Genomic DNA, 114136 nt, shown 5'->3' with positions numbered 1-114136 from the left:
AACCACACCGTGATCGGCATGCGCATGATGATCACGTCGTTCGTGTTCTTTGCGATCGCGGGCATCCTCGGCATGCTGACGCGCGTGCAGCTCGCGAGCCCGCACGCTGCCTTCATGGACGCGGAGACCTACAACCAGGTCTTCACGATGCATGGCTCGATGATGCTGTTTCTGTTCGCGATTCCCATGGTGGAAAGCTTCGCGGTCTACATCACGCCGAAGATCCTCGGCACGCGCGACTTCGCCTTTCCGCGGCTCACCGCTTACGGCTACTGGTGCTACCTGTTCGGCGGCACGATCCTGACCGTGGCGCTCATCATGCATGTCGCCCCCGACGGCGGCTGGTTCATGTACACGCCGCTCAGCTCCAACGTGTATACGCCAGGCATCAACGCCGACGTCTGGCTGCTCGGCGTGACCTTCGTCGAAATCTCCGCGCTCTCGCTCGCGATGGAGATCGTCGTCTCGATCCTCAAGATGCGCGCGCCGGGCATGTCGCTGGACCGCATGCCGATCTTCGCGTGGTACATCCTCGTGACGGCCATGATGATGATCGTAGCCTTTCCCCCGCTGATCCTCGGCTCGATCATGCTCGAGGTCGAGCGGGCGTTCGGACTGCCGTTCTTCGACCCGCGCCGCGGCGGCGATCCGCTGCTCTGGCAGCACCTGTTCTGGCTGTTCGGCCACCCGGACGTCTACATCATTTTCCTGCCGATGGCGGGCGTGCTGTCGACGATCATTCCCGTGTTCGCGAGGCATCCGCTCGTCGGCTACCGGACCATTGTCGTTGCGATCATCGCGCTTGCTTTCCTGAGCTTCGGCATCTGGGTGCACCACATGTTCACCGTGGGCATTCCGCATCTGGCGCTGGCGTTCTTCTCGGCGGGCTCTGCGATCGTCGCGGTGCCGACCGCGATCCAGTTCTTCGCGTGGCTCGCCACGCTCTCACACGGCCGGCCGCGTTGGGATGTGCCAATGCTGTACATCTTCGGCTTTTTCTTCGTGTTCACGGCGGGCGGCCTCACCGGCGTGATGCTCGCCATCGTGCCGTTCGACTGGCAAGCGCACGACACCTATTTCGTCGTCGCTCACATGCACTACGTGGTGGCCGGCGCCCTCGCCTTTCCGATGCTGGCGGCGTTCTATTACTGGCTCCCGCTGCTGACCGGCCGCACTGCCGTGCACAGGCTCTCGCTGCCCGCCTTCTGGCTTGTCTTCATCGGCTTCAACATGACCTTCTTCCTGATGCACCTGACCGGTCTGCTCGGCATGCCGCGGCGCATCTTCACGTATAGCGGCGACGAAGGCTGGAACTGGCTCAACCTGCTGTCTTCGGTGGGTGGCTTCGTGATGACGATCGGCTTCGCGCTGGTGGCGATCGACATCATCGTGCAACTGCGCTTCGGCAAACGCGTGCGGCGCAATCCGTGGGACTCGACGACGCTCGAATGGGCCATGCAGATCCCGCCCGCGCCCTACGCGTTTGCTTCGCTGCCGCGCATTGGCGCGCAGACGGACGGTATCGGACCGGGCCAGCTTGCCGTATCGCTCGCGCGCGGTGAAGGCTATCTCGGCTTTACGCGCAACGGCTGGCAGGAAACGCTTGGCGTACACATGACGTCGGGTGAGCCTGAACAGCTGATCGTGTTGCCGAACGCGACGTATCTGCCGCTTTTCACCGCACTCGTCACTGGCGCCGCGGTGCTCGCGATGCTGTTCAAGTTCTACCTGCTATCGGCCGCCCTCGCCTTCGTCACGTTCGGCATGTTCGTCTTCGCCGGACAGCGCGCGGGATTGCCGCGCGATTATGGTCCGCTGCCCGTGGGCCATGGCGTGAGCGTGCCGCCGCATACGGAAGTGGCCAGCGCGCCACAATGGCTTGCGCTCGTCTGCGCACTGGTCGCGAACGGCACACTGTTCACGTCGCTGATCTTCGGCACGTTCTATCTCTGGATTGCCGCGCCGAACTGGCCCGCTGCCGTGACGCCGCAGCCGAGTCGTTTGCTCGCACTCCTCACGGTAGTCGGGCTCGCCGTTGCGGCGGCGGCAGCGCGCGGCTCGCTGCGCACCACCACGGCGGGTGGCAAACCGCACGGCTGGATCGTACTCGCCGCGCTGGCACTCCTGGTGGCGCTTGCCGCCGACGTCTCGCTGATCTCCGGTGTCACGCCCAATCCGCGCGAGCATGCGCTCGGAGCCACAGCCGCCGCGCTGCTCACCTACATCGCACTGCATGCCGGCATCGGTCTGCTCTTCCTCGTCAGCAACCTGCTGCGCTTCGGCGCGGGCTTCATCTCCCCGCGGCGGTTGACCGACCTGCGTTTGTCGCGCTTGTGGCTCGACTACACGGCGGCGACGGCGGTCATCGCGCTCGGCCTTGTGCTCGCATTGCCCGGACTCGTCGCAATGCTGGGAGCGCGGCCATGAACGCGCCCCCGCTCCCGCCGCGGCGTCTTTGGTGGCTCGCCGTCGGCTTCACGATCTGGTGTCTCGCGCTCGTGATCCTCTACGCGCTTCACGCAATCGGCTGTGCGTTCGGCTGGGCGGCGGGACCGCTGCGCCTGAGCCTCGCGATCGTGCTGCTCGCGCACCTCGTCGCGATCGGCTGGCTGTGGCGCTATCGTGCCGGCGCGAGGCGCGACCCCGGTCCCGAACGGATCAGCACATTCCTGCACACCGTTGTCATCTGGACCTTGATCGCGGCTCTCGCCGCCACCGTCATCACGTTTGGGCCCGCGCTGTTACTCACCACCTGTATCTGAGCAGCGCGTAGCGAGGCTGTGAAGGCAGGGCCCGGGGTAGAGGGGGTTTCATGAATTCTCGCGATCTCGTGCGCAAAGCCATCTGGTCGGCCATTTATCTGCTCTTCATTCTCGCCCCGCTTTTCGCGCTGCTCGCGGGCAACCTGCCGCCCGCACGCAATTTCGGCACCGAGTTCTCGGTTGCGCTCGGCTATTCCGGTCTTGCGATGATGGGGCTGCAATTCGGGCTCACGGCACGCTTTCGGCATGTGACCGAACCGTGGGGCGAGGACGTCATCTATCACTTTCACCGACGTGTCTCGCTGCTGGCCGTGGGTCTCGTCGTGGCGCATCCTCTGATCCTGATCGCCATCCGCTCGGAATCGCTCGCGATGCCGGACTCTATCTGGGATATCCCATGGGGCGCCCGCTTCGCGGTGCTGTCGATCGGCGCGCTCATCGTGCTCGTCGTAACCGCCCTGTGGCGCAAGCAACTGAAAATCCGCTACGAAACGTGGCATCTGTCACATATCGTGCTCGCGCTGACCGCAATCGGCGCGGGCATGCTGCATATGGTCGGCTGGGGCTTCTACCTCACCGATCCGCTCAAGCGGTTCCTGTGGATCGGCATGACGATTTTCTGGATCGCGTTGCTGCTCTATGTGCGCATCGTCAAGCCGCTCTACATGCTGCGCAGGCCGTATCGCGTCGTCGAGGTGCGCAGGGAGCGCGGCGATACCACGACGCTCGTCATGCAGCCCGAAGCTCACGCCGGATTTCGCTTCCAGCCGGGCCAGTTTGGCTGGCTAACGCTATGGGCGAGCCCCTTCCGCATCACCGGGCACCCGTTCTCGTTTTCGTCGAGCGCCCAGGCGCCAGACGGACGCGTCGAAATGACGATCCGCAATCTCGGCGACTTCACGAGCGCTGTCAAAACGGTCACGACCGGGCAGCGCGTGTACCTCGACGGCCCGTATGGCGCATTCACGATCGGCAACCCAACGGATATGCACGTGCTGATCGCAGGCGGCATCGGCATCACGCCGATGATGAGCATGATCCGCACGCTCGCCGACCGCGGCGACAAGCGTCCGCTGGTGCTGCTCTACGGTGGCAAGAACTGGGAATCGCTGACGTTCCGCGAAGAGCTGGATGCGCTGAAGACGCGGCTCGACCTGAAAATCGTCTATGTGCTCTCGGATGCTCACCCGGGCTGGACCGGCGAAACCGGCCGCATCGACGCGGACCTGTTCAGGCGTCACCTGCCTCCCGAGTACACGAACCACGAGTACTTCATTTGCGGGCCGGATGTCATGATGGACGCCATCGAAACCGCGCTGGGCGAGATGAAGGTACCGATCGCCCGGTATCATTCAGAGCGCTACAGCTTCGTGTAGGAGAACCAACATGCGCCGCTTGCTAGCCGATCGTCTGGTCGTTGCCACGGGCGTGATCGTCGTTGTGCTTGCCTTCGTGTTCGCGCTCGTGCGAGTGGCTTCGCTGCACTAGTATTTCGCTTCGTGTCCGGCTCCGTCCTGGCGTCGGTCATCGGAAACTTTGTAGTCCGAACATGTCAGCGCGGTGTGCGGGAATGGTTGATCGCTGTCGGCTGCGGTGGGACCGTGCCGACCGCGACGCGCGGTGCCGCGTTCGCCACCAGAATCAAGGCGGCGCCGGCCAGGCCGCTCGATGCGTGCTTCAGCGCATGCCCCGCGATCACATGATGAGTGAGTTCCCACACCTGCCAGTCAAGGCTCTCAAAGATCTTTGCCACGCCGTAGAAGACGATCACCATCGTCCAGCCGAATACGCTGTCCACCTTGCGCGTGAGCGTCAACCCGACGATGAACATGAGCCCGCCGAACTGCAGGATCGCGTACGGCCACAGGCTGTTGAGCGCGAGCCAGTACTCGATCGTGCCTAGCGACACGGCAACCATGATCAGCAACGGTACCCAGCCCACGCGCTGCCCGGTGTTCGAGGTCCAGAGCATCGCAAGTATGCCGGCGAAGACGATCGTCATCGGCAGGCGATCCCAGACGAGCGTCGCGTCGGAAGGCGCCCAGTGATAGTAGGCCGACCCGATTGCCGTTAGCACGAGCCCGAATCCGGCGACTACCATGCCGGGGAATTTTGGCGGCTGCGGCTGCCGCGCCGCATTTCGCTTCGCCCAGTCGAGGCACGCGACCCCGGCCGCCAGAATGACGAGATTCGACAGCACATCCGCGGCATGCGGTATGAAGCCCAGCGCGCGTTGATCCGCGAAGTGGTGATAGGACGCCGCCTGCGCAAGCGGCCATACCAGCTGCAACACCGTGCCCACCACGAATAGCATGATGCTGCCAAGCAGCAATCGGGGAATGTTCACGGTGCTCGTCTCCGGGTATGACGTAACACTCAGCAGGCGCTGGTGCTGGACGGGTGCGTCACCGGCCGGCCGGTGGGGCGCACCCTGCCGGTATCATCGGACAAACCGGGCTCGGTAACAAGGTTGGCCGGCCCGGTGTCTGGATGCTGTCGATCCTTGCAATCGACTTGCTGTTGCAGCCGTCGGCTTACGGCTCGCTGTAATCATCGCCGGTCTGCTCGAGTTCCTTCAACGCTTCTGCGGAATCCTCCGGCTTCCCGGCAGCGGTCTCATGCGTGCGCGTGGGTGAATTGACAACGGGAGGCGGCATCTCGCCGATGCCCTCGTCGATGCGTTGCAGGAGATACGGGAAGAATGGATTCGATGCAATCCGGAACATCGAGTCGAGCGTCAAAATCAACGTGCCGCGTTCTCCGCGCGGCGCGAGCGTACCCAGGTTGACATTGAAGTTTTCGTCGTCGCCCGGCTTGATACCGTAGAGCGCATCGGTCACGGGGAATGGAATCGCAACATGCGATAACGAAAAAATATCCGGCGGATAGTCAATGTCCAAAGGACGAACGCGAGTGACCACGCTGCCGGCATCGACACTGCGTTCGACCGTATGAGCCGAATCCTGTGACGCGTTGGCAATGACCGTGGTGCGATAGTTCTGCGGCCCAATGCGCAGCAGCCGCGTGAGCGCCGAATAGGACGCGACGCGCAGGAAGGTTCTGAAGCTCACGCTGCGGTTCACGTCGAACAACACGATTTCACTGCCGTTTTCGGGAAGCTTGTCATACAGCGACGACATGACAGCAGGGGTGCTGACCGTGAAATCAGTAACCGACTGGAACGTCAGTACGGGAGGGAGCGACTTCAACCGATTCTCACGCTCGAGCCTCGCCATCTGCTCCTGGATGGCGCTGGTCAGCAGCCAGGACTGACGCGCTGCGTTCACCGGGAACGAGTTGTATTTGAAGGGGTTGAATTCCGGCACGATGCCGAGCCAGGCGGCCCGCGCGAACGCAGGCAACACCGCGGGTAGTCCCACCAGGCCCGCAAACCGCGCGTAACGGGTGACGCCGATCATCGGCGAAATGAGCACGAGCCGGGTGGGACGCGTGAGCGCGGGGTTCTCGATGGCGTCCATCGCATATTGCAGGGCAAGTGCGCCGCCGTTCGAGAAGCCGATTAGTTCGAGCGGCTTGTCCGGGCCCACGCGCCGGCGCGCTTCGCGAACCGCGAGTCGCGTTGCCGCGGCCCATTCTTGCCATGTGACGTTGGTTAGTCCCGCAGGCACGGTACCGTGTCCAGGCAAACGGATGGCGATCGCGACAAAGCCCCGGTCACGATAATTGCGCGCGATGTGCCGCAAACTGTACGGCGAGTCCGTCATGCCATGCAGCAGCACCACGGCACCCACCGGAGGTCCTGAAGGCTCCAGGATGTATGAGCGGTTCCAGTCCTGAGCGAAGTGCTCTGGATAGATCGGTGCGCCTTCGTAGTATCGGTTCGACGGGACACGCTCGGATGCTTTGATCTTTTCGACGACGTTGACGCGCACATCCTCGAAAAGCCGCGACTCCTCCCGCATGTACGCATTCCAGTCGCCGGCGTCTATTTCTTCGACGGTCATCTCGCGCGGCACATAGGTGTGCCAGACCGAGAGTTCCGGGCCGCGCAGCGAAGACCACGCCCGCAAACCCAGTGCGAGCAACGCAAGCACGACCAGAATCGACACGCATATTTTTATTACCTTCAGCGAAGTGCGTAGCATTGGTTTTCTCTTGGAAGCAACTTCAAAACGCAGAGTGGCCTTGAACTTATTCCTCTCCCCTCTACCAGGTTAGCGCACCACATTGCTAACAGACGGACGGTTCACCAGCACGCCATCGGAGTATAGGCCGCCCGTGAAATCGTGATATTCAGTTGCCCCCCGTTAAGGAACGTTCGAACTTCTTTCGGTTAGTCGCCGTCCAGGGCGCTGGGCGGCGCTATGGCGCATTCGCCTTTTTGTCCGCCGGTATGGTTTCAGGTTGATCGACAATTCGCGCACCTGCAGCCTTGAGTGCAGCCTGGAATTCCGGGGACGCCAGGATGATCGTGCTCGCCGCGTTGCGCAAGCGATCGATTGCCTCATCCGGCAACGCAAGTGAAGTCGGCAATTGATTCAGGCCGTCCCGCTCGGCCTTGTCGGCCAGTGCGTCAAATGACACGTTGACGACATAGATATCGGTATCGGGCGCTTCCACGGCCCGCGCCAGCTTGGGATCCTTGTTATCCCTGAACGCCTCGGAGTTGCGGATCTGGCGCAACAGCGCCCATCGGGCCTTGATGTCCTGCAATAGCTCGACTGATTCGCTGGAAAACCGGTCGATCGGCACGCCAACTGCCTGGACAAGCGTCCTGATGGCGCCTGGAGGACGTTCCGAAAGGTTCCAGCTGGTCGAAGGAGACGACGCCGCGTTCACCACGAAGATAATGAGTCTGCGTACGTTGTCGAGCGGCGCGGGTTGCCCGGCTTCGTGGAGCGCCTCGAATGTTCCGATGAAATCCAGCACGCCCCTCAGCCCCAGATTGTCGGAGATGCCGCCATCGACGAGATGGAAATAGGGGTTTTGGGTCGCGTCGACGATTTCGCGCAAATCCTGCAGTCGATTGAGAATACGGCTCGCGGATCTCTGCACCCTGTCGGGTTGGGCAAGCGCTTGACTCCAGCTGGGTTCCTCGTAACCGCACGTGCCGCCATAGTTGTTGATCGTAATCGGAGCCAGCACTACCGGCACCGCCGAGGATGCCGCCGCCGCACGCGAAAGCTTGACTGGACCGAGTTCCGCACACAGGACGTCGAAGTTCTGCTGGAGAAACACGATGCGCGATCCCGTCGTCAGTTCCGTTGCGCTGACGGCGATCATCGGGCCGCCCTTGCGCTCGAGTTCGGCGAATGTCGCATTGTTGAACAGGACTTCGTCATACAGCTTCGCCGCAAGCTCGGAGCGGCTCCAGCGCGCGGAAGCCAGCGCGGGCCAGTTCACCGGATTCAGGATGCGGGCGATGAGTTCGCCCTGCACGTTGCGCTTGAGAAAGCGGTCCTCATAGAAGTCGAACAGATGCCTGCCGTAAAGCCCGTACGCCAGCGCGGTGAAGCTGCCGCCGGAGACTCCGGTGATCAGATCCACTTCATCGAGCAAGCGGATCTTCTTGCCCGTCGCGCCCGTCACTTCGATACGCTGCAGCGTCTCCAGCGTTCCGTATGAAAACGCGGCCGCACGCATTCCGCCACCGGAAAAGGCGAGAATGACCATGTCCTGCCTGCCGCCCCTGTTTCCTTCCAGCCGGTCGAACGGGCTCAGCTGCTGCGAGTCGTACTGAATGATTGGTGGGTTCACAGGCCGTGTCGCGCAGCCGCCGATCAATAGCAACGACGTGGCGGCAAGTAATACGGCGTAGTTCCACGAACGCACGACCATGTCTTTAAAGCCTGTGTCACTTGCTCTGCGGGGCATTGCCCTTTCGGTCGGCGCTCAGGGACACGGGCGTATGCGAATCGGCGATATCCACCCAGCCACCGCCCATGGCCTGATACACGCTGATCACCTGGTTATAGCGCGAGGCCTGCAGGTTGGCGAGGGCAAGCTCGGCCGAGAACAGGTCGTTTTCGGATATCAGCACTTCGAGATAGCCGACCAGGCCGTCTTCGAACTTGAGCCTTGAGAATCGCGCATATTCGCGCAGTGCATCGACACGCTGCTGCTGAAACCCGGTCTGCTCGATGGTCTTCTGCGAACTGACCAGCGCGTTGTTGGTGTCGTTGAACGCGCCCAGCACCGTCTGCCGGTAGACCAGTTCGGCCTGGCGCTTTTGTGCCTCGGCCGACTGCACCTGGCCTTCAATGGCGCCTGAGGTGAAGATCGGCCCGGTCAGTCCTGCCGCGATCGACCAGAGCGACGCGGGCCCAGAAAGGAAGTCGCCGAAGGCCGTGCTGACCGAACCCAGCGCCCCCGTCAGCGAAATGGTGGGGTAGTAAAGCGCGCGCGTGGCGCCGACATTCGCATTGGCGGAGACCAGATTCTGTTCGGCCTGCAGAATATCGGGCCGCCGCTCGAGCAATGTCGACGGCAGATCCGCCGGAATGACGGGAAGCACCAGCTCGCTCACCGACTTGCCGCGCGGAATCGGCCCAGGATTGCGACCTGACAGAATGGAGATGCCGTTTTCCACGATGGCGATCTGCTGCTCGATGGCCGGTATCGTGGATTGCGCCAGCTTGTACTGCGAGCGCACCTGGGAAAGCTCCGTCTGGGAAACGAGGCCGTCGCGGTAGCGCAACTCGAATATCCGCAGCGTTTCGCCGAAGTTACCCGCCGTGGCCCGCGCGACTTCGAGTTGCCGGTCGAGCCCGCGCAGCGTGATGTAGCTGGTCGCCACGCCTGTCACCAGCGAAAGCACGACGCCCCGCTGGGCCTGCTCGCTGGCATAGACCTGCGCCTGCGCGGCTTCGGTCAGGCGTCTCACGCGGCCGAACAGGTCGATTTGCCAGGAAGCGGACAGCATGCCCTGATAGAGATTGAATACGGGATCGAGCACCGGCGACAGCGGCGGCATGCCGACCTCGCTGGTCCGGTTGCGGCTCACGTTGGCGCCATAGCCGATCTGCGGGAGGCCCTGCGAGCGCGCAGCGCGCAACAAGCCGATGAACTGGTCGATACGCGCCGCGGCGATACGCACGTCCAGATTGCCCTGCAGTGCGGTTTGAATCAGGTCGTTCAACACCGGATCGTCGAACTGCTCCCACCACGCCGTGTCCACGACTTCTTCAGCCTCGGGCAAATCGACCCGCCACGTTGCCGGCACCGCCACCTCGGGGCGACTGTAATCGGGGCCCACGCTAATGCAGCCGGCTAGGCAACTGGTAGCGGCGGCAAATATCGCAGCACGCGTCAGCGTTCTCATGACGTACTCCAGGTTCTGCTGCAACCGCGTCCCGTATGCGCAGGCGGTGCGGTCGTTTGCGCCACACACATCACGCCGCCACCGCGAGCAGGCCACCGAACAGCAGCGCCGCGAGCAACAGCGTCAGACAGGACACGGCCCATCCGCGCACGAACGCATCGGTACAGACAGCGATTCGTGCGGCCCCCGCGCCGCCTCGTTGCAGTCCACGCAGGAGGCCACCTACATCGCCCACAGGCACGGACAGCACCGTCTTGCCCCATCGACTCCAGCCTACCGCGAGCGCCGCGCCAACGAGTACCGGCCAGAGTGCCGACCACAGCGCCGCAGGAGCCAGCGCCTCGGGTAGCGAGCCTACCGGGATACGCAGATACAACACCCACGGAACGGCCAGCGAGACCACGACCATCGCCAGCCATGCCCCCCTGAGCGGCCCGGGAGCGCGCGCGTTGGAATCGGTCGTGGCCACGGCCCCCAGACAGCGCACGAAATGAAGCATCAGCAACGTGGTCGCGGCTGAAGACGCCGCAGCCAGCGAGCTGGCCAGATCGCCGGACAGCAGGTCCTTGGCCGCGTATTTGGCCAGTGCGCCACCCGTCAACGGCAATCCGCCCAGTCCGAGCGCGATGACCGCCGTGGGCACCAGCACCCACCGCAACGATCCGGCACCCGTCAACGCGACCACGCCCACAGCCAGAAACAGCGTGCCTTTGACCAGCAGATGGTGCGCGGCATAGTACGCGGCTGCCACCACGGTCGCGGGGTCGCCTGCGGCTAGCCCCATGCCGATCACGGCCATCAGGAAGCCCATCTGGCTGACGCTCGAGTACGCCAGCACGACTTTCGGCCGGGACTGGGTGATACCGATCGCCACGCCGTAGAACGCGCCGAACATGCCCAGCGCCGCGAAAGGGATGCCAAAGTGCGGCCATGCGTCGTTGAAAGTCAGTGGCAGAAAACGAACCAATGCGATCACACTGGCCTTGACCACCGCGCCGCTGAGTACCGCCGCCGCCGGAACAGGTGCAGCGCGATAGGCGTGCGGCATCCAGAAATGCAGCGGCACCATCCCGGCCTTCATGCCGAGGCCAACCAGCAGCAATAGCAGCGTGGCGCTACGCGACGGCGAGCCCGGCAACGCCGCAGCCGCATCGCGAATTAGCAGGCTGCCGTGAGGCGTGGCCTGTGCCAGCAGGACCAATCCTCCCAGCACGAAAGCCTCGGCCAGCAATGCAATGCCGAGATAGAGCGCGCCCGCGTAGCGGGCTTCGGGCCCGTCGCCCTGGAGCACCAGCCCGCTGGCGCCGACACTCAACACCGCCAGCATCAGATAGAAGCCAATCAGATCGGCCGTCAGAAACACGCCGACGCTGCCGGTCAAGGCCATGAACCAGCAGACGACAAACCCATCGATATCTTCGCGACCGCGTACATAGCGTGCGGCATAGATTCCGGCGAAGAGCCACAGCAGCGCCGCCGTGCCGAGCAACAATGCGCCTGGCGTATCGAGAGCGAAACTCAGGGCGAACCTGCTGTGACCGAGCGTCAGGGTTTCGCACTGGCTGGCGCCGACGGCCGTGGCCAGCGCGGGCAGCGGAGCGATCGCGAACCATGAAGGCAGCCGCCTTCGAACAGGCGCCGACGCGCAAAGCAGCAGCATCAGCAACGGCAACCCGACCGCTGCGGCGAGCAGAGCTTGAGAGAGGTTCATGGCAGCCCCGCTGGCGGCATCACTGTGCGGCCGATCTGGGCCACGTCGACCGGCAGCAGCACAGCGAGGCCAAGCAGGAAGGAACACGTTGCGAGGCCCAGCACGGCGAGCTGCTGGTAACGAGGCACCTGCTTTTTCGGCGACCAGCCGGGCGCGGCCGGCTCCATCGCGCGCACCACCACCATGAAGACGTAGACGCTCGTGAGCAGGCCGCCGACCAGCATCACCAGCGCCCACCACCATTGCCCCGTTGCGAGCGCCGCCGACATCAGCAGCCACTTGGCCAGAAAGCCGCCGGAAGGCGGCAGGCCGATCAACGTGGCGCCGGCCAGCGCGAAAGCCGTCAGCGTCATGGGCAAGGCGCGCGCGGCACCACGCAGGTCGGCCAGACGGTCATGCCCCAGCGTGCTATAGATCAGACCGGCCGCGAGGAACATGGCCGCTTTTGCGCTGGCGTGCGATACGGCCTGCAACAGGCCGCCCGTGACGGCTCGGGCGCTTTCGTGCTGCACGGCAAGCGGGAACAGCAGGAACAGATAGCCGATCTGGGCGACCGTCGAGTAAGCGATCAAGAGCTTCAGCCGCACCTGGCGCAGCGCCACCACATTGCCGAAGACGATCGCGAGCGCCCCCAGGCCCGCAAGCAGTTGCGAGCAGGATCCGCTTACGATGCCGGCGAAGACGTCGATCCACAACCGCACCACCACGAACCACGATCCCTTGATGACCAGGGCCGACAAGAGCGCGCTCGCGGCGGCGGGCGCGCCCGCGTGCGCAGGCGGCAACCACAGATGCAGCGGAAACAGCGCGGTTTTGGCGAGCATGCCGGCCGTCATCAAGGCCAACGCGGTCCAGGCTAGCGGCTGCGCCCCGACCCTCGCGGCAAGCAGCGCGATGTCCAGCGTGCCATAGGCGCCATAGAGCAGAAAAACCCCCAGCAGATAAAGCATCGAGCCGATCAGCGCGTACAACAGATAGCGCAACGCGGCCTGTAACGTTTCGGCGCGGCCATCGAGGGACACCAGGGGAACACCGGCAAAAGTCAGCAGTTCGAGCGCGACGTAGAGCGTAAAGATGTCTCCGCTCACGAACACCAGATTGAGCGCTCCCCATACCGCCAGCAGCAGCAGCCAGAACGCCAGCGGCGCGCGTGTCTCGCTCGTGCCGGACGGCGTGCCGAAGTCGCCATTGGCGTAAATCGCCACCGCCCCCACCACCACGGCGACCACCAGCATCATGCACACCGAGAGGCCGTCGGCGCGGAGCATGACGCCCAGCGGCGGCGCCCAGCCGCCCAGCAGATAGCGCAATGCGTCGCCCGAGACCAGGAGTCTCGCCGCAATCTCCAGCACCATGCCGAAACCGAAGGCGATCGTCACCCAGGCCACGCGTTGTGCGTGGCGGCCTCCGAGCACCAACCCAGCGAGCATCCCGGCAAAAGGCAACAACACGGCGAGCGCCAGCAGCAGGCCGCCCGGCGTCGATTGCCCCGTGAGCGCCAGCGTTGTCACCTCGCCTCCGTATTGGCGCGCGCCCCGCCCGACGCCGCATCACCGTCCGCCGAAAGCGAATTCGAGCCCGTTTCCGCGAACCTGCGCAGCATGAGTCCGACTGCCAGCGCAGAAGCGGCGAACGACACGACAATCGCCGTGATCAATAGCGCCTGCGGCACTGGATCGCCGGACATGCCGGCGCCAGCGCCTCGATGCGCGATCACGGCACAGGCCAGAAAAACGCCGTTGCCCGTGAGGTTGAAGGCCAGCACCTTGCGCAAGGGCTGCGGGTTGACGATCAGGCCATACAGGCCAAGACCCACGAGGGCCGCAGCGGTCAAGCCGAACAACTGCGAGACGTTCATGCGTTCACCTCCGGCCGCTGGGGTGGACCGACCAGCAGGAGTACCAGGGTCACGGCAAGCGAAGGCAGCAGCGCGGCTTCAATGAGGATGATCCACACCTTCGCCCAGCCATCGGGGTACGCCAGAAACGCGCCCGCCATGACGGTACCGAGCAGGCCAAGCGCGATGAACACCGCCGGCCCGAGGATCAGCACGGCGCGCAGCCAGCGGCGGCTGACCGGCGGCGCATCGCGCAGACCGGACATCATGACGAGCAGCCACATGGCGGCAATCACCGTGGCGCCCTGAAATTTGCCGCCCGGATGATCGGCGCCGACCCAGAAAATGTAGATGCCGATCACGACGCCTATCGGCGGCAATACGCGCGCGAGATACACCAGAATGTCGTTGGGACTGACCATCTGCGCGAGTCCCGGCCTGCCGCCCCAGCAGCGGTCCGGCGCCAGCGACCAGACGCCGACCACGCCGAACAGCAACACGATGGCTTCCAGCAGCGTGTCGATCGCGCGGAACGACAGCAGGACGGCCGTGATCGGGTTGCCGACGCCAGTCGCCTCAATGTGTCGCGCCACCTCGGGCGCGAGCGTCGGAGCGGGGTCCGGCAAGCTCAACAGGCTAACGGCAATCACGACTGTGACGGCCGTGGCGGCCACGCCTGCCGCGACGCGTATCGCGAGGCCCGGCGTTTCGGCCTGGGCCGCCGCTTCGGTTGCCTCCAGCCGTGACGCCGCGCGAATCAGCAGCGCGCCGGTCAGGCCCGCACCGATGGCCGCTTCGGTCAACGCGACGTCGACAGCGCGCAGTACCAGCCAGGCCAGCGTGAGCAGCAGACCGTAAGGGATGAACCCGGCGACCGCGGCGAACGTATCGCGCACAACGACGGTCCAGAGCGCAAGCGCCAGCAGCAGAATCCCGATGCCGACGGAGATGGCGGAGATCATCTGCCCTCCTCCTGCCGACGCGCGGCGCGCGCGATGAGCTGCGACACATCGGACGACGTCAGCATCACCAGCAGCCAGACCACGATCAGCTTGAGGGCGATCACGATATGACCGGTCTGCGGCACCAGTCCCAGCACCACCATGCCCAAGCCTAGATTGTCGGCCTTGGTCAGCGCGTGGAGCCGCGTGTACGTGTCCGGGAACCGCAACAGCCCGGCCGTACCGGCCACAAAGAAGAAAATGCCGGCCAGCATGGCAATGATCGTGAAGACATCGGCTGCGGTTTTCATTTCCGGTCCTCTTTCGCGATATCGCCTTCTGCCTGGCGATCGGCTTTGACGAAGGCCACCGACGCGAATGCCGCAAGCACGGCGAGCGTCAACGCGACATCCACGACAGCCTCGACGCCGCTTGCCGTGCCGACCAGCAGCAAGGCCGCGATCCCTCCCGTACCGAACAGTTGCGCGGCCATCATACGGTCGGCGCGCGTGGGCCCGCGCAGCACCGTCAACAAGCCCACGGCCACCATCAGCAGCACCAGCGCGCAAACGGCAATGAGCACGTCAGCCATGACGTTCACCGCTGACCAGCGCGCCCGCGAGGCGCCGTTCTTCGTCCGCCAGTTGCTCGGCAACCCGCTGCGAGGTGTCGAGGCAGTGGTAGACGAGCCCGTCCGCGGTCTCGTCGACCGGAAGCGACCCCGGCAAGAGGCTCGTGATGATGGCAAAACCGTTGCGCGCCGTTCCCGGCGGAAAACCGACACGATAGACCACGATACCGGGCCGCAAAGGCAGGCGCGGGTCCAATGCGCGGCGCGCCACGTCGATGCCCGCGAGCAGCGACTGCAAGAGAAAATGCGGCACGAAGACGAGTAAAGCACCGAGGCGCACCTTTCCCGCGGCGGGCGGCAGGAGACGCAGGCTCATCTGCGTCGCGACGAGCGTCGCGATCAGGCCGCAGACGAGATCGGCCGGCTTCACGCTCGGCATCAGGATGATCCATAGCGCGAGAAAGCAAACCGCGCGTGCCAGCGCGACGCGCCAGTGCGAACGCCAGTCGAGCAGGAAAGCACGGAGCGTGGGTGAGCTCATGGAAGATGCGCCTCCTTGATGGAAAAACCGGTCAGCGCGAAAACGGCGGGCGTCTGCCGGATGGAATCAGGCCCCGGCGGCTCACGTCGCCCCGCTCGCCATCCCCGAAGACTGCGACGGCGGCCGGTCTTCCTTGCCGAACACCACCATGTACAGCGCCGGCAGGAACACCAGGGTCAGCAGCGTCGCCACCAGCAGGCCTCCCATGATCGCGAAGGCCATGGCGCCCCAGAACACCGTGGGCGCGATCGGGATCAGGCCGAGCACGGTCGAGATCGAGGTCAACATCATTGGCCGTATGCGCGAAGTGCCCGAAGCGACGACGGCCTCCAGCACGCCCATGCCTTCCTGGCGAAAGGTCTCGATCTGCACGATCAGGATCAGGCCGTTCTTGGCGATCATGCCGATCAACGCGAGAATGCCCAGAATGGCGACGAAACCAAGCGGCCGGTTGAAAGCCAGCAGCGCGAGCACCACGCCGATCAGGCCCAATGGCATCACCGATACCACCATCGCCAGGCGCTTGAAGCTCACCAGCAGCAGCATCATGCTTGTGAGCATCAGCACGATCATCACCGGGACCACGGCAAACACCGAGGCCTGCGAAATCGCGCTTTCCTCGAAGATGCCGCCGGTCGCGACGTGGTAGCCCTTGGGCAGCTTCGCATTGAACGCATCGATCTTCGGCGCGAGCGTTGCGACGACTTCGTCGGGCAACTTGCCGTGCATCACGTCGGCGCGCACCGTGAGCGTCGGTACGCGGTTTCGCCGCCATATCAGCGGCGACTCCTGTTCCTCCGTGAACGTCGCGAACTGACTGAGTGGCACCATGCGCCCGCTCGGCGTGGGCACCTGCAACGTACTCAATGACTGCACCGTCAGCGGCTGCTCTTCCTGCGCGCGCGCCACGACGTTGACCAGGTAGATGTCGTCGCGTATCTGCGTGAGTGGCGTGCCGGTAATGACGGTGTTCATGATGGCGGCCAGCGCGGCGGAACTCACGCCGAGTTGACGCGCTTCATCCTGGTTGATGTGGATGCGGATCTGCCGGGCCGGCTCCATCCAGTCGAAATTGATGTGGCGCGTTCGCTCGTCGGAACCCACGATACCGGCCAGATCGAGTGCGGCCCTACGTACCTGCGCCGGGTCGGGGCCGGAGACGCGATACTGGAGCGGCCACCCCACCGGCGGCCCGAGTTCCAGCGGCGACACGCGAGCGACGATGCCGGGGAACTGGTCGCTCAGTGTCTTCTCCAGTTTCAATTGCAGCCGGTCCCGCGCCTCGAGACTTTTTGCGACCACGATGACCTGTGCGAAAAACGGATTGGGCAACTGCACGTTGAGCGTGAGAATAAAACGCACGGCGCCGCGGCCCACATAGCTGCTGAAGTGATCGACATCGGGATCGCTTTTCAAAATCGCTTCGAGCCGCTTGACCTGGTCCTCGGTGGCGTGGATGGATGCGTTCTGGCGCAAGGTCAGATCCACCGTCAGCTCGGGCCGGTCCGAGGCGGGGAAGAACTGCCGCGGCACGAACCGCACGAGGAAGATCGACACCACGAATGCCACGAGCGTGATGGCAATCGTCAACCACCTCAGCCGCAGCGCGCCACGCAGAAAACGGTCGTAGCCCATGAGCATCTTGCCGGGCTTGCGCGGCTCCTTCTCTGGCTTGGGCGCTTTCAGGATCACCACACCGACCAGCGGCGAGAAAATCACCGCACCGAACCACGACGCGAGCAGTGCGATCGCGACCACCGCAAAAATGGAAAACGTATATTCGCCCGCCGAACTCTTCGCGAAGCCGATCGGCACGAAACTGGATATCGACACGAGCGTGCCGATCAGCATCGGCGCGGCCAGCGTGCGGTACGCGAAAGTCGCAGCCTGATCTTTGCTGTCACCGGCGGCGAGGCGGTTGATCATGGCGTCGACGGTGGTCATGGCGTCGTCCACCAGCAAGGTCAGTGCGATGATCAGCGCTCCTAACGATACCCGGTGCAGATCGATGTGCACGACATCCATGATGCCGAAGACGATCGCCAGCGTGAGCGGAATCGACAATGCCACCACCGTCCCCGGCCGTATGCCCAGACTCACGAAGCTGCACACCAGGATGATGATGATCGCCTGCCAGAGGGACGCCATGAAGTCGTTGATCGCGACGTCGACGGTATCCGACTGATTGGCGACCAGGAACGGCTCGATGCCAGCGGGCAGGTTCGCGGTGGCGTCGGCCATCTCGGCCTTCAGGTTGCGTCCGAGCGCCAGTATGTCGCCCGAATCGCGCATGGCGATCGCGAGGCCAATGGCCGGCTTGCCGTTGACGCGGAACATTGGCTGTGGAGGATCGGCGAAGCCGCGTCTCACGGTGGCGATGTCGCCGAGGCGTACGATGCGCCCTCCCAGCACCAGGTTGACATTCTCGATGTCGCGTTCGGAATCGAAGGCGCCCGTCACCCTGAAGAACACCCGCTCCTGTCCGGTTTGCAGGACGCCGGTCGGCCTGATGAGATTTTGCGCTCTCAATGCCGCGACGATGGTCGGGTAGTCCAGACGCAAGCCCGCTAGACGGGTGGTCGAGAATTCGATGTAGATCTGTTCGTCCTGCGCGCCCAGGACCTCGATCTTCGAGACGTCCGGCACCAGCAGCAGGCGCGAGCGAATCGCCTCGACGCGATCGCGCAACTCACGCATGTTGAAGCCGTCGGCGGTGAATCCGTAGATGATGCCGTAGGTGTCGCCGAAGTCATCGTTGAAGAACGGCCCGAGCGTTCCGGCCGGGAGCGTTTGCCGCATATCGCCCACGTTCTTGCGAACCTGGTACCAGATGTCCTGGACTTCGGAGGGTGGCGTGGATTGCAGAAGATCGACGAAGATCGTCGTCTGACCCGCTGTCGTATAGCTGCGTATGCGATCCAGGTGACGGGTCTCCTGCAACGTGCGTTCGAGCCGCTCGGTCACCTGCGAGAGCGTGTCGTCGACGGTGGCTCCCGGCCACGCGGCGGCCACCACCATGGTGCGGAATGTAAAGACCGGATCTTCTGCGCGCCCCAACCGCAAGAATGACAGTGTGCCCGCCACGAGTGCGGCGATCATCAGGAACACCACCAGGGGGCGCTTGGAAAGCGCCCACTCGGAAAGATTCGGGCCAATCACCTGGGGGCCTCGGTCCAGTTAATTTTCTGTCCCGGCCGCAATGCCTGCACGCCGGCAGTCACGACCACGTCGCCGGTATTGAGACCTTGCGATACCTGAACACGGTCTTCGCCATACGCCTGAAGCTCGACCTCACGCACCGAAACCGTCCCTGTCTTCGTATCGACCACCCAGACCGCCGGTTTTCCTCCTGGCTGGATCAGGGCGCTCGAAGGAATATCGATGGCCGCCGCGCGCGGGAGTTTCATGTGGCCAATGACCGTACTGCCAAGGCGCATGGCCGCCGGCGGATCGAGCACCTGAACCCGGACCGCGAAGGTTCCGGTCACCGGATCGGCGCGGGGCGATACTTCGCGCACCTTACCAACGGCGGTGACCTCGGGGTTGCTGGCAAGCGCGATGACAATGTCGGGATTGGCCGGCGCGACGTCCTTGATCGCGGCGGGCACGTCGAATACGGCATCCACAGCGCCCTCGCGAGCGATCTGCACGATCATGCGGCCAGCCGGCACCACCTCACCCGGCTCCGCCCCACGCGCCGTCACCACGCCGGCGACGTCGGAAACGAGATCGGTATAGCTCAGCCGATTCTGCGCGATGCTGACCAACGACTGCGCCGAATCGACTTGCGACTGGGTGATCTTTGCCATCGCTTCCGACTGTTCGAACGAAGCACGCGACACGGCATGCTCCGCAAGCAGATCGCGCATGCGGGTGAACATGGTGCGCGCTTCCAGGGCTTGTGCCTGAGCGGCGGCCAACTGTGCCCGAGCGGACTGCAGGCTGCTTTCCTCGTTCATCCGGTCGAGCCGCGCCAGCACCTGGCCCGCCCTGACGCGGTCTCCGACGTCGACGTTGCGGGATGTCATTCTTCCGTCGATACGGAACGATTGATTGATCTCGGCCTGCGCTTGCAACCTTCCGGTCAACGCGATGGTCGCACCCGCCTCCTGCTTTTCTATCCTGACGACGCGTACCGGGCGGACTTCCGTCACCTGCGCCTCTTCGCCCTTACGGCAGCCCGCCAACAGCCCCCCCGCCGCCGATACACACAGCGCACACAGCGTCACGGCCAAAGGCAGGGAAACCACTCGACCTGCAGCATGATTCGCAAACACTGGCGTATTCCTCTGGATCCTTGGACAGGCTGCCCGCGTCCACCCTGAAATGACTTCGCGCCCTGTTGCAGCCCCGCCGGGCGCGCCGGTGTATCCATCCGAAAACAACTACGATTCAAGCGCTAGAACTCGACCCCATCGCGAATGATCGGCCACGTCGTGTCATGGCCGCCGCCGCGCCCGCGGCTCAGGCCCGCACCCGCGACGGACATCGTTGCGCGGACCTGCTGGATGAGTCCGCCCTCATGCGCTGCGGACTGCATATTCAGATGGGGGGTCCCGTACTTGAATACGAACAGGAGAATGACGATGAACACCATGATCGGGATGACCTTGGCGAACGTCACGACGGTGTTGATGAACGCGGCCTGCTTCACGCCGCGAAGAATGAGGAAATGAAACAGCCAGATGTCAACCGACGCCACGACGATGGCCGCGCCGACCATGCCCCCGACGACCATCGCGGTCAGCTGCACGCGACTCATGTTTTGCTCGGTATCGGCCATCGGTTTCCTCCCTTTGTTCGGAACTTCGCTTTATCGAGAGACCAGCCACACCTGCGTTCACTTCATCGGGTCACGCGCACTGAGTTATTGCCGAGCAGTACGCGCACACGGTCGCCCGGAACGAACTGCTGATCCGCATCCTGAACCACCGACATCAGTTGCCCCGAATCCAGACGCACGACGATTTCAAGGCCCGCGCGCCGCGTGACGCGCTGCTCCACGGCATTGCCTGCCGCGCCACCCAGCACTGCGCCGCCGATGCCGGCTGCTACGGAGCCCGTGCCGCGGCCGATGTTGCTGCCTGCCGCGATGCCGCCAAGCGCGCCGCCCGTTATTGCGCCAATGCCCGTTGGACCGGGCTGGATGGTGACGGGCCGCACGGCTTCGACCGCACCGAGTTCGACCACCATCACCTGCTGCGCCTGGGCCGGCGTAAAGGTGGAGCCCGAAGTTGGGGCCTCGCACGCGGAAAGCGCGAGCGACGCAATAAGCGAAGGGACAAACGCACCGCCAACACCTCGCATGCCAGTCTCCTTGTTGAAGTCACCGGAGCGGATCCTGTGACAGCATTCAAAAGACAGTCCTTGTCTCGAGGCATCGTGCGTATCCGATTTCCCAAAGTCCGCACGATCTCGATGGAGACCTGATGACGCACCAGGATTCAAAACTTGCGCGCACGGATAAAGACTAGCCGGTTTTACACGGGAACGCTCGTTGAGTGGAAAAACGCGCGTTCACCATTTCGTCAGCTCCATCCTATGTCTCTTTTCGACAAATCAACCGTCTTCGTCGGCAGCAGAATACAGATGCATGGTTTGCCAACATTTATGCTGAATACGGGCCCGCGACTCAGTCCCCTGAGGCCAATTGCAGGATCCCTGTTAGAAAGTTGAAGCCACTCAAGGTCTTCCCGTTTTGGTCGTTATTGGACAGGCATGAACAAATCATGTTTCTTTTTTGGGAATTCACGATGACCAATTACAAAGTGACCGTGTTGAGGGACCGAAACAACCCGAGTAGCAAGATGGTTGTGAACATTCTGGCAAATAGCCCGAGTGAAGCTCGGGAACAAGCGCTGTCGATGTATGGCGTTAACGGCACAGTTATTTCTGTTATGTAATGCCGTAGTTTCTTGCATGAGCGTCTGGCTGGCAGACGCTCACCGACTGTCATGCCGTATGCATCAGCTTAAGCGCCACCAAGCGCTCGTAAAGACCCTGTCGGCAACACATGCCTTTATATAGTTTCAGTCAGAAACGAGCCGGAATGGTCCTTCACTGTGAAACCTGCGAGTCATACGCATACCTGCGTTGAGTTCGTTGCAACAGTTAACCGCTCAGCGCCCGGGAACTTCACGCGCATCGACAACGCGCGCGGCGCCGACAACTGCACCATCATCGGCTTCGAGAAGTACCGCCAGACGCTCGCCTGCCACGGCGTCGGCGCGTAACGTCAGCGCTGTGCCGGACCACTGGCCGATGGTTGCGAGGCTACGCACGACGTTCGATTCAGTGAGTGTGTGGCCCGCGTTCTCGCCGCGCCCGATCGCCGTAACGTGACGCGCATCGTAGCCGACCAGCAGCACGCGCGCCCGTCCGGTGCCCGGGCCGATGGACACCGAGACGCTGCCGCCTGCGCGTGTGGCGCTAACCGTAGCGGCCGCGACACCGGTGGACTTCGCGTAATCGATGGCAGCGCTGGCCGCAATGCGATTTGAGCCCACCGCCTCGGCCGTGCCGTCGATCACCATTTCCGGCGTGTACGCGAAGTCGTGAAACCGCTGGGCGTACCGGGCCTGACGCGCATCGGCGGCATCCAACGAAAACGGATCCTTCCATCCGAGCTCATTCCAGTATGTGACGTGAAATGCAAGGGGCAGCACATCGGTGCGCGTGTCGCCCAGCTCGGACAGAAAGCGGTCGGCGGGCGGGCACGACGAACAGCCCTGGGACGTGAACAGTTCGACGACGACCGGACGCGGCGCGGCGGCAAACACATGTGAAGCGAGCAGCGCCGCGGCACTGGCGCAGACGGCAATGAGAGAACGGGGCAGCATGTCGTGACTCCGGATGACGACGTTACCGCTAATTCGCCCGCCGGCACCGCCGGGTTACAGTTGCCCTCGCCCCATGCCCCTCCGGGATACGCAGTCTGAAGCGGCAGGCGCATTTTTCGGTGATCCGGCGGGATGTCGCCGGGGGCGCCAGCAGGCTTGCTTGCCACGACCAGCGAGAGCTCCTGCTTCCTCACGAGCTTGCAATCTTTCGGCCGACCGGCCCGCTCCGATGCAAGCCGGTCGGCCTCATTCGCCCGATAACCCTCACTTCCATCGTTGCGCCCGAGCTCGCGGCTAATGGCAGGCAATCCGTACTGTCCAGCGTCTTCGCAACTGTATCGGTACTGTACCGCATACAGTCGATAAACTGGTTCCTGTCGAATCAGTCCTTTCTTTCCGGAGCCCCTCGCACCATGCTGCCCGAAATGCTCAGCGCGCTGCCCGCCGGCATGCTCTTCGTCGTGGTCACGACCATCACGCCCGGCCCCAATAACACCATGTTGCTCGCTTCCGGCGTCAATTTCGGTTTTCGCCGCACGGTGCCGCACATTCTCGGCATTAGCGCGGGCGTGGTCGTGCTCATGCTTTCGGTGGGTTTCGGGCTTGGTCAGTTGTTCCGGCACATTCCATCGCTCTATGTCGTGCTGGAAGTCGCGAGCATTGCGTATCTGCTGTATCTCGCATGGAAGATCGGCACCTCGGGCGACCTCAAGGTAAAGAGCGGCGAACACCGGCCCATGCGCTTTCACGAAGCCATCGCGTTCCAGTGGGTCAATCCCAAGGCGTGGATGATGGTGCTCACGGCCGCCACCACGATCCGCCTTTCCGCGAACTTCGGCACCAATACGATGGCGATGGCCGTCCTGTTCTATGTGATCGGCCTGCCCTGCATCTGCGTCTGGGCCGCGTTCGGCACCAGCATGCGGCGTTTTCTGTCGAATACGCGGCGGCTGCGTCTGTTCAACATCGCCATGGCGCTTTCGCTGATGGTTTCGCTGTATCCGATGTTCGCACACCTGCTTCAGCGCTAAAACGACGCGCCGCCTTGCTTCGGTTCGAACGCCGGTTCAACCGCTACAATCGCAACCGGGAAACATGGGCGGCGGAGTCACACTTTGTCTGAGTTTGAAGCGGGTTTTATTCTCACCCGCCATTGGCGCGATACGGGCGAACACACCGAGGTCGACTTCTGGCTCGCGACCGACGCGGGGCCGCGCCAGTTGCGCCTGCGTCGCCAGCCCTCTGTCGCATTCGTGCCGGCCGCGCAGGAAGCCCCGGCCCGCGCCGCGCTAAAGGGCGACGCGCGCGCCGAGCTGCGTCCGCTCAATCTGTGCGACTTCCAGCGCCGCCCGGTGCTTGGGCTCTACTCGCCGCAATATCGCGCCCTGGCGGGGCATGCAAAACGCCTCGCCAAAGCGGGCGTGGACGTCTACGAAGCCGATATCCAGCCGCCGGACCGCTACATGATGGAGCGGTTCATCACGGCGCCTGTGCTGTTTCGCGGCGATGCCGTTGAGTCGAACAGAAGCGGCGTGCTGCTCGACAGCGAGATGAAACCCGCCAACGGCTATCGCCCGCACCTGAAACTCGTGTCACTCGACATCGAAACGAGCGCACAGGGCGAGCTGTATTCCATTGCGCTCGAAGGCTGTGGACAACGCCAGGTCTACATGCTCGGCCCCGCAAATGGCGACGCGAGCCAGATCGACTTCGACTTCGAATACTGCGAAAGCCGCGCGCAGATGCTCGAACGCCTCAACGCGTGGATGGCGCTGCACGACCCCGACGCGATCATCGGCTGGAATCTCGTGCAGTTCGATTTGCGCGTGTTGCATGCGCACGCCCAGCAAACCGGCGTGCCCCTGCGCCTTGGGCGCGGCGGCGAGGTCATGGAGTGGCGCGAGCACGGCATGCGGGAGAATCATTTCTTCGCGGGCGCAGCGGGCCGTCTCATCATCGACGGCATCGAGGCGCTGCGCTCGGCCACCTGGAGCTTTCCGTCCTTCAGCCTCGAATACGTCGCACAGGCGTTGCTCGGTGAAGGCAAGTCCATCGACAATCCGTATCAGCGCATGGACGAGATCCAGCGCCGCTTCGACGAAGACAAACCCGCGCTGGCTCGCTACAACCTCAAGGACTGCGAACTGGTCACACGTGTGTTCGAGAAAACCGAACTGATCGCCTTTCTGCTCGAACGCGCGTCCGTCACGGGGCTACCCGTGGATCGCAGCGGCGGTTCGGTCGCCGCGTTCACGCACCTGTATCTGCCGAAGATGCACAGGCTGGGCTACGTCGCCCCGAATCTCGGCGACGTGGTGGGCGAAAACAGCCCCGGCGGCTTCGTCATGGACTCGCGCCCCGGCATCTACGACTCGGTGCTCGTGCTCGACTACAAGAGCCTCTACCCCTCGATCATCCGCACGTTTCTGATCGATCCCGTTGGGCTCATCGAAGGTCTGAGCGATCCCGGCGACGATGCGTCCGTGCCCGGCTTTCTCGGTGCGCGCTTTTCCCGTGAGAAGCACTGTCTGCCGGAAATCGTGCGCCAGGTGTGGGACGAGCGCGAAAATGCGAAGCGGCACCACAACGCCCCACTTTCGCAGGCGCTCAAGATCATCATGAACGCGTTTTACGGCGTACTCGGCTCGACCGGTTGCCGTTTCTTCGACCCGCGCCTCGCCTCTTCGATCACGATGCGCGGGCACGAGATCATGCGCAGAACACGTCAGCTCATCGAGTCGCAAGGCTACGACGTGATATACGGCGATACCGACTCGACCTTCGTCTGGCTCAAACACGCGCACAGCGAGGCCGACGCCACGCGAACCGGCAAGCAACTCGTCGAGCACGTCAACGCATGGTGGAAGGCCGAACTGCAAGAACGCTTCGGTCTCCAAAGCGCCCTGGAATTGCAGTTCGAACGCCATTACTCGCGCTTTCTCATGCCCACGGTGCGCGGCGCGGAAGAAGGCAGTAAAAAGCGCTACGCCGGCCTCACACTCGCGAAGAACGGCGGCGAAGAAGTCGTGTTCAAGGGCCTCGAGACCGTGCGTACCGACTGGACGCCGCTCGCGCAGGAGTTCCAGCGCGAGCTATACCGGCGTATTTTCCAGCGCGAGCCCTACGTGGAGTACATCCGCGACTATGTGCGGCGCACGCTCAATGGCGAACTGGACGACCAGCTCGTCTACCGCAAGCGCTTGCGCCGGCCGCTCGTCGAATATCAGCGCAACGTGCCGCCGCACGTGCGGGCCGCGCGGGTCGCGGACGAGTTCAATCGCGCGAAAGGCCGTCCGCTCCAGTATCAGAACGGCGGCTGGATCAGCTACGTCATGACGACAGCCGGGCCCGAGCCGCTCGAAACGCTGAGTTCGCCGCTCGATTACGCGTTCTATGTAAGCCGCCAACTACAGCCCGTTGCGGACGCGATTCTGCCTTTCCTGCGCGAGGATTTCGATACGCTGATGTCGGGGCAGCAGAGTTTGTTCTGAACGCGAGCCATAGCGCACGCTCTAACGCGCACGCTCGATAAACCGCCACAGCGCATCGTCCGTCGAATACGGCGCGTTGAAGCGAAACCACGCGCTCGGTTCGTCGTCTGGCCGGAAATAGGAGCCGGGCGCGAGCCAGATGCCGTCGCGCAGCGCCGCAGTGGCAATCGCGCCGGCCCGTTCGGGTTCGATCGCAAGGCGCGCCCATACGAAGAGCCCCGCGCGCGGCCGATGGAATATCTCGAGTCCCAGCGCATCCAGCCGCTCCTCCACGCACGCATGCGCGGCCTTCAGCCGTTCGTTCACCAGTTCGACGTGCCGTGCGTGGCGCCCTTCGAGCAACACCTTGTCGACCATGCGCTCGATGGTCGCCGACGATGTGAGCCCCACCGCCATCTTCGCGCGCGCCAGCTCGCGCAGCACATCGCGCTCGGCGACCACATAGCCGCAACGCAGCGAAGGCGTGACCGTCTTCGAAAAGCCGCTGACATACAGCACGCGCTGCAAACCCTCCATCGCTGCGAGCAGCGGCGCGCCAGGCGGCGCAAGTTCGCGGCTCACATCGTCCTCGACGACCCACATGCGCTGGCGTTCGGCGATCTGCAGCAAGCGGAACGCGTTGGACATCGCATACGTCGCGCCGGTGGGATTCTGCAGCGTCGTGTTCACGAAGATCGCCTTGGGCTGATGCGCGGCCACCTGACGCTCGAGCGCCTCGATGTCGAGCCCGGCCGGCGTGCGCGGCACACCGTGGACCGTGAGCCCCGCGAGCTTGAGGATCTGCAGCAGATTGCAGTAGCCGGGGTCTTCCACGAGCACCGTGTCGCCGGGCCGCAGCAGCGTGCGAACGATGAGGTCGAGCCCCTGCGTCGCGCCCTGCGTAAGCAGGACGTTCGACACGTCGACAGGCAGCCCCAGGCGGTCCAGTTGCGCCGCAATCCGCTCGCGCAGCGGCGCGTAGCCGTAAGGGTGCCCGTAGTCGCCAAGACGCACGGCCGGCACCCGGCTCATGGCGCGCAGGGCGTGCTGCAGGCCGCTTTCATTGATCCACTCGCCCGGCACCCAGCCGCAGCCTGCCTTGATCGGCACCGAATGATCGGCGAACACGTCGGAGAGCAGCCACGTGGCCGTGAGCGTGGGCGGCTGCCACCCCGTCGCGCTCGCCCGTGCCGACTCGTTGCGCTGCGCCACGCGGTAGCCCGAGCCGCGCCGCGCGACCACGAAGCCCATCGAAACGAGGCGGTTATACGCCTCGGTCACTGTATAGGTGGATAGCTCGTGCGTTTGCGCGAGCTGCCGCACCGAGGGCAGCAGCGCCCCGGCGCGCAGCGATTGCGCTTCGATAGCGCGCGTGAAGCCCTGTACGAGCTGCTCGACGAGCGTAGTCGCTGCGCCGCGGCCGCGCTCCAGTTCGAGTTCGATCATGGGGAAAGCAAGCGTATAGTGCGAGGGAAAACCCGAACGATTCAGGCGCCGACCAATACAGTTGGCGAGAATTGTCCAGCACGGTTTGCAGATCAGTATAGAGACTGTCTATGCCGCGGTTCAAGCCCCGGCGCTACAGTTGAGCCAAACCCACCTGAGGAGAAGCACGCATGACTTCGCGCCCTGTCATCGACGATCTCTCGTCGTTCTGGATGCCCTTCACCGCCAACCGCCAGTTCAAGGCCGCGCCGCGCCTGCTCGAATCGGCCAAGGGCATGTACTACCGCACGACCGATGGCCGTGAAGTGCTCGACGGCAGCGCGGGCCTCTGGTGTGTGAACGCGGGCCATGGGCGCGAGGAAATTGTCGCAGCGATCGCCCAGCAGGCCGCTACGCTCGACTTCGCTCCCACGTTCCAGATGGGCCACCCGCTCGCGTTCGAAGCAGCCCAGAAGATCGCGGAGATCATGCCGGCAGGGCTCGACCGTGTGTTCTTCACGAATTCCGGCTCGGAGTCGGTCGACACCGCGCTGAAGATCGCGCTCGCTTACCATCGCGCACGCGGCGAAGGCCAGCGCACCAAGCTGATCGGGCGCGAGCGCGGCTATCACGGCGTGGGCTTCGGCGGCATCTCGGTGGGCGGCATCGCGCCGAATCGCAAGGCGTTTTCGGGCCAGTTGCTGCCGGCCGTCGATCACTTGCCGCACACGCACGATCTCGAACACAACGCGTTCTCGAAGGGCCAGCCGGGCTGGGGCGCGCACCTCGCCGACGACCTCGAGCGCATCGTCGCACTGCACGACGCCTCGACCATCGCGGCCGTGATCGTGGAGCCTGTGGCGGGTTCGACGGGCGTGCTGATTCCGCCGCAAGGCTATCTGCAGCGCCTGCGCGAGATCTGCACGAAGCACGGCATCCTGCTGATTTTCGACGAGGTCATCACGGGCTTCGGGCGCCTCGGCAAGGCCACGGCCAGCGAGTATTTCGGCGTCACGCCCGACATCATCACCATGGCCAAGGCGATCAACAACGCCGCCGTGCCGATGGGCGGCGTGGCCGCGAGCCGCACGGTTCACGACACGATCGTGAACAGCGGCGCGCAAGGCGCAATCGAGCTGTTCCACGGCTACACGTATTCGGCGCACCCGCTCGCCGCCGCAGCCGCGATCGCGACGCAGGACCTGTATCGCCGTGAGGGCCTGTTCGAGCGCGCCGACGCACTCGCGCCGAAGTTCGAGGCCGCAGTGCATGCGCTGCGCGGCGAGAAGCACGTGAAGGACGTGCGCAACCTCGGCCTCGTTGCCGGCGTCGAACTCGATTCGCGCGACGGCGCGCCGGGCGCGCGCGCTTACGAGGTTTTCGTGAAGTGCTTCGAGGCAGGCGTGCTGATCCGCTTCACGGGCGACATTCTCGCGTTCTCGCCGCCGCTCATCGTGACCGAAGAGGAAATCGCGCGCCTGTTCGGCACGGTGCGCGACGTGCTCGCCACGGTGCAGTAACACGCAAAGCGCGAGTTCTCGCTCGCGCCTGCTTTCATTTGGTAATACGCCGTCCAGGCGGCCCGGGTTCGGGCCGCCTTTTCTTTTTCCGGCCGTTGGATGCCGGCCATACGCAAGCAGTCGTATTGAGCAGCCGTACCCGCGCGGGCCGGGTTTAAGCACGGAACACGTCATCGGCGTATCGTTGCCCTATCCGCCATGGCAAACGCGATTGCGGCGAGCGCGCATCGACCGACGTGCGCTGCGCCAGGAGGGAATCTCATGAAGATGCCAGTCCGTATCGGCACGCATATCGAGGGCATCCACTGGATCGCCGAATATGTGGAAGCGACGCATCAAATCCGTGTGTTCCGCGACGGCCGCGTGGTCGATACCATCCCCGCGCCCGCGGCCATGTTTGGTGAAGAGCGTGACGCGGGCTCGGCCAGCGACGCCGCGAGCCGTGCCGAGGAAGCCGCGCTGCTCGCCTGTCTGCGCCGCTATGTAGCCGACGTGCAGCCAGAAGAATAGGACTCTTGATCATTGTCCCGACCGAATCCACCTCTCGCAAGGAGAGCGCGCCGATGAACGAGCGCAACGATCACTTCCCGCCCCAGCTCATCGAAACCGACGCGCTCATCATCGGCGCTGGGCCCGTTGGACTCTTCCAGGTGTTCGAACTCGGTCTGATGGAAATACACGCGCACGTAGTGGATTCGCTGCCCGTGGTCGGTGGCCAGTGCGCCGAGCTTTACCCCGACAAACCGATCTACGACATTCCGGCGGTGCTAATGTGCACCGGGCAACAACTCGTGGATGTGCTGATGAAGCAGATCGAGCCTTTCGGCGCGACGTTCCATCTCGGCCAGGAGGTGCAAATCGTCGAGCCGCGCGCAGACGGCCGCTTCTTCGTGCAAACAAGCAAGGGTACGCAGTTTCTTGCGAAGACGGTGTTCATCGCGGCAGGCGTGGGCTCGTTTCAGCCGCGCACGCTCAAGTTGAGCGGCATCGAGCGATACCGCGACACACAGCTTTTCTATCGCATACGCGATCTCGAAAGCTTTCGCGACAAGGACATCGTGGTGTGCGGCGGCGGCGATTCGGCGCTCGACTGGGCGCTGCAACTCGTGGACGTCGCGCAGAGCGTGATCCTGCTTCATCGGCGTGAGGCATATCGCGCGGCGCCGGCAACGGTCGCGAAAATGCACGCGCTATGCGAGGAATGGCGCATGCAGTCGATCGTCGGCCAACTAAGCGGCTTCGACGACGAAGGCGGCAAGCTCACGCGCATCAAGGTGACGGGCGGCGACGGCGTCACGCGCTCGCTGGAACTCGACTACCTGCTCGTGTTTTACGGCTTGTCGCCGCAACTCGGGCCGATCGCGCAATGGGGCCTGGAAATCGAACGCAAACAGCTACCAGTGGATACGGCGCGCTTCGAAACGAGCGTGCCGGGTATCTTTGCCGTCGGCGATATCAACACGTATCCGGGCAAGAAGAAGCTGATTCTCTCAGGCTTTCACGAAGCCGCACTCGCCGCATTCGGTGCGGCGCATCATGTGTTTCCCGAGAAGAAAATTCATCTGCAGTACACAACGACCAGCACGCGCCTGCACAAGGTGCTCGGCGTGGAGTCGCCGGTGTTCGACTGAACGCGGGGATGCTCGCCCGCGTTCAGTCGCCACACGATCAGGCCTGCTCGGCGTCCTGCTCGCGAAAAATGCGGTCGGCGAGATGGAACGCGGAGTTCGCCGCCGGCACGCCGCAATAGATCGCGGTTTGCAGCAGCACTTCCTTGATTTCGTCGCGCGTGACGCCATTGTTACGCGCGGCGCGCAGATGCAGCGCGAGTTCCTCGCTGCGGTTGAGCGCGACCATCATCGCGATCGTCAGCAAGCTGCGCGTGTGGCGCGGCAAGCCATCGCGCGTCCAGATCTCGCCCCATGCATAGCGCGAAATGAAATTCTGGAATTCCTCGGTCACTTCCGTGCGGTTGGCGAGCGAGCGATCGACGTGCGCGTCGCCCAGCACCGCGCGGCGCACCTTCATGCCCGCTTCGTAGCGTTCTTCGTCGTTCATTACGCCCCCAGCAGGAAGTCGACCACGATCTTGTTGTACTCGTCCGCCAGCTCGACGTTCGAGATGTGCGCGGCATTCAGCTCGACATAGCGTGCGCCGGGCATCGATTCGGCCAGTTCGCGTCCTTGTGCGGGCGTCGCGGCCAGATCGTGCGTGCCCGAGATCACGAGCGTGCGCGCCTTGATCGACGGCGCCTCGCCGCGCAGGTCAGCGGCGTTGATCGCTTCGCAGTTCGAAGCGTAGCCGTCCTTGTCGGTATGCACGAAGACGTCGCGTACTTGCGACATGACGAGCGCATTGTTCGCGATGAATTCGGGCGTGTACCAGCGCGGCAGCACCGCGTCGGCGAGCGCCAGCATGCCTTCGCTGCGAGCCTTTGCCGCGCGCGGCACCCACACTTCCGGCGAGCCGATCTTGGCGGCCGTATTGCACAGCACGAGGCGATCGATGCGGTTGGCGTAACGCGCGCCGAGACCGACGCCGGTCAGCCCGCCCATCGAAACGCCCGCGAAATGCGCGCGCTCGATGCCGAGCTGGTCCATCAGGCCGATCACGTCGCCGGTCAGTTGCTCGATGGTGTACGGGCCCTGCGGCGCCGCCGAGTGGCCATGACCGCGCGTGTCGTAGCGCAGCACGCGGAAGTGCTTCGTGAACTCGGCGATTTGCGGCGTCCACATCGACACGTCGCTACCGAGTGAATTCGACAGAACTACCCATGGCGCCGAGCGGTTCTGCGCACCGTCGATGCGGTAGAACAAATGCGTGTCGTTGACGGCTGCGTAAGGCATGCGTGTTACTCCTCGTGTGTCTTCTATGGTCAATGGGACGTGCGTTGTATTGCACTCGCTTCGTGCGACGCGAGCACCGCGTCGACGAAAGCGTGCGCCTGCCCCACGTAATTGGCCGGATCGAGCAGCGCCTTGAGGCGCGCTTCGTCCAGGTGTCGGGTCACGGCGGGATCCGCCGCGAGGACTTCGTACAGCGTGCGGCCGCTCTGTACTGCCGATTTCGATGCGTGCTCAACGAGATGATGCGCGTCCAGACGCCCGATCTGGTCGCCGAGCGCGAGCATCACGGCTTCGCCGAGAATGAGCCCGTGCGTGATGTCGAGATTCGCCGCGAGGCGTTCGGGCCGCACTTCGAGTCCAGCGGTGATCTGTTCGATCTGCGCGAGCGCGCCGCCAGCGAGGCGCGCGAGATCGGGCAGCGCATCCCACTCCGCTTGCCAGCCGCCGAGCGCGCGCTCATGTTCCTGAACCATGCCCGCGAACACCGTCGCGACGAGGCCAGGCGCGCGTGTGGCAGCCGTCAGGACGGCTGCGCAACCCACGGGATTGCGCTTGTGCGGCATGGTCGAGGAACCGCCCTTGCCCGCCGCCGCCGGTTCGCCCAGCTCGCCGATTTCGGTCTGCATCTGCAGCGAGATGTCACGCGCGATCTTGCCGAGCGTGCCGATGAGCATGCCGAAAAACGACGCGGCTTCGGCAATGCGGTCGCGCTGCGTGTGCCACGGCAAGGCAGGCAACGCGAGGCCGAGCGCTTGCGCGAGCGCGGCGCTCACGTTCGGCGCAGCGTCGCGCAAGCTTGCGAGCGTGCCGGCCGCGCCGCCGAACTGCAGCACGAGCGCGCGCTCGCGCAGCGCGGCGAGGCGTTCGCGATGGCGTAGCATGGCGTCGAGCCATTGCGCGAACTTCAAGCCGAGCGTGATGGGCAGCGCCTGCTGGAGCCACGTGCGCCCCACCGCCGGCGTCGCGCGGTGCGTGCGCGCGAGGTCCGCGAGCGTCGCGCAGAGCGCATCGATACCACGCTCGATCAGCGCAAGCGCGTCGCGCAACTGCAGCACGGTGGCCGTATCGATGATGTCCTGACTCGTGGCGCCCCAGTGAACGTACTTCGCGGCTTCGGCGTCGGCGGACTTCACACGCGCCGTGAGCTGCTTGACGAGCGGGATCGCCAGATTGCCGCCCAGCGCGGCGTCGCGCGCGAGCGCCGGCGCGTCGAGCTGATCCGCCGCGCAGGCCGCGACGATCGCGGCCACGGCCGACTGCGGAATCACGCCATGCATGGCAGAGGCGCGCGCAAGCGCCGCCTCGACGTCCAGCATGCGTTGCAGCGTGGCTTCGGGAGACCAGACCGCATTCATCGGCTCGGTCCCGCAGATCAGGCTCGTGAGGCGTTCAATCATGGAGTGTGGCGCGTAGAAAAATGCAGGCGTTCAGATAGTACAGATGGAACGAAGCGGGCGCGGCAACCGTCGACGAATGCCGACGGCTGCCGCGCCACGCACGTGCGAACGATGCGCACTTCGACAAACAGTTTACGCTGCGCGACGGTTCTGCGTCGCGTCGATCAACGGCACGCCGGCAAGCTTCTGCAGCGCGTCGAAATCGATGTCCGAATAGATCTCGCGCACGGCGAGGCCTTCGGGCGTGACGTCGAACGCAGCGAGGTCCGTATAGATGCGGCCGACGCAGCCCACGCCCGTGACCGGGTACGAGCATTCGCTCACGAGCTTGCTTTCGCCTTGCTTGGTCAGCAGTTCCATCATGACGAACACCTGCTTCGCGCCGAGTGCGAGGTCCATCGCGCCGCCCACGGCCGGAATCGCGTCGGGCGCGCCGGTGTGCCAGTTCGCGAGGTCGCCATTCACCGACACCTGGAATGCGCCGAGCACGCAGTAGTCCAGGTGGCCGCCGCGCATCATCGCGAACGAGTCGGCGTGGTGGAAGTAGGCGCCGCCGGTGAGCAGCGTGACATGCTGCTTGCCTGCGTTGATGAGTTCGTCGTCTTCCTGGCCGGGTGCGGGCGCCGGGCCCATGCCGAGCAGGCCGTTCTCGCTGTGCAGGAAGATTTCCTTGCTCGGATCGAGGTGGTTGGCCACCAGCGTCGGGACGCCGATGCCGAGATTCACATACGCGCCTTCGGGAATGTCCGCGGCCACGCGCTTGGCCATTTCATCGCGATTCAGTCGTTTCATTGCCTCTCTCCGTTCCTTCAGGCTGCCTGGCCTTGCGCTTGATGGGCCGCTTGCGGCACTTCCACGACGCGTTGCACGAAAATGCCGGGCGTCACGATGTTTTCCGGATCGAGCTGACCGAGTTCGACAACCTCAGAAACCTGGGCAATGGCGACCTTCGCCGCGCTCGCCATGATCGGGCCGAAGTTGCGCGCCGTCTTGCGATAGACCAGGTTGCCCCAGCGATCGCCCTTATACGCCTTGATGAGCGCGAAGTCGGCGTGCAGCGGCGCTTCGAGCACGTACTGGCGGCCGTCGATCAGTCGCGTTTCCTTGCCTTCGGCCAGCTTCGTGCCGTAGCCCGTGGGCGTGAAGAAGCCGCCAATGCCGGCGCCCGCGGCGCGGATGCGCTCGGCCAGATTGCCCTGCGGCACGAGTTCGAGCTCGATTTCGCCTGCGCGATAGAGTGCGTCGAACACATACGAGTCGGTCTGGCGCGGGAACGAGCAGATGATCTTGCGCACGCGCTTCGCGTTGAGCAGCGCGGCAAGGCCGATGTCACCGTTGCCTGCATTGTTGTTGACGATGGTGAGGTCGCGCGCGCCCTGCTCGATGAGCGCGTCGATCAGTTCGGCGGGCATACCGGCCGTGCCGAAGCCGCCGATCATCACCGTGGCGCCGTCATGCACATCGGCCACGGCGGCTTGAAGCGAGTCGAAAATCTTGTTGATCATGCCTGTTCCTGAAAGCGATGCGCATCGCGGAAGGTCCACGTCACCCGATCGCGAAAAAGTTCTACATACGAACACTGATTCGTTTAGCGAACGTCCAGCGCATTATCGGAGCGTATTCGCGGGCTTGTCAAGGCGGGTCTACCCACACAGGCAATCTACTTCATGTCGGTGCCGGGGCGCGTGGGTTCGTACAGGGATGCACTTTTTGCCGCGCTTCCAGGACAGGCGCGGCCGTGGGCACATACCCCAATATCCGGAATTTCGATTCATCGACTAGTCTTTATCTGATTTCGATATAGTGCCGCCCTCGCCTTCATGCAAGACCTTGATCTGAATCTCATCCCCTTCCTCGTGGCCATGGAGGAAACGCGCAATGTGAGCCGCGCCGCCGAGCGGCTCGGCGTGAGCCAGCCGCGGGTGAGCACGGCGCTCGGCAAGCTACGCGATTATTTCGGCGATCCGCTCTTCGTGCGCACCTCGCGCGGCATGGAGCCCACGCCGCGCGCGCTCGGCCTCATTCCCGCCGCGCGCGACGCGCTGGTGCGTATCGAGAAGGGCATGCTGCAAGCGCAGGACTTCGATCCCGCCACGAGCACCCACACGTTCTCCATCGCACTCTCCGATGTCGGTGAGATCGTGTTTCTTCCGCGCCTCTTGCAGGTGTTCGCCGAGCGCGCGCCCAATGCGAACCTGCGTTCGGTGTCACTGCCGCCGAGCCAGGTCGAGCGCGGTCTCGAATCGGGCGACATCGATCTCGCGGTCGGCTATTTCCCCGACCTCGGCGGCAACAACTTCTTCCAGCAACGCCTCTTCACGCACCGCTTCATCTGCATGATGCGCAGCGGACATCCGCTCGCGGGCAAAGCCATGACGATCGAGCAGTTTCTCGCCATGGGCCACGCCGTCGTGCGCGCCGAAGGGCGCAGCCAGGAAGTGCTGGAACAGTATCTGGAGAAAAGGCGCATGCGCCGCCGCGCGGTGCTCGAAACGCCGCACTTCATGAGCTTGCCGTTCATTCTCACGCGCTCCGACCTCATCGCGACCGTGCCTCATGCAATCGGCTTCGCCTATGTGTCCGAGCATGCATCGATCACGCTCGTCGAGCCCCCGCTGCAATTGCCGCGCTTCGATCTCAAGCAGCACTGGCATCGCAAGTATCACAACGCGCCGCGTGGCGAATGGCTGCGAAGCGTCGTGGCGGAACTCTTCAACGACGCCATGGACGAATGGCCGAAATGATGCCCTCTTGCGCCAGGCCCGACAAAACATGAAACAATGTGGGCTCGTGGAGCACGCCAAAGCGGCGTCGTTCCACATGACAGGAGCCCATGCATGAGCGAAGAAAAAAAAGCCGGGAAAGGAAAGCCACGCAAGAGCGCAACGAGCGCAACGAGCGCGACCAGCGGGACCAGCGCGCGTCCGTCGCGCGCCGAAGCCGAGGACGCCGTGCGCGTACTGCTGCGCTGGGCCGGGGACGACCCCGCTCGCGAAGGGCTGATCGATACGCCGGGCCGCGTCGTGCGTGCCTATGAGGAGTTCTTCGCGGGCTATGAGGTCGATCCACGCGAAATCCTGTCGCGCACCTTCTCGGAGGTGGACGGCTACGACGAAATGATCGTGTTGAAGGACATTCGCTTCGAGAGCTACTGCGAGCATCACATGGTGCCGATCATCGGGCGCGCGCACGTGGCGTATCTACCCGAGCATCGCGTGGTGGGCATCTCGAAGCTCGCGCGTCTCGTCGACGCATTCGCGAAGCGCCTGCAGATCCAGGAGAAGATGACCGCGCAGATCGCCGACACGCTCAATGAAATCCTGCAGCCCAAGGGCGTGGGCGTGATACTCGAAGCGGCGCATCAATGCATGTCCACGCGCGGCGTGCACAAGGCGGGCGTGTCGATGGTGACGTCGCGCATGCTCGGCACGTTCCGCACCGACCCTTCCACGCGCCGCGAGTTCCTTGCGATCGTCGGCAATCCCGGCGCGATGAGCGTCGCGAATACCTGAAAACCACACGCACGCAAACAATGAACGGGACGGCGTGTCCCGTTCCCCTCCTCACTTCATTGGGCTTTCGTCGCCCCGCTCGATCTCGCGAATCTTGCCCTGGCGCACACTGCTGCCCGGCGGCACGCTATGCGTGAGCCACACGTTCCCGCCAATCACGGAGCCGCGCCCGATCGTCACGCGACCGAGAATCGTCGCGCCCGCGTAGATCACCACGTCGTCCTCGACGATCGGATGGCGTGCATTGCCCTTCACGAGCGTCCCGTCGAGGTCGGCGGCGAAGCTCTTCGCACCGAGCGTCACGGCCTGATACACGCGAACGCGCTCGCCGATGATCGCGGTCTCGCCGATCACGACGCCCGTGCCGTGATCGATGAAGAAGCTCGATGCGATCTGCGCGCCAGGGTGAATGTCGATGCCCGTTGCGGAATGCGCGATCTCATTGATGAAACGTGCGAGCAGCGGCACACCGAGGCGGTGCAGCGCATGCGCGAGCCGATGGTGCGTCATGGCCCACACGCCCGGGTAGCACAGCAGGATCTCGGTGATGTGCTGCGCGGCCGGGTCGCCCGTGAACGCCGCCTGAATGTCGCTCACGAGCAGCGCGCGAATATCGGGTAGTTGCCGGCCGAACTCGCGCGCGACTTCAAATGCACGCACGCGCAGTTCGTCGTCGCTGGCCTGAGAGCTTTCCGGCAGGAAGCGCAACGCGCGGCGAATCTGCTCGGCAAGCAGCCGCAAGGTGCTGTCGAGCGTATGGCCGACGTAGTAGTCGATACTCTCGTCGGTCAGGTCGGGCGCGCCGTAATGCGTGGGAAAGAGCGCGGCGCGCAGGCCGGCCACGATGTTGACGACCGCATCGCGCGACGGCAATTCGCGTATACCGAGTGGATGGCGCGTGCGGTGCCGTTCTTCACGCGACGCACGCAGATCGGCGACGATTTGTTCTAGACCCCATTCAGGGGAAGCAGCTTTGGACATGGTGATGCGGCAGCAGACGCAAGGTCTGTGCGGGAGTGAGTGTATCGACCCCAGAGATTACCGCGTTTTGCCGGAGTTCGCCGAAGCGCCCTCGGAGACAGGCTGCGCCCGGAGAGCGCGCGCGTTCAAAGCGTGACCGTGCTCGCGTCGATCCAGCGAACGGCCCAGTCGCGCGCATGGGCGATGGCGGCCGCCTCATCGGAAAAGCGCAGCTCAGCAGGGAAAAAACGGTTGGCAACGAGTTCGCCATCGCTCGAGCGCGAAATCACCACATACGGTTGATATGTGCCGTCACCGGCGCGCGCCGGTGCGCAATTCAGCAAATAGCCACGATGCGTAAATGCAGCGTCGAAGTGCATGTGTGTCACCCGCCCCTGACTGCCTCGTCCGTTTTATTTGGCGCGTGCATTCAAGATCGTGCGGCAAAGCCACAGCATGAGCCCTCGCCCGGCCCATTAATCGAAGCGCGCCAACTCGTTGAAAGAGGATCATACTCCTGGGAAAAAGTCCAAACCAACGAAAAAAATGCAACATCGCTGGAGGCGTTCTCCTGGCGAACCGGCTTGCTTTTCATGCCGATTCAAGGGTGCGGCGCTGCAGCGGAACGGCGCTTGCGGAATGGCCTGCTGAACGCCTGCACCCCGATCTTCCAAGGAGGAAGAATCATGAATCGTCCCGACGACATGCAAAAAGCGAATGTGGGAGATGTGAGCTCGTCGTTGTCGCGGCCGCGCAGCGCCGAACTCCACAACGACCGCACGCACGATAGCTCGGTCGACACCGACGGCAAGAACCGTGAAGCCGCGCGCCTCGCGGGCGACGGCTGCATTGGCCCCGACGAAGAGACGACCTGCAACGCGACGCTCGACAACAGCGTGGCCGAAGCGAATGACGGCCTGGCGGGTTTCGACAGCCGCAAGGGCGTGCATCGGCTGCCGATCGCGCTGGAGTCCGGATACGAACTCGTCGACCTCGGCATGTGCGAGCCCGAAGAGCCCAATGCCGTCGACTGGCAGCGCAACGCCGCGCGCGAACCGGGCGCGCGCCGCAGCCCGGGACGCCTGCACTTCGCGCTCAATCACATGCGGCCGACGCGCGTCATCGAGTTGCTGCGCAAGCCATGAACCATGGTTCGCCGCCCGTTGTGCGGCGAACCATTTGCGATTATCCAGGCGATATCGCCGCACTGGCGGATTCAGACAGTATTCAGTCGAGTGCGGTTAAAAAATAGAAATGAAAGCTTGAAAATAAATGAAAGCCGATAAATCGACGGCATTATCCTGGCGAGTTGCACACTCTTGCCGCATTTCGAAATGTCGTCTGGATTTATTTCAGCACCGGGGCAATGCGCTTCATGCAGACCAGCACACTTGTTCAGGAGACGCAGAAATTCTCTCCGATGTCACCGAAATCTGACAGAAATGACCCCACAAAGCGGGAGGATTGCAGACGAGGGGGGATCGGATAGGAATTTAGTGATAAATTCTTACATCATAAGAAGCGAGGAGCGAGTGTCTGAGGGCTTGCCCCGCGATCTCGCCCAGCGCTGATGGAGAGTGTTGAACGTGCCTCTACATTTTATTGAGCAGATGTCGCCCGTGCTCGACGCGCCCGAAGAGGCTGCGTGGTTCGACGCGGTGGCGAAGCTCGCCAGCTCGTGGGGATTCAGCCAGCTCATGCTGGCTATCTTGCCGCGCCCGGGCATGAGGCTCGAGGACGCGTTTATCCGCACGAACTATTCGGCCGCCTGGCGGCAGACGTACAACGACCACGGTATGGCCTACTTCGACCCTACCGTGTCGCATTGCACGACGCGTTCGGCGCCGCTCATCTGGTCGCCGGAACTTTTCGCGACAGAGCAGCAACAATCGATGTATGAGGAGGCCCGCTCGTACGGGCTGCGCGCGGGCATCACCCTGCCGATCCATGGCCCGCGCCAGGAAATCGGCATGCTCTGCTTCGTCAACGACGCAAATCCCACCGACAACTTCTGGGAGGACGTGAACCGCGCGTTGCCGAATCTCGTGCTGCTGCGCGACCTCGTGCTGGACACGAGCCAGCGGCACCTGAACGACCACGTTCAGTCGCTGATTCCCAAACTCACGCCACGAGAAAAGGAATGCCTCAAGCGGACTGCGCTAGGCAAGTCCACTTGGGAAATTTCTCACATCCTGAATTGCTCTGAAGCCGTCGTGAACTTCCACATGAAGAACATTCGCGGGAAGTTCGGCGTGAACTCACGGCGAGCGGCAGCCGTGATTGCGACTCAGATGGGTCTTATTGACCCGGGCTAAGCACCATCGGTGCGTCGCCGCGCAACACGCGCTCGGCACGGCCAAGGTCGCCGTCCGAAATCGTCTTGTTGAAATACAGCCCGAGCAGGATCGACACCGGCGGCGGAATCTCCGCGCCCGACTCGAACCGGCTGCCGCGCGACTGCGTCACGCCGAAACGCGCCCAGAAGCGGCGCTGGCTCTCTTTCTTCTTCTTCCGATACGCAATGATCAGGACGCGGTCGACGACCGAAGACAGATCCCCGGGGGACGACATGGTATTCGCACCCGAATGCCATTGATTGCCCATAAGTTCCATGATGACTCTCGCTGTCAGATATGCCTGATGAGTGACTGCCGCGGAAGTGATTCTCCTTAAGAGGCCCTATCTGCGCACCTACCTATCTAGATAGGTGTTTTTTTATATTCATAACGCATAGCTTTCGAACCGTACTGCCGCGCTTCCACACAAATCGGGAGAGTTGTCATGCAAGCTGCGATACGGATCGGACTGAGACAGGACTTCGAGAATGAGGACATCAATGAGATGTACCGGCTGCGCGCGCGCGTGTTCCGCGACCGCCTGGGCTGGGACATTCCCACCATCGCGGGGATGGAAATCGACGGCTACGACGCGCTCGGGCCCCATTACATGCTGATTCAGGATGGCGCAGGCCACGTGCGCGGCTGCTGGCGCCTGATGCCCACCGAAGGCCCCAACATGTTGCGGGACACCTTCCCGCAACTGCTGCAAGGCAACGCTGCGCCTACGGCCCGTAACATCTGGGAACTGAGCCGCTTCGCCATTGAATCCGGCAATGACCAGGCATTCGGTTTCGCCGACTTGACCATGAGCGCGATGCGCGCGGTCGTGTCGTTCGCCGACCGCGCGGGCATCAACAGCTATGTGACGGTGACCACGACGCCGATGGAGCGCTTGCTGCGCCGCACGGGCATCGAGCTAAGGCGGCTTGGCGCGCCGATGCGCATTGGCGTGGAGAATGCCGTCGCGCTGGAAATCGCGATGAGCCAGCAGACCCACCACGCGCTGTTCGGGGAGATGGCGCACGCCGCGTAAGCGCGACGTCTAAAGTAGACCGACTCACACTGGCCAGGTGCCGAGCCTTTTTCGGTCAGTCTGGCACGCGATTGTTTGTCTGACAAATCAGACCGAAAAAGACCATTCCGGCGCCATTGCGTGGCGCCGGTCGCGCCGACTTCAGCGCGCCTTAGTCGGCCTTGACCTCGTCGGCTCTCGCTTCGCCGCTTTTCTGCGCCGCCGAGGCGCTGCGGCTGAAGCGGATGTGGGAAATCCGCCCCACGCACAGCGCCGCCGCGAGCGCCGCGCAGCCCGTCAGCCCGATTCCCAGATGGATCGTGTCCACCAGCACGTGGCGCAAGGCATCGACTAGCGCCGCGCCGTCGAGCCCCGCCGCCTTCATCTGCGCGACGAGACCCTCGCGCAGTGACGGGTCGATCAGCACGCGCGGATCGGCGAGCTGCGGTTGCCAACGCTGCTGCAGCGGCGCGCCGATCACCGCCAGCGCGTCCCCCACGCCGGCCGCATAGCGGTGATTGACGATCGTCGCCACGACGCTGGTGCCGAGCATGCCGCCAACCATGCGCGTGGATTGCAGCAAGGCGGTCGTGATGCCGAAACGCTCCCGCCCGGCAATCTCCTGGCCGAATATATTCAGATTGTTCAGGATGAAGCCGAGCCCGATACCCACGGCCGACATCGCCAGCTCGAGCCAGAGGTGCGCCGTGTTTCGGGACGCGAAGGCAAGACCGGCGGAAGCCGCGACCAGCAGGCTGAATCCGACTGTCAGAATCGTCGTGGGCCTGTGCAGCCGGATCACGATGCGCGTATTGATCAGGCTGCCTAGCGCGATACAGGCCGCGATAGGCGTGGCGAGCAGGCCCGCCTGCTGGGGCGACAGCCCGAAACCGCCCTGCAGGAGCAGCGGCGCGAAAAAGATCAGCGAGAACATTACGAAGCCCGAGAGCGTCGAGAGCGTAAACAACGTAACGAGCTGCGGGTCGCGGAACAGGTCGAGCGGGATGATCGGGTGCGTCGCACGGCGCTCGCAGACGAGCAGCAGGGCCACGCCGGCGAGTACCGCCACCGCAAGCACGGCGTTGCCGGTCGTCAGACCGCTCCTGGGCACCGCCTCGATCAAGGTCTGGAAAGCGCCCAGCACCAGTGCGACGAGCGCGGCGCCCGTCCAGTCGATGCGCACTTCGCCGGTACGCGCCGGCTGGTAGCGCGGCAGATGCGCCCAGATGAAATAAAGTGCAAGCACACCAACCGGCAGATTGACGAGAAAGGTCGAGCGCCAGCCGAAGTGCTCGCTGAGCCAGCCGCCCAGCGACGGCCCCGCGGCCGTGCCGATGCCGTAGGCGGCCGCCATGACGACCTGCCAGCGCACCCGCGCGCGCGGGTCGGGAAAGAGATCGGGAATCGAGGCGAACGCCGTACCCACCATCATCCCGCCTCCTACGCCCTGCAACGCGCGCGCCGCCGCGAGAAAACGCATGTCGGTCGCGAGCCCGCACAGCACGGAGGCCACCGTAAACACGATCACCGCGGCAATCACGAAGCGCTTGCGGCCGAAGTAGTCGCCGAGCCGGCCAAACACGGGCACCGTCACGACCGAGGCCAGCAGGTAAGCGCTCGCGATCCACGCATAGAACTCGAAGCCGTGCAACTCGGCGACGATCGAGGGCAAAGCGGTGCTGACAACGGTTTGATCGAGTGCGACGAGCATGTTGACGAGGCCAATGCCGAGCATGGCCAGTAGCGCGTCGCGAAACGGCAGGTTAGCGGAGGAAGGTTTCACGGGAGAGAAGGACGGCGCGAAGCGAAAAAGAGGCAACGATAGCCGTATGCCGGTGCGCATGCAACATAACGAAATAGCAAATGAAAACCTGGCGGGGGCGCGGTATTCCGACGCAGACTACTTGATCTTCCTTCGCGCTCCTTCCATCTTTCATACAGTCCGACTGCATCTTTACTTGCGATCCATTAAGCTTCTCGCCAGTCACGACACACCGCGCCCGTCTCGTCGCAGCATCGCCCGAGGCCGCGCGATTCTCGATCCCACTCAAAGAGGAGGTCTTATGTATAAACGCATCCTTGTCGCCGTCGACGGCAGCGCCACCTCGCGCCGCGCCTTCGAAGCCGCGCTCGACCTGGCGAAGGCAATGGGCTCGATCCTGGAGCCGTATTACGTGATCGAGAACACGCCCATGTATTTCGACGCGCCCGGCTACGACCCTTCGATCCTGCGCAACCAGATGATCGCGCAGGGTAACGAACTCGCGGAAGACATGAACAAGGCGATGAGCGAGCGAGGCGTGGCAGGCGCCATGCTCACGGGCGAAGCCTCCTCGCTCGACGACGTCCCGACGCTCGTGCTCAACGCCGCCAAGACCGCAGGCTCCGATCTGATCGTGATGGGCACGCACGGCCGTCGCGGCTTCCAGCGCCTCATTCTCGGCAGCGTTGCCGAACGCTGCGTGCGGCAGTCCACCCTGCCCGTCCTGCTCATTCCGTCAGCCGCAGGAAATGCCGACCAGTAGTCGCTTAAGGTGCACGCAGTTTTGCACATTATCGAAAAGTCGCTTGCGCTCCGTCAGACGGAGCGCAAGCGCCTTCTGACGAGGCTCAACACCGAGCATCTCAAAAGCGCGTCACTTTGCCACCAATCTGAGATTCGACCCCGGTAGACAATGCCTGGACATAGATCAAAGGAGCATTGTCGATGCTGAATCCCAACGTCGTTTCTCATACCACCGTGCGCCGCAGCAATCGCACGCCCGTGACGGCGCCGCGCACGTCCACGCGCTGTTCGGTTTGCGCCATGCGGCACCTGTGCATGCCCCAGGGCCTCACCCTCGACGACCTGCCGAAACTCGAAGCATTGATCTGCTCCGCGCGCAGTGTGCGGCGCGGCGAAGCCGTGTACCGCGCCGGCGACGGATTCGACAACCTCTATGTCGCGCGCTCCGGCTCGCTCAAGACGGTCATGGCGCACCGCGACGGCCGCGAGCAGGTCACTGGCTTGCGTCTGGCCGGCGACCCGCTCGGCATCGACGGCATCAGCACCGGCTTCCACACCTGCAGCGCCGTGGCGCTCGAAGACAGCTCGGTCTGCATCATTCCCTACTCGGCGCTCAAGCATTTGTGCCGCGAAACCGGCGCCATGCAAGACCGGTTGCACCGCCTCATGAGCGAGCAGCTGATCCGCGAATCGTCGCAAATGATGGTGCTCGGCTCGCTTTCCGCCGACGAACGCGTCGCCGCCTTTCTGCTGGACGTCTCCGAACGCAACGGCCAGCGCGGGTACTCACCCGCGGAGTTCAACCTGCGCATGACGCGTGAGGACATGGGCAGCTATCTCGGCATGACGCTCGAAACGGTGAGCCGCACCCTGTCGAGATTTCAAAAGCGCGGCCTGATCGACGCACAGGGCAAGCTGATCCGCATCATCGATCTCGAAGGTCTGCGGCATCTGTAATTCGTGGCAAACTCCGGGCGGGCCGTCCGCCCGGGCCGCCCCGGCCGCCTGCTACGCGCCTCATCGGCGCGGCATCTTCGTTGGCACAACTCCTGCGCAGGGTTAAAGTTTCGTTCTACGCCCACCCAAGGAGAATCGCCGAAATGCATCTCCCGCAATCCCCCACGCTCGCTGCCCGCCTCGAAGCGGCGCGCACCGCCAGCGACGCGCTCTTCAACGTCGTCAAGCCCGAGTTTCTCTACGAGCGGCCCATTCGCGAGCGTCATCGCATCGTGTTCTATATCGGTCATCTGGAAGCATTTGACCGCAACCTCTTCGACAAGCGCCTGTTCGACGTGCCCTCCGCCGATGCGCGCCTCGACCAGCTATTCGCTTTCGGCATCGATCCCGTCGATGGCGGCCTGCCGACCGATACGCCCGCCGACTGGCCCGAACTCGCCGAAGTCCTTGCCTACGGACGCGACGCCCGCAGCCGCATCGACGCGCAGCTCTCGACGCTCGATCTGCCGCCCGATGCCTCAAATCACGACACGCCGGGGCAGTTGCTGAATGTCGCGATCGAACATCGGCTCATGCATGTCGAAACACTCGCCTACATGCTCCACCAGTTGCCGTTCGAGCAAAAGCAGACGCCCGCCACAACGGCCGCGCGCGCCAACCCGTTCCATACGGTCGAGGCCGAAACGGTGCAAGTGCCCGCGGGCCGCACGGAGCTCGGCATGACCGCCGAGCGCGGACTATTCGGCTGGGACAACGAGTTCGGCGAGCAGCAAGTCGACGTAGCGGCATTCAAGATCGACCGCTACATGGTGACGAATGGCGCATTCCTCCAATTCATCGAGGATGGTGGCTACAAAAGGCGCGAACTCTGGAACGACGCGGATTGGGCCTGGAAGGAAAGCGCGCACGTGGCGCACCCCGTGTTCTGGTCGCGCGGCCCCGAAGGCTGGCTCCTGCGCACGATGTTCGAAGACATTGCATTGCCGCTTGCGTGGCCCGTGTACGTGAGCCACGCGGAAGCCGGCGCCTTTGCGCGCTGGCGCGGCATGGCGCTGCCGAGCGAGGCGCAGTGGCAGCGCGCGGCACACGGCGCGCTGCCCGGCCGCGCCGACAACTTCGATTTCCGCGACTGGAACCCGGTGGCCGTCGACGCCACACCGGACAGCGCCAGCACCTGGGGCGTAGAAGGCCTGTACGGCAACGGCTGGGAATGGACCTCCACGCTCTTCGGGCCGCTACCGGGTTTCAAGGCGTTCCCGTTCTACGAGGGGTATTCGGCGAACTTCTTCGACGGTCAGCACTACGCAATGAAAGGCGGCTCGCCGCGCACCGCGCAATGCATGTTGCGGCCAACGTTCCGCAACTGGTTCCAGCCGCGTTACCAATATGTTTATGCGGGATTTCGCTGCGTTCGGGATTGATCGATCCCCCTCGCTGAAGTGCAAGCGCTGCAGAAGCGCTCCGCCGTAACGCGCCCAGCCGTTCAAGATAGCGAAACAAGTACGTCAGATCATGCTGGGGGCGCCACCCGCCCTCAGCCTTTCCCCGCGGGAAAGCACGCTTCACCCTTCCTCAATTTTCGCGCTCGCGAAAATCTCCCACACTTTGCATCACGCCTCGTCCGTACCGTTCGTACGGAATTGCGCCCCGACCGCGGCTCATGGCGCGGCATCAAAGATACTGGAGACAGCATGAACAGCCATCCCCTGGACCTCGGCGGCAGCGCGCCGGGCGAGCCGTCTATCCGCCCGCTAGCTGCGGACGCCCCGTTTCCGAGCCCCCAAGGCGTCACGCTCGGCAGCTTCATGGACGACATGCCCGTGGGCGCGCTGCATCGCTTCGTGGTGTGGGTGATCGGCATTGGCCTCTTCTTCGACATGTACGAGATCTTTCTCGTCAGCTCGATCGGCGCAGCGCTACAAAACGAGTATGGGCTCGACGCGCACAGCCTCGCGTTCAAGCTCCTGCTCGCCTCGGCCTTCGTCGGCATGTTTTTCGGCTCTCTCTTTCTCGGCAGTCTCGCCGACCGCGTCGGCCGGCGGCGCGCCTTCCTGTTCACGCTCGTGTGGTACAGCGCATTCTCGCTGCTCGCCGCATTCTCCGTGAACGCCACCATGCTCGTGGTCTGCCGCTTTCTGACCGGCGTGGGCGTCGGCGCGATCTATCCGGTGGCGGACAGTTTCCTTTCGGAAATTCTGCCGAAGGAAAAACGCGGGCGGCTCGCTGCGTGGGCCTATACCACGTCGTATGTCGCAGTGCCGCTGGTCGGCTTCCTCGCGGTTTGGCTCAACCCGCTGCATCTCGGCGGCATCGCGGGATGGCGCATCATTCTCGCCATCGGCAGCCTTGGCGCCCTGTTCGTGCTGGCCGTGCAGCATCGCCTGCCCGAAAGCCCGCGCTGGCTGCTGGCGCAAGGCCGCGCCGACGAAGCCTATGCGATGCTGGGCCGCTTTGCGCAAGGCACCGGCGCGCAGATGCCAAAACGCTTTGCCGAGCCGCAAACGCGCCAGCACCCTCTGCGTCTTGCCGAGCGGATTGCCGTGCTGCGGCGCGCACCCTATGACAAGCGTTACTTCATGCTCGTCGTGTTTCACCTGTTCCAGGCCTTCGGCTATTACGGCTTCGGCACGCTTGCAGGCGTGGTCGTGAAAAGCCGCGGCATCGACGTAACGGGCAGCACGCTCTTCGTCGCGCTCTCGTTTCTCGGCTACCCGATCGGCTCGCTGCTCTCCGTGCCGCTGCTCAACTGGATCGAACGCCGCACACTCGTGATCGCCTCGCTCATCTCCATTGCGATTTTTGGACTTGGCTTCGCGTATTCCGGGCAGGCTGCGTTGATCGTTTGTTTCGGCATGCTGACGACCTGTGCGTCGAATGTGTTTAGCAACGCTTATCACGTGTACCAAGCCGAGATTTTCCCGGCCAGCGTACGATCGACCGCAATTGGCAGCACATACTCGCTCTCGCGCATCATGAGCAGCGCCCTGCCGTTCGTCCTGTTGCCGGTGCTCACGCAGCACGGCCCAATCGCGATGTTCGGCGTGATCTCCGCCGCGCTGACCGTCGTCGCCGTAACCCTGCGTGCGCTCGGGCCGCTCACTACGCGCCGCAGCCAGGACGAGATCAATCCGGTCTGACCGGCTGATGCCTCGAGCGTCCCTGGAGTATCGGGGGCGGGCGCCGCGTCATGCGGGGCCGCCCCGGTTTTCATTGCGCCACGCGCGCCGACATGTAGTCGAACAGGCTCACGATGTCCGAGCTTGGCGCGCTATCTGCCTTCATCCCGATCCACAGCGTGCGCGTGGCCCACGTGTCCGCCAGCTTGACTTTGACGACGCCAGCCTTGCCGCGCTCGTCGCTCACCGCGTCGCGCGGCAGCACGCCGATACCGAGCCCCGCTTCGATCATGCGAAACACCCCGTCGAAGTTCGAGGCCTGGATGCGCAGCTTCAGCGATCGCTCGATGGCGAACGCCGCGTCCGTCATGCGCGCGAGCAGCGAACTGCCGTCGCTCAGGCCCACGTAGTCTTCGTCGAGCGTATCCGCGAAACGGATGATGTCGAGCTCGGCAAAACGATGGCGGCGCGGCACGAGCAGCACCAGTTCGTCGCGGCGATAGAGCCGCCGCTCGATGCCGGGCGCGGGCACGTTGTCGGCGAACACGCCGAGATCGGCCTTGCCCGCGCCGAGCGCTTCGACGATTTCGTGGCTCAACCGTTCTTCGAGACTGACCTTGATGCCCGGATGCTCATTCAGGAAGCACGCGAGATCGACGGGCAGAAACTGCACGATCGCCGATGTATTCGCCCACATGCGCACATGCCCGCGTACACCGGCGGCGTAGTCGCTCATTTCGGTGGCCATGCGATTCACCTGATCGACGACGCGCGTGGCGTGCTGGAGCAGCGCATGCCCCGCGGGCGTGAGATCCACGCCGCGTGCGCGGCGGATGAACAAGGCGCAGTCGGTCACGCTTTCAAGCTCGGCAATGCGCTTGCTAACGGCCGAAAGCGTGAGCTGCCCGTGCTCGGCGGCCTTGGTGAGGCTGCCATGTTCCGCGACGAGCAGAAAGACCCGCAGCGACTGCAGATCGAAGTGAAGTGGATTGACCATAATGAATGGGGCAAGGCCGCGCGAGAGACGATTGTCCTGCATCGCGGGCTCGGGAGGAAGTGCGGATCGGAGGGCGGAGAAGCGGACGTGCTGGGATGCACGTCCGCGTGCCGGCCACGCGGGCCGGCGTGCTCGCCGCTGCGCCGGCGCCCCCCGGCTCAACGGCGAAAACTGCCGAGATGAATCAACCGGCCTGGATCAGCTCGGAAATTTCGATGAGGTTCAGATCCGGGTCGCGCACATAAACCGATCGGATCTTCTGCGTCGCGCCCGTGCGCTCGACGGGACCTTCGACGATCGGCCAGTTCTCTTCTGCGAGATGCGCAATCACCGCGTCGAGCGGCACCGAAGCGATGAAGCACAGATCGAGCGCGCCTGGCACTGGCACGTGCGCCTTGGGTTCGAATTCCGCGCCACGCACGTGCAGATTGATCTTCTGGTTGCCGAAGCGAAACGCAAGCCGCCCAGCACCGAAGGTCTCCAGTTGCATCTGCAACACTTCCGTATAGAAGTGCTTCGTCGCTTCAGGGTCCACGCAGGTCAGCACCAGGTGGTCGAGGTGGTCGATCAACGCCATGCTTCACTCCTTGTCATGAAAACGCCCGTTGTACGGGCATGCCGTGCGCCTGTTCGGGAACCGGATGCAGGTCGAGGCGGCGGCCCGCCTTGAGAATCTGGCTCGGCACGTCGTGGCCGATCAAGCCGGGCAGCAGCGCCGCGGCATCGAGCACGGCGGCGAGGTTGACGCCGGTGTCGTAGCCGTCGAGTTCGAGCATGTGCACGAGTTCTTCCGTGCATACGTTGCCGCTCGCCCCCGGCGCGTACGGACAGCCGCCGAGGCCCCCGAGCGAGGCGTCGAAGCGCACGATGCCCGCATCGAGCGCCGCGAGCGTATTGGCAAGCGCCATGCCGCGCGTATTGTGGAAGTGCAGCGTAAGCTCGAGCGCGCCAAACGCCTGCGCAGCGCGCTCGCACAGCGCGCGCACCTGAGCGGGATGCGCCATGCCGGTCGTATCGCAAAGCGTGATGCCCTGCACGCCCAGCTCGGCGAAACGTCGCATCCAGCCGAGCACGTCTTCAACGGGCACGTCGCCTTCCATCGGGCAGCCCATTGCTGTGGAGAGCGAAACATTGATCGCCACGCCCGTGCCGCGCACCGCATCGATCACGTCGCGCAACTGCGTGAACGACTGCTCGCGCGTCATGCGCAAGTTGGTGCGATTGTGGGTTTCGCTCACCGACATCACGAGGTTCACTTCATTCACGTTGCACGATAGCGCGCGTTCCGCGCCGCGCACGTTCGGCACGAGCACCGTATAGACGACGCCCGGCACGCGCGCGATGCCATGCATCACCGCTTCGGCGTCGCGCAGTGCGGGAATTGCCTTGGGCGACGTGAACGAGGTCACTTCGATCTTCGCGTAGCCGCATGCGCTCAGTCGATTGATCAGCGCAATCTTGTCGTCGGTGTCGATGAACGCGGCTTCGTTCTGGAAGCCATCGCGTGTCGCGACCTCGTTGAGATAGAGCACTTTGCCCTTGAAGTTTTCTTTATTTCCGATCGTCATCTTGCCGCTCTCCGTTCAGATCACGCCGCGCGCGCGCCATGCTGCGCGCGTTGCGGCGTCCACGCCTATCGATTCCAGCACCGTGTCGGTATGCTCGCCGAGCTTCGGCGCGCTGCGCTCGATCGTGCCCGGCGTGCCGCACAGCTTGGGCACCACGCCCGGCACCTGCACCGCTGTGCCGTCGGGCAAGGTGTCGTCCACGATCATCTCGCGCGCGTGGTAGTGCGGATCGGCTGCGATGTCCGCGACATCGTAAATGCGACCCGCCGGAATGCGCGCTTCGTTGAGCGCCGCGAGCACCTGGTCGAGCGTATGGCGCGCCGTCCACTCGCCGATAGCGGCGTCGATGCGCTCGACCTGCGCGACCCGTCCGTCGTTCTGCGCGAGCGCGGGATCGTTGCCCAGGTCCGGGCGTCCGATCAACTCCATCAGGCGGCGATAGATGCTGTCGCCGTTGCCCGCGATCAGCGCGTACTTGCCGTCGCTGCAGCGGTATGCATTGCTCGGCGCGATGCCGGGCAGGCTGCTGCCCGCCGGCTGACGCACGGCGCCGAACACCGAATACTCGGGCAACAGGCTTTCCATCATGTTGAAGACCGACTCGTAGAGCGCGACGTCCACGACCTGGCCCCGCCCGCCCTGCTGCTCGCGGTGCCGCAGCGCGAGCAGGATGCCGATCACGCCGTGCAACGCGGAGAGCGAATCGCCGATCGAGATGCCTACGCGCACCGGTGTGCGCTCGGGCTCGCCGCTCAGGTGGCGCAGACCGCCCATCGCCTCGGCGACCACGCCGAAGCCCGGCCGGTCGCGATACGGGCCCGTCTGCCCGTAGCCCGAGACGCGCAACATGATCAGGCCGGGATTGATCGCGCTGAGTTCGTCCCAGCCGAGGCCCCAGCCTTCGAGCGTGCCGGGGCGGAAATTCTCGATCAGCACGTCGGTTTGCGCGACGAGACGGCGAATCACGTCCTGCCCTTCGGGCGTGCGCAGATCGAGCGTGATGGATTCCTTGTTGCGCGACTGCGCGGCCCACCAGAGCGACGTACCGTCGTGCAGCAGGCGCCACTTGCGCAACGGATCGCCCACGCCGGGCGGCTCAACCTTGATGACGCTCGCGCCGAATTCGGCGAGCATGCGGCCTGCAAACGGACCCGCGATGAGCTGTCCGAGCTCCAGAACGCGGATTCCTTCGAGTGGTCGTGGCATGGCTGTGTCTCCTGACTGACTGCGACTGACTATGGGAGACATGATGAACCTGACCGCACCCTTTGATAATCGATGCTTGCTCAATCTGGCTTGAGCAAATGGAAAGGCTGCGAGAACGCTCGACACGCTCGCGGGTGTCGCGTCGTTTCATCTCGTGCGCGACGTTGCTGCGAATTTCCTCAACGGAAAGTCAGTTGGCGGATCGAGCAAACCACCGTGATGCCCGGTGCGCGACAATAGACGTACTGCCCCTCTTTCGCTCAGGCCAGAAACCATGCACGTCGTTTTTCTCGATCGCGCGACGCTCGCGCCCCAGACGCAGCTTCGTCCGCTGCCTTTCGATCACACGCTGGAAACGTTCGAGCGCACCGCGCCCGAAGAGGTCGCCGCGCGCATCCGTAACGCCGACATTGTCATCACGAACAAGGCGCGCATCACCGCCGAGGCGCTAGCCGGCGCGACGCGCCTGCGCATGATCGCCATCGCGGCCACGGGCACGGACAATGTCGATCTGCCTGCCTGCGCGGCGCGCGGCATCGTCGTGAGCAACGTGCGCGACTACGCCGGCAACAGCGTGCCGGAGCATACGTTCGCGCTGATATTCGCGCTGCGCCGCAGCCTCGCCGCGTATCGCGACGCCGTGCGCGCTGGCCGCTGGCTCGAATCGGGACAGTTCTGCTTTTTCGATTTTCCGATCCGCAATCTCGCGGGTTCGACGCTTGGCATCATTGGCGACGGCGCACTCGGCCAAGCCGTCGCGCAAATGGGGCGCGCGCTCGGCCTGCGCGTGTTGTTCGCCGCGCGCAAAACGCGCAACGACGCACAAGCAGGCTACGTGCCGCTCGAAACGCTGCTGGAAGACAGCGACATCATCACGCTGCACTGTCCGCTGACGGCGCAAACGCGGGATCTGATCGATGCCACGGCGTTCGCGCGCATGAAGCGGCGGCCCTTGCTGATCAACACGGCGCGTGGGGGACTCGTGAACGAAGCGGCGTTGGTGGACGCGTTGCAATCTGGCGCGATTTCAGGCGCGGGCTTCGATGTCGTGACGCAGGAACCACTGCCTGCCGATCATCCGTTCCAGGCCATCGTCTCGCACCCGGCGTTCATCCTCACACCCCACGTTGCGTGGGCGAGCGATGAAGCCATGCAGGCGCTTGCGGACCAACTCATCGAGAACATTGCGGCGTTTTACGAAGGAAAACCGCGCAATAGTGTGACTGCGGTGTGACTCCGGTGTGACTCGGATAGTCACTGCGCGTTGAGCGCGAGGCGCGGCAACCGCATTGGGGTTGCCTGCGCCTGAATCATCAGGCCATTTCCGGCTGCTTGGCGTGCCACCATTCGTCGACGGCTTGCTTAGCCGATTGCTCGACCACGCTGAGCGCCATCAGCACATCGATCTTCAGCTTGGGAACTGCAAGCTCCAAGGAAGGCAGCTTGGCCGTTTCCACTTGTGCATCGACACCTTCCAAAACCGCGCGGCACAGCCATTGCGTGTCCGTCGCGTCTGCTTTCGCATCGACAGTGACTCGAAAGCCACGATATTCGACTACCATATAACTCTCCCGAAACCTGACAAAACGTAATGCTCGCCCCGCCGGACGGCGGTCAGGGGGCGACTATATCACCACTTTCATGATGCTTCAGCGAGCTCCACAGGAAGTCACGAAGCAGTCGTGAAAAAACACCGCGCCCGCATTCACGCCCTGTTTTAAAGGGCGATTCTGCGGGCGCGATATCAATCGGGTCGGTTCGGACTTCTGCGCATCAGCTCGCGAGCGTGGCTCGCATCGAAGCCTGCCGCATCGTGCGCCAACCCACGATCGCGAGCGAAACACCCGAGATCACGGCCGCAAGCGACACGTAATACGCGGGCGCGAGCGTATCGCCCGTCACGTGAATCAGCACTTCGGCAATCGTCGGTGCGAAGCCGCCAAAGAGCGTCACGCCAACGCTATACGCGATGGAAAGCCCGGCCGAGCGCACGCGCACGGGAAAGATCTCCGACATCAATGCGGGCATCGGGCCCGAATAGGCTGCCTTGAATATGCCCGCCGCGCCCTGGAGCACGAGCAGCCAGCCGAGCGTGGGGTGACGCTGCAAGATCGCGAACATCGGATAGGTGAGCGAAGCAAGCAGGATCGATGTGGTCAGCATGATGCGAATGCGCCCGATGCGGTCCGAGAGCGCACCCATGACCGGCGAGAGCGCGAACTGCAGGCCGCCATTGAGCACGACCACGCCGAACGACGTTGCCGCCGCCATATGGAGCTGCTTCACCGCGTACATCGGCATGTAGAGCTGGAGGATATATACGCCAACGGTGGACTGCGCAACGATGCCGACAGCAAGCAGCAAGTTCACCCATTGGCGGCCGAGCCCCGGCTCTTTCGTTGCGCGCGCATCTTGTGTACTCTGCGCCTGCTGGTTGGCGAGGAATTCAGGCGTCTCGTCCAGATGCGAGCGGATGTACCAGCCCACGGGCCCAAGCACGAGCCCGAAGAAAAACGGCACGCGCCAGCCCCAGGCCTGCAGTTGCTCGGGCGGCAGCCACCATGCGAGCACGCCGCCGAACGACGCCGCGAGAATCGCGGCCGCGCCCTGGCTCGCGAACTGCCAGCTCGCGTAGTAGCCGCGCCTCGCGGCGCTGTGCTCGACCATGAATGCCGTCGCGCTGCCGAATTCGCCGCCCACCGCAAAGCCCTGCACGAGTCGCGCAAGCAGGATCAGGAGCGGCGCCGCGATGCCGATCGACGCATACGGCGGCATGACCGCCATGGCGAGCGTGCCCGCCATCATGAGCGCAATGGCGAGCGTAAGCGCCGCCTTGCGCCCCTTGCGGTCACCGTAGATGCCCAGCACGATCGCGCCGAGCGGGCGCATGAGAAAAGAGATGCCGAAGGTGCCGACCGCCAGCAGCGTGGAGAGCCATTCATCGTGCACGGGAAAGAACTGCTTCGCGATGATCGGCGCGAAGTAGCCATACACGAGGAAGTCGAACCACTCCAGCGCATTGCCGATCGACGAGGAGAACACGATGCGGCGCACCATGCCGCGGCTGAGCGGCGCTCTCGAAACCGATGAACCGGTCTCCATATCAGTCTCCTGCATTTTTATTTGGTCTACTCACCGTTGGTCGTGAACCGCGAGCGAGGCATTCGCGCTCGCGGCACACCTTGCTCGCCGCCTAGAAGCCCGCTGCGAGCCCGTCGCGACGCGTGTCGCTCGCGGCCACATAACCGCGCTCGGGATCGTTGCGGTCGAGCTTCCAGATGAACTGGCCCGAGCCGAAGTCCATATACGGATCGTCGATGCCCTTGATCTCGTGGCCGAGCCCTTGCAGCGCGCGCGCCGTCTGCGGGTTGAAGGTCGATTCGATGTCGAGCGTGAAGTCGCGGTTGACCTTCCAGCGCGGTGCGTCGCACGCGGCCTGCGGCTGCTGGCCGTAGTCGAGCATGCGCACGACCGACTGCAAATGCCCTTGCGGCTGCATGTCGCCACCCATCACGCCGAAGCTCATGACCGCTTCCTGGCGGCCGTCCACCTGCTGCGTGAGGAACGCCGGAATGATGGTGTGGAACGGGCGCTTGCCGCCCTCCACGACGTTCGGCGAGACCGGGTCCATCGAAAAACCGCAGCCACGGTTTTGCAGCGCGATGCCCGTGCCCGGCACGACCACGCCCGAACCGAAGCCCATGTAGTTCGACTGGATGAAGCTCACCATCATGCCGTGCTCATCCACGGCGGAGAGATAGATCGTGCCGCCCGAACGCGGCATGCCGAAGTCGAAGTGCGTCGCGCGCTTCGGGTCGATCAGCTTCGCGCGCTGTTTGAGGTAGGCGTCGTCGAGCATCTGCTCGGGCGTGACTTCCATCGAACGCGGATCGGCAACGTAGCGGTAGACATCGGCAAACGCGAGCTTCATGGCCTCGATCTGCAGATGCTGCGACTCGAGGCTGTCGAGCGCGAGCGAGCCCATGTCGAACTGTTCGAGAATACCCAGCGCGATGAGCGCGGCAATGCCCTGCCCGTTCGGCGGAATCTCGTGCACCGTGTAGCCGCGATAGTCCTTGCCGATCGGCTCGACCCATTCCGGACGATAGTTGCGCAGGTCGTCCAGCGTGAGCGCCGCGCCGCCTTCGCGCGCAAACGCGGCGATGCGCTCGGCAAGTTCGCCTTCGTAGTAGTCGCGCGGGCCCCGTTGCGCGAGGCGCCGCAGCGTGGCGGCATGGCCGGGGAAGCACACGCGCTCGCTCACTTCAGGCGCACGGCCGCGCGGCATGAAGGTCTCGGCAAAGCCCGGCTGATTGTGCAGCTCGGGAATCGCCGCCTGCCATTTGCGCGTGACGATGGTCGCCACCGCATGACCGCGCTCCGCGATCTCGATGGCCGGCTCCATCAGGTCCGCGAACGGCAGCTTGCCGAACTTCGTATGCAGCGCTTCCCAGCCCGCGATCACGCCCGGCACGGTCACCGTGTCCCAGCCGCGCTTGGGCTGCTTCGCAAGGCCGTTCTCCTCGCCGTATTTGCAGCGGAAATAGTCGACATTCCATGCCGCCGGCGCATTGCCCGACGCATTCAGGCCGTGCAGCTTCGCGCCGTCCCACACGAGCGCGAAGCAGTCGCTGCCAAGGCCGTTCGATACCGGCTCGACCACGGTAATGGCGGCTGCGGCGGCGATGGCAGCGTCGATGGCATTCCCGCCCTTCCAGAGCATGCGCAGTCCGGCCTGCGCGGCGAGCGGATGCGACGTCGAAACGATATTGCGGGCAAACACCGGCAGGCGCGGCGTCGGATAGGGGTTTTGCCAGTTGAAGCGCGTCATGGGAGTTCGAATTCCGGTGATGAACGAAAGCAGCGGCGCGCGCACCGCGCATGCCGAGCTGTCGATTATCTTGAAGGATCAAGCAAAAAAATATTAATATTTTATTCTCGACACTTAAATTTTCTTTACATGCTTACCCTACGCATGCTGCGCACCTTGCTGGCCGTCGCGCGCAGCGGGTCGTTCGCCACGGCCGCCGAGAAAACCGCGCTCACGCAAGCGGCCGTGAGCCTGCAGATGCGCGGCCTCGAAGATGCGCTCGGCCGCCAGATCTTCGACCGCCGCGCGCGCCAGGTCGCGCTCACGCGCGAAGGCCGCGAGATCTGCGCGAAGGTCGAGCACATTCTCGCGCTGATCGACGAGTTGCCCGCCAGCGCCGGCGACACGATGCGCGGCTCGATCATCATCGGCGCGGTGGTGTCGGTGATCGGCGCGCTTTCGCTGGCCGTCGCGCATCTGAAGACGGGCCACCCGGAACTCGAAGTGCGCCTCACCTCGGCGCGTTCGAACGAGCTGGCGCGCATGGTCGAAGACGGTGACGTGGACCTCGCCGTCGTGGTTGGCAGTGCAGATGGTTCGCTGCACGAGTCGCTCGCGTGGACGCCGCTCTACGAAGAGCCGCTAATGCTCGTCACAAGCCGCGCGACGCCCGGCGACGACGCGCGCCGCATCCTGCGCGAACGCGGCTTCCTGCGCTTCGACCGGCGCGTGCCGACGGGCGTCGTGATCGATCAGGCATTGGCCGAGCTAGGCATCGACCCGCTCGAATATCTGGAGCTGAACTCGATCGAAACGATCGTCTCGCTGGTGCGCAACGACGTGGGCGTGAGCGTGCTGCCCGTTCTGCAAGGCGGAAAATGGCAGAGCGATCCGAATTTGCGGCTTGTCTCGCTCCCAGGCCGGCCATTCATCCGTTCGGTGGGCATGATTCACCGGAAAGCGCACAAGCAGAGTTTGCTCACACAAACGATTGCAGACATGATGCGTCGGTGACGAGGGAGACTTTCCGGATCATGCTAATTAGTTAGCAATGCAAAGTTACTTGTCGTATAACAGGCTCGATCGTTCAGAAGCGCATGGAAGTTCGCGAAGCCAACCGGCAACAGCGCGCCCGGACCGGGCGCAGCCAGTCGACACAAGACTCCCGCGCAAGCCGCGCTCGACGCGCACTGAGCGCGCGCCGCCCACGCATTCGCCCCGAAGCTGTACGTCTGGCGTGGTGCCTGCCACGCCAATCGCGTAAGCTAACGTTGTTGCACGCACACTCGCGAAGCCTCGTGCTTCGCGCCTCGAAGCGGGATCGACACGGAAAAGCGAACGCTCCATGCAAAGATCGCTCATCGCGCTGGCTGCAAACGAGTTGCCGAAACTGTCCGCCATGGCGTTGCGGCTATACGCAATCGCGCTTGCCACCTGTCTTGCCGCGTGTCAGGAATTGCCGCCGCTCGCCGAGCGCACGCAAACCACGGCGCTTACATCAGAGCAAGCGCGATCGACTCAACTTGGCGCAGCCGTTGCGGCCGAACTCGCCACCCATCCCGACTTCACCGGCATCGACCCGCTCTCGAATCCGCTCGACGCCTTCGCCTCGCGCGTGGCGCTCGTGCGCAGCGCCCAGCGCACGCTGGACGTCCAGTACTACATCTGGCGCAACGATCTCACCGGCACCTTGCTGCTCGAAGAACTGCGCGAGGCCGCCGACCGCGGCGTGCGTGTGCGCTTGCTGCTTGACGACAACGGCATTCCGTCCTCGCTGGACCCCACGCTCGCCGCACTCAACGGGCATCCCAACATGGAGGTTCGCCTCTTCAATCCGTTCGTCACGCGCAAGCCCAAAGCCATCGGCTTTGTCACCGACTTCTCGCGCCTGAACCGGCGCATGCATAACAAGTCGCTCACGGCGGACGGCGTGGCGACCATTCTGGGCGGCCGCAATATCGGCGACGAATACTTCGGCGCGACCGACGGCGTGGTGTTCGCCGATCTCGACGTGCTGGCCATCGGCCCCGCCGCCACCGATGTCGCGCACGATTTCGACCGTTACTGGGCCAGCGCCTCCTCGTACCCGGCGTCGCAAATCCTGCCGTACGTGGCGCCCGACGCACTCGACACGCTCGATCGCGCAGCGCTTGCCGCGCGCACCGACCCTGCCGCGGCGGAATACATCGAATCGCTGCGCAAGACCACCGACGTACGCCGCCTGCTGGACGGCACGCTGCCGCTCGAATGGGCGAAGACGCAACTGGTCAGCGACGACCCGGCGAAAGCGCAGGGCACGGCGCCAAAGGACACGCTCATCCTCAGCCAGCTGCACGAGATAGTTGGCGATCCGCACCGTGAACTCGATCTGGTTTCGCCGTACTTCGTGCCGGGTAAGGTGGGCACAGAATACTTCACCCGACTCGCCGCCCAAGGCGTGACCGTACGCGTGCTGACGAACTCACTCGAAGCCACCGACGTTTCCGCCGTCCATTCCGGCTATGCGCGGCGCCGCGTGGCGCTGCTCGAAGGCGGCGTGGAGCTGTTCGAGCTGCGGGCCGCGGCGGGCGCCAACAAAGGCACTGGCAAAGGCGCGGGCAGCGGTCCGTTCGGCAGTTCGGGGTCGAGCCTGCACGCCAAGACCTTCGCCGTGGATGCGGAGCGCGTATTCGTCGGCTCAGTGAATTTCGATCCGCGCTCGGCCAACCTCAATACCGAACTCGGGCTCGTGATCGACAGCCCCGTGCTCGCCACCCAGATCGAAAAAGCGTTCTGGACGCGCGTGCCGCAACTCGCTTATCAGGCACACCTCGACGAGAACGGCAAACTCTACTGGACGCGCCTTTCCGACGACGATACGGTCATCCGCTACGACACCGAGCCGAACACGAAATGGAACCAGCGCCTGAGCGTCTGGTTCTTCTCCATCCTGCCTATCGAGTGGCTGCTGTAGCCCACGGCAGGCACGCACCGGCGTCGAGAGGGTTATTCCCTATTTCACTCAAGTTGTCTATTCAACATCATGCGGACATCCCCCTCATTCGGAGCCGTCCGTGGCCATGCCTGAATCCGTCGCCAGCCTCGAAAGCGAAGGCCGCAAGATCCTGGAAACACGCTCGATCGATTACATCCCCGATGCGGAGCGCCACGGCAGCCTGTTCAGCCAGTTCACGCTCTGGCTTTCCGCGAACCTGCAGGTCACTGCGATCATTACCGGCGCGTTGGCTGTCGTGCTCGGCGGCGATGTTTTCTGGTCGCTCGTCGCGCTGTTGACTGGACAACTCATCGGCGGCACGGTCATGGCGCTGCACGGCGCGCAGGGCCCGCAGCTCGGCTTGCCGCAGATGATCTCCAGCCGCGTGCAATTCGGCGTCTACGGCGCGGCCATTCCCATCGTGCTGGTTTGCATCATGTATGTCGGCTTTTCCGCGAGCGGCACGGTGCTCGCCGGCCAGGCCACCGCGCAACTGCTCAACGTTTCCGATACGGCGGGCATCTGCCTGTTCGCGGCGCTCATCGTCGTGCTGACGCTGCTCGGCTATCGCTCGATTCACTTCGTCGGCCGCATTGCCAGCGTGATCGGCGTGCTCGCGTTCATGTTCATGTTCGCGCAGCTCTTCGCGCACCACGACGTCGGCGCGCTGCTGGCCAATCGCCATTTTTCGATTGCGAGCTTCCTGCTCTCCATGTCGCTTTCGGCTTCATGGCAGATCGCATTCGGCCCCTACGTTGCCGATTATTCGCGCTACTTGCCGCGCTCGACTTCGCCCGCGCGCACGTTCCTCGCGGTCGGGCTCGGCTCGGTGATCGGCGCGCAGGCCGCGATGGTGTTCGGCGTGTTCGCCGCCGCGCTCGCGGGCCACGCGTTCGCGCATCACGAAGTGGCCTATATCGTCGGCCTGGGCGCGAGCGGCTCGGTGGCCGCGATGCTCTACTTCAGCATCGCCTTCGGCAAGCTCACCGTCACCACGCTCAACGCCTACGGCAGCTTCATGTCGATGGCGACGATCGTGAGCGCGTTTCGCGCGAAGCGCGCGATCTCCACGCGCCACCGTTTCGTCTACATCATCGGCATGGTCGGCATCTCGACGCTCGTCGCACTCGCAGGCCGCCACTCGTTTCTCAAGGAGTTCACGGCGTTCATTCTGTTTCTGCTCGCGTTCTTCACGCCGTGGAGCGCGATCAATCTCGTGGACTTCTACTGCTTCACGCGCTCGCGCTACGACGTGCCGGCGCTCTCGAACCCCGCTGGCCGCTACGGCCGCTGGAACGCCAGGGCCATTGGCATCTACGTGCTCGGCGTGCTCGTGCAATTGCCGTTCATCTCTACGAGCTTCTATACGGGGCCCTTCGTCGATGCGCTCGGCGGCACGGACATCTCGTGGATTCTCGGCCTGATCGTGCCAGGCGTGCTCTATTACGTCGCCATGCGCCTCACGCCGCAGGTCATTCCCGAACGCCTGATCCTGCCGGTCGAGCAGGAATAAAGCTGGCGGCGCAACGCGCCGCCTGGCCTCATCAAACCGGAAAACGCTGCGGCCAACTTCAGGCCGCAGCTTCGTTCATCGCCTGGATGGCCTGCAGCGCGCCGCCCACCATCTCGCGCAACACGGGCTGAACTTTCTCCGCAAGCGCGGGAACGTAATCGAACGGCGCCGCTTCGTTCATGTAGACGGACTGGCACATCTCCAGCTGGATCGCATGCACGCCCTGCTGCGGCGCGCCGAACTGGCGCGTAATGTAACCGCCCTTGAAGCGTCCGTTCGCGATCCACGTATAACCGCTCGCCGCCGCCGCGCGTTCCGCGCGCGCCTGCACCGCAGCGTTCACCGTGCGTCCATCCTGGGTGCCGATGTTCAGGTCGGGCAGCTTGTTGTCGAACAGACGCGGCAGCACGCTCGCAATCGAATGCGCCTCCCACAGCAGCACATTCGCGTGCGCTGCGCGCAGGCGCTTGAGTTCAGCGGCGAGCGTGTCGTGATACGGCTGCCAGAATGTCTGCACGCGCCGTTGGCGCTCCGCCGCGTCGGGCACACAGCCGTCGCGGTAGAGGGGCTCGCCGCGAAACGTTTCGGTCGGGCACAGCGACGTGGTGGTCTGGCCGGGATAAAGGCTCTCGTCGTTCGGCGGCCGGTTCAGGTCGATCACATAACGCGAAACACGTGCGCCGAGCACGGTCGCGCCTAGCTCCTTCGCGAACGCGTAAAGGCGATCGAGATGCCAGTCCGTATCGGCGACGCTCAGCGCCACGTCCGTGTACTCGCCGTGCATCGCGGCGGGTATGTGCGTGCCCAGATGAGGGATCGAAATGATGAGCGGCGCCGTGCCGCGTTCCAGTGAAAAGATATCGGTCATGGAAAGTAATGTGGTGAATGACGTGTGTGTTCAGGCCCGCGTTCAACCCGCGTTCAACCCGCGTTCAACCCGCGTTCAACCATCAGCCAGCAGTCTGGCGAGCGCCGCGCGATAGTCGGCGTAAAGGCGCGCTTCGTCGCGATGGCGGCGCGCCTCCACGACCTTTACGCCGCCCGTGTAGACGTCGAGCACCGGTGTTTCGCCATGCTCGCAGAAGACGACCGACGAGAGCCAGGTGAGCGGCTTCTGCTCGGCCAGATTCGGATGCTGGGCGTCGAGCACGATCCAGTCGGCACGCGCGCCTTCCTTCAATGCACCGAGCTTGCGCCCAGTCGCCTGCGCGCCGCCTGCGAGCGCGCCTGCGAAGAGCCGGTCTGCCACTTGCGCTCGATGCGGCGCGGCCAGCACGTTGCGCTCGCGTCGTGCGAGCCGCTGACCGTATTCGAGCAAGCGAAGCTCCGCGCGCCAGTCCACGCCGATATGGCTGTCCGAGCCCACGCCGAACGCGCCGCTCGCATCGAGATACTCGCGCGCGGGAAAAATGCCGTCACCGAGATTCGCTTCAGTCGTGAGGCACAGGCCCGCAATCGCGCCGCTCTGCGCGAGCGCGGCGGTCTCGCGCGCATCGACATGCGTAGCGTGAACGAGGCACCAACGCGCGTTCAGATCGAAGCGGTCGAGCAGCCATTGCACCGGTCGCGCGCCCTCGGTCGCGAGGCAAGCCTCGACTTCGGCCGTTTGCTCGGCGATGTGAATATGCACCGGCGCGCCCGGCAGCGCGCGATCGAGACCTTCCAGCAGCGTGCGCAACGAGTCGTGCGAAACGGCGCGCAGCGAGTGCGGCGCGACGCCGTAGCGCAAAGCGCCATGCTCGGGCCGCGAGGCTTGCAGCGCCTCGACGATACCGAGCAGCTGTTCCGGCGTGTTGATGAAGCGGCGCTGATCGTCGCGCGGCGCTTGCGCGCCAAAGCCGCTGTACTGATAGAGCACGGGCAGCATCGTCATGCCGACGCCAGTCACCTCCGCCGCGTCCACGACGCGTTGCGCCAGTTCGGCAGGGCTTGCATACCGCTGGCCATCCTTGCCGTGATGCACGTAGTGGAATTCGCAAACGGACGTGTAACCCGCTTTCAACATCTCGACATAGAGCCAGCGCGCGATTGCGCCGAGATCGTCGGGCGTGATGCGCGCGGCGAAGCGGTACATGAGATCGCGCCAGCTCCAGAAGCTGTCGGTGGGATTCGCGCGATATTCGGTGAGACCCGCCATGGCACGCTGAAACGCATGCGAATGAAGATTAGGCATGCCAGGCGTAATCGGGCCTGCCGCGCGAGCGACGCCTTGGGGCGCCTGCGCGAGGTCGGGCGTCACGCTGCGCAGCGTTCCCGCCGCATCCCATTCGAGCAGCACATTGCGGCGCCAGCCGTCGGGCAAATACGCGTGCTCCGCGAAGAGCGCGTGTGAAGTCGGATTCGATTCGATGGTGTGATTCATGCGTGAAAATAGCGCTCAAACGCGACGCTCATATGCGCGACGCTCATATGCGCGACGCTCAAAGACAGTCTCGCCCCCGCGCACCACACGTGCGCAGAGCGGACGCCCGATCCAGTAGGCCAGTTCAGCGAGGGACTGCACCGTCCACACAGCGAAGTCTGCGGGACGGCCAGCCGCGAGCGTGCCATGACGCTCGGCGTCGCCGAAAGCCTGCGCGGCATGCCGTGTCACGCCCTGCAACACCTCGGGCACGGTCATGCGGAACAGCGTGGTCGCCATGTTCATCATGAGCAGCAGCGAGGTAGTGGGCGACGTGCCGGGATTGCTGTCGGTGGAAATGGCGATCGGCACCTCGTAGCGCCGCAGCAAGTCGAGCGGCGGGAGTTGCGTTTCGCGGATGAAGTAGTACGCGCCCGGTAGCAGCACCGCCACCGTGCCCGCTTCTTTCATGGCGGCAACGCCCGCTTCGTCGAGAAACTCCAGATGGTCGGCCGACAACGCGCGGTGACGCGCGGCGAGCGCCGCGCCACCGCTATTGGAAAGCTGCTCGGCGTGCATCTTGACCGCGAGATTGCGCCGCGCGGCCGCTTCGAACACGCGCTCGCTCTGCGCGAGCGAGAAGCCAATTCGTTCGCAGAACACATCGACGGCGTCCACGAGTCCCTCGTCGGCGAGAGCCGGGAGCATGCGCTCGCACACTTCATCGATATAGTCGTCGGCGCGGCCCGCGAACTCGGGCGGCAACGCATGCGCGCCGAGAAACGTCGTGCGCACCGTGACTGGATAGCGCTCGCCAAGCTGACGCGCGACGCGCAGCATCTTGCGCTCGCTCGCCAGATCGAGGCCATAACCCGATTTGATCTCGACAGCCGTTACGCCTTCGGCAAGCAACGCTTCGAGGCGCGTTGCCGACTGCGCGAACAGCGCGGCTTCGTCGGCCGCGCGCGTGGCACGCACCGTCGATACGATTCCCCCACCTTGTCGCGCGATTTCTTCGTAGCTGACGCCAGCAAGGCGCTGCGCGAATTCATCGGCGCGCTGACCTCCGTAGACCAGGTGCGTGTGGCAATCCACGAGACCGGGCGTGACCCAGGCACCGCCCAGGTCCTCGCGCGGCCACTCGGCGAACTGCGCGGGCAGCTCGGCAGCGGCGCCGAGCCACGCGATCTTGCCGTCTTCCACGGCAATCGCCGCGTTCTCGACAGCGTGGCCCGGGTCGCCGTGCGGGCACAGTTTGAGGTTTTGCCAGAGAGTGCGTTTCATCAGGTATGCACAGCATCGCGCGATGCCGCTTCCGTGGTGTCTTGGTGTGGCGCGCCCAGCACATCCAGCGCCACGGCGAGCAAGGCGCCCGCGCCGCGCGTTTCGATGTGCACGGGGCATTGCGCGTCGAGCGTATCGATGCGCAGTGTGTCGCCCGCTTCGAGGCGCACGTGGCGCTCTGCGTCCACGCGCACGTCCTGCTCGCCTTGCGCGCAGTAGAGCAACACCGTTTGCGCATGCATGCTGCGCCGCTGGTTTTCGCGCCACACTTCGAGCGTGCCGCGCGCCGCATCGCGGCGCACCATCAGGTTGAAGTCGCGCGTGGCGCCGTTCACGAGGCGCGCGTCGATCGCGGCTTCCCCCGCGAAACGCGCGACGTCCAGGGGCTGCGTGAGCTCATGCGTGCGGCACGCTTCGTCGAGCAGCATCCCTGCCCCTTCGAGCAGCACCAGCGTACGATCGACGCCCTCGAAACGCGAGAACGGGCCCGCTTGCGCGACATCGGCCACGCTCACGCGCCACGCGAACGTGTCGAGCGACGCGCCAGCCTGCGAGACCACATGCGCCACAGCGATTTCGCGCGTGACGCCGCCGCCGTTCTTCCACGGCGACGCCACGAGCGCTGCGCCACGCAGCAGCGTGAGCCTCGCTGCCTGCACCGCGCCGCCTACCGCTTTCGGGCCGCTCATCGGCCGAGCATCGGCAGCTTGAGGCCTGCCTCGCGCGCGGTTTGCTGCGCGAGTTCGTAGCCGGCGTCCGCGTGGCGCATCACGCCCGTGGCCGGATCGTTGTGCAGCACGCGGCCAAGCCGTTCGTGAGCCGCCTGCGTGCCGTCCGCCACGATCACCACGCCCGAGTGCTGCGAGAAGCCCATGCCCACGCCGCCGCCGTGGTGCAGCGAGACCCACGACGCGCCGCCTGCCGTGTTCAGCAGTGCGTTGAGCAGCGGCCAGTCGCTCACGGCGTCCGAACCGTCCTTCATCGATTCCGTTTCGCGGTTCGGGCTCGCCACCGAACCGGTATCGAGGTGGTCGCGGCCGATCACGATCGGCGCCTTCAGCTCGCCGTTCCTGACCATTTCGTTGAACGCCTGACCGAGGCGGTAGCGATCCTTCACGCCCACCCAGCAGATGCGCGCCGGCAGACCCTGAAACGCGATGCGCTCACGCGCCATGTCGAGCCAGTTGTGCAGATGCGGATCGTCAGGGATCAGCTCCTTGACCTTGGCGTCGGTCTTGTAGATATCCTCAGGATCGCCCGAGAGCGCCACCCAGCGGAACGGGCCCTTGCCTTCGCAGAACAGCGGGCGGATATACGCCGGCACGAAGCCCGGGAAATCGAACGCGTTTTCCACGCCCATTTCCAGCGCCATCTGGCGGATGTTGTTGCCGTAGTCGAGCGTGGCCGCGCCGCGCTCCTGCAGCGTAAGCATTGCGCGCACCTGATGAGCCATCGATTCCTTCGCGACCTTCACGATGGTTTCGGGCGCAACCTTCTGTGCCTCGCGCCACTGCTCCACCGACCAGCCCTGCGGCAGATAGCCGTTGATCGGGTCGTGCGCGCTCGTCTGGTCCGTCACGCAGTCGGGGGTGATGCCACGCTTCACGAAGTCGGCGAACACGTCGGCGGCGTTGCCGAGCAGGCCCACCGAAACCGGCTTGCCCGTGCGCTTCGCTTCCTCGACGATGGCGAGCGCCTCGTCGATGGTTTTGGCCTTGCGGTCCACGTAGCGCGTCTTCAGGCGGAAGTCGATGCGCGTTTCATCGCACTCCACCGCGATCATCGAGAAGCCCGCCATCGTCGCCGCGAGCGGCTGTGCGCCGCCCATGCCGCCAAGACCGCCCGTGAGAATCCAGCGGCCCTTGGGGTCGCCGTTGAAGTGCTGGTTCGCGACCGAATAGAACGTCTCGTAGGTGCCCTGCACGATGCCCTGCGAGCCGATATAGATCCAGCTGCCCGCCGTCATCTGGCCGTACATCATGAGGCCCTTGCGGTCCAGTTCGTGAAAGTGTTCCCACGTGGCCCAGTGCGGCACGAGGTTCGAGTTTGCGAGCAGCACGCGCGGCGCGTCGGCGTGCGTGCGGAACACGCCCACCGGCTTGCCCGACTGGATCAGCAGCGTTTCGTCTTCGTTCAGGTCCTTGAGCGAGGCGAGGATCTGGTCGAAGCACTCCCAGTTGCGCGCGGCGCGGCCAATGCCGCCGTACACCACGAGCGCATGCGGGTGCTCGGCGACTTCGGGGTCCAGATTATTCTGGATCATCCGGTAGGCGGCTTCCGCAATCCAGGTCTTGCAAACCTTCTGCGCACCGCGCGGCGCGCGGATCGTGCGGGTCGGGTCGAGGCGGGGGTCGGTGAAGTTCGGGTGGTTCATGGCGTTTGTTCGAGTCCGTCGAGTCTGGATAGCAAGCTGAAAGGCTGCGCCCGCGGAAGGTGCAACGAGCGCTGCAACGTGCGTTAAGTCTAACGCCGTCAAGTTGTATATACAACTCGTTTTGAGCAAACGTGGGTTAGTAGTTACCCTGGCGTATTTGCGCGAAATTCCCGATTCGGCGCGATAAACCGTAAGTGGATTGCGAAGATCGTTGGCTAGACAAGACGACAGCAGACGCCGGGCGGCGGCGCAACGCGTATCGGCGCGACCGGGCGGCCCGCGCGGACGACAAGGCGGTTCGAGGAAAGCAGGCTTGAGAGGACTGAGGCGCTACGCCTTAAGCAGCAAAGCGCGTTTCAGCGGCCGGCGAACGGCAGGATATGCAATGCGGGGAACGAACGTCCTCAAACCGTACCCGCTAGATGAAACCGCGAAGCCGGATGCCACAAGCGCACTGAGGTCGCCACGTGCCGGCCCACCCAGGTGCGCCGCAGCAACAGCAGGCAAGGCTCGCCGATTTCCATCTCCAGATGCTGCCGCACGCGCGCGTCGGGCTTCTGCGCGTAGATGCGGAACTCGGCGCGCTGGATCGGCGCGAGGCGCACCATGTAGTGGTTCGGCGTTTCGACGGTGAAGTCCTGGGCCAGATAGTCGGGGAATACCTCGGGATTCACGTAGCGGTCTTCGTACTGGATCGGCTCGCCCTCCTCGCTGTGCACGATGCGCGAGTGGAACACCGGCCCGGCGTCGAGTTCGAGCGCGGCAATCGCGTTCGGATCGTCGCTCGACTCCAGCCCTAACACGCGCGCCGCATGCCGATGGCCGCGCGCCGCGATTTCGTCGGCGATATTGCGGATCTGCAGCACCGTCGATTCGTACTGGCGCGGCGCCACGTAAGTGCCCGAGCCGCGCACGCGGTTCAGCACGCCTTCGGCCATCAATTCGCGCAGCGCGCGCGACACTGTCATGCGCGCCACGCCGAACTCTTTCACCAGTTCCGTTTCGGAAGGCACCACGTCGCCGGGCCGCAAGGCGCCGCTTTCGATCTGCGCGAGCACATGGCGCTTGATCTGCTCATAGGCGGGCAACGGGGCACTACGGACCGTCTTCTTTTGCATGGTCTCGATCTTCGAATGAACGGGTAGTCGCCGGAGCGATCCTGCATGGCGCGACGCGGCGGAGTGGCATCAGGCGGCCACATTGTACCGCCCCTTAAAGCGTGGTCGCGTACGGTTGCGAGGCAGCAAGGCATCGCCTCGAATCGCCGCGCCGGCTCCTATGCAGCCACGGCCGCTAGCGCGGGCTGCCAGCGCGCGAGCACGACGCAGGCGCGCACGCCCCGCCCGTCCGCACCCGGACTCAGGCTCACCGCGCCGCGATGCGACTGCGCGATCTCGCGCACGATCGCAAGACCGAGGCCGGTGCCCTCCGTCTGTACAGCAGCCCGGAAAAAAGGCTCGAACACGCGTGCACGCGCTTCCGCGGGAATGCCGTGGCCGTCGTCGAGCACGTCGAGCGAGACCGTCTCGCCGCTCGCGCGCACCGCCACCGTCACGTGCCCGCCAGCCGGCGTGTAGCGCAGCGCGTTATCCACGAGATTGCTGACCATTGCGCGCAGTAGCTCTCGATGCCCCTGCACGACCGCCTCGCCCGCCTGCCCCGGCAGCTCCGCGCCGAGATCGATGCCGCGCGTCTGCGCGAGCAGCGCGAGCGCCTCGACCACTTCGCGCACGAGTTGCGCCATGTCGACGGGCGCGGCCGGTAATTGCGCGGGGTCCAGCGCTTCGGCCTGCGCGAGCAGCAGCAACTGGTTCGTGAGCGCGACCATCGAGCGGTTGCTCACATGCATGGCCGCCAGCACTTCGTCGAGCGCGGGATCGACGGCTTTTTGCTGACGCGCGTATTGCAATTGCGTACCCAGCAGCGTGAGCGGCGTGCGCAGCTGGTGCGCGGCGTCGGCAATGAAACGGCGCTGCGCCGCCGTCTGCGCGGAGAGGCGCGCAATGCATTGATTGATTGCGTCCACAACGGGCCGCAGTTCGACATGCAGCCCTTCTGCGCGAATCGGTTCGAGGTGCGAAGGATCGCGGTCGGCCACGTCGTTCTTGAGCTTCATGAGCGGGCGCAGCTCGAACGTGAGACCGATGCAGGCAAGCGCCACCGCCAGCATGACCATGCCGATCTGGCGATAAAGCTGGGGACGCCACAACGCCTCCACCATCGCGTCGCGCGAGCGCTCGGTCTTGCCAACCGATACGCGCACGCGCCAGATGCGGCCGTTATCGTACATGGAGCGCACCACGCTCACGGCGCGCACGGCCTGGCCGCGCAGCCCGGCGTCGTACGACACGGGCGAATCGACGGCGGGCGGCGAAGCCGCGTGCGGAAAATCGGGCATGCCCGCGAGCAGCGAACCGCCCTCCACGCGCACGTTGTAGAACACCTGATCCTGCTGCGGCGAGGCGAAAAGTTCGAGCGCTGCGGGCGGCACGTCGGCGCGCAGCGCGCCATCGGCCCATTGCACGGAACCGGCGATCATGCGCGCGGACGAAAGCAGCCGGCCGTCCTGCACGAGATCGGCGGTATGGCGCGCGGCGCGATACTCGGAAGTCGCCGTGAAGCTCACGTAGAGCGCGAGCGGCACGAGCATCCACCACAGCAGGCGAATCCGCAGGCTACCCGTCATGACGGCACGCGTTCGTCGTCATAGCGTTTCATCCTTTCTGCGCAGCAAATAGCCGAGGCCCCGCAGTGTCACGATCACAGCCGAGCTGCCTTCGAGCTTCTTGCGCACCCGCGAGACGTAGATTTCGATGGCGTCTTCGCTGGGTTCGTCGGCGAGCGTGAAGATCGCATCGACGAGCGCGCCCTTCGAAACGGTCTGACCGAGGCGCAGCGCCAGCGTTTCGAGCACCGTGCGCTCGCGCGGCGTGACGTTCAGCGGTGCGCCCTTCAGCGTGAACTGGCGCGTGTTGAGGTCGAACACGAGGTCCCCGCAGCCGATTTCGTTCGCGCGCGCGGGAGTTTGCCGGCGAATCAGCACCTTGATGCGCGCCACCAGTTCGCGCACCTCGAAGGGCTTGACGAGATAGTCGTCGGCGCCAGCGCCGAGCAGTTCCACCTTTTCGTCGATCGAGCCGCTCGCCGTGAGCACCATGACGGGCGTCGCGTCGCCGCGCTGGCGCAGCCGCCGCAGCACGTTCTTGCCCGAGAGCTTCGGCAGGTTGAGGTCGAGCAGCACGACGTCGTAGCGATTGGACTGCAGCAACTGGTCGGCGGCCTCGCCGTCCTGCACGGCGTCGAAGGCGAACGCCTGCTCCTCCAGCGTCTTGACGAGCCAGTGCGCAAGCGTGGGATTGTCTTCGATCAGCAGCAACTTCATGGGCGGCGCAGGCAAGGGACGATGGTTTCAGGGGAGTCGATTGTGCCGTTGCCGGCGCGCCACCGCCCTGCGGGTTAACACGGACGATTTTGCACGGCGCTAGAAGGCTGGCAGAAGGCTTACGGTTTTTATAATCGGCTCCATCCACCAAAAAGCGCCCGCATGCACGGCGCACTACCTTCAGGAGACTCCACGATGCCCACCTTGCGCCAGATCGCCGCCGTATCGAGTGTTGCGTTCGCCCTTGCCGCCGGCTCCACGGCAGCGCACGCGGAAAAGATCACGATCATGGTTGGCGGCGCAACCAAGATCATCTATCTCCCCGCCAAACTGACCGAACAACTCGGCTACTTCAAGGACGAAGGCCTCGACGTCGAGGTGCAGTCGCAGCCGGCCGGCGTGGACGCGGAGAACGAACTGCTCGCGGGCGCGGTGCAAGGCGTGGTGGGCTTCTACGATCACACCATCGACCTGCAGAGCAAGGGCAAGGAAGTGCAGACGCTCGTGGTGTTCGGCCAGGTGCCGGGCGAAGTGGAAATGGTCTCGAATGCGGCGGCCGGCACGCTCAAGAGCATGGCCGACGTGAAGGGCAAGACGCTCGGCGTGACGGGCCTCGGCTCCTCCACGAGCTTCCTCACGCAGTACCTCGCGCAGCGCTCGGGGGTGCCGTCCAACCAGTACACGCTGCTGCCGGTGGGCGCGGACAACACCTTCATCGCGGCGATCAAGCAGAACCGTATCGACGCGGGCATGACCACGGAGCCCACCGTCTCGCGTCTGCTGCAAACCGGCGACGCCAAGGTGCTCGTCGACATGCGCACGCTCGAAGGCACGCGCGCGGCGCTCGGTGGCACCTACCCCGCGTCGAGCTTCTACGTGCAGCGCGCCTGGGCGCAGTCGCACAAGGACGACGCGACGAAGCTCGCGCACGCGTTCTCGCGCACGCTCAACTTCATTGCCACGCATAGCGCCGAGGAAATCGCCGCGAAAATGCCGAAGGACTATTACGGCAACAACAAGGACCTTTATGTGGCCGCACTGAAGTCCTCGCTGCCGATGTTCACGAAGGACGGCCGCATGCCCGCAGACGGCCCGGATACGGTGCTCAAGGTGCTTTCGGCGTTCAACCCTTCGGTGAAGGGCAAGCACATCGACCTCGCGAAGACCTACTCGAACGACTATCTGCCGGCGACGACTGCCACGGCGTCGAAGTAATCCGCCGAGTCGGCCTCACCTCGGCCCCACGTTCAGCCCACTGAGAACAATGACTTCCTCCCATTCGCAAGGCACGCCGGCCATCGAGCTGCGCAATGTTTCGTGCCGTTTCATTTCACCGGACGGCAAAGCGACCGTTGCCCTGCGCGACTTCAGCATGTCGGTCGCGCGCGGCGAGTTCGTCGCCATCGTCGGGCCCACGGGCTGCGGCAAGTCCACCACGCTGAGCATGATCACGGGCCTGCTCAAACCCACCACGGGCGAAGTGCGCGTGATGGGCGCGCCCGTGAACGGCATCAATCCGCGCATCGGCTTCGTGTTCCAGGCCGACGCCGTGTTCCCGTGGCGCTCGGTGCTCGACAACGTGGCGGCCGGTCCGCTCTATCGCGGCCGCTCGAAGTCGGCGGCCTACGACGAAGCCAACGAATGGCTGCGCCGCGTGGGCCTCGCGAACTTCGGCAAGCATTATCCGCATCAGCTTTCGGGCGGCATGAGAAAGCGCGTGGCGCTTGCGCAGACCTTCATCAACAAGCCCGAAATCCTGCTGATGGACGAGCCGTTCTCGGCGCTCGACATGCAAACGCGCACGCTCATGCAAGACGAGCTGCTGCAACTGTGGGGCGGCACCGGGTCGGTGGTATTCGTCACGCACGACCTGGAAGAAGCCATTGCGCTCGCCGACCGCGTGTTCGTGCTCACCGCGCGCCCGGCCACGCTCAAGAAGGTCTACGAGATCGATCTGCCGCGTCCGCGCGTGACGTCCGAAATCCGCTACGCGCCGCACTTCGTCGAACTGTCGCGCCAGATCTGGCACGACCTGCGCGAAGAAGTGCAGATCGCCTGACAACCGGAGCCGTTGAATATGTCCACCCCGCAACAAACCCTGCCGCAAGGCCTCGATACCGCCTCGCTCGACGCCGTCGAGCGCGCCGCGCAAAAGCGCATTCGTCAGCGCCACGTGCTCGTCATTTCGCTGCGCATTCTCGTGCTCGTCGTCGTGCTCGGCGGCTGGGAACTCGCCGCGCGCCTCAAATGGATCGATCCGTTCTTCTTCTCGATGCCCACGGCCATTTTCGATCAGATCATCGACTGGTTCGTGAACGGCACCTCGCAGGGTCCGCTGCTCACGCAGGTCTGGGTCACGCTGGAAGAAACGGGGCTCGGCTTCATCATCGGCTCGGTGGCCGGCGTGTTCTGCGGCATCGTGCTCGGCCGCAACAAGCTGCTCTCCGACGTGTTCAGCCTCTACATCAAGATCGCCAACTCGATTCCGCGCGTGGTGCTCGGCTCGGTGTTCGTGATCGCGCTGGGTCTCGGCATGGCGTCGAAGGTGGCGCTTGCCGTGGTCATGGTGTTCTTCGTGGTGTTCGCCAATGCGTTCCAGGGCGTGCGCGAGGCCGACCGCTACATGATCGCCAATGCGCAGATTCTCGGCGCGTCGCGCCGCCAGGTGACGACCTCGGTCGTGATTCCCTCGGCGCTTTCGTGGATTCTCGCGAGCCTGCACGTGAGCTTCGGCTTCGCGCTGGTCGGCGCCGTGGTGGGCGAATTCCTCGGCTCGAAGCAAGGCATTGGTCTGCTGATCTCGACGGCGCAGGGCGCGTTCAACGCGAGCGGCGTGTTCGCCGCAATGATCGTGCTCGCCGTGGTCGCGCTCGCCGCCGACTATTTGCTCACCGCACTCGAGCATCGTTTGCTCAAGTGGCGTCCCACGCCTTCGAACTGATCCAGCCGGTTTCCCCTGTCCGGGCCGTGTGAGGCACAAGCCTCCCCGGCCCGTGGTCCGCGGCGCACTGCCAGTGCGCCGCGTTTTTTTTGCAGCCCGAAACGTTACTTCGGCTGCGCGACCGTGCGCAGATACGGCTTGAGCGTTTTGAAGCCTTGCGGATACTTCTGCTTCGCCGCATCGTCCGAAACCGAAGTCGGGATGATGACGTCGTCGCCCGGCTTCCAGTTCACCGGCGTCGCCACCGTGTGCTTCGCGGTGAGCTGTAGCGAATCGAGCAAGCGCAGCACCTCGTCGAAATTGCGGCCCGAACTCATCGGGTAGACGAGCATCGCCTTCACCTTCTTGTCCGGCCCAATGAGGAACACCGAGCGCACCGTGGCGTTGTCGGCGGCCGAGCGCGGGCTCGCGCCGCTCGCTTGCGGGTGGATCATGTCGTAGAGCTTCGCGACGGCGAGGTCGTGATCCCCGATCATCGGATAGTTGACGGCGCTGCCCTGCGTTTCCTCGATGTCCTTGACCCACTTCTCATGGTCACTCACGGGGTCGATGCTCAGACCGATGATCTTCGTGTTGCGCTTGTCGAATTCCGGCTTGAGCTTCGCCATGTAGCCAAGTTCCGTCGTGCAGACGGGCGTGAAGTCTTTCGGATGGGAAAACAGGATGGCCCAATGGTCGCCAATCCATTCGTGAAAATGAATCTTGCCTTCGGTGGTCTCCGCGGTGAAATCCGGTGCATCTTCTCCAAGACGAATCGTCATCTTCAGTCTCCTGAATGTGGTGATTTACAGCTCGTGAAGGGTCTGCGTGCGCGCGAAAGTAGCTTCCGCTTCTGCATTTTACGTAGTCTGCGTGACGCTTTCGGAATTTCTTTCCCATTTCATTTTCATTACAACCTGAATCGATCTCACACTTATTTATCGCTAAAAGATTGCACCTGCGCGATGTTGCAGCCTTGACATCCACTCCGCATGAAGCGAATAATGCCTCGTTCGATAATCGAAACCGTGTTCGTATTTCGAACACGAGAACAATAAGAACGGGCTGGCCGTCTTGCCGTGCAAATCCGCGCGTGCAAGGCGTGATATGAACCCGCTGCGCCGGGGCGGCATCGCCTCTCGCTCATGGAGGAGCCGCACCTGCCTCCCCGTCCACCACGCGCTAACTGGCTTGCCAGCCGCACGGTGCCGGGACCACCCGCAAGTCACGCCGATCCTGTTCGCTCCGGCCAGCCAGTAGCCACACGCTACGACCTAGCGCAAAGAGCATGAAAAGAGACCTCCAGACTGAACCGCGCGATTCCCGCCAGGGTGTCGTCGCCGCCCTCGTGTATGTTTTCGAGCGGGTCATGCCCGACCCCTTCGTTCTGTCCATCTGCCTCACCTTCTTCGTCGCGGTGCTCGCGCTTCTGATCGCGCCGCACGGGAATCTCCCCACGCTGCTCAGTTCCTGGTACGAAGGCACGTTCGGCATTCTCGGCTTCGCGCTGCAGATGATCCTGATCCTCGCCACGGGCTATGCCATTGCCGAGGCGCCTGTGATCCAGCGCGTGCTGCGCGCACTCGCGGCCAAGGCGCAAACACCGGCGCGCGCCGCGCTGCTGGTGTTTCCGGTCGTCGCCATCGCGGCCTGGCTGAACTGGGGCCTCGGCCTGATCGTCGGCGCGCTGCTCTCGCGCGAAATCGCCAAGCGCGTGAACGTGGATTTCGCGTGGCTCGTGGCCGGCAGCTATTCGGCATGGTCGATCTGCAATAGCGGGCTCTCCAGTTCAATCGCCCTCTCGCAAGCCTCGCATGGCAACGCGCTCAATCTCGTGGAAAAGGCGACCGGTCATGTAATTCCGCTCAGCGAGACAGTGTTCGCGCCGTTCGTCTTCATCCCGACCGTGCTCGTCGTGGTCGTGATGACGTTCGTCTTCATCCGCATGCATCCGAAGCCGGAGCACGTGGCGCCCTTCGCACAGGCGGCCGAAGCCGAAGCGAACGATGCCGGCGTCAGCGACGATCCGCACGCGCGCGTCGGCAACGGCACGCCTTCGTTCGCATCGCGCCTCGAACAGTCGATGCTCGGCACGCTGCTGCTGATCGTGCTCGGCGCGGGCTATCTCGCGATGGAATGGAGCGAAAAGGGTTTCGATCTCGACATCAACACGACGATCCTGATCTTCCTGCTGATCGGCCTCGCGCTGCAGCGCACACCCATCGCCTACGCGAATGCCATTCGGCGCGCCTCGCGCCAGACCGGCTCCATGCTGCTCCAGTACCCCGTGTACGGCGGCATCATGGGCGTGATGAAGGGCACGGGCCTCGCCTCGATGATCGCCAAGGCCTTCGTCACGATCGCCACGCCGCTTTCGCTGCCGCTCTGGAGCTATCTCAGCTCGCTCATCATCACGCTGCTCGTGCCGAGCGCGGGCGGCCACTGGGCCGTGCAAGGCCCGTTCGTGCTGCCAGCCGCGCTGAGCCTGCACGCCTCGGTGCCGCGCACCGCCATGGGCGTGGCGATGGCCGAGAATGTCTCGAACATGCTGCAGCCGTTCTGGGCCGTGCCGATCGTCGCGATCGCGGGCATCCGCATTCAGCGCGTGATGGGCTATACCGCCGTGACGTTCGCCGTGTCGCTCGTGATCTACGCCGCCGCGCTCTGGCTCGTGCCCTGAGCGTTCGCGGTCTCCGCATGAAGGAAGGCGCTGCGCCGGCCGCTTTTTAGCGGTTCGGGCAGCGCCTTTTTCATTCTGTGCGTGCGACGCCTTGGCCTCGCGGCTCGCGAAGATCGGCGACAATGAGCGGGCTTCGACGGCGGCATGCTGCGCCGAATCGATACGCAATCCAAATCAGGAGACTGCCATGACCGCCAGCGCGCCGCCTTCCGCACCCTCGTCCTCTTCGTCCGGTTCCGGGGAAGGCGACGGTGAACTCGATCCGCGTTTCGTCGAGTTCGCGCGCCAGGTGTTCGATACCGCGCGCCGCGGCGAAGCCAACACGCTCGCCACACTGATCGACCAGGGCCTGCCGCCGAACCTGCGCAACGAAAAAGGCGACAGCCTCGTGATGCTCGCGAGCTATCACGGTCACGCGGCCGCCGTGCGCGCGCTCGTGCAGCGAGGCGCCGATCCCAACCTGCGCAACGACAACGGGCAAACGCCGATCGCAGGCGCAGCCTTCAAGGGTTACGCCAACGTGATCAGCGCCCTTCTGGAAAGTGGCGCCGACGTGGAAGGCGCCTCCCCTGACGGTCGCACGGCGCTGATGATCGCCGCCATGTTCAACCGCTCCGATATCGTCGACCTGCTGCTCGCGCGCGGCGCGAACCCGGCGGCGCACGACGCCGCGGGCAACACCGCGCTCGACGTGGCGAACGCCATGGGCGCGGTGGACACGGCCGCCCAACTCGCCGGGAAAGACGGCCGCAAGGGCGCGTAGCGCGCGTCGCTCAAGGGGCCCGATCGAGCGCCGGAAAAACGGCGGCAGGAAGCAGGCACGCGAAACGCTGCAAAGCGCATAACGGCATGCGCCTTCCTGGTGTCACTCCTGGTTTGCATACAACGCGCCGCCAGGCGACGCTATCCATGTGACACCCGTGCGTGCAGCGTCAGTGCGGGGCAGGTGATTTTCCACCAGCCGTGATATCGTTTTGTCATCGGATTCGAAAAGTCTGCACGCACCCGTCAATCGAACTCTGTTACTTTCGCGAGCGTCGCCATGAGTGATGTACGCCACCATCTGAGTCCGCGCGATCGCGTGGAGCTGCTCTGCTGGCTCACCTGCGGGAGCCTCGGGGCCTACTATCTCAACGAATCCTGGCCCAACGCGGCCTTTCACGTCCAGGCGGCGCACAAGTGGCTCGACCGTCACGCGCGAGAGGCCGACTGGCTTGCCATTGCACGGCTCGCCGCCATGGCGCAGGACATCGCGCAGCAGCACGCATGGTTCGTCGACGCGGTCTGGGCACGCGACGCCGTCGAGGAGATTCTCGACACCGACGACCTGAACTACCAGGCGAAACTCGTCCTGCAAGTGCTCAAGGACTGCGAACGAGCGCTCGCCGACCGCCGCCCCGCCGACTGAATCCGGACCCGTTAAGCGGGGTTCGCCGCACAAGCCACGCGTTTCTCCATCAGATGATGGACGCGTGGTGGTTATCCTCGGAACATACTTCCGCTTGCAGCGCTGGCCTTTTACCCAACGCCTGCCGCTTGATCACGCGGGAGAACTCAGATGACTCGCCCCCACGCCCTGACGTTCGCCGCGCTGCTCGCGTTCGCGTCGGCAAGCCCCGTCGCGCTCGCGCAAACCGGCGGCCATGCAGCCGCCCTCAACGCCGCCCGGCCCATCCCGTTGCAAAAAGTCGCGAAGCCGGCGCCCAAAGCCGTGCCAACCGCGAAAGCCACCCGGCCCGCTCCGCAATCGCTGCGCTGGCTCAACTCGGAAAGTCCATGAAGCGAACCGGCGCGCCCGCGCCAGGTTCGCCCTGCGTGACCCTGATCACGCTAGTCACGCCACCTCGAAGTGAAGCCGTCGCGGTTCAAGACTGCGACGGCTTCGCGCTGTCCGCCGCCGGCGGCGGCGCTGCCGGCGTCCAGCCATAACCGAGCGCCTTGTACAGGCTCACGATCTGCGCGAGTTCCTGGTCCTGCAGCGACGACTGCTGCAATTGCGCATTGAAGAGGCTGCGTTCCGCGTCGAGCACTTCCAGATAGCTCGTGTAGCCGCCCTCATAGAGATCGCGCGCAACTGACGTGTATTCCACGAGTGCAGCCACCTGACGCGTCGTCGAATCCAGCTGATCGCGCGTACGCGCCACGCCCACGAGCGCATTCTCGACATCGGCGAAGGCCTGCTGGATCGTCTGCTCGTAGCTGAAGAGCGCTTCCTGCTGCACGGCTTCGGCCTGATGCACACCACCCGCAATCGCGCCGCCCTGGAAAATCGGCTGCGTGACCGCGCCCGCGAACGACCAGACGCGCGCGGGGCCGGTCCATAGCCCGGAGAGCGCCGTGCTCGCCGCGCCGAACAATCCCGTGAGCGAAATCTGCGGGAAATACAGCGCGCGCGCTGCGCCGATGGATGCGTTCGCCGAAATGAGCGTTTGTTCGGCCTGCAGAATATCGGGGCGGCGCTCCAGCAGCGTCGACGGCAAGCCAGCGGGAATGGCAGGCGCGGTAAGCTCGGTGATCGACTTGCCGCGCGCAATCGGCCCCGGATTCTGGCCCAGCAGCAGCGAAATCGCGTCTTCCTGGGTCGCGATTTCCTGCTGGATCGAATACACAGAGGTCTGCGCCGATTGATACTCCGACTGCGCCTGGCTCACCTGCAACCTCGAAACGACGCCGCCTGCGTAGCGCTCGTTGAAGAGATCGAGCGCGCCCTTGCGGCTTTCGAGCGTGTCCTGCGCGATGACGAGCTGATTGTCGAAGTCACGCAGCTGCACATACGACGTGGCTACGTTCGCAATGATGGAAATGCGTGTGGCCTGCTGCGCGGACTGCGTGCTCAGATAATCGGCGCGCGCCGCTTCGGTGAGCCTGCGCAAATGGCCGAACAAATCGAGTTCCCAGGACACCGCGCCGTTCAACTGCACCTGGTTGCCAACCACGGGTGGGAAGCCAGGCGCCGGAACGCCACGACTACGCGCAGCGCCAAAATTCGCCGAAACCTGCGGGAAAAGGCCCGCGCGCGTCACGACGTAACGCCCGTAGAACTCCTCGACGCGCGCCGCCGCAATCAAGAGATCCTTGTTCTGCGCAAGCGCCTTCGTGACCAGGTCGTCGAGCACCGGGTCGTTGAACTGCCTCCACCAGTCGAGCGAGGTGTCGACGGGTTCCGCCTGCGGGGAGGCGTAGCGAAACGTCGACGGCGTCTCGACCGTGGGACGGTGATAGTCGGGCCCGACCGCGCAAGCGCCAAGGCATGCCGTCGCGACGATTAGCCCGAAGGGACGCAGCGTGCGATTCAAACGTGTCTTCATCGCTCAGCCCTCCTGCGAAGGCGGCGCCGCAGGGGGCGTGCTGGCATGCGGCGTGGCGTCCGGCTTCTTGCGCGACGAGAGCGTTTCCAGTCCCCAGAAGAACATCGGAATGAAGAAGAGCGCGATCACTGTGGCGCCCAGCATGCCCGCGATCACGCCGGTGCCGAGCGAGCGCCGGCTCGCGGCCGATGCGCCGCTGGCGATGGCAAGCGGCACGCAGCCCAGAATGAACGCGAGCGAGGTCATGATGATCGGCCGCAAGCGCAGTTTCGCGGCATGCAGCGCGGCCTCGTAGGGCGACATGTTCTCCTTCTCGCGCATTTCAACCGCGAACTCGAAGATCAGAATGGCATTCTTCGCCGCGAGCGCGATCAGCACGGTCAAGCCGATCTGGAAGTACACGTCGTTTTCCATGCCGCGCAACAAGATGCCCACCAGCGCCCCGAAGATCGCGAACGGCACGGCGAGCAGCACGCCAACCGGCAGCGACCACTTCTCGTACTGCGCCGCGAGAATGAGGAACACCATCAGCAGTGCGAAGCCGAACACGAGCGCCGCCGTCGAGCCGGCCTTCTTCTCTTCGTACGCCTGCCCGCTCCATTCGAAGCTGTAGCCCTCGCCCAGCACTTCATTGGCGATTTGTTCCATCGCCGCGATCGCCTCGCCCGAACTGTGGCCGGGCGCCGCGTCGCCGGTGATCTTCGCCGCCGGGAAGTTATTGAAGCGGTTCACGATGTCAGGTCCAGGCACGAAGCGCGAGGTCGTCACGGCCTTGATCGGCACCATGTCGTTGTTGCGGTTGCGCACGTAGAGTTGCTGGATATCGTCCGGGGTCAAGCGGTATTGCGGCTCGGCCTGGATGATCACCTGGAAGAGGCGGCTGCCCTTCGGGAACTGGCTCACATACAGGGAACCGAACATCGTCTGGAGTGCGGTATAGATGTCCTGAACCGGAACGCCGAGCGTTTCCGCACGCTCGCGGTCCACTTCCACCAGCAACTGGCGCGAATTCGTGTTGATGGTGGAATTCACGCCCCGCAGCGCCGGGTTCTGGCGCGCCTTCGCAATCACCTGGCGCACCTTGTCTTCGAGCTGCTGATAGGTGCCGTCGCCGGTGCTTTGCAGCCAGAACTCGAAGCCGCCCGTTGTGCCGAGGCCCGGGATCGATGGTGGATTGAGCGGCACGACCACGCCGTCCTTGAACGTCGAGAATTCTTTGGTGGCATCACGGATCAAATCCTGCGCGGTGCCATTCTCGCCGCGATCCTTGAAGCCCTTGAGCGTGACGAACAGGGTGCCCGCGTTCGACTTGTACTGCGAGTCGATCAGGCTGTAGCCGATCGGCGCCGCCACCGAACTCACGGCAGGCTGTTTCGCGAACCAGTCCTCCGCTTTTTTCGAGAGGTCACCCGTGCGATCCAGGCTCGCCGCGTCGGGCATCACGACCGCGCCGAACAGATAGCCCTGATCCTCCACGGGCAGGAACGACGATGGAATATGCCTGAACAGGCCGACCGTTACGATGAGCATCACGACGATCAACCCGATGGAGAGCACCACGCGTCGTATCGCGCTTTGCACCCAGCTGCCGTAGCCCTCTGTAAGGCTGTCGAACTTCTCATTGAACCAGCGGAAAAAGCGGTTCTTCTTGTGCTCGCCCGGTTTGAGCAGGATGGCCGCGAGCGCGGGCGAAAGCGTGAGCGCGACGATACCCGAAAGCACCACCGAGACTGCGATCGTCACGGCGAACTGCTTGTAGAGTTGCCCCGTGATCCCCGAGAGAAACGCCACTGGTATGAACACCGCGAGCAGCACCAGCACGATCGCCACCACCGGTCCGCTCACTTCGTCCATCGCGCGTTTGGCCGCTTCCTTTGGTGGAAGCTTGAACTCACTCATGTTGCGCTCGACGTTTTCGATCACCACGATCGCGTCGTCCACCACGATACCGATGGCCAGCACCATGCCGAACAAGGTGAGCATGTTGATCGAAAAGCCGAACGCTGACATGCCGATGAACGCGCCGATGATCGACACGGGCACGGCGAGCAGCGGCACGAGCGTCGCCCGAAAACTTTGCAGGAAGATGTACACCACGATGATCACGAGAATCACCGCATCGCGCAGGGTATGGACCACCTCGTTGATCGACTCGTGCACAAACTCGGTCGTATCGAGCGCGACTTCATACTTGAGACCGGGCGGAAAACTCTTGTTCAACTGCTCGAGTGTCTGGCGCACCTGCTTGGCTACTTGCAGTGCATTCGCGCCCGGTTGCTGATACACGGCGAGCAGTGTGGCCGTCTTGCCGTTGTAGCGGCCGCGCAGCGAATAATCTTTCGCGCCGAGCTCCGCATGGCCAATGTCCTTGAGGCGCACGATCGCCGCGTCACCCGACGCCGCGCGAAGGATGATGTTGTCGAAATCGGCGGGCTCGGTGAGACGGCCCTTCGTCGTCACCGGGAACGTCTGGTTCACGGGCTTGTTGGTCGGCGCCGCGCCGAGGCGGCCCGCGGAGAACTGCTGGTTCTGCTGCGCGATCGCGTTCTGCACATCGGACACGGTAATGCCGAGCTTCGCCATACGGTCGGGCTTGAGCCACACGCGCATCGCATAGTCAGCAGAACCGAAGATCGACGCCTGGTTCGCGCCCGGAATGCGCTTGAGCGCATCGAGCACGTAGACGTTCGCATAGTTCGCCACATAGGCCGCGTCGTACGAGTTATCGGGCGAATAGATCGCGATCACCATCATGAACGCGGAGGAGCGCTTCTGCACCGACACGCCTTGCGCCGTCACGGAATCGGGCAGGAAGGGCAACGCGAGGTTCACACGGTTTTGCACGTCCACCTGGGCGAGCGACGGATCGGTGCCGATATTGAAGTACACCGTGAGCGTCATGTTGCCCGTCGAGGAACTCGACGAGTTCATGTACATCATGTTGTCCGCGCCGTTCACCTGCTGCTCGATCGGCGCGGCCACGTTCTGCGCGACGATATCGGCGCTTGCGCCCGGATACGTGGCGCTCACCGTGATGGTCGGCGGCGCGATGTCCGGGAACTGGGCGATCGGCAGGTTGAACATCGCCACGAGACCCGCGACGACGAGCACGATCGAGACGACCGACGCGAAAATCGGTCGGTCAATAAAAAAGTGGGAGAACTTCATCGTTCAACCTCCCGCAGCGGGCGAGAACGTGACGTCCACGCGGCGGGATTTGTCGGGCGGATCATTGGCGACGACCTGCGCCGGCTTGCGCATCTCGATGCGCTCGGTTTTCACGCCGGCCACGACCAGCGCCGCACGCACCGTGGCCGCGCGTGCGGCCGCGAGACGTTGGTTCGCGGCTTGCGAGCCAGTCGAATCGGTGTAGCCGGAAATCACCAAGCGCAGGCCCGGCTCGGCGACGAGACGGCGCGCCACGCCCGCGAGCGCGTCGGCCGACTGGGCGTCGAGGCTCGCGCTGCCCGATGCGAAGTAAAGCGCAGTGTGTTCGCCCAACACGTCGGATTCGCCGGAAGCAGCGGCCGGCTGAGCGGCGCTCGTTCCCGCGTTGGCCTGAGCGTTCGCGCTCGGGCTCGCATTCGCCGCAGCCGGGCCGGAAGCCCCAGCCGCGCCCGCCTGCGCCCCGCCGCCTGCTCCGCTGTCCTGCCCATCGGCCGCTGCGCCAATATTCACCGCCGCGGACGGCGTCTCCACGAGATTCGCCTTGACCGGCGCACCAGGCATGAGCCGCAGCGTATTGTCGATGACCACATGATCGCCAGGATGCAAGCCCGACTTGATCACCCAGGCATTGCCGTTCCACTCGCCCGCTTCCACCACGCGCTGCTGCGCCTTACCGTCCTTGTCGACGGTCCACACATACGCGCCGCGCGGCCCCTGCTGCACCGCCGACTGCGGCACGGCCACCGCCGAACTGCGCTGCGCGCCCAGCAGCTTGATGCGCACGAACTGACCGGGCCGCAGCGACCCCGTGGGGTTCGGCATGGCGGCGCGAATCAGGTAGGTGCCGGTTTCCGAGCTAAGCGAGGCGTCGGTGAAAGCAATGTGGCCGCGCTCCGGATAGATGCTGCCGTCTGCGAGCACGATCACCGCTTCGAGCTTGCCCACCGGCGGCAGCTTGAGCGTGCCGTTCTGCGTTTGCGTGCGCAGGTTGAGCATCTCGTTCTCGGAGAGCGAGAAGTTGATCCACATGGGATCGAGCTTGGCCACGTAAGTGAGCAGGCTATTGGCCGCATCAATATACGAGCCATCCTGCCTCTTCGCGAAACTCGAAAGACCGGTGACCGGCGCTGTGATCGTCGTATAGCCGAGATTGAGCGAAGCACTAATGACATTCGCCTTCGCCCCTTCGACAGCGGCGGCGGCGGCCTGCTCCTGGCCGATCGAATCGTCGAGATCCTTCTGGCTCAAGGCGTTCTTCGCGGCCAGCGGACGCACGCGGGCGAGGTTGGCCTGCGCCGTTTGGAGCCGCGCTTGTTGCTGCGCAAGCTCGGCCTTCGCGGCGTCGAGCGTGGCCTCGAACGGTTTGCGGTCCATGACGAACATGACGTCGCCCGCATGGACCAGCGAGCCTTCCGTATACACGCGCTTTTCGAGGAAACCGTTCACGCGCGCGCGAATTTCGACCTGCTGCGAGCTTTCCGTCTGCCCCACGTACTCGAAAACCACGGGCACGTCGCGCAGCGCAACATTGATCACGTCGACGTTCGCGGCAGGTCGTGCTTCAGCAGCTGGCTTGTTTTCATGACATCCAACGACACTTACCAGCAGTCCCAACGACAGACACAAGCTGGCCACCCGAATACCGTGAGTCATGCTGTTCTCCGTGTTGTCGACGATCTGCGCTGGACCGACGAAACCAAATCAGGCGCGCGCGGGCGATCCAGTCGAATCACCGCCACTGACTTTGGTGCTCGAGCAAATACTACTGTCTTTCGCGACAGAGCAGATTCAGGATGGCCAAAAATTCGCACGCGATGACATGGCAGGCACGCACGGGGAAACAGTGACTGAATTCGTTTCGAAATCCGAAATGAATACGCGCTGATCGTTCGCTAACGTTCGCACAGATATGCGCAACGATTGCGTATAGAGAAAGGGGGAAGCGAACGTTGCGGACGCACGAGGCATGCGTCGCGTGAACTGCGGAGGGGAGAATATGCAAACGCGGCGCAACCGTCAGAGAGACGGTTGCGCCACGCGTTGCGAATCAGGCGGCGCGATCGAGCCGGCGCACCGAACCGAATTCCGCGCACGAAAGCGTGCGCATGAGCAGCGCCATGGCCTCGGCCACGCGGCGGCGATCGAGTTCGACGTGCAGGCAAGCGAGGTCGCTGCGGCGGTCGATATCGATCGTATGCACGCCGAGCGCGTCGCCAATGAGACCATGCAGCGTGCATCGCGCGAGTTGCGCTTCGCTCGTGGGCACGCGCACAACCAGTTGCACCGTTGCGCGATGGGTTGGCGGGTCAAGGGGCTTGCGCGAGTTGCGCAGTGAAAGAACGGGCCGCGGCGTGGCGGCGGAGCGGGAACCTCGGGAAATCGAGCCCTGCGAGACGGTAGACGGCATACGTGTTGTGCGCACGCCGCCGTTTCGGCCGGCGCGCTTGAGTTGAACACGAACCGATTCTAGGCAGCGCCGCGTAAACGTCTGGTAAATAAACACGACACGGCCGCTAAAAGTGTGTAGCGGCCGAACTACAGCACGCAATCGCGCTCAATCGAGCGGACGCCCCGCCGGTTCGCGAATGAGCGGCAGCGCGAGCAGCGAGACTGCCCCGCAGCCGATCAGATACCAGGCGGGTGCGAGCGGGTTGTCGAGCAGCTTGATGAGCCAGGTCGCGAAAAACTGCGCGAAGCCGCCGAAGATCGACACGCCCACGCAATACACCACGGACATGCCCGTCACGCGAATCGACTGAGGAAAGAGTTCGGGCAGCATCACGATGTTGGGGACCGCCGTGAACGCGACGATCGCGCCCAGCACCGCCACGACCGCGAGCACGGTTGTAACGGTCGGCACAGCATGAATGAGCATGAATGCCGGATAGATCACCGCGATCAGCAGCACGCGCGAGACGCCCATCACCCACTTGCGTCCCAGCCGGTCGGAAAGCGAGCCAGCGAACGGCGAACACACGGCGGTGACGAGCGCCGCGACGAGGGCCGCGCTCATGCCGACCGACATCGGCAGGCCGAGAATCTTGATCGCATACGTCGACATGTAGAACAGCACGATATAGTTCGCCGCCGTGCCGCCAATGGTCGTGACAATGCCTGCGACAAGCGAAGTGCGATGACGCCCGAAAATCTCGCGCAGCGGCCGCGCCATGTCGGCCACGGGTTCGGTGTTGTCGACTTCGACGGGGTTCGCGAGCGTTTCGTCGAGATGGCGGCGAATGTAGACGCCCACCGGCACGACCAGCATGCCGATCACGAACGGCACGCGCCATCCCCAGCTTTCCAGCGCGGCCTGCGAGAGCGTGGTGGAAAGCGCCACGCCGATGAGCGCGCCGCACACCGTATTGAGCCCCTGGCTCACGAACTGCCAGCTGCCGTAGAAGCCGCGCGAGCGGTCGTCCGCGTATTCGAGGAGGAGCGACGTCGAGGCGCCCACTTCGCCGCCCACCGCGAAGCCCTGCACGAGACGCGCGAGCAGGATCAGCGCGGGCGCCGCGAGCCCAATCTGCGCATAGGTGGGCGCGAACGCGATGAGTGCCGAGCCGAGCGCCATGAGCCAGAGCGTGAGCGTCATGGCGGCCTTGCGGCCCACGCGGTCCGCGAACGCACCGATCACGATGCCGCCGATCGGACGCACAACGAAACCCACACCGAAGCTGCCCACGGCGAGCATCAACTGGTTCAGCGAGCCATGCACCGGAAAGTACAGCGCGCCGATGATCGAGGCAAAGAAGCTATAGACCGTGAAGTCGAAGAACTCGAGCCCGTTGCCGAGCGTGATCGCGAAGATGGCCTTCGCGCGCGAGCGGCGCGAAGAAGCCTGTGCGGCTGCGGCCGGCGCGTGAATCGACGTGGCGTTCATCGGGTGTCTCCTCGTTTGTCTCGTGTCTCGTATCGCGGTGCGTTTGTTGGTACATTCGCCCGCCGGCTATGGGCTTCAGCCGCGCAGGAAGCGCTCGGCGAGTTGCACCCAGTACGCCGCGCCGGTGGCAAGGCAGTCGTCGTTGAAGTCGTAGCCGGGGTTGTGCACCATGCAGCCGCCCTCCCCGTCGCCATTGCCGATGATGAGGTAGCTGCCCGCGCAGCGCTCGAGCAGGAACGAGAAGTCCTCGCTGCCGGTGAGCGGCGCCATGTCGTGAATGAGGCCATCAACGCCGAGCCAGTCGCGCGCCACGTCCTGCGCGAACTCGGTCATCGCCGCGTCATTCACGAGCACCGGGTAGCGGCGCTGATAGTCGATGCGCGCCGTCGCGCCATACGCGCTCGCCTGCGCGTGCACGAGCGCCGTGATGCGCTCCTGCAGCAAGTCGCGCACTTCGGGGCGCAGCGCGCGCACCGAGAGGCGCATCTGCGCGGTTTGCGGAATCACGTTCGGGGCGTCGCCCGAATGGATCGCGCCCACGGTGACGATCGCCATGTCGAGTGGCGGCACGTTACGCGACACGATGGTCTGCAGCGCGAGCACGACGTTGGCGCACACCACCACCGGATCGATCGCCTTATGCGGCACCGCGCCATGACCGCCGCGGCCGTCGATATCGATGATCACCGTGTCCGACGAAGCCATGAACGGCCCTGCACGAAAGCCGAGCTTGCCCGTGGGGAAACCGGGCATGTTGTGCATGGCGAACACGGCGTCACAGGGAAAGCGTTCGAAAAGGCCTTCGTCGAGCATGCGCTTGGCGCCGCCCAGGCCTTCTTCGGCAGGCTGGAAAATGAGGTGCAGCGTGCCGCTGAAGCTGCGCGACTGTGCAAGATGCTTCGCCGCCGCGAGCAGCATGGCCGTGTGGCCGTCGTGGCCACATGCGTGCATCTTGCCCGGAATGCGGCTCGCGTAGTCGAGGCCGGTGCTCTCGTGGATCGGGAGCGCGTCCATGTCGGCGCGCAGGCCGAGGCGCGCTTTGCCGTCGCCCACCTTGAGCGTGCCCACGACGCCCGTGCCGCCCAGACCGCGGTGCACCTCGTAGCCCCACTCGGCGAGGCGCTGCGCGACGAGGTCGCTGGTGACGAATTCTTCGAAGCCCAGTTCGGGATGCGCGTGGATCTCGTGACGCAGCGCGATCATCTCATCTTCGATCGCGGCGATTGCGGCCGGGATAGCCATCGTGTTCATACGAATTCCCTCCAGGGCGAGCGTGAGTGTGAATTCGCTTGAGAATAATGACGTCTCCTGTCGACCGACAGCCCTAAAATAGTTGGCCCGCCAACCAGAAGTGCGCACTCGGGTTATCCCTTATGAAGTTCCACCAGTTCCGCGCGCTCGTCGCCATGGCCGATACCGGCAGCATTCGCGCGGCCGCGCGTGCGCTTGGCATCTCTCCGGCGGCGGCAACGAAAGCGGTGCGCGAGCTGGAAGCCGAGCAGCAAATCGCGCTCGTCACGCGCAACGCGAACGGCATCGCCTTCACGGAAGCGGGCCAGGCGCTGCTCGTGCATGCACGGCTCGTCGTGCACCAGATGTCGCGCGCCCAGGACGAACTCGACGCGCGGCGCGGGCGTGGCGTCGGCAAGCTCGCGATCGGTGTGACACCGTGGCTCGCCCTCTCCTTCCTGCCCGACGCCGTCATACTGTTTCGCGAACGCATGCCAGGCATGCAGCTGGAGTTCTACGAAGGCCTGCTCAATATCGTGATGCCGCGGCTGCGCGACGGCTCGCTCGACTTCTCGCTAGGCAAGCCCGGGCCCGCTTCGCTTCATGCAGAATTCACGCAAACGCCGATCTTTGCCACGGAGTCGGCCGTGGTGGTGCGCAAGGACCATCCGCTCTCGCACGCGCAATCGCTGAAGGAACTTCAGGATTGCGAATGGTTGCTCAACTGGGACCCGGCAAGCAAGGAGATGGTCGCCGACGACGTGTTCCTGCGTCACGGCCTGCCGATGCCGAAGAGCATGCACCTGGCGCACTCGTTCGTGGTGGCGATGGGGCTCATCATGAATACGGATATGGTGAGCATCTTCCCGTGGCCGCTGGTGGAGACGCGCTTCGCGCGCGACAACCTGCGCGCGCTCGCGCTCCAGGAGGAAGTGGACCGGACAGTGGTTAGCGTGGTTGCGCGGCGCGGCGTGCCGCTCTCCGCCGCGGCCGAATGCTTTCTGGAATGCCTCAAGGAGGCCATCCATGCGGGCGAGGCTTCGCCGAACCCCGAACGCCGGCGGCTCTTTCACTCGCTCGAACTGCTGATCTGAGTCTTGTTTGGGTTGCTGGTGCTTTCGCGTTCCCTTGTGTTCGTGTCGGTATGCATGCGTTGCCCCTGTGCGGGGCGGCACCTACTTTCTTTGCCGCGGCAAAGAAAGTAGGCAAAGAAAGCCGCTCACACCGCTAGTGCCTGCCACAATTGACCTCTGGCCGTACACGATAGTGGCTCCGGAGCGTCTGTCGCCTCGCACCACCTAGGTTAGTGACAAAGGGCTCATTCATCCCGCTGCCCGCTACGCACGCAGCGGCCGGGTCTGCAAGGGAAACCGGATGGTACGAATGAGCGAGGCGAGAACCCAGGTGCCCCGCTGGTTTTGGGTTATGCCATTCGGCGCGCGTAGCGCCGCCGGAAGGATGAGCGCCTTGTCACCAAGTTCAGTGGTGCGAGGTGACAGACGCTCCGGAGCCACTACCTGGCGCGGCGCGAGGTGAACTGTGGCAGGCGCTGGCGGTGTGAGCGGCTTTCTTTTGCCTACTTTTCTTTGCCGCGGCAAAGAAAAGTAGGTGCCGCCCCGCACAGGGGCAACACTGGCATACCGACGCGAAAGCAAGGAGACGCCAAAGCCCCAGAAACCACGACTCAAGCCTCAAACAGAAATCTAGAACGACGTACCGATCTGGAACTGGAACTTCTGATACTGGTCGCCCGCGTGCTTGACGATCGGGAAGCCCAGATCGAGCTTGAGCGGCCCGATCGGCGAGATCCATTCGAGGCCCGCGCCATAGCTGTAACGCAGACCGTTCGCGCCGGTGCTGCTGCCTTCCGTGCCCCACACGTTGCCGCCGTCCACGAACGTAAACACGCGCAGCGTGCGGTCGTAACCCGTGCCGGGCAGCGGGAACGTCAGTTCGATATTGCCCACCACCATCTTCGAGCCGCCGATCGGATCGTTCGTCGTGGTGTCGCGCGGGCCGAGCGAGCCCGACTCGTAACCGCGCACCGAACCGATACCGCCCGCATAGTAGTTCTTGAAAATCGGATACGGCTTGCCGCCCAGACCGTTGCCGTAGCCGCCCTGGAAGTTCAGCCCCAGCACGAAGCCGCGCGCGAATGAGTAGTAGTACTGCATTTGGGCATCGCCCTTGTAGTACTGCGTTCCCGCCGGCGTGCCATATTCCGCGTTGGCCTGCGCGTAGTAGCCACGGCTCGGCACCAGCGCGCTGTCGCGGTTGTCGCGCGACCAGCCCACGGTGAGCGGAACCGTGTTCGAGACGCGCCCGAAATCGTTCACGTAGTCGATATAGGTCTGCGGCGTGCTGGAATCGACGTCGAGGCGGTCCTGCTCGATACCGAGGCCGAAATACACCATATCGGTCTCAGAGAACGGGATGCCGAACTTCATGTCCGCGCCATACGAGATGATGCGAAAGCTCGTGTCGTTCGTGCTCGAGTAGTAAAGCGGCTCGGTCGTGCGGTAGTAGACATCGGTAATGCGCTTGATGCCGTCCACCGTGAAATACGGATCGACCTGCGTGACCGAGAGCGTGCGATACGTCGTGGCGGTATTCACGTTCAGCGAAAGGCTGTTGCCGGAACCGAATACGTTGTCCTGCGAAATGCCCGCCGAGATGATCGGCCCCTCGCCCGAGCCGTAGCCCAGGCCCAGCGAAAGCGTACCGGTAGGCTTCTCGGTCACTTTCACGTTCACGTCCACTTCGTCCGGCGTGCCTTCCACCGGCACGGTGGTCACGTCCACGTCGGTAAAGTAGCCAAGGCGGTTAATGCGGTCCTTCGAAAGCGCGAGACGGTTCGAATCGAACCATGAGCTTTCGAGCTGGCGCATTTCGCGGCGCACGACTTCGTCGCGCGTGCGTGTATTGCCGGTGACGTTCACGCGGCGCACATACACGCGCCGGCTCGGGTCCACCTGCAGCGTGAGCGCGACCGTGTGGTTCTTCTGGTCGATCTCGGGCAGCGCGTTCACGGTCGCGAATGCGTAGCCGTATTCGCCGAGCTTGTCGACGATCGCCTTGGTCGTGTCCTTGAGCTTTTGTGCCGAGAAACGCTGCCCTGGCTTGACGCCGACGAGCTTCTGCAACTCCGCTTCGCGGTCGAGCAGATTGCCGGCCATCTTGACGCTCGAAATCGTATACGGCTCGCCTTCGTGAATCCCGATCGTCAGATACATGTCCTTCTTGTCGGGCGACAGCGAGACCTGCGTCGAGTCGATGTTGAACTCCAGATAGCCGCGGTCCAGATAGTACGAGCGCACGTTGTCGAGGTCGCCCGTGAGCTTTTCCTTCGAGTACAAATCGTTCTTCGTGTACCACGAGAACCAGTTCGGCGTGGAAAGCTGCATTTCATCGAGCAGCGTGCCGCCGCTGAACGTGTTGTTGCCGATGAAGTTGATCTGGCGGATCTTCGCGCTCGGCCCTTCGACCACGGAGAACAGCAGGCCCACGCGATTGCGGTCGATCGGCGTGACCGTGGTCGTGACCTCCGCCGCGTAGTAGCCGCGCGTGAGGTACTGGCGCTTGAGTTCCTGCTCCGCCTTGTCGACTAGCGCTTTATCGTAGCTCTGGCCCGGCGATAGCCCGACCGACTTGAGCGCCTTCGTCAAGTTATCCTTATCGAATTCCTTGATGCCCGCGAAGTCGATCGTGCCGATAGCGGGACGCTCCTGCACCTGCACGATCACCGTGCTGCCCTGCGTGGAAATGCGCACGTCGCTGAAGAGGCTCGTCGCGTAGAGCGCGCGAATGGCGTCGGAGGCCTTGTCGTCCGTGAAGGTCTCGCCCTGCTTGATCGGCAGATAGGCGAATACGGTGCCCGGTTCGATGCGCGTGAGCCCGTCGATGCGGATGTCCTGGACCACGAAGGGCTCGGTGGCGTGTGCCACAGCAGTCACGCCGATGCCGAAGCCGGCGAGAGTCAGTGCGCGTGCATAGCGCGCCGTGGTAGTTGATGCCGTCATGCGGGAGGTCGAATGTGAAGCAACGAAAGAGCCGTGAAAGTGCCGAATGCTCCATTACCGGCGCGAGATGCGCGCGGCTGGCATCCACGGATGCGGGGTGTACAACGGATGCGGCAAGAGAGGCCGGCGCGCGACGCCTATTGCATGCTCGCACCGCCAGGCAGGCGCATCTTCGCGAGCCCCGTCGCGAGCGAGAGCACCTCGGTCATGTGCACGGCTTGCGCGGGGTGTAGACGGAACGACAATTCGGCGCCCCCAGGCAAGCGAAAGCTCACCACGAGATGCTGCACGTCGCCCGACTCGCGACCGACCTCCCAAGCCTCGCAAGGCATGGTGAACTTCACGCTCGCCGTTTTGTGGCGAATGCGCTCGGAGCGGCCAATCGCGTTGGAAAGCGCGGCGAGCAGTTCATGCATCACCGAGCAATGCAGCGCGACGCTGTCCGGCTGATTGCCGTTCACCATCAAGTACTGGCCGTCCGCAGTCAGCTCGAAATCGCGCAGGGAATGAATGGCAAGAGCCGGGGACGAGGGCATGGGCGACGCTCCGTTACAAAAGCATCGGCGGAGTCTAGTGCGTTGGGCGCGGTACGCGCGTTACCCCATCGTTACAGGGATTACTTTCATCAATATTGCGTAGGGGCTCATTCCGGTCGTTTCGCACGCACCCATTTCCGAGCCAGGCCAATACCCTGCGTGCACGCAGCGGCTTTCAATCTGCTCTCGGCTGCACGACACCACGGTTATCTTGAAAAATTTTTGGTAACCGTATCGATTACGCTTGCTTTCTATCTGCAAACAGGTGCTTTAACACGTGCAGCGTGGCGGGCATCGTGGCGAACGCATGCTGTTACTTATCAAAAAAATCTTGAAACTCCGCGAAGCTCACCTGCACCGCGAGTGCCTGTAAGGGAAAGCAAGGCAACACATCAGCAAATGCGCTGACTCGCTCGACACGCGCGAGCAGCATCGCGGCCGCGTCGCGCCGCACACCGCCGTGACGGTCGAGAAATTGGCCCCAAAGCGAAAGCGCGCGCAGACGGGACACGGGTTGCGCGCTCGCGACGTAGGCCGCGGGAAAGAGCCGCCGGTAGGCGGGCACGTTGTAGAGCCAGGAAGTGCCGCGAACGAGCACGTCGCTCGACGCGCAGCCGCTTTCCTGGAGGTTGCCGCGCAAGTGTTCACGCAGGTGTTCAATCAACGCCCGCAACTCAAGGTGCCGTGCGGCGAGTTGCCGGGAATCGAGCGGCGACATGCCGCTATCGGTTTGGGCGTTGAAGTGCAGGCGCACTCCGCCATGCGGTTCACGCGCGTAAGAAAAGCAGCCAACCGTCGCGACGACCGCAGGCGCCGCCTGATGCGTCGGGCAGCGCTGCACATAGCGCCACGTCCACTCGCATTGCTCTGTAACGCTTGCGCGCTCATCGAGGCCACGCACGTAGGCTGCCCAGAGCGGATGCGTGCAATCGAACGCCCGCCCTGCGCCGAAGCGCACATAGAGGTTCGTGCAGTCGAGCAATGCCGCCGCGAGCGGTCTGTCCGCGAGCCGCGCCGCCGTGCGCGCGAAGCGCACCTGGAGGTCGTAAAACGCGCGTTCGGGTCTCACCGGGCCTCGTCTCCTTCGTCCACGATACAATGCGGCTGCGTCCGATCCGTCCCTCGCTGCCCCTATCCGACATGCAGAATTCTACCCGGGCCTTCCTGCTAGGCCCGTTGCTCAAAGGCGTTTCCCGTTCGTTCTACCTCACGATGCGCGTGCTGCCCGCCGGCATGCGCGACCCCGTGGGCGAAGCCTATCTGCTCGCGCGCGCCGCCGACACCATTGCCGACACCGCGCTGATTCCGCCCGAGCGGCGGCTCGCCCTGCTGCTCGCGCTGCGCGAGCGCGTGAACGGCGCGGCGAACGATGACACCCTGCTCGCCGATCTCGCAGGCGAGGTTGCGGGTCAGCAAGCGCAATCGGACGAGAAGCTGCTGCTCGAATCGCTGGGCGGTGCGCTCGATGTGCTCGCGCAGCTCGACGACGCCGATCGCCGGGCCGTGTGCGAGATCGTCACGACGCTCACCGAAGGCATGGAATTCGATCTACGCACGTTCCCCGACGAGCGCTCGGGTCTGGTGGCCGCGCTGAACACGTGGGACGAACTCGACCGCTATACGTATCTCGTGGCGGGCTGCGTGGGCGAGTTCTGGACGAAGATGACGTACATGCACTTGCCGGGCACCCTCGCGCCCTCGCTGGAACAAACCATGTACGCGCGGGGCATTCGCTTCGGCAAGGCCTTGCAGATGGTGAACGTGCTGCGCGACTGCGGCAAGGATCTGCGCATCGGCCGCTGTTATCTGCCCGCTTCGATGCTGGCCCAGGCCGGGCTCACCGCGCAGGACCTGCTCAAGCCCGGCGCCTCGGCGCGCGCGCGGCCGATCATGCTCGAACTCGTGCGCATCACGCTCGATCATTTCCGCGCGGCCATCGACTATACGTTCGCGTTGCCGCGCCTTTCGATGCGCCTGCGGCTCGCGTGCCTGTGGCCCATTCTCATCGGGCTCGAAACGCTCGAGCATCTCGTCGACAACGACGACTGGCTCGATCCGGCGAAGACCTCGAAGGTCACGCGCAACGACGTCTATCGCATTCTCGCCTGTTCCACCGCGCTCGCGTCTTCGAATACGCTGCTCGACGTCTGGTTCAAGCGGCTCTTTGCGCGTGTCGAGGCTCGTATCAAAGGCTGAAAATACGGCCGCAAAAAAAAAGCGCGCTTCGCAGCGCGCCTTGCGCGACTCGAAACTACGTGACTCACCCTTTCTGAGCGCGATACAGCTTGATGATCGCCGAGAAGTCGAGCTTGCCGTCGCCGTGGCTGCTCATGGCCTGATAGAGCTGCTGCGCGAGCGCGCCCATGTATGCGGGCTGATGCACGCCTATTGCGGCGTCGGTGGCAAGGCCCAGGTCCTTGAGCATGAGATCCGTCCCGAACCCCCCCGTGTAGCCGCGCGAGGAAGGCGCCGTCTCGATCACGCCCGGGTACGGGTTGTACGTGTCCGAACTCCAGCAGCGGCCCGTCGACGTGTTCATGATGCCGCCCAGCACTTTCGGGTCGATGCCGAGCGCCTCGCCAAGCGCCATCGCTTCGGCCACGCCGGCCATCGTGATGCCGAGCACGAGGTTGTTGCAGATCTTCGCCACCTGTCCCGTGCCGGTCTCGCCGCAATGGACGATGTTCTTGCCCATGCCCGAGAGCACCGGCTTCACGCTCTCGTAGATCTCGGCGCTGCCGCCCACCATGAAGGTGAGCGTGCCCGCGGCCGCGCCGCCCGTGCCGCCCGAGACGGGAGCATCGACAAACGCGTTCCCCTGCGCGGCGGCGAGCTTCGCGAACTCCTTGACGCTCGCCGGATCGATCGTGCTCGAATCGATGATCGTCACGCCCTTCGCGATGCCCGCCAGCACGCCATCTTCTGCCGTAAGCGCGCTGCGCACGTGCGCCGCCGCGGGCAACATCGTGATGACGCACTCCGCACCGCTTGCCGCCGCCTTCGCCGATGCGGCCTTCTGCGCGCCGGCCTCGGCGAGCGTTTGCATCGCGCTCGCGCTCAGGTCGAACACCGTCACCGCGTGCCCCGCCTTGAGCAGGTTGAGCGCCATTGGCGCGCCCATGTGGCCCAGCCCGACAAATCCAATTTTCATGAGCCTGTCTCCGTTATTGTTCAGTACTCCATGTTTATATCGGGCGGCGTATCAGCGCAGGCTGATCGTCGTGTTCACGCCGTCGCTCACGGTCGCGTCGTCGAACCAGCGCGCGGTGACCGTCTTGGTCTGCGTGTAGAACTGCACGACTTGCTTGCCATACGGGCCCAGGTCGCCGAGCTTCGAACCGCGCGAGCCCGTGAAGCTGAAATACGGCACCGGTACCGGAATCGGAATGTTGATGCCCACCTGGCCAATGTCGATCTCGCTCTGGAACTTGCGCGCCGCCGCGCCGCTTTGCGTGAAAAGGCCCACGCCGTTGCCGAACGGATTCGCGTTGACGATGTCGATCGCTTCGTCGAGCGTCTTCGCCGTGAGCACCACGAGCACGGGCCCGAAAATCTCGTTCGTGTAGATGTCCATATCGGTCTTCACGTCCGTGAACACCGTGGGCCCGATGAAGTTGCCGCTCTCGTAGCTCGGCACCTTCACCTCGCGGCCGTCCAGTGCGAGCGTCGCGCCCTGCTTCACGCCCGAGTCGATCAGGCCGAGAATGCGCGTTTTCGCGGCGCGCGACACGACCGGGCCGACGTCCGTCTTAGCCTCATGGCCCGCATTGACCTTGAGCGTCTTCGCCTTTTCGACCAGCTCGTCTACCCATTCCTGCGCCGCGCCCACGAACACGGCCACCGAGGTCGCCATGCAACGCTGGCCCGCCGCGCCGAACGCCGCGCCGACCAGCGCATTGAGCGCCTGCTCGCGATTCGCATCGGGCAGCACGACCGCGTGGTTCTTCGCGCCCATCATCGACTGCACGCGCTTGCCGTGTTCGCTGCCCAGCCGGTAGACGTGCGTACCCACGGCCGTCGAGCCGACGAACGAAATCGCCTTCACGAGTTCGTGCGTGCAGATCGCATCGACGACTTCCTTGCCGCCGTGCACGACGTTGAGCACGCCCTTCGGAATGCCCGCTTCGATTGCAAGTTCGACGAGCTGCATGGTCGAAAGCGGGTCCTGCTCCGAGGGCTTGAGCACGAACGTATTGCCGCAAACGATCGCCATCGGGAACATCCACAACGGGATCATCGCGGGGAAGTTGAACGGCGTGATGCCGGCGCATACGCCTAGCGGCTGCTGCAGCGTGTAGGTGTCCACACCGCCCGCCACGTTCTCGGCGAAACCGCCTTGTTGCAGCGTGCCGATCGAGCAGGCGTGCTCGACCACTTCCAGGCCGCGGAAAATATCGCCCTCGGCGTCGGGCAGCGTCTTGCCCTGTTCGGCTGTGAGCGTCTTCGCGATGCGCGGCATGTGCTCGCGAATCAACGCCTGCAATTTGAGCATGATGCGCAAACGCGCGCCGACCGGCGTGTTCTTCCACGTGGCGAACGCGGTGTGCGCGGCCTTCACAGCCTGGTCCACTTCCTCGACGGTCGCGAACGGCACGCGGGCCAGCACTTCCTGCGTGGCCGGATTGACGATATCGCGCCATTCCTTCGTTTTCGATTCGACGAACTCGCCGTCGATGAGCAGCTTGACGGTCGAAACATGTGCGTTGGATGCCTGGGTCACTGCGTTCATCGTGAACTCTCCCTGATGGATTCGAACGGGCCGGCCGTGGCCGGATATGGCGGAATGTGCTCGGTCAGCGAAATCTTCAATCGCAGCACGCGCGCGAGGACCATTTGCGAACGCGCGCAGTCATGCCGAACGTACTGGGAATGGTTCCGGGCGGAGAAACGGAGAGTCCTGCTGAACACGGGCACACCTGCGGCGCCCGCGCGGGGAACGACTGCATTTGCATCGTCTGTCTCCATCCTTGTTGTCGTGCGACCGCGTCTGTTTCAGTCGCTTTGCTGTACGAGTATAGTTATTCGAATATCCACGGCATAGAGATGAAAAAGCCCATCCGATATGCAAAAAAACACAACGAGCAGCATGGAGACATTGAACTGGGACGATCTGCGCTACTTCCTGGAAGTCGCGCGCACGCAGCGCGCGAGCGGCGCCGCGAAGCGTCTGGGCGTTGATCACACCACGGTCGCGCGCCGGGTGCGGGAGCTGGAGGCGGCGCTAGGCACCGTCCTGTTCGACAAATCGCGCTCGGGCGGCTTCGTGCTGACGGCCGAAGGCCAGCGCCTGCTGGCCTACGCGGATGCCGTGGAAACCACGGTGCAATCGGCCAGCGAGCAGTTCGCGATTGGCGCGCAGTCGCTTTCGGGCCATGTTCGCGTGGGCTCGACGGAGGGTTTCGGTTGCTTCTTTCTTGCGCCGCAACTGGCGCGCTTCACGGGCCAGCATCCCGACATGTCGATCGACCTGTTGCCGGTGCCGCATTTCGTGAGCCTTTCAAAGCGTGAGGCCGACCTCGCGATCATGCTGGAGCGCCCCGAGCGCGGACAGTATGTGTACACGAAGCTGTGCGATTACCGGTTGCGCCTGTACGGCACGCCCGCCTATCTCGAGCGCTACCCGCGCATTCGCACAGCGGCAGACCTGCGCAATCACGCCTTCATCAGCTATGTCGCCGATCTGGCGTTCAGCCACGAGTTGCTCTACCTCGAACGTACAGCGCCTAATGTGAGTGCAAACCTGTGCAGCACCAGCGTGATCGCGCAATACCATGCTGCGCTGCAGGGCAGCGCGCTTGCCATCCTGCCTTGCTTCATGGCCGAGCCTGACCCGCGCCTCGTGTCGATCCTCCCTGACGAAGTCATGGTGACGCGGCGCTTCTGGCTGTGCAGCCGCGAGGATCTGCGCAAGCTGCGGCGCATCACGTCGCTCTGGGATTACCTGCGCGCGGCCGCCGACGCCAATCGCCCTCTGCTCATGGGCGAATCGCCGGAAATGCATTACGTCGAGGCCTGAGCGCTGCTCACGCTACAGCCTCGACAAGCAATAAAAAAGCCGCACATGCAGTCCACGAATGGGACTGCATGTGCGGCCTTCAGGAAGAATCTGGAAGCACCCGCTCCGGCGTCGCCGCCCGCACCTCGAAGGGCGATCGGCGCGCGCCGGCTAGCCGATGCTCAGGTCCCAACCGGGCGGATCGTCAGCGCGTTGCGCACCGACGTCACACCTTCCACGCCCTTGGCGACATCGCTAGCGCGCTGGACCTGCGACTGCTCGGGCACAGTGCCTTGCAGGATAACGGCGCCGTCTTTCGCACGCACGGTGATGTTGGAGACGCTGATGTTTCTGTCTCGCGCGAGGGCCGCACGGACCTTACGGCCGAGCGCACGGTTCGCTGCGCGTGCTTGACGCAGTGCTGCCTTCGATTGATTGACGTTGTGCTGGGCAGAGGCCGTCGGGCCGCTGGTGGGGGTTTCTGCTGCGGCAGGGGCCGAAGCGTCCTGCGCATAGACCTGGAACGAGGCCGCCACGAGCGCCGTGGCTGCGGCCAGCTTGAACATCTGAATAGCCTTCATGCAGTTTCTCCTGTTGTCAGTCTTATTGCAGGCCCAGGAATGGGCCGTTAACTACACCTTTGACTACAAAAACATTCGCGCGCCGGACGGCGATGGGAAGTAACAATACCGCAACTATTTCATTCTTGACACGAAACGTGCCCAATCTGTGATTCCACGCCACACTTCCTGCCGCTTTCCACAGACGAATACGTTGATTGTCCAAATAGTGAAGCCGCTACTCAACAATGCAATTGAAATGGCTTCATCAGCCCGCTTCATATCCCTTTAGGCCCGCTTCACGGCCCATTCGCCGCCGCTTCATTGCCGCATTCAAACGCCGGTGTGTAATGCCTTCAGCCATGATCCGCCTTGGTGCATGCGATATGAATAAGATCGCTAATCGCATATTCCAGAGCGGGATTGAGCGGCTTTAATCAAAGAGCAACGCACATCACACAAGCGGCGTTGACAATACGCACAGCGGTTAACCCGAATACCCATTGCGCAATACGAGAGGCCGGCCTGCATCAATTGGCCAATTGCGCCTTTATCCACCGATAGAACTGCTGGATCGCCGCCTCGCGCGGATGCCCTTCGCGCCACGTGAAGTAATAGTCGAGTGAGGCCGGAATGCGGACCTGTCCTAACTGCACCAGTTCGCCACGCTCGATGAAGCCGCGCGCGAGTTGCAGGCGCGCCGTGGCCGCCCCTTGCCCGGCCACCGTGGCCTGCAGCAGCAGGCCAGCGTCGTCGAACACCGGTCCGCGCTCCGGTTCGTCGCCGGCCACGCCCGCGGCCTCGAAGAAGTCGCGCCACGAGCGGCGCGAAAAACGCAGGAGCGGCATGCTCGCGAGATCTTCGATGCGAAAGTCGGGATGGCGCGCGAGCAAGGCCGGGCTGCATACCGCAACGACCTGGTCGTCCAGCAACTTGCGGATCTGGAAGCCGGGTTCGTCCACCCGCCGATGCCAGATGCCGATGTCGAAGGGATAGGGGTCGGGCGGTGTGACATCGGCATGCATGCGCAGCGAGAGGTCAACCATGGGATAGCGGTCGTAGAAGTCGCCCAGGCGCGGAATCAACCAGACGGAGGCGAAGTCGGACATCACGCTCAGCTCGAGGCGCGTGACGCCGCTCACGCCGGGGCGCGTGGCGTCGAGCGCGTCGCGCAGATCGTCGAGACTGCGGCGCACGCGATCGGCCAGCTGCGCGCCCGCCGCCGTGGGGATCATGCGGCTGCCCGCGCGGCGGAACAGCTCGACGCCCAGTTCCGTTTCGAGCGCGCGCAGGTGATGACTCACGGCGCTGTGCGTCAAATGTAATTCTTCCGCGGCGCGGCTGAAACTGCGCCGCCGCGCAGCGGCTTCGAGGGCGCGCAGCGCCTGCAAAGGTGGGAGAGATCGGGCCATGACGTCAAATTTTACTCACAATGCCGTCTGAAATCTCTCGCTGGCCTCGCGCACCTCAATCGCCAATAATCGACAACCAGGCATTCAATCCGCTTTCGCCCCCAAACATGACCTCACTCAGACTGCGCGTATTCGCCGTATTCGCGCTCGGCTATTTCATTTCGTACCTGTTTCGCGGCGTCAATCTCGGCTTCGCGCCGTTTCTTTCGCGTGAATTGGGCTTCACGGCGACCGATCTCGGCACGCTCACGAGCCTCTATTTCCTCGGCTTCGCCGGCGCGCAGATCCCCGGCGGCGTGCTGCTCGACCATTACGGCCCGCGCCGCGTCACCGCGTGCGTCATGCTCGTGGCCGCGGCGGGCGCGTTGATCTTCGGCGTCTCGCATAACATGGCCGCGATGATGGTGGGCCGACTGCTGATCGGCGTAGGCGTGTCGGTTTGCCTGGGCGGCGCGTTCAAGGCCACGGCGCAGCACTTCCCCGTCGCGCAACTCACGCTCGTGAACGGCCTCGTCATGGCCGTCGGGGGCCTCGGTGGCGTGGCCGTGGGCGCCCCGCTCTCGTGGCTGCTCTCGATCGCGCCTTGGCGCGCGGTGAGCCTCGGGCTCGCGGCACTCACGGTGTTCGTGGCCGCCATCATCTGGCTGGGCGGCCCGCGCACGCGCGACACCCACCATCAGGCAAGCGTGCTCGAACAGTTCAAGGGCACCGCGCACATCCTGCGCAGCCATGCGTTCTGGAAGACCGCGACGTTCTCGTCGCTGACCCAGGCCGTGTTCTATGCCATGCAGTCGCTGTGGGTCGGCGCGTTCCTGCGCGACGTCGTGCCGGCCGGCACTGCCGATGTCGGCGCGCGTGCGGCCTCACTCGTTTCCGTGCTGGGCGGCGCGTTCATTGTCGGCAATATCGGCTTTGGCGCGCTCGCACGCAGCTTCGAGCGCCGCGGCGTGAGCGTTCAGCTCTTTTCCGGCGTCACGATGCTCATTTTCGTGCTCGTGCAAGCCTTGCTCGCAGCGCGCGTGCCGCTGCCCGCATCCTTGCTTTGGGCCGCGTACGGCGCGTTCGGCGGCACCGGCATCCTCACTTACGCGGTGCTCGCCGAATATTTCCCGCCGCGCCTGATTGGCCGTGTGAACACCACGTTCACGCTCGTCATCTTCATCGGCATCTTCTTTCTGCAGATCGCGATCGGCGCCGCGCTCGCGCACTGGCCGGCCCTCGACGGCCACTACCCTGCGCTCGCGCATCAGACCGTGTGGGCGGTCCTCGTCGTGCTGCAAGTGCTCTGCGCGGTGTGGTACTTCATGCCGTCGCGGCACGCTGCCGCCACGCGCACCGCAGTCGAAACGTAATAAGGCGCGCTTTTGCGCAAAGCCGCATCACGCGCTGTGCACCGTGCGGCTTTGCGCTTCTGCTCACATCGATAGCACGATTTCTTCCTTCGGCACGAGCGGCGCTCCACTATCATGAAGGCGCCCTGCCGTTCACCTTCCCCATAACACGCAGCGCTTTTGTCGAGAAATGCAAATCTCGAATCATTGGTTGTCCTGATCGGCACACCCGGAAAAGAATGACCCAACGGCAATGACAGCGACGCAAGCTCGCCAGTCGGCGCACCCCGTTTCGTCACCCAAATCCGACCTGCCCATGCGTTCACATCGCGTTCTGCAGTACCTGCTTTGCGCAGCGCTCTCGTTCATCTCCCTGCATGCCGCGGCCGGTGAGCCCACCGTGATCCGTATCGGCGTCGCGCAGCAAGGCGCGGGCGATCCGCCCACCTTCGGCGGTTCGACTGCTGCCACGGTGCGCGGCCAGCAGCTGCTCGAAAAGGAGTTCGCCGCCGACGGCATCAAGGTCGAGTGGCTCTTTTTCAAGGGCGCGGGCCCGGCTGTGAACGAGGCCATTGCCAACAATGCACTCGACTTCGCGTATCAAGGCGACTTGCCCTCGGTCCTCGCGCGCGCCAACGGTCTCAAGACCCGCATCCTGCTCGAATCGGGCGTGCGTTCCGGCGTGAAGGTGGGCGTGCCAGCCGATTCGGACATCAAATCGATCAAGGACCTCAAAGACCGGCGGGTCGCCATTTTTCGCGGCACGAATCTGCAGCTCGTGGCCGACAACGCACTCGCCGAGAACCAGCTCGACGAACACGCGCTGCACGTGATCAACCTCGATACCGCAAGCTCGCTCGCGGCGCTCGCATCGAAAGGCATCGACGCCTCGGTGAGCGACTACACCCTTTACCGGCTGCGCGATCAGGGGCTTGCCCGCATCGTCTACGAATCGCAGCATGATGGGCCGCAGTTGACGCGCCAGGCGCATCTGCTCGTGCTCGACGACTTCGAGAAGGCGCACCCCGATATCGTGCAGCGCGTAGTCAACGTCTTCGTGCAAGCGGCGCAATGGTCCTCCGACGAAGCCAACCGCGACGCGCTCTTCAAGCTCTGGGCAAAGAGCGGCGTGAGCTACGCGTCCTGGCAAGCCGAATTCGGCGAGCAGCCTCTGAAGTACCGCAATTCGCCGCTGATCGATCCGTTCATCGTGGCGCGCTACAAGGCCGTTGCGCAGGACGCGCTGCGCCTCAAGCTGATTCGCCAGCCCGTAGACGTCGATTCGTGGTTCGAGCCGCGCTATCTCGACAACGCGCTGCGCACGCAAAAGCTCGAACACTACTGGACCCGCTACGACGCCGCCGGCAAGCCGCTTGGCTAACACGTGAGAGGAGCCGCATCATGACGGAAACCGCGATCACGATTGCCAGCGACACGCCGCGTGCAGCACCACGTATCGACGCGGCAACAACCAACGCACGCTGGCGCGTCGCGCTGCGCGCATGCGCGTGGCATCTCGCGCCCTGGCTGCTGCCCGCACTGCTCTTCCTGCTATGGAACGTGGGTTGCGCGCGTGGCTGGATCGCGCCGCAAATCCTGCCTGCGCCGCAACGCGTTTATGAAACGTTCGTCGATCTCGCCCAGAGCGGCGAGCTTGCGCGCGATACGCTGATCAGCCTGCAACGCGTACTGCTGGGCTTCGCAGGCGGGACCGTGCTCGGCTTCCTGATCGGCGGCGCGCTCGGGCTCTCGCGCACGCTCGAAGCCTGGGTGTTGCCCAGCTTCAACGCGATCGTGCAGATTCCCGTGCTCGGCTGGCTGCCGTTCTTGTTGTTGCTCGTCGGCGTGGGCGAACCGCTCAAGTATCTGCTCATCGCTCACGCGGCGCTCGTGCCGGTCACGCTCAGCACCATGCAGGGCTTTCGGCAGACACCCGCTGCACTGGACGAAGTCGCGCGCGTATTCGCCTACACACGCTGGCAACGTATCGTGAGGCTCGTGCTGCCCGCGGCGGTTCCCACGCTCGCAACCGGCGTGCGCCTCGCCTTCACCAAGGCGTGGCTCGCGCTCGTCGTGGTCGAGCTCGTGGCGTCGTCAGAAGGACTCGGCTATCTGATCGTGTACGGCCGACAGCTCTTTCAGCTGGATCTCGTGATGGCGTCCGTGGTCGTGGTGGGCGCGGTCGGCCTCGTCATCAATCGACTGCTCGATGTGCTCGAGCGACGTTTGCGGCGCGGCACGCCATCGGCGTTCCGGGCTTGATGGTGCGGGATAGCGCCTGATAGACAACATTCGAGCAAGAGGAGAATTCGCCATGAGATTGTCGCTTGCACGCAAGGCAGCGCGTCCCGCTTGCGCCTGCGAAGCGGCCGCCGAAGCCAGGCCGCGACGAAGTGTCGATTTGCGTGGCGCCGCGCTGCCCCTCGTCGCCATTGCGCTGTGGTGGGCCTTGAGCGCCTCGCATCTCGTGAAGAGCGGCCTGCTCGTGAGTCCCGCCGATGTGATTCGTACCGCTTACGAACAGATCGAGAGCGGCGCATTGGCCCGCGCACTTTCGGCGTCGCTTGCACGCGAAGCCTGCGGCTTCGCCATCGGCGCAACGGCAGGATTCCTGCTGGGCGGCGCGTTGGGTCTCTCGCGCATCGCCGCGCGCGTCGTGGGGCCGAGCTTCGATACGTTCAAGCAGATCTCGCTGTTCGCGTGGATTCCGCTCATCTCCGTATGGTTCGGCCTCGGTGACGCCGCCAAGGTCGTCTTTCTTTCGCTCGCGGCGTTGCTCCCGGTTGCCGCCCACACTTGCGACGGCATTCACGCGGTCCCGCGCAACTATGTCGAACTCGCACAGGCGTTGCGCTATTCGCGGCTCCAGCTTGTCCGCTACGTACTGTTGCCGGCCGCACTGCCCTCCATTTTCACGGGCCTCTATCTCGCACTCATCTATTCGTGGCTCGCCACGCTCGGCGCGGAATATCTTCTCGTTGCAGGCAGCGGTATCGGCAACGTGCTGATCGACGGCAGCGAGCAATTCCGCATGGACCTCGTGCTGTTCGGCATCATCGTCGTGGGCGCGATTGGCTGGGCGCTCAATGCGCTCGCACGGCGTGTGGAGCGAACGGTGCTAGCGCGGTTGCACATCACCGCACAATGATTCGTATTGCAAATCAATTGAACCTGAGAGAAAACCAGATGAGCGCCATTGAACCCGAGGGACTCGACATTCTGCATGTGAGCAAGCGTTACGGCGCGGGTGAGTCCGCGCTCGTCGTGCTCGACGACGTGACGCTGCATGTGCGCCCCGGTGAATTCGTGAGCGTGCTCGGCGCGAGCGGATGCGGCAAATCCACACTGTTGCGCCTCATCGCCGGCCTCGACGCGGGGTATAGCGGCGCAATCATGATGCGCGGCGAACGCGTGGGCGACACCTCGCTCGAGCGCGGCATCGTGTTCCAGGATCATCGGCTGTTTCCCTGGCTCACCGCCGAACAGAACATCCTGGCGGCGCTGCGCAATGCCCCGCTTTCGGCGCGCGAGAAGCACGAAGCCGTGGCTGAGCACATCGCACTCGTGGGCCTTGCGGGTTTCGAGCGGGCGTATCCCCATCAACTCTCAGGTGGCATGGCGCAGCGCGTGGCGATCGCGCGCGGCCTCGTCAATCGCCCGCGCGTGCTGCTGCTGGACGAACCCTTCGGTGCGCTCGACGCCCTCACGCGCAGCCGCCTGCAAAACGAATTGCTGCGCATCTGGGAACGCGAACGCATCACGATGATCCTCGTCACCCACGACGTCGACGAGGCGATCTACCTGGGCGACCGTGTCGTGACAATGGCGCCGCGCCCCGGCCGCATCCGGCGCATTGTCGACGTGACATTGCCGCGCCCGCGCGAGCGCGCCGATCCACGCTTCGTGCGGCTGCGCGACGAAATCCTCGCCGACTTCTCGGACGCGACGACACCGCCCGGCGACACGTTGTTGCCCGACACCCCCGCCCATTCTTCAGGTCAATGGCGCATGGCGTGGTGAGCGTGCCGACCGACTGGTCGGTCGCGTCTCACCCCTCCTCATGAACCCGACACTACCGGCAAGACCCCGGATGGGCCAATTGCGCGCGGCGTGAGAAAATCTCTTTTCGAACGGAAACGCACGACGCGCAAGCGCCCACACAGCAAGCCCGCTTTCCCGTACTTAGCAGTCTTTTCGGCCGGTTTATCGACATATCCCGCCGGTTCGACGCCTGGATACCGGGGAGACGGCTGTCTCGTGCAACGTGGCGCGAAGTTTTCCGATCCGCAAGGGGTCGGCTCAGCGTAAACTCCCGCTGTTGCCATTCGATAGTGTCGATTCATGATAAAGAGAGAAACATCCATGCCAGACAACACCCACTCGCACGACGGTCGCTCCGATTCGTGCGGCTGCGATCTGTTACACCTGCTCGACGGCGTGGACGAATTCACTCATCACGTTTTCCCGGGCAACAAGGAGCTGTTCCACAGCCTCGCCCACAGCCAGGCGCCGCACACGCTCTTCATCACCTGCGCCGACTCGCGCGTTTCGCCGGAAATGATCACGCAGGCCAAGCCCGGTGATCTGTTCGTTTGCCGCAACATCGGCAATATCGTGCCGGCCTATGGCGAAATGCTCGGCGGCGTGTCGGCCGTCGTGGAATTCGCGGTGCTCGCGCTCAACGTGAAGCAGATCGTGCTGTGCGGCCATACCGACTGCGGCGCGATGAAGGGCCTCGCCTCGGGCGCGGAGGCCACGGCGGACATGCCCACCGTGCAGGCGTGGCTGCGCAACGCGGAAGCGGCGCGCAGCGTGGTGAAGACCCGCGGTCTGGGCGACGACCAGATCGTCCAGGCGCTCGTGGAAGAAAACGTCCGCCTGCAACTCACGCATCTGCGCACGCACCCCGCGGTGGCAGCGCGCGTGGCTCAGGGCCAGCTCGAATTGCAGGGCTGGGTCTATGACATCGGGCACGGCAAGGTCACCGTGCTGGACGAAGCACACGGCAAGTTCCTGTCGCTCGCCGAAGCGCGCGCGCGTCTGCGCAAGCGCGGCGAGGAATAACGGCCGGGCGCTGACGCGCCCACGCCCTAACGCTGGCTTTCACGCTAGCGCCGGGGCGGCGGTTCTCGCCGCCCCATCAAATCCTTCCTAGTCATTCCGCATGAACTCAGGTGCGTCCACAGCGCATTTCGGATCTTGCCGCGCGATTTTCTCAATCTACGCAATAATTCTTTTCGAATTAGGGGTTTACCCTAGGCAAAAACGCGACTACACTTGCGCCCGTACTACATGCGGCGCCCTGCCGCACAAGAAAAAAATTCCGGAGGTTGGTCGCTTATGCAGCACGTTGCCCCGCCGTCGCATCACCTGTCTCATCCCGGCTTCAATCGCACTACCGGCGCATTGCGTCGTCGCACGCTTCGCTAGTTCAGCGCGCGTGTCCTGCCGTCGCGCACGCGCCGCGGCAGGCGAACTTTCAAGGCCCACTCCGCGTCATCGCCGTTTTCATGCCGCCGTACATCGCGGCAAACGGCGCGCGCCTTAGCGCGTATAGACGCCCGGTAATGGGCTTCGCACCCGTCACGGGCCGAGCGCCCGGTTACCGAAGGAGAAGCATCCATGGAGTCCGCGCAGAACCGTCAGTCGAAAGTCGAAGTCAAGCTGTTCCTGCACCCGGAAGACCATTACCGCGCGATGGCCGCCGCGAAGTCCCTCAATCTCGCGGAACGCGAGTTCTTCGCGCTGGCGCTGCATCTGGGCGCGACCCAGATCCTGCGCCAGGCCGAAGCGGCTTAAAGCACCCTCCCTGAGCGAACCATCGCCTCAAACCGGCGACGGGTTGCGCTCGGGGAAACCCTCCTGATGCCAGTACGGGTAGACGGGGCGCACGACGCTCGCAGCGTCGAGCTTCGCCACCTGTTCGGCCGTGAGATTCCAGCCGACCGCGCCGAGGTTCTGGCGCAACTGCGCCTCGTCGCGCGCGCCGATCAGCACCGTCGCGACCGTCGGCCGCTGCAGCAGCCAGTTCAACGCAATCTGCGGCACGGTCTTGCCGGTTTCCTTCGCGATCTCGTCGATGGCATCGAGCACGCGAAAGAGGTATTCATCCGGCACCGGCGGACCCTGCTCTGACGTTTTGTGCAGACGGCTTTTTTCCGGCAGCGGCTGGCCGCGTCGAATCTTGCCGGTCAAACGCCCCCAGCCCAGCGGGCTCCACACCACCGCGCCTACACCCTGGTCGAGCCCGAGCGGCATCAGTTCCCACTCGTAGTCGCGGCCGATCAGCGAGTAGTACGTCTGGTTCGCAACGTAACGCGGATAGCCGTAGCGATCGGCCACCGCCAGCGATTTCATCAGGTGCCAGCCCGAGAAGTTCGACACGCCTGTATAGAGAATCTTGCCCGCGCGCACGAGTTCATCGAGCGTGGACAGCACCTCTTCGGCCGGTGTGCGCGCATCGAAACCATGCAACTGGAACAGGTCGATATGGTCGGTCTGCAGACGCTTGAGCGCCGCGTCGACAGCGCGCTTCAGGTGGAAGCGCGATGAGCCGACGTTATTGGGTTCGTCGTCGAAGCGGAAGGTCGCCTTGGTCGAGATGATCGCCTTGTCGCGCCGCCCCTTGAGCGCTTCGCCAAGCACCGACTCCGAGGCGCCGCTCGAATAGATATCCGCGGTATCGAACATCGTGACGCCGGCGTCGAGGCAAATGTCGATCAGCTTGCGTGCTTCGGCGACATCGGTTGCGCCCCAAGCCTCGAAGAACTCGCCTTTGCCACCGAACGTGCCAGTGCCGAAACTCAGCACCGGCACCTTCATTCCAGACGCACCCAGAAAACGGTATTCCATTTCCGATCCTCCATTGATCAAGGCGTTGACAATGAGATGCCGACAAGCGCACGAGTCTACCCGCTTCAATTCGGGCTTGCCGCGAAGGTCTCATGACGAAGGACTCACAGCGCCGCCGCTCGCCGCGCGGCTGTACAGATGCTCTTGCGTATTGGAAACTGTCGCCTTTCGCCGCGGGCTTTCTGCTTCACTATCCGCTCCGTCATATTCCGATCGGCACGAATCGTCCACATTCGCCCGCAGACCGCACATGATCCGCACCACGATGACGTTGATTCCCCTCTGCAGCGTGGAGGCGCAATGACCGCTCCCGCGCAACGTTCTTCCGGCGTCGGCTGGCTGCCGTATCTCGTCGCCGCCACCTTCTTCATGGAGTATCTGGACACGACCGTCATCGCGACGGCGCTGCCGCAGATGGCGCGCTCGTTCGGCATCGGCCCGAATAGTCTGAGCCTCGGCGTGACCGCCTATATGCTTGCGCTCGCCATCTTCATTCCGGCCAGCGGCTGGGTGGCGGACCGCTGCGGCGCGCGCACCGTGTTCTTCAGCGCCGTGGTCACGTTCACGGTCGCGTCCGTGCTGTGCGGGATCTCGCAGAACGTCGATGAGTTCGTGGCCGCGCGCATCCTGCAAGGCATCGGTGGCGCGATGATGGTGCCGGTCGGGCGCATGATCGTCGTGCGCAGCACCGAGAAAAGCAAGCTCATGCAAGCGATCTCGACGATCACCTGGCCCGCCATTGCCGCGCCCGTGGTGGGACCGCCCATCGGCGGCTTCATTACGACCTATGCGTCGTGGCGCTGGATCTTCCTGCTCAATGTGCCGTTCGGCATTGCCGTGCTCGCGGCCATCGCCGCGATCGTGCCGAACCTGCGCGGCGAACAGCGCCGGCCGCTCGACGTCACGGGCCTCGTCCTGAGCGGGACGGCGTTGACCGCCATTCTCTACGGCGCGGAGCTCGCGAGTCAGGTCGGCGAGAATCCGTGGCGCGCGTTGGCGATCGTTGCGGCGGGTGTCGCGATGGGCGTCGTCGCGTTCATGCATGCGAAGCGTCATCCACACCCGCTCGTCGACGTTTCCACGCTGAAGATTCCGACGTTTTCCGTCACGATCGTGACCGGCTCGGTCACGCGTATCGGCATCGGCGCGGCGCCTTATCTGATGCCGCTGATGTTCCAGATCGGCTTCGGTCTCTCGGCGTTCCAGTCCGGCCTGCTGCTGCTCGCGAGCGCGCTCGGCAATCTCGGCATGAAGGCGCTCACGACGCGCATTCTCGAACGCTGGGGCTTCCGGCTCGTTTCGGTCATCGATGTCAGCGTTGCGGGCGTCTCGTTGATCGCGTGCGGCCTGCTCACGCCCGGCACACCGCTCGCCCTCGTGCTGATCGTCGTGTTCGTGTATGGCATGGCGCGCTCGATGCAGTTTTCCACCCTCGCCACGCTGGCCTACGCCGATGTCGCGCAGCCGCAGATGAGCGCGGCCAGCACGCTCTGGAGTGCCGCGGCGCAGATGACCATCGGCCTTGGGATTGCATTCGGCGCACTCGCGCTGCGTGTGGCCGCGCACCTCAACGGCGAAACGACCGGCCATGTGTTCACGCTCGACGACTTCCGGCTCGCCTTTCTCGGCGCCGGCGTGCTCACGCTGATTTCGGTGTGGGGTTATGCGCAGATGGCGCGCGACGCGGGACAGAACGTGGGCGGCGGCTCGCGCAGGCAGCGCGCATAGGCAACGCCGCGCGCCCGGCAACGCGCGGCGCAACGACCGTTATTTGGAAAGACTTGCCCGCACGGTGTATTCCGGTTCCTCGCCCGCTTCGAGTTCATCGGCGTGGGCATGCGCCGCGTGGAACTCGTTGGACAGCGGCACGACTGGATAACCGTGGCGCTCCCAGGCGTCAAGGCCGCCCCTGAGCGCGCGCGCATGGTAGATGTGCTTGCTGCGCAACTGATCGACGATGCGCTTGGCCGTCGCTTCGTTCGGGCACACGCAGTACACGACGATCGGACGCCCGGTCAGCTCGGGCGAAAGTTCTTCGCTCGAGTCGAGATTCAGCGGCCGCGCGCCGGGAATCCGGTAGGCCTCTTTCTCGCGCACGGTTTGCGGCCGCGCGTCGAGCACGATGGGCGGCGCACTCGATTTCATCATCTCGTCGAGCTGATCGGGCGAAATGCGATGCGTGGCGAGCCAGTGGCGGAACTGCATGCGCCGCAGCCAGCGCCAGGCGAGGAAGATGACGCCCGCCACGGCGAGCACGTCGAAGATCGTCATGCCGTTCGCGCGCACGAACGCCGCGAAACGCACGATTTCGGCATGCAGCGCCGCGCCGCCGAGCAACCAGGTACCCGCCCACAACGCTGCGCCAACCGTGTCCCAAAGCAGGAAGACGTGCACCGCCACCGTCGTCGTGCCGAGCAGCGGCGCGGAAATCAGGCCGAGCCCCGGCACGAACTTCGCCACCGCGAGAATGGGCGCGCCGTAGCGCTCGAATACATTGCGCGCGATGCGGATGGTGGTGTCCAGCGACAGCGAAAAGCGCACGAGCCCGTTGAGCAGACGCCGCCCGCGCTTGCGGCCAGCAGCGAACCACAGCGAATCGGCGAGCAGCGTGGCAATCACGGCCGCCGCCAGCAGGCTCCCGTAGGATGTCTCGCCGCCAGCCGCCATCGTGCCCGCAAGAATCAGCACCGGCGCGGCCGGCACGGGCACGCCCAGTTGCGTGACAAGTACGCTGAGAAAGACCGCTCCGGCGCCGAAATCGGGTGGAATCGCGGTGGGGAGCGTCAACATTTGGATAGCCTGCACGCAGGGATGTTCAGGTAAGGAAACATGGCGCGCATACCGCGCCGGCCGAGGGTGGAGATTACCCCAACGTGCCGTTCCTTGCTTACGTTGACGCAAGCCTCACTACGGCATCGCGCATGACGATCCGGCCCCGCTGCCGGCGCTTTCGCGCTCATGCGAAACGATGCTAATCTCATCAAACTTGCCCTTTTTGGCCGTTTACCGTTAAGAAACATGCGTTACTGGCATCTCGATCGACCGAGGCAGGCAGGTCAATTCGACCTTTCGCGCGTCACCAGCCTCGTTTCGGCCATCGGTCGCGACGACGCCAACGCGCTCGCCGCCGAAGTGCTGAACATGCTTGGCCCGGCGACTTCGGTCACACAGTGCACCGTGTTCGCCTACGAACTCGGTAACCGGCCACGCACGGTTTCCGTGGCCGATCATCGCGGCGGGCGCTTTCTGCGCGACGTCGCCGATACCTACGCGCGCCTCTTCTACGCGCTCGACGGCAATCAGCAGATCGTCACGGGTGGTTCGGCCGACAAGCCGGGCTCATCGCTCGTGCTGCACTGGCAAAGCAGCGCGGACATCGCGCACGACGGTTACCGCACCGCGTGCTACGCCACGCCCAATGTGTCCGACCGGCTCTCGCTGCTGCTGCAGCCGGCCGCCGATATCTGGCTTTCCGTGAACCTGTACCGCGAAAGCGACGCCGGAAATTTTCAGCCGGCCGAAGTCGAACTGGTCGAATCGCTTGCGCCGCTGATCGGCGAGTCGGCGCGGCATCACTATACGATTCGCGGGCAGAGCCAGCTCGGCATTCCTCAGATGATGCTCGCGCGCCTGCGCGGGCTCTGCCCCACGCTGTCCAAACGGGAACTCGACGCCCTGCGCGGCGTGCTCGAAGGACGCAGCGCGGTTGAAATCGCCGAATGCATGGGCGTGAAGCCCAGCAGCGTCGTGACTTATCAGAAACGCGCGTATCAGCGGCTAGGCATCTCGAGCCAGCGGCAGCTTTTTGCGCTTTGTCTCGCGACGGATCAGGGTTAAACCACCGCCGCCGCGCGCGTGAAGTAGAACGCCCGCGCATTTGCCGCTCACCTCCCCTCCGTAAGCCCCCTGTACCCAAATTGAGGACAGCGGGCCGCGCCTCGCGCTCCATACTGCCTTCATCGCCAGTGCCTCTTTTCGGGGCAAGCCGGCAAGAACAAGATTTTCGTATCGGAGACGCATTCACCATGAGCGCCGGATTCAAACCCTATCCGTTCGAGGCGAAGCAGTACGCCGCCCGCCTGCCCGAACTCGAAGGCGACGGCAGCAGTGCCCGTGAAGCGCAACGCCACGCCGTGACGATCGTCGGCGGCGGCCCGGTGGGCCTCGCCATCGCGCTCGGCCTCGCGAAGCACGGCGTGCGTTCAGTGCTGATCGAAGCCGACGAATCGGTCTGCTACGGCAGCCGCGCAATCTGCATCTCGCGCCGCAGCCTCGAAATCATCGAGCGCCTCGGCGCGCTCGACGGCTTCCTCGCCAAAGGCCTGCCGTGGACGGGCGGCCGCAGCTTCTATCGCAACGACGAAGTGCTGCACTTCACGATGCCGCAGGACGAAAACCAGAAGCTGCCGCCGATGGTCAACCTCGCGCAGTACCACATCGAGCAGTTCCTGCTTGACGCTGCCGAGCGCCACGCCGACCTCATCGACATTCGCTGGCGCACGAAAGTGACGGCCCTGCAGGACGACGCACACGGCGCCACGCTCACGCTCTCCTCGCCCGCAGGCGACTACACCGCGCAGACCGACTGGCTCGTCGCCGCGGACGGCGGCCGCAGCACGGTGCGAGATGCGCTGGGCCTGAAGCTTCAGGGCACGAGCTACGAGGGCCGTTACGTGATCGTCGATATCCTGCTCGACAGTGCGCGGCCCACGGAACGGCTCGCGTATTTCGACCCGGCGTCGAATCCAGGCTCGACCGTTCTCGTCCACAAGCAGCCCGACAACGTGTGGCGCATCGACTATCAGTTGCGCGACGGCGAGGACGCCGACGAAGCGATCAAGCCCGAAAACGTCATGCCGCGCGTGCAGAGCCTGCTCGACATGATGGGCGAGAAAGCGTCGTGGTCGCCGGTCTGGATCACGATCTACAAGGCCAACGCACTCACGCTCGAGCGCTATCGCCACGGCCGCGTGCTGTTCGCCGGCGACGCGGCGCACCTCGTACCGATCTTCGGCGTGCGCGGCGCGAACTCGGGCATCGACGACGCCGACAATCTGGCGTGGAAACTCGCCTATGTCGTGAAGGGGCTCGCGAGCGACGCGTTGCTCGACAGCTACTCCGACGAGCGCGTCTACGCCGCGCACGAAAACTTGAGCTACGGCACCAAGAGCACGGAGTTCATGGCGCCACCGTCGTTCGCCTTCGATCTGATGCGCACCGCCGTGCTGAGCCTCGCGCGCGAGCACGCCGCCGTGCGCTCGCTGATCAATCCGCGCCAGACTTCGGCCATCGCCTACACGGCCTCGCCGCTCAATGCGGCCTCCGACGCATTCGCGAACGGTCCGGCGCCGGGCATGGTGCTGCCCGAATGCCCGCTCACGATCGTCGATCAGGCGGGCGCGAGCGTAGGCCACGTGACCGACTTGATCGCGCCATGCTTCACGGCGTTCTACTTCAGCGAGGATGGCGCGACGCCCGCCCCGATCGCCGCGCTCGAAACGACGCTGGCCGCTCGCGCGCTGCCGTTCGCATTGGTGCCGCTCGCGCAGCGCCAGAGCGCCGACGCCCCGCGCCGCAGCGGCTGGGACCACACGGGACGCCTGTTCCCGATGTACGACGCGCAGCCCGGCACGCTTTATCTCGTGCGCCCGGACGGCCACGCGCTCGGCCGCTGGCACGGCGACGCCGGCACGGTAGCCGCGCATGCGCTCGCCGCCCTCGACCATGCGCTGTGCGCCTGAGCGCTGGCGCAATCAAGTACAGATGGAGAAAGCCATGACCGACAGCGAACTCGACACCGTCTACACGCACTTGTGCAAGACCATGACCAATCTGGGCGAAGCCAACGGCCCGCTCTTTCTCGCACGCTTCGCGCTGCTTGCGATCGAGCGGATCGGCAACGCGCAAACCTGCGTCGGCTTGATCGATGCGGCGGGTGAGACCGTTTCGGCGGCCGCGCCAGAATAAAGGGAAACGCAGCGCCTCAGCGCTGCGTCGACTGCACGAGCCGCGCGAGGCGCGAGCGGTTGCTGACACCGAGTTTCTGAAACGAACGATCGAGATGGGTGCGCACGGTCGTGTAGGAAATGCCTAGCCGCTCGGCGATCTCCTTGTCGAGCAGCCCTTCCACCACGAGCGCGACCACGTCGCGCTCGCGCCGCGTCAAGCGGCTGATCGCTTCGTTATCCGCGGCGGAGGCGTCGCCCGGCGCCGGCTGGATCTGTCCTGCCTGCGCGCGCGAGCGTGCCAGCG

100 protein-coding genes (2 of these 100 cut by a window edge) are annotated in these 114136 nt (G+C 64.2%); 42 read left to right on the top strand and 58 right to left on the bottom strand.

Annotated elements, in window-relative coordinates:
* The 3 genes in view from ctaD to JMY28_RS10510 are tightly spaced (at most 50 nt apart) and all read left to right on the top strand, a layout consistent with a single transcriptional unit that may run on beyond the window.
* Positions 1 to 2427, top strand: partial view of a cytochrome c oxidase subunit I gene (gene ctaD / locus JMY28_RS10520; protein ID WP_201695833.1) — the 3' portion only. It extends 111 nt beyond the left edge of the window; 2427 of the gene's 2538 nt are visible here — the last part of the coding sequence; the start codon falls outside the window, past its left edge; it ends in the stop codon at positions 2425 to 2427.
* On the top strand, positions 2424 to 2762 hold the full coding sequence (locus JMY28_RS10515) for a hypothetical protein (RefSeq protein WP_201695832.1): 339 nt from the start codon (positions 2424 to 2426) through the stop codon (positions 2760 to 2762). The genes ctaD and JMY28_RS10515 overlap by 4 nt, the downstream gene beginning before the upstream one ends.
* Before the next feature lie 50 nt (positions 2763 to 2812).
* On the top strand, positions 2813 to 4138 hold the full coding sequence (locus tag JMY28_RS10510) for a ferredoxin reductase family protein (RefSeq protein WP_201695831.1): 1326 nt from the start codon (positions 2813 to 2815) through the stop codon (positions 4136 to 4138).
* A 176-nt stretch (positions 4139 to 4314) separates the two neighbouring features.
* Here JMY28_RS10510 and JMY28_RS10505 read toward each other — a convergent pair whose 3' ends face one another.
* From JMY28_RS10505 to JMY28_RS10430, 16 genes are all read right to left on the bottom strand, one after another.
* Positions 4315 to 5109: a hypothetical protein gene (locus JMY28_RS10505; RefSeq protein ID WP_201695830.1), complete on the bottom strand. Its 795-nt coding sequence runs from the start codon at positions 5107 to 5109 to the stop codon at positions 4315 to 4317.
* Positions 5110 to 5296: 187 nt separating this feature from the next.
* Complete coding sequence (locus JMY28_RS10500; RefSeq protein WP_201695829.1) at positions 5297 to 6868, bottom strand: alpha/beta hydrolase; 1572 nt, start codon at positions 6866 to 6868, stop codon at positions 5297 to 5299.
* A 217-nt stretch (positions 6869 to 7085) separates the two neighbouring features.
* Entirely contained in the window at positions 7086 to 8561 is a 1476-nt protein-coding gene (locus tag JMY28_RS10495) for a patatin-like phospholipase family protein (protein WP_201695828.1), read from the bottom strand.
* A gap of 16 nt (positions 8562 to 8577) precedes the next feature.
* Positions 8578 to 10044, bottom strand: a complete 1467-nt coding sequence (locus JMY28_RS10490) for an efflux transporter outer membrane subunit (protein ID WP_201695827.1) — start codon at positions 10042 to 10044, stop codon at positions 8578 to 8580.
* Between the two features lie 70 nt (positions 10045 to 10114).
* A complete protein-coding gene (locus JMY28_RS10485; protein WP_201695826.1) occupies positions 10115 to 11755 on the bottom strand; it encodes a proton-conducting transporter transmembrane domain-containing protein in 1641 nt (546 codons plus the stop codon).
* Positions 11752 to 13266 carry a complex I subunit 5 family protein gene (locus tag JMY28_RS10480; protein ID WP_201695825.1) on the bottom strand — a complete coding sequence of 505 codons (1515 nt, stop codon included), beginning with the start codon at positions 13264 to 13266 and terminating at the stop codon, positions 11752 to 11754. Before JMY28_RS10480 ends, JMY28_RS10485 begins: the two co-directional genes overlap by 4 nt.
* Positions 13263 to 13613, bottom strand: a complete 351-nt coding sequence (locus tag JMY28_RS10475; protein ID WP_133184712.1) for an NADH-quinone oxidoreductase subunit K — start codon at positions 13611 to 13613, stop codon at positions 13263 to 13265. Before JMY28_RS10475 ends, JMY28_RS10480 begins: the two co-directional genes overlap by 4 nt.
* Positions 13610 to 14554, bottom strand: a complete 945-nt coding sequence (locus JMY28_RS10470) for a hydrogenase subunit MbhD domain-containing protein (protein WP_201695824.1) — start codon at positions 14552 to 14554, stop codon at positions 13610 to 13612. The genes JMY28_RS10475 and JMY28_RS10470 overlap by 4 nt, the downstream gene beginning before the upstream one ends.
* A complete protein-coding gene (locus tag JMY28_RS10465) occupies positions 14551 to 14844 on the bottom strand; it encodes a monovalent cation/H(+) antiporter subunit G (protein ID WP_201695823.1) in 294 nt (97 codons plus the stop codon). The genes JMY28_RS10470 and JMY28_RS10465 overlap by 4 nt, the downstream gene beginning before the upstream one ends.
* Positions 14841 to 15125, bottom strand: a complete 285-nt coding sequence (locus JMY28_RS10460) for a monovalent cation/H+ antiporter complex subunit F (protein ID WP_201695822.1) — start codon at positions 15123 to 15125, stop codon at positions 14841 to 14843. The genes JMY28_RS10465 and JMY28_RS10460 overlap by 4 nt, the downstream gene beginning before the upstream one ends.
* The gene (locus JMY28_RS10455; protein ID WP_201695821.1) at positions 15118 to 15645 is read right to left on the bottom strand and encodes a Na+/H+ antiporter subunit E; all 528 of its coding nucleotides are present in this window, start codon (positions 15643 to 15645) and stop codon (positions 15118 to 15120) included. Before JMY28_RS10455 ends, JMY28_RS10460 begins: the two co-directional genes overlap by 8 nt.
* Before the next feature lie 81 nt (positions 15646 to 15726).
* Positions 15727 to 18804 carry an efflux RND transporter permease subunit gene (locus tag JMY28_RS10450; RefSeq protein WP_236596782.1) on the bottom strand — a complete coding sequence of 1026 codons (3078 nt, stop codon included), beginning with the start codon at positions 18802 to 18804 and terminating at the stop codon, positions 15727 to 15729.
* The gene (locus JMY28_RS10445) at positions 18801 to 19922 is read right to left on the bottom strand and encodes an efflux RND transporter periplasmic adaptor subunit (RefSeq protein ID WP_201695820.1); all 1122 of its coding nucleotides are present in this window, start codon (positions 19920 to 19922) and stop codon (positions 18801 to 18803) included. Before JMY28_RS10445 ends, JMY28_RS10450 begins: the two co-directional genes overlap by 4 nt.
* A 122-nt stretch (positions 19923 to 20044) precedes the next feature.
* The gene (locus tag JMY28_RS39425) at positions 20045 to 20407 is read right to left on the bottom strand and encodes a hypothetical protein (protein ID WP_201695819.1); all 363 of its coding nucleotides are present in this window, start codon (positions 20405 to 20407) and stop codon (positions 20045 to 20047) included.
* Positions 20408 to 20490: 83 nt separating this feature from the next.
* Complete coding sequence (locus JMY28_RS10435) at positions 20491 to 20952, bottom strand: outer membrane lipoprotein (RefSeq protein ID WP_201695818.1); 462 nt, start codon at positions 20950 to 20952, stop codon at positions 20491 to 20493.
* A gap of 812 nt (positions 20953 to 21764) precedes the next feature.
* Positions 21765 to 22484 carry a DUF1223 domain-containing protein gene (locus tag JMY28_RS10430; protein ID WP_201695817.1) on the bottom strand — a complete coding sequence of 240 codons (720 nt, stop codon included), beginning with the start codon at positions 22482 to 22484 and terminating at the stop codon, positions 21765 to 21767.
* Positions 22485 to 22897: 413 nt separating this feature from the next.
* Here JMY28_RS10430 and JMY28_RS10425 point away from each other — a divergent pair, with 413 nt between their 5' ends.
* Entirely contained in the window at positions 22898 to 23515 is a 618-nt protein-coding gene (locus JMY28_RS10425; protein WP_201695816.1) for a LysE family translocator, read from the top strand.
* An 84-nt stretch (positions 23516 to 23599) separates the two neighbouring features.
* Positions 23600 to 25975 (top strand): DNA polymerase II, encoded by a 2376-nt coding sequence (locus JMY28_RS10420; protein ID WP_201695815.1) that lies wholly within the window; start codon positions 23600 to 23602, stop codon positions 25973 to 25975.
* A gap of 21 nt (positions 25976 to 25996) precedes the next feature.
* Here the strand turns inward: JMY28_RS10420 and JMY28_RS10415 are convergent, their stop codons facing one another.
* Positions 25997 to 27400 carry an aminotransferase-like domain-containing protein gene (locus JMY28_RS10415; protein WP_201695814.1) on the bottom strand — a complete coding sequence of 468 codons (1404 nt, stop codon included), beginning with the start codon at positions 27398 to 27400 and terminating at the stop codon, positions 25997 to 25999.
* Positions 27401 to 27570: 170 nt separating this feature from the next.
* Here JMY28_RS10415 and JMY28_RS10410 point away from each other — a divergent pair, with 170 nt between their 5' ends.
* The 3 genes from JMY28_RS10410 to JMY28_RS10400 all read left to right on the top strand — a co-directional run bounded on the left by JMY28_RS10410 (position 27571) and on the right by JMY28_RS10400 (position 30530).
* On the top strand, positions 27571 to 28899 hold the full coding sequence (locus JMY28_RS10410) for an aspartate aminotransferase family protein (protein ID WP_201695813.1): 1329 nt from the start codon (positions 27571 to 27573) through the stop codon (positions 28897 to 28899).
* A gap of 261 nt (positions 28900 to 29160) precedes the next feature.
* Positions 29161 to 29409: a hypothetical protein gene (locus JMY28_RS10405; protein WP_201695812.1), complete on the top strand. Its 249-nt coding sequence runs from the start codon at positions 29161 to 29163 to the stop codon at positions 29407 to 29409.
* Between the two features lie 53 nt (positions 29410 to 29462).
* On the top strand, positions 29463 to 30530 hold the full coding sequence (locus JMY28_RS10400; RefSeq protein ID WP_201695811.1) for an NAD(P)/FAD-dependent oxidoreductase: 1068 nt from the start codon (positions 29463 to 29465) through the stop codon (positions 30528 to 30530).
* 37 nt (positions 30531 to 30567) lie between these two features.
* On the opposite strand, the gene pcaC is transcribed toward JMY28_RS10400, so the two are convergent.
* From pcaC to JMY28_RS10375, 5 genes are all read right to left on the bottom strand, one after another.
* The gene (gene pcaC, locus JMY28_RS10395) at positions 30568 to 30957 is read right to left on the bottom strand and encodes a 4-carboxymuconolactone decarboxylase (protein WP_158759800.1); all 390 of its coding nucleotides are present in this window, start codon (positions 30955 to 30957) and stop codon (positions 30568 to 30570) included.
* A complete protein-coding gene (gene pcaD, locus JMY28_RS10390; protein ID WP_201695810.1) occupies positions 30957 to 31745 on the bottom strand; it encodes a 3-oxoadipate enol-lactonase in 789 nt (262 codons plus the stop codon). The genes pcaC and pcaD overlap by 1 nt, the downstream gene beginning before the upstream one ends.
* Before the next feature lie 29 nt (positions 31746 to 31774).
* Positions 31775 to 33142 (bottom strand): 3-carboxy-cis,cis-muconate cycloisomerase, encoded by a 1368-nt coding sequence (locus tag JMY28_RS10385; RefSeq protein WP_201695809.1) that lies wholly within the window; start codon positions 33140 to 33142, stop codon positions 31775 to 31777.
* A gap of 132 nt (positions 33143 to 33274) precedes the next feature.
* Entirely contained in the window at positions 33275 to 33934 is a 660-nt protein-coding gene (locus tag JMY28_RS10380) for a 3-oxoacid CoA-transferase subunit B (RefSeq protein WP_201695808.1), read from the bottom strand.
* Positions 33935 to 33951: 17 nt separating this feature from the next.
* Complete coding sequence (locus tag JMY28_RS10375; protein WP_201695807.1) at positions 33952 to 34647, bottom strand: 3-oxoacid CoA-transferase subunit A; 696 nt, start codon at positions 34645 to 34647, stop codon at positions 33952 to 33954.
* Positions 34648 to 34962: 315 nt separating this feature from the next.
* Between JMY28_RS10375 and JMY28_RS10370 the strand changes: the two genes are divergently transcribed.
* Complete coding sequence (locus tag JMY28_RS10370) at positions 34963 to 35886, top strand: LysR family transcriptional regulator (protein WP_201695806.1); 924 nt, start codon at positions 34963 to 34965, stop codon at positions 35884 to 35886.
* A 93-nt stretch (positions 35887 to 35979) separates the two neighbouring features.
* The gene (gene folE, locus JMY28_RS10365; protein WP_201695805.1) at positions 35980 to 36654 is read left to right on the top strand and encodes a GTP cyclohydrolase I FolE; all 675 of its coding nucleotides are present in this window, start codon (positions 35980 to 35982) and stop codon (positions 36652 to 36654) included.
* A 51-nt stretch (positions 36655 to 36705) separates the two neighbouring features.
* On the opposite strand, the gene epsC is transcribed toward folE, so the two are convergent.
* Both epsC and JMY28_RS10355 read right to left on the bottom strand, forming a co-directional pair.
* Entirely contained in the window at positions 36706 to 37635 is a 930-nt protein-coding gene (gene epsC, locus JMY28_RS10360) for a serine O-acetyltransferase EpsC (RefSeq protein ID WP_201695804.1), read from the bottom strand.
* Positions 37636 to 37760: 125 nt separating this feature from the next.
* Positions 37761 to 37994 (bottom strand): hypothetical protein, encoded by a 234-nt coding sequence (locus tag JMY28_RS10355; protein ID WP_028206369.1) that lies wholly within the window; start codon positions 37992 to 37994, stop codon positions 37761 to 37763.
* Positions 37995 to 38318: 324 nt separating this feature from the next.
* Between JMY28_RS10355 and JMY28_RS10350 the strand changes: the two genes are divergently transcribed.
* Positions 38319 to 38759 carry a DUF3005 domain-containing protein gene (locus tag JMY28_RS10350; RefSeq protein WP_201695997.1) on the top strand — a complete coding sequence of 147 codons (441 nt, stop codon included), beginning with the start codon at positions 38319 to 38321 and terminating at the stop codon, positions 38757 to 38759.
* A gap of 465 nt (positions 38760 to 39224) precedes the next feature.
* Entirely contained in the window at positions 39225 to 39929 is a 705-nt protein-coding gene (locus JMY28_RS10345; protein WP_201695996.1) for a helix-turn-helix transcriptional regulator, read from the top strand.
* Here JMY28_RS10345 and JMY28_RS10340 read toward each other — a convergent pair.
* Positions 39913 to 40227: a helix-turn-helix domain-containing protein gene (locus JMY28_RS10340; protein WP_201695803.1), complete on the bottom strand. Its 315-nt coding sequence runs from the start codon at positions 40225 to 40227 to the stop codon at positions 39913 to 39915. The genes JMY28_RS10345 and JMY28_RS10340 overlap by 17 nt on opposite strands.
* Before the next feature lie 168 nt (positions 40228 to 40395).
* On the opposite strand from JMY28_RS10340, the gene JMY28_RS10335 reads away from it, so the two are divergent.
* Complete coding sequence (locus JMY28_RS10335; RefSeq protein ID WP_201695802.1) at positions 40396 to 40986, top strand: acyl-homoserine-lactone synthase; 591 nt, start codon at positions 40396 to 40398, stop codon at positions 40984 to 40986.
* 151 nt (positions 40987 to 41137) lie between these two features.
* On the opposite strand, the gene JMY28_RS10330 is transcribed toward JMY28_RS10335, so the two are convergent.
* Positions 41138 to 42700 (bottom strand): MFS transporter, encoded by a 1563-nt coding sequence (locus JMY28_RS10330; protein WP_201695995.1) that lies wholly within the window; start codon positions 42698 to 42700, stop codon positions 41138 to 41140.
* A gap of 328 nt (positions 42701 to 43028) precedes the next feature.
* Here JMY28_RS10330 and JMY28_RS10325 point away from each other — a divergent pair, with 328 nt between their 5' ends.
* The 4 genes from JMY28_RS10325 to JMY28_RS10310 all read left to right on the top strand — a co-directional run bounded on the left by JMY28_RS10325 (position 43029) and on the right by JMY28_RS10310 (position 47565).
* Positions 43029 to 43490, top strand: a complete 462-nt coding sequence (locus tag JMY28_RS10325; protein ID WP_201695801.1) for a universal stress protein — start codon at positions 43029 to 43031, stop codon at positions 43488 to 43490.
* Between the two features lie 182 nt (positions 43491 to 43672).
* Positions 43673 to 44428: a helix-turn-helix domain-containing protein gene (locus JMY28_RS10320; protein ID WP_201695800.1), complete on the top strand. Its 756-nt coding sequence runs from the start codon at positions 43673 to 43675 to the stop codon at positions 44426 to 44428.
* Between the two features lie 143 nt (positions 44429 to 44571).
* The gene (locus JMY28_RS10315; protein ID WP_201695799.1) at positions 44572 to 45849 is read left to right on the top strand and encodes an SUMF1/EgtB/PvdO family nonheme iron enzyme; all 1278 of its coding nucleotides are present in this window, start codon (positions 44572 to 44574) and stop codon (positions 45847 to 45849) included.
* Positions 45850 to 46119: 270 nt separating this feature from the next.
* Positions 46120 to 47565 (top strand): MFS transporter, encoded by a 1446-nt coding sequence (locus tag JMY28_RS10310; protein WP_201695798.1) that lies wholly within the window; start codon positions 46120 to 46122, stop codon positions 47563 to 47565.
* Between the two features lie 70 nt (positions 47566 to 47635).
* Here JMY28_RS10310 and JMY28_RS10305 read toward each other — a convergent pair whose 3' ends face one another.
* The 4 genes from JMY28_RS10305 to JMY28_RS10290 form a co-directional block, all read right to left on the bottom strand.
* Positions 47636 to 48541, bottom strand: coding sequence for a LysR family transcriptional regulator (locus tag JMY28_RS10305; protein WP_201695994.1), 906 nt, complete (start codon positions 48539 to 48541; stop codon positions 47636 to 47638).
* A gap of 184 nt (positions 48542 to 48725) precedes the next feature.
* The gene (locus JMY28_RS10300; RefSeq protein ID WP_201695797.1) at positions 48726 to 49118 is read right to left on the bottom strand and encodes a VOC family protein; all 393 of its coding nucleotides are present in this window, start codon (positions 49116 to 49118) and stop codon (positions 48726 to 48728) included.
* Positions 49119 to 49131: 13 nt separating this feature from the next.
* On the bottom strand, positions 49132 to 50109 hold the full coding sequence (locus JMY28_RS10295; RefSeq protein ID WP_201695796.1) for a hydroxymethylglutaryl-CoA lyase: 978 nt from the start codon (positions 50107 to 50109) through the stop codon (positions 49132 to 49134).
* Between the two features lie 15 nt (positions 50110 to 50124).
* Positions 50125 to 51315 carry a CaiB/BaiF CoA transferase family protein gene (locus JMY28_RS10290; RefSeq protein WP_201695795.1) on the bottom strand — a complete coding sequence of 397 codons (1191 nt, stop codon included), beginning with the start codon at positions 51313 to 51315 and terminating at the stop codon, positions 50125 to 50127.
* A 274-nt stretch (positions 51316 to 51589) separates the two neighbouring features.
* Between JMY28_RS10290 and JMY28_RS10285 the strand changes: the two genes are divergently transcribed.
* Positions 51590 to 52549, top strand: coding sequence for a D-2-hydroxyacid dehydrogenase (locus JMY28_RS10285; RefSeq protein WP_201695794.1), 960 nt, complete (start codon positions 51590 to 51592; stop codon positions 52547 to 52549).
* Positions 52550 to 52628: 79 nt separating this feature from the next.
* Here JMY28_RS10285 and JMY28_RS10280 read toward each other — a convergent pair whose 3' ends face one another.
* The 3 genes from JMY28_RS10280 to JMY28_RS10270 form a co-directional block, all read right to left on the bottom strand.
* Positions 52629 to 52877, bottom strand: coding sequence for a hypothetical protein (locus JMY28_RS10280; RefSeq protein WP_201695793.1), 249 nt, complete (start codon positions 52875 to 52877; stop codon positions 52629 to 52631).
* Between the two features lie 211 nt (positions 52878 to 53088).
* Positions 53089 to 54417: an MFS transporter gene (locus JMY28_RS10275; protein ID WP_201695792.1), complete on the bottom strand. Its 1329-nt coding sequence runs from the start codon at positions 54415 to 54417 to the stop codon at positions 53089 to 53091.
* 91 nt (positions 54418 to 54508) lie between these two features.
* Positions 54509 to 56146 carry a gamma-glutamyltransferase family protein gene (locus JMY28_RS10270; protein ID WP_201695791.1) on the bottom strand — a complete coding sequence of 546 codons (1638 nt, stop codon included), beginning with the start codon at positions 56144 to 56146 and terminating at the stop codon, positions 54509 to 54511.
* Between the two features lie 129 nt (positions 56147 to 56275).
* Here JMY28_RS10270 and JMY28_RS10265 point away from each other — a divergent pair, with 129 nt between their 5' ends.
* From JMY28_RS10265 to JMY28_RS10255, 3 genes are all read left to right on the top strand, one after another.
* Complete coding sequence (locus JMY28_RS10265) at positions 56276 to 57139, top strand: LysR substrate-binding domain-containing protein (protein ID WP_201695790.1); 864 nt, start codon at positions 56276 to 56278, stop codon at positions 57137 to 57139.
* A gap of 385 nt (positions 57140 to 57524) precedes the next feature.
* Entirely contained in the window at positions 57525 to 59078 is a 1554-nt protein-coding gene (locus tag JMY28_RS10260) for a phospholipase D family protein (protein ID WP_201695993.1), read from the top strand.
* A 106-nt stretch (positions 59079 to 59184) separates the two neighbouring features.
* Positions 59185 to 60612, top strand: a complete 1428-nt coding sequence (locus tag JMY28_RS10255; protein WP_201695789.1) for a purine-cytosine permease family protein — start codon at positions 59185 to 59187, stop codon at positions 60610 to 60612.
* 58 nt (positions 60613 to 60670) lie between these two features.
* Here JMY28_RS10255 and hutG read toward each other — a convergent pair whose 3' ends face one another.
* From hutG to JMY28_RS10215, 8 genes are all read right to left on the bottom strand, one after another.
* A complete protein-coding gene (gene hutG / locus JMY28_RS10250; protein ID WP_201695788.1) occupies positions 60671 to 61480 on the bottom strand; it encodes an N-formylglutamate deformylase in 810 nt (269 codons plus the stop codon).
* A gap of 75 nt (positions 61481 to 61555) precedes the next feature.
* Positions 61556 to 62974, bottom strand: coding sequence for a formimidoylglutamate deiminase (locus JMY28_RS10245; RefSeq protein WP_201695787.1), 1419 nt, complete (start codon positions 62972 to 62974; stop codon positions 61556 to 61558).
* A 15-nt stretch (positions 62975 to 62989) separates the two neighbouring features.
* The gene (hutI, locus tag JMY28_RS10240; protein ID WP_201695786.1) at positions 62990 to 64237 is read right to left on the bottom strand and encodes an imidazolonepropionase; all 1248 of its coding nucleotides are present in this window, start codon (positions 64235 to 64237) and stop codon (positions 62990 to 62992) included.
* On the bottom strand, positions 64237 to 64926 hold the full coding sequence (locus tag JMY28_RS10235; protein WP_201695785.1) for a HutD/Ves family protein: 690 nt from the start codon (positions 64924 to 64926) through the stop codon (positions 64237 to 64239). Before JMY28_RS10235 ends, hutI begins: the two co-directional genes overlap by 1 nt.
* Positions 64923 to 66611, bottom strand: a complete 1689-nt coding sequence (hutU, locus tag JMY28_RS10230) for a urocanate hydratase (RefSeq protein ID WP_201695784.1) — start codon at positions 66609 to 66611, stop codon at positions 64923 to 64925. The genes JMY28_RS10235 and hutU overlap by 4 nt, the downstream gene beginning before the upstream one ends.
* Positions 66612 to 67015: 404 nt before the next feature.
* Complete coding sequence (gene hutC / locus JMY28_RS10225; protein WP_201695783.1) at positions 67016 to 67729, bottom strand: histidine utilization repressor; 714 nt, start codon at positions 67727 to 67729, stop codon at positions 67016 to 67018.
* Positions 67730 to 67887: 158 nt separating this feature from the next.
* Positions 67888 to 69297 (bottom strand): sensor histidine kinase, encoded by a 1410-nt coding sequence (locus tag JMY28_RS10220; RefSeq protein ID WP_201695782.1) that lies wholly within the window; start codon positions 69295 to 69297, stop codon positions 67888 to 67890.
* A gap of 18 nt (positions 69298 to 69315) precedes the next feature.
* The gene (locus tag JMY28_RS10215) at positions 69316 to 69993 is read right to left on the bottom strand and encodes a response regulator (RefSeq protein WP_201695781.1); all 678 of its coding nucleotides are present in this window, start codon (positions 69991 to 69993) and stop codon (positions 69316 to 69318) included.
* A 195-nt stretch (positions 69994 to 70188) separates the two neighbouring features.
* Between JMY28_RS10215 and JMY28_RS10210 the strand changes: the two genes are divergently transcribed.
* Genes JMY28_RS10210 through JMY28_RS10200 form a run of 3 tightly spaced genes read left to right on the top strand, consistent with a single transcriptional unit; the run spans position 70189 to position 72934 of the window.
* On the top strand, positions 70189 to 71208 hold the full coding sequence (locus tag JMY28_RS10210; RefSeq protein ID WP_201695780.1) for an ABC transporter substrate-binding protein: 1020 nt from the start codon (positions 70189 to 70191) through the stop codon (positions 71206 to 71208).
* A 49-nt stretch (positions 71209 to 71257) separates the two neighbouring features.
* Positions 71258 to 72052, top strand: coding sequence for an ABC transporter ATP-binding protein (locus JMY28_RS10205; protein WP_201695779.1), 795 nt, complete (start codon positions 71258 to 71260; stop codon positions 72050 to 72052).
* 18 nt (positions 72053 to 72070) lie between these two features.
* A complete protein-coding gene (locus JMY28_RS10200; RefSeq protein WP_201695778.1) occupies positions 72071 to 72934 on the top strand; it encodes an ABC transporter permease in 864 nt (287 codons plus the stop codon).
* A 104-nt stretch (positions 72935 to 73038) separates the two neighbouring features.
* Here the strand turns inward: JMY28_RS10200 and JMY28_RS10195 are convergent, their stop codons facing one another.
* Positions 73039 to 73695: a peroxiredoxin gene (locus tag JMY28_RS10195; protein WP_201695777.1), complete on the bottom strand. Its 657-nt coding sequence runs from the start codon at positions 73693 to 73695 to the stop codon at positions 73039 to 73041.
* Between the two features lie 506 nt (positions 73696 to 74201).
* On the opposite strand from JMY28_RS10195, the gene JMY28_RS10190 reads away from it, so the two are divergent.
* The 4 genes from JMY28_RS10190 (at position 74202) to JMY28_RS10175 (ending at position 77373) form a co-directional block, all read left to right on the top strand.
* Complete coding sequence (locus JMY28_RS10190; RefSeq protein ID WP_201695776.1) at positions 74202 to 75593, top strand: TIGR00366 family protein; 1392 nt, start codon at positions 74202 to 74204, stop codon at positions 75591 to 75593.
* A gap of 187 nt (positions 75594 to 75780) precedes the next feature.
* Positions 75781 to 76356: an ankyrin repeat domain-containing protein gene (locus JMY28_RS10185; RefSeq protein WP_201695775.1), complete on the top strand. Its 576-nt coding sequence runs from the start codon at positions 75781 to 75783 to the stop codon at positions 76354 to 76356.
* Between the two features lie 279 nt (positions 76357 to 76635).
* Positions 76636 to 77001, top strand: a complete 366-nt coding sequence (locus JMY28_RS10180) for a hypothetical protein (RefSeq protein ID WP_028205078.1) — start codon at positions 76636 to 76638, stop codon at positions 76999 to 77001.
* A gap of 150 nt (positions 77002 to 77151) precedes the next feature.
* Positions 77152 to 77373, top strand: a complete 222-nt coding sequence (locus JMY28_RS10175; protein WP_201695774.1) for a hypothetical protein — start codon at positions 77152 to 77154, stop codon at positions 77371 to 77373.
* 85 nt (positions 77374 to 77458) lie between these two features.
* Here JMY28_RS10175 and JMY28_RS10170 read toward each other — a convergent pair whose 3' ends face one another.
* The 6 genes from JMY28_RS10170 to JMY28_RS10145 all read right to left on the bottom strand — a co-directional run bounded on the left by JMY28_RS10170 (position 77459) and on the right by JMY28_RS10145 (position 87200).
* Positions 77459 to 78901: an efflux transporter outer membrane subunit gene (locus JMY28_RS10170; protein WP_201695773.1), complete on the bottom strand. Its 1443-nt coding sequence runs from the start codon at positions 78899 to 78901 to the stop codon at positions 77459 to 77461.
* Between the two features lie 3 nt (positions 78902 to 78904).
* Positions 78905 to 82069 carry an efflux RND transporter permease subunit gene (locus tag JMY28_RS10165; RefSeq protein ID WP_201695772.1) on the bottom strand — a complete coding sequence of 1055 codons (3165 nt, stop codon included), beginning with the start codon at positions 82067 to 82069 and terminating at the stop codon, positions 78905 to 78907.
* Between the two features lie 3 nt (positions 82070 to 82072).
* On the bottom strand, positions 82073 to 83722 hold the full coding sequence (locus tag JMY28_RS10160; protein WP_201695771.1) for an efflux RND transporter periplasmic adaptor subunit: 1650 nt from the start codon (positions 83720 to 83722) through the stop codon (positions 82073 to 82075).
* Between the two features lie 394 nt (positions 83723 to 84116).
* Positions 84117 to 84353, bottom strand: coding sequence for a sugar ABC transporter permease (locus JMY28_RS10155; RefSeq protein WP_201695770.1), 237 nt, complete (start codon positions 84351 to 84353; stop codon positions 84117 to 84119).
* Positions 84354 to 84623: 270 nt separating this feature from the next.
* Positions 84624 to 85949: an MFS transporter gene (locus tag JMY28_RS10150; protein ID WP_201695769.1), complete on the bottom strand. Its 1326-nt coding sequence runs from the start codon at positions 85947 to 85949 to the stop codon at positions 84624 to 84626.
* A gap of 75 nt (positions 85950 to 86024) precedes the next feature.
* The gene (locus tag JMY28_RS10145) at positions 86025 to 87200 is read right to left on the bottom strand and encodes a M20 aminoacylase family protein (RefSeq protein ID WP_201695768.1); all 1176 of its coding nucleotides are present in this window, start codon (positions 87198 to 87200) and stop codon (positions 86025 to 86027) included.
* A 122-nt stretch (positions 87201 to 87322) separates the two neighbouring features.
* On the opposite strand from JMY28_RS10145, the gene JMY28_RS10140 reads away from it, so the two are divergent.
* Positions 87323 to 88273, top strand: coding sequence for a LysR substrate-binding domain-containing protein (locus tag JMY28_RS10140; protein WP_201695767.1), 951 nt, complete (start codon positions 87323 to 87325; stop codon positions 88271 to 88273).
* Positions 88274 to 88882: 609 nt separating this feature from the next.
* On the opposite strand, the gene bamA is transcribed toward JMY28_RS10140, so the two are convergent.
* The 3 genes from bamA to JMY28_RS10125 all read right to left on the bottom strand — a co-directional run bounded on the left by bamA (position 88883) and on the right by JMY28_RS10125 (position 92803).
* On the bottom strand, positions 88883 to 91198 hold the full coding sequence (gene bamA, locus JMY28_RS10135) for an outer membrane protein assembly factor BamA (RefSeq protein ID WP_201695766.1): 2316 nt from the start codon (positions 91196 to 91198) through the stop codon (positions 88883 to 88885).
* 137 nt (positions 91199 to 91335) lie between these two features.
* The gene (locus tag JMY28_RS10130) at positions 91336 to 91734 is read right to left on the bottom strand and encodes a hypothetical protein (RefSeq protein ID WP_201695765.1); all 399 of its coding nucleotides are present in this window, start codon (positions 91732 to 91734) and stop codon (positions 91336 to 91338) included.
* Positions 91735 to 92047: 313 nt separating this feature from the next.
* Complete coding sequence (locus JMY28_RS10125; RefSeq protein ID WP_201695764.1) at positions 92048 to 92803, bottom strand: hypothetical protein; 756 nt, start codon at positions 92801 to 92803, stop codon at positions 92048 to 92050.
* A 71-nt stretch (positions 92804 to 92874) separates the two neighbouring features.
* On the opposite strand from JMY28_RS10125, the gene JMY28_RS10120 reads away from it, so the two are divergent.
* A complete protein-coding gene (locus JMY28_RS10120) occupies positions 92875 to 93930 on the top strand; it encodes a phytoene/squalene synthase family protein (RefSeq protein ID WP_201695763.1) in 1056 nt (351 codons plus the stop codon).
* A 64-nt stretch (positions 93931 to 93994) separates the two neighbouring features.
* On the opposite strand, the gene mmsB is transcribed toward JMY28_RS10120, so the two are convergent.
* The gene (gene mmsB / locus JMY28_RS10115; protein ID WP_201695762.1) at positions 93995 to 94885 is read right to left on the bottom strand and encodes a 3-hydroxyisobutyrate dehydrogenase; all 891 of its coding nucleotides are present in this window, start codon (positions 94883 to 94885) and stop codon (positions 93995 to 93997) included.
* A gap of 51 nt (positions 94886 to 94936) precedes the next feature.
* Complete coding sequence (locus JMY28_RS10110; RefSeq protein ID WP_201695761.1) at positions 94937 to 96463, bottom strand: CoA-acylating methylmalonate-semialdehyde dehydrogenase; 1527 nt, start codon at positions 96461 to 96463, stop codon at positions 94937 to 94939.
* Between the two features lie 333 nt (positions 96464 to 96796).
* Between JMY28_RS10110 and JMY28_RS10105 the strand changes: the two genes are divergently transcribed.
* On the top strand, positions 96797 to 97750 hold the full coding sequence (locus JMY28_RS10105; RefSeq protein ID WP_201695760.1) for a LysR family transcriptional regulator: 954 nt from the start codon (positions 96797 to 96799) through the stop codon (positions 97748 to 97750).
* A 161-nt stretch (positions 97751 to 97911) separates the two neighbouring features.
* Here the strand turns inward: JMY28_RS10105 and JMY28_RS10100 are convergent, their stop codons facing one another.
* Together JMY28_RS10100 and JMY28_RS10095 are read right to left on the bottom strand one after the other, a co-directional pair.
* Positions 97912 to 98310, bottom strand: a complete 399-nt coding sequence (locus JMY28_RS10100) for a BON domain-containing protein (protein WP_201695759.1) — start codon at positions 98308 to 98310, stop codon at positions 97912 to 97914.
* 509 nt (positions 98311 to 98819) lie between these two features.
* A complete protein-coding gene (locus JMY28_RS10095) occupies positions 98820 to 99701 on the bottom strand; it encodes a LysR substrate-binding domain-containing protein (protein ID WP_201695758.1) in 882 nt (293 codons plus the stop codon).
* Between the two features lie 107 nt (positions 99702 to 99808).
* Here JMY28_RS10095 and JMY28_RS10090 point away from each other — a divergent pair, with 107 nt between their 5' ends.
* The 7 genes from JMY28_RS10090 to JMY28_RS10060 all read left to right on the top strand — a co-directional run bounded on the left by JMY28_RS10090 (position 99809) and on the right by JMY28_RS10060 (position 106831).
* Entirely contained in the window at positions 99809 to 101053 is a 1245-nt protein-coding gene (locus JMY28_RS10090; RefSeq protein WP_201695757.1) for an MFS transporter, read from the top strand.
* A 295-nt stretch (positions 101054 to 101348) separates the two neighbouring features.
* Positions 101349 to 102413 (top strand): ABC transporter substrate-binding protein, encoded by a 1065-nt coding sequence (locus JMY28_RS10085; RefSeq protein WP_201695756.1) that lies wholly within the window; start codon positions 101349 to 101351, stop codon positions 102411 to 102413.
* A gap of 20 nt (positions 102414 to 102433) precedes the next feature.
* A complete protein-coding gene (locus tag JMY28_RS10080) occupies positions 102434 to 103294 on the top strand; it encodes an ABC transporter permease (RefSeq protein ID WP_201695755.1) in 861 nt (286 codons plus the stop codon).
* Positions 103295 to 103346: 52 nt separating this feature from the next.
* Positions 103347 to 104180, top strand: a complete 834-nt coding sequence (locus tag JMY28_RS10075; RefSeq protein WP_201695754.1) for an ABC transporter permease — start codon at positions 103347 to 103349, stop codon at positions 104178 to 104180.
* Between the two features lie 38 nt (positions 104181 to 104218).
* Positions 104219 to 105052, top strand: coding sequence for an ABC transporter ATP-binding protein (locus JMY28_RS10070; RefSeq protein ID WP_201695753.1), 834 nt, complete (start codon positions 104219 to 104221; stop codon positions 105050 to 105052).
* A 342-nt stretch (positions 105053 to 105394) separates the two neighbouring features.
* A complete protein-coding gene (locus JMY28_RS10065; RefSeq protein WP_201695752.1) occupies positions 105395 to 106096 on the top strand; it encodes a carbonic anhydrase in 702 nt (233 codons plus the stop codon).
* A gap of 558 nt (positions 106097 to 106654) precedes the next feature.
* Positions 106655 to 106831, top strand: coding sequence for a hypothetical protein (locus tag JMY28_RS10060; RefSeq protein WP_201695751.1), 177 nt, complete (start codon positions 106655 to 106657; stop codon positions 106829 to 106831).
* A gap of 27 nt (positions 106832 to 106858) precedes the next feature.
* On the opposite strand, the gene JMY28_RS10055 is transcribed toward JMY28_RS10060, so the two are convergent.
* Positions 106859 to 107884 carry an aldo/keto reductase gene (locus JMY28_RS10055; protein ID WP_201695750.1) on the bottom strand — a complete coding sequence of 342 codons (1026 nt, stop codon included), beginning with the start codon at positions 107882 to 107884 and terminating at the stop codon, positions 106859 to 106861.
* Positions 107885 to 108184: 300 nt separating this feature from the next.
* On the opposite strand from JMY28_RS10055, the gene JMY28_RS10050 reads away from it, so the two are divergent.
* The gene (locus tag JMY28_RS10050) at positions 108185 to 109612 is read left to right on the top strand and encodes a DHA2 family efflux MFS transporter permease subunit (RefSeq protein ID WP_201695749.1); all 1428 of its coding nucleotides are present in this window, start codon (positions 108185 to 108187) and stop codon (positions 109610 to 109612) included.
* Positions 109613 to 109651: 39 nt separating this feature from the next.
* Here the strand turns inward: JMY28_RS10050 and JMY28_RS10045 are convergent, their stop codons facing one another.
* Positions 109652 to 110674 (bottom strand): VTT domain-containing protein, encoded by a 1023-nt coding sequence (locus JMY28_RS10045; protein ID WP_201695748.1) that lies wholly within the window; start codon positions 110672 to 110674, stop codon positions 109652 to 109654.
* A 228-nt stretch (positions 110675 to 110902) separates the two neighbouring features.
* Between JMY28_RS10045 and JMY28_RS10040 the strand changes: the two genes are divergently transcribed.
* The 3 genes from JMY28_RS10040 (at position 110903) to JMY28_RS10030 (ending at position 113851) form a co-directional block, all read left to right on the top strand.
* Positions 110903 to 111721 (top strand): helix-turn-helix transcriptional regulator, encoded by an 819-nt coding sequence (locus JMY28_RS10040; RefSeq protein WP_201695747.1) that lies wholly within the window; start codon positions 110903 to 110905, stop codon positions 111719 to 111721.
* Positions 111722 to 111909: 188 nt separating this feature from the next.
* Positions 111910 to 113625 carry an FAD-dependent oxidoreductase gene (locus JMY28_RS10035; RefSeq protein WP_201695746.1) on the top strand — a complete coding sequence of 572 codons (1716 nt, stop codon included), beginning with the start codon at positions 111910 to 111912 and terminating at the stop codon, positions 113623 to 113625.
* 34 nt (positions 113626 to 113659) lie between these two features.
* Positions 113660 to 113851 (top strand): hypothetical protein, encoded by a 192-nt coding sequence (locus tag JMY28_RS10030; RefSeq protein ID WP_201695745.1) that lies wholly within the window; start codon positions 113660 to 113662, stop codon positions 113849 to 113851.
* Between the two features lie 16 nt (positions 113852 to 113867).
* Here JMY28_RS10030 and JMY28_RS39420 read toward each other — a convergent pair whose 3' ends face one another.
* Positions 113868 to 114136: the final stretch of a helix-turn-helix transcriptional regulator gene (locus JMY28_RS39420; protein ID WP_328809390.1), read on the bottom strand. Its footprint extends 274 nt past the window's final position; only the last 269 of its 543 coding nucleotides appear in the window; its start codon lies off the right edge, out of view; the stop codon is at positions 113868 to 113870.

The organism is Paraburkholderia hiiakae (genome assembly GCF_904848665.1).
In the GTDB taxonomy this organism is placed as follows: domain Bacteria; phylum Pseudomonadota; class Gammaproteobacteria; order Burkholderiales; family Burkholderiaceae; genus Paraburkholderia; species Paraburkholderia hiiakae.
This window is presented reverse-complemented; position numbering and strand designations above follow the sequence as displayed.

Bases quoted from the DNA above. Each gene is read 5' to 3' on its own strand.
- JMY28_RS10035 (WP_201695746.1), top strand. From the start codon at position 111,910: ATGAGCGCCGGATTCAAACCCTATCCGTTCGAGGCGAAGCAGTACGCC.
- hutG (WP_201695788.1), bottom strand. From the start codon at position 61,480: ATGACCGATATCTTTTCACTGGAACGCGGCACGGCGCCGCTCATCATT.
- JMY28_RS10515 (WP_201695832.1), top strand. From the start codon at position 2,424: ATGAACGCGCCCCCGCTCCCGCCGCGGCGTCTTTGGTGGCTCGCCGTC.
- pcaD (WP_201695810.1), bottom strand. From the start codon at position 31,745: ATGCCTTACGCAGCCGTCAACGACACGCATTTGTTCTACCGCATCGAC.
- JMY28_RS10345 (WP_201695996.1), top strand. From the start codon at position 39,225: ATGTCGCCCGTGCTCGACGCGCCCGAAGAGGCTGCGTGGTTCGACGCG.
- JMY28_RS10280 (WP_201695793.1), bottom strand. From the start codon at position 52,877: ATGGTAGTCGAATATCGTGGCTTTCGAGTCACTGTCGATGCGAAAGCA.
- JMY28_RS10405 (WP_201695812.1), top strand. From the start codon at position 29,161: ATGAAGATGCCAGTCCGTATCGGCACGCATATCGAGGGCATCCACTGG.
- JMY28_RS10465 (WP_201695823.1), bottom strand. From the start codon at position 14,844: ATGAAAACCGCAGCCGATGTCTTCACGATCATTGCCATGCTGGCCGGC.
- JMY28_RS10160 (WP_201695771.1), bottom strand. From the start codon at position 83,722: ATGACTCACGGTATTCGGGTGGCCAGCTTGTGTCTGTCGTTGGGACTG.
- JMY28_RS10205 (WP_201695779.1), top strand. From the start codon at position 71,258: ATGACTTCCTCCCATTCGCAAGGCACGCCGGCCATCGAGCTGCGCAAT.
- JMY28_RS10110 (WP_201695761.1), bottom strand. From the start codon at position 96,463: ATGAACGCAGTGACCCAGGCATCCAACGCACATGTTTCGACCGTCAAG.
- JMY28_RS10165 (WP_201695772.1), bottom strand. From the start codon at position 82,069: ATGAAGTTCTCCCACTTTTTTATTGACCGACCGATTTTCGCGTCGGTC.
- JMY28_RS10400 (WP_201695811.1), top strand. From the start codon at position 29,463: ATGAACGAGCGCAACGATCACTTCCCGCCCCAGCTCATCGAAACCGAC.
- JMY28_RS10065 (WP_201695752.1), top strand. From the start codon at position 105,395: ATGCCAGACAACACCCACTCGCACGACGGTCGCTCCGATTCGTGCGGC.
- JMY28_RS10370 (WP_201695806.1), top strand. From the start codon at position 34,963: ATGCAAGACCTTGATCTGAATCTCATCCCCTTCCTCGTGGCCATGGAG.
- JMY28_RS10310 (WP_201695798.1), top strand. From the start codon at position 46,120: ATGAACAGCCATCCCCTGGACCTCGGCGGCAGCGCGCCGGGCGAGCCG.
- pcaC (WP_158759800.1), bottom strand. From the start codon at position 30,957: ATGAACGACGAAGAACGCTACGAAGCGGGCATGAAGGTGCGCCGCGCG.
- bamA (WP_201695766.1), bottom strand. From the start codon at position 91,198: ATGACGGCATCAACTACCACGGCGCGCTATGCACGCGCACTGACTCTC.
- JMY28_RS10140 (WP_201695767.1), top strand. From the start codon at position 87,323: ATGAAGTTCCACCAGTTCCGCGCGCTCGTCGCCATGGCCGATACCGGC.
- hutI (WP_201695786.1), bottom strand. From the start codon at position 64,237: ATGAAACGCACTCTCTGGCAAAACCTCAAACTGTGCCCGCACGGCGAC.
- JMY28_RS10350 (WP_201695997.1), top strand. From the start codon at position 38,319: ATGCAAAAAGCGAATGTGGGAGATGTGAGCTCGTCGTTGTCGCGGCCG.
- JMY28_RS10255 (WP_201695789.1), top strand. From the start codon at position 59,185: ATGCCTGAATCCGTCGCCAGCCTCGAAAGCGAAGGCCGCAAGATCCTG.
- JMY28_RS10495 (WP_201695828.1), bottom strand. From the start codon at position 8,561: ATGGTCGTGCGTTCGTGGAACTACGCCGTATTACTTGCCGCCACGTCG.
- JMY28_RS10235 (WP_201695785.1), bottom strand. From the start codon at position 64,926: ATGAGCGGCCCGAAAGCGGTAGGCGGCGCGGTGCAGGCAGCGAGGCTC.
- JMY28_RS10070 (WP_201695753.1), top strand. From the start codon at position 104,219: ATGAGCGCCATTGAACCCGAGGGACTCGACATTCTGCATGTGAGCAAG.
- JMY28_RS10085 (WP_201695756.1), top strand. From the start codon at position 101,349: ATGCGTTCACATCGCGTTCTGCAGTACCTGCTTTGCGCAGCGCTCTCG.
- JMY28_RS10475 (WP_133184712.1), bottom strand. From the start codon at position 13,613: ATGAACGTCTCGCAGTTGTTCGGCTTGACCGCTGCGGCCCTCGTGGGT.
- JMY28_RS10430 (WP_201695817.1), bottom strand. From the start codon at position 22,484: ATGCTGCCCCGTTCTCTCATTGCCGTCTGCGCCAGTGCCGCGGCGCTG.
- JMY28_RS10040 (WP_201695747.1), top strand. From the start codon at position 110,903: ATGCGTTACTGGCATCTCGATCGACCGAGGCAGGCAGGTCAATTCGAC.
- JMY28_RS10120 (WP_201695763.1), top strand. From the start codon at position 92,875: ATGCAGAATTCTACCCGGGCCTTCCTGCTAGGCCCGTTGCTCAAAGGC.
- JMY28_RS10330 (WP_201695995.1), bottom strand. From the start codon at position 42,700: ATGCTCGGCATTGGCCTCGTCAACATGCTCGTCGCACTCGATCAAACC.
- JMY28_RS10485 (WP_201695826.1), bottom strand. From the start codon at position 11,755: ATGAACCTCTCTCAAGCTCTGCTCGCCGCAGCGGTCGGGTTGCCGTTG.
- JMY28_RS10145 (WP_201695768.1), bottom strand. From the start codon at position 87,200: ATGAACACGATGGCTATCCCGGCCGCAATCGCCGCGATCGAAGATGAG.
- JMY28_RS10045 (WP_201695748.1), bottom strand. From the start codon at position 110,674: ATGTTGACGCTCCCCACCGCGATTCCACCCGATTTCGGCGCCGGAGCG.
- JMY28_RS10265 (WP_201695790.1), top strand. From the start codon at position 56,276: ATGCTTACCCTACGCATGCTGCGCACCTTGCTGGCCGTCGCGCGCAGC.
- JMY28_RS10305 (WP_201695994.1), bottom strand. From the start codon at position 48,541: ATGGTCAATCCACTTCACTTCGATCTGCAGTCGCTGCGGGTCTTTCTG.
- JMY28_RS10260 (WP_201695993.1), top strand. From the start codon at position 57,525: ATGGCGTTGCGGCTATACGCAATCGCGCTTGCCACCTGTCTTGCCGCG.
- JMY28_RS10190 (WP_201695776.1), top strand. From the start codon at position 74,202: ATGAAAAGAGACCTCCAGACTGAACCGCGCGATTCCCGCCAGGGTGTC.
- JMY28_RS10245 (WP_201695787.1), bottom strand. From the start codon at position 62,974: ATGAATCACACCATCGAATCGAATCCGACTTCACACGCGCTCTTCGCG.
- JMY28_RS10055 (WP_201695750.1), bottom strand. From the start codon at position 107,884: ATGGAATACCGTTTTCTGGGTGCGTCTGGAATGAAGGTGCCGGTGCTG.
- JMY28_RS10095 (WP_201695758.1), bottom strand. From the start codon at position 99,701: ATGGCCCGATCTCTCCCACCTTTGCAGGCGCTGCGCGCCCTCGAAGCC.
- JMY28_RS10275 (WP_201695792.1), bottom strand. From the start codon at position 54,417: ATGGAGACCGGTTCATCGGTTTCGAGAGCGCCGCTCAGCCGCGGCATG.
- JMY28_RS10355 (WP_028206369.1), bottom strand. From the start codon at position 37,994: ATGCACTTCGACGCTGCATTTACGCATCGTGGCTATTTGCTGAATTGC.
- JMY28_RS10220 (WP_201695782.1), bottom strand. From the start codon at position 69,297: ATGACGGGTAGCCTGCGGATTCGCCTGCTGTGGTGGATGCTCGTGCCG.
- mmsB (WP_201695762.1), bottom strand. From the start codon at position 94,885: ATGAAAATTGGATTTGTCGGGCTGGGCCACATGGGCGCGCCAATGGCG.
- epsC (WP_201695804.1), bottom strand. From the start codon at position 37,635: ATGTCCAAAGCTGCTTCCCCTGAATGGGGTCTAGAACAAATCGTCGCC.
- JMY28_RS10210 (WP_201695780.1), top strand. From the start codon at position 70,189: ATGCCCACCTTGCGCCAGATCGCCGCCGTATCGAGTGTTGCGTTCGCC.
- JMY28_RS10180 (WP_028205078.1), top strand. From the start codon at position 76,636: ATGAGTGATGTACGCCACCATCTGAGTCCGCGCGATCGCGTGGAGCTG.
- JMY28_RS10340 (WP_201695803.1), bottom strand. From the start codon at position 40,227: ATGGAACTTATGGGCAATCAATGGCATTCGGGTGCGAATACCATGTCG.
- JMY28_RS10270 (WP_201695791.1), bottom strand. From the start codon at position 56,146: ATGACGCGCTTCAACTGGCAAAACCCCTATCCGACGCCGCGCCTGCCG.
- JMY28_RS10175 (WP_201695774.1), top strand. From the start codon at position 77,152: ATGACTCGCCCCCACGCCCTGACGTTCGCCGCGCTGCTCGCGTTCGCG.
- JMY28_RS10375 (WP_201695807.1), bottom strand. From the start codon at position 34,647: ATGATCAACAAGATTTTCGACTCGCTTCAAGCCGCCGTGGCCGATGTG.
- JMY28_RS10150 (WP_201695769.1), bottom strand. From the start codon at position 85,949: ATGAACGCCACGTCGATTCACGCGCCGGCCGCAGCCGCACAGGCTTCT.
- hutC (WP_201695783.1), bottom strand. From the start codon at position 67,729: ATGCAAAAGAAGACGGTCCGTAGTGCCCCGTTGCCCGCCTATGAGCAG.
- JMY28_RS10500 (WP_201695829.1), bottom strand. From the start codon at position 6,868: ATGCTACGCACTTCGCTGAAGGTAATAAAAATATGCGTGTCGATTCTG.
- JMY28_RS10435 (WP_201695818.1), bottom strand. From the start codon at position 20,952: ATGCGAGGTGTTGGCGGTGCGTTTGTCCCTTCGCTTATTGCGTCGCTC.
- JMY28_RS10325 (WP_201695801.1), top strand. From the start codon at position 43,029: ATGTATAAACGCATCCTTGTCGCCGTCGACGGCAGCGCCACCTCGCGC.
- JMY28_RS10425 (WP_201695816.1), top strand. From the start codon at position 22,898: ATGCTGCCCGAAATGCTCAGCGCGCTGCCCGCCGGCATGCTCTTCGTC.
- JMY28_RS10105 (WP_201695760.1), top strand. From the start codon at position 96,797: ATGCAAAAAAACACAACGAGCAGCATGGAGACATTGAACTGGGACGAT.
- JMY28_RS10335 (WP_201695802.1), top strand. From the start codon at position 40,396: ATGCAAGCTGCGATACGGATCGGACTGAGACAGGACTTCGAGAATGAG.
- JMY28_RS10080 (WP_201695755.1), top strand. From the start codon at position 102,434: ATGACGGAAACCGCGATCACGATTGCCAGCGACACGCCGCGTGCAGCA.
- JMY28_RS10215 (WP_201695781.1), bottom strand. From the start codon at position 69,993: ATGAAGTTGCTGCTGATCGAAGACAATCCCACGCTTGCGCACTGGCTC.
- JMY28_RS10075 (WP_201695754.1), top strand. From the start codon at position 103,347: ATGAGATTGTCGCTTGCACGCAAGGCAGCGCGTCCCGCTTGCGCCTGC.
- JMY28_RS10060 (WP_201695751.1), top strand. From the start codon at position 106,655: ATGGAGTCCGCGCAGAACCGTCAGTCGAAAGTCGAAGTCAAGCTGTTC.
- JMY28_RS10300 (WP_201695797.1), bottom strand. From the start codon at position 49,118: ATGGCGTTGATCGACCACCTCGACCACCTGGTGCTGACCTGCGTGGAC.
- hutU (WP_201695784.1), bottom strand. From the start codon at position 66,611: ATGAACCACCCGAACTTCACCGACCCCCGCCTCGACCCGACCCGCACG.
- folE (WP_201695805.1), top strand. From the start codon at position 35,980: ATGAGCGAAGAAAAAAAAGCCGGGAAAGGAAAGCCACGCAAGAGCGCA.
- JMY28_RS10050 (WP_201695749.1), top strand. From the start codon at position 108,185: ATGACCGCTCCCGCGCAACGTTCTTCCGGCGTCGGCTGGCTGCCGTAT.
- JMY28_RS10320 (WP_201695800.1), top strand. From the start codon at position 43,673: ATGCTGAATCCCAACGTCGTTTCTCATACCACCGTGCGCCGCAGCAAT.
- JMY28_RS10460 (WP_201695822.1), bottom strand. From the start codon at position 15,125: ATGGCTGACGTGCTCATTGCCGTTTGCGCGCTGGTGCTGCTGATGGTG.
- JMY28_RS10030 (WP_201695745.1), top strand. From the start codon at position 113,660: ATGACCGACAGCGAACTCGACACCGTCTACACGCACTTGTGCAAGACC.
- JMY28_RS10455 (WP_201695821.1), bottom strand. From the start codon at position 15,645: ATGAGCTCACCCACGCTCCGTGCTTTCCTGCTCGACTGGCGTTCGCAC.
- JMY28_RS10295 (WP_201695796.1), bottom strand. From the start codon at position 50,109: ATGACGATCGGAAATAAAGAAAACTTCAAGGGCAAAGTGCTCTATCTC.
- JMY28_RS10380 (WP_201695808.1), bottom strand. From the start codon at position 33,934: ATGAAACGACTGAATCGCGATGAAATGGCCAAGCGCGTGGCCGCGGAC.
- JMY28_RS10470 (WP_201695824.1), bottom strand. From the start codon at position 14,554: ATGATCTCCGCCATCTCCGTCGGCATCGGGATTCTGCTGCTGGCGCTT.
- JMY28_RS10185 (WP_201695775.1), top strand. From the start codon at position 75,781: ATGACCGCCAGCGCGCCGCCTTCCGCACCCTCGTCCTCTTCGTCCGGT.
- JMY28_RS10490 (WP_201695827.1), bottom strand. From the start codon at position 10,044: ATGAGAACGCTGACGCGTGCTGCGATATTTGCCGCCGCTACCAGTTGC.
- JMY28_RS10090 (WP_201695757.1), top strand. From the start codon at position 99,809: ATGACCTCACTCAGACTGCGCGTATTCGCCGTATTCGCGCTCGGCTAT.
- JMY28_RS10130 (WP_201695765.1), bottom strand. From the start codon at position 91,734: ATGCCCTCGTCCCCGGCTCTTGCCATTCATTCCCTGCGCGATTTCGAG.
- JMY28_RS10415 (WP_201695814.1), bottom strand. From the start codon at position 27,400: ATGATCGAACTCGAACTGGAGCGCGGCCGCGGCGCAGCGACTACGCTC.
- JMY28_RS39425 (WP_201695819.1), bottom strand. From the start codon at position 20,407: ATGAGTCGCGTGCAGCTGACCGCGATGGTCGTCGGGGGCATGGTCGGC.
- JMY28_RS10195 (WP_201695777.1), bottom strand. From the start codon at position 73,695: ATGACGATTCGTCTTGGAGAAGATGCACCGGATTTCACCGCGGAGACC.
- JMY28_RS10170 (WP_201695773.1), bottom strand. From the start codon at position 78,901: ATGAAGACACGTTTGAATCGCACGCTGCGTCCCTTCGGGCTAATCGTC.
- JMY28_RS10315 (WP_201695799.1), top strand. From the start codon at position 44,572: ATGCATCTCCCGCAATCCCCCACGCTCGCTGCCCGCCTCGAAGCGGCG.
- JMY28_RS10510 (WP_201695831.1), top strand. From the start codon at position 2,813: ATGAATTCTCGCGATCTCGTGCGCAAAGCCATCTGGTCGGCCATTTAT.
- JMY28_RS10385 (WP_201695809.1), bottom strand. From the start codon at position 33,142: ATGATTGAACGCCTCACGAGCCTGATCTGCGGGACCGAGCCGATGAAT.
- JMY28_RS10290 (WP_201695795.1), bottom strand. From the start codon at position 51,315: ATGCCACGACCACTCGAAGGAATCCGCGTTCTGGAGCTCGGACAGCTC.
- JMY28_RS10100 (WP_201695759.1), bottom strand. From the start codon at position 98,310: ATGAAGGCTATTCAGATGTTCAAGCTGGCCGCAGCCACGGCGCTCGTG.
- JMY28_RS10410 (WP_201695813.1), top strand. From the start codon at position 27,571: ATGACTTCGCGCCCTGTCATCGACGATCTCTCGTCGTTCTGGATGCCC.
- JMY28_RS10200 (WP_201695778.1), top strand. From the start codon at position 72,071: ATGTCCACCCCGCAACAAACCCTGCCGCAAGGCCTCGATACCGCCTCG.
- JMY28_RS10285 (WP_201695794.1), top strand. From the start codon at position 51,590: ATGCACGTCGTTTTTCTCGATCGCGCGACGCTCGCGCCCCAGACGCAG.